The organism is Mycobacterium sp. 852002-51613_SCH5001154 (genome assembly GCF_001667425.1).
Lineage (GTDB): Bacteria > Actinomycetota > Actinomycetes > Mycobacteriales > Mycobacteriaceae > Mycobacterium.
This window is the reverse complement of the sequence record NZ_LZII01000040.1, coordinates 1-80,803: the sequence shown is the minus strand read 5'-3', so window position 1 is coordinate 80,803 and position 80,803 is coordinate 1. Positions and strand designations below refer to the sequence as shown.

Genomic DNA, 80,803 nt, shown 5'->3' with positions numbered 1-80,803 from the left:
GGGCGGCGGCCAGCCCGCGCCGAGCGGTGGCAGCGGCCACGGGCCGATCCAGTGTTTCGCCTGCCACCCGCCGCAGCCGGTACACCCGCAGCCGATTCACCCGCAGCCGATTCAGCCGCAACCGATCCGCCTGCAGCCGCTGCAGCATCCCTGAGACAGCGGGTGCGCAGGGCGAGGCCGGACAACCAGGTCCGGTCTCGGCCTATTGCGCACGCGAGCGCAGCGCGCGGTGGGCGTGCGGCCAGAACGGCATGCCCGCCACCACGGTCGCGCCGGTGGCGATGAGTCCGACCGCGACGTCGACGCTTTGGCGGCCATCGCGCGCCCAATACACGTCCTTGAGGTCCAAGAGCAGGGCAAGTTCGTCGACGATCATCGCGTTCGCGGCGCCGTAGGCGACGGCCGCCGCCGGATGCCGGCGTTGCCTGTCGGTTCCGCGCAGGCCCACGCCACCCACCGTCGCCAGCATCCCGATACCGATGTTGTAGTGGTGAAAGTGTCTGCCGCCCATCGACATACCACCACCCGACGGCCCATGGCCGGCGCGGATCCAATGCGTGAGCGCCCGCAGTCCGGCGAACGTGAGGGTGAACGACGTCCAGGCCAGCACCGTGGCCTGCTCGCCGGGCTGCAGCCGCTGGTCCCATTGATGGCGCAGGCGCTCCCACCGAGACCGCGGTGCGTCGGTGCCGTCAGCCTCCATACCCAACGACGCTAGACCAATAGCATTTCGAAGTGTGGAGTCCCGTTGGGTGCTGCACCTGGACATGGATGCGTTCTTCGCCTCGGTCGAACAACTCACCCGGCCGACCCTGCGCGGACGGCCGGTGCTGGTGGGCGGCCTGGGCGGACGGGGCGTGGTGGCCGGGGCCAGCTACGAAGCCCGCGTGTATGGCGCCCGCTCTGCCATGCCGATGCATCAGGCCCGCCGCCTGATCGGCGTGACCGCGGTGGTGCTGCCGCCGCGCGGCGTGGTGTACGGGGTGGCCAGCCGGCGGGTCTTCGACACTGTGCGCAGCGTGGTGCCGGTCGTCGAGCAGCTGTCGTTCGACGAGGGCTTCGGGGAACCGCCGCACCTCGCGGGCGCGTCCGCCGAGGACGTCGAGGCGTTCTGCGAGGACCTGCGCCGACGGGTCCGCGACGAGACCGGCCTGATCGCTTCGGTCGGCGCGGGCTCGGGCAAGCAGATCGCCAAGATCGCGTCGGGCCTGGCGAAGCCCGACGGCATTCGGGTGGTCCGCCGCGCCGAGGAGCGGTCGCTGCTCGGCGGGTTGCCGGTGCGGCGGTTGTGGGGCATCGGTCCGGTCGCCGAGGAGAAGCTGAATCGACTCGGCATCGACACCATCGGCCAGCTGGCCGCGCTGACCGACGCCGAGGCCGCCAACATCCTGGGCGCGACGATCGGGCCGGCACTGCACCGCCTGGCGCTCGGCATCGACGACCGCCCCGTCGCCGAGCGCGCCGAAGCCAAGCAGATCAGCTCCGAGTCCACCTTCGCCGTCGACCTGACCAGCCTCGAGCAGCTGCGTGAGGCGATCGACCCGATCGCCGAGCACGCGCACCAGCGGCTGCTGCGCGACGGGCGCGGCGCCCGCACCGTCACGGTGAAGTTGAAGAAATCCGACATGAGCACGCTGACCCGCTCGGCGACGTTGCCCTACGCGACGACCGAGCCCGGCGCGCTGGTCGCGGTGGCCCGGCGGCTGCTGCTCGACCCCCGTGAAATCGGGCCGATTCGCCTACTGGGCGTGGGCTTTTCGGGATTGAGCGACGTGCGCCAGGAGTCGCTGTTCCCCGACCTGGACCTGGCGGGGGAGACCTCGGAGGGGCAACCCGTAGAGACCGCGGCCGAGGCCATGTTCGCCCCGGTGGCCGAAGCGGGCTCGCAGTGGCGGGTCGGCGACGACGTGTCGCACCGCGAACTCGGGCACGGCTGGGTGCAGGGGGCGGGCCACGGCGTGGTCACCGCGCGGTTCGAAACCCGCGCCTCGGGGCCGGGCCCGGCGCGGACGTTCCCCGCCGACACCGCCGAGCTGAGCAAGGCCAACCCGGTCGATTCCCTGGACTGGCCGGACTACCTGGGGGCGCTGCAGGCCCTGGAAGCGAATGCGGCGTCAGCCCCAGCGGGCGATGACGTCGCCGACCGGTAGCTTCGCGGCCAGCGCGGCCATCACCAGCACCCGGGCCTGCGGCGGTCGCAGCCGGGGCACCATCACCGCGCCGGCGGCCACCATCGCGTGCCCGGGCCCGTAGCTGGCGCCGACTCGGCCGCCCGGGACGCGGGTGGACACCGCCACGGCGACCCCGGCCCGGCAATGGCGGGCCACCGCCTCGACCACCGCGTCGCCGGCGTTGCCCGAACCCAGCGCCTCGAGCACCAGGCCCCGCGCCCCGGCGGCCACGCACGCGTCCAGGGCCACCCCGTCGCTGCCCAGGTAGGCGGCGACGATGTCGACCCGAGGTGCGTCCGCCGCGCTGAGCCCGCCGAGCTGGGGCCGCGTCTTGGTGCCGGTCAGGGTGACGCCGCCGCCGTTCACCGTGCCGATCAGCTCACCGGCGAAGCCGCTCAGGTCGTTCGTCGCGACCTTGGTCAGACCCAACGGCTGCAGCACCCGGCCGGCGAAACACAGCAGGACGCCCAGGCCGCGGGCGGCGGGGTGGCCCGCCACGGCCAGAGCGGCGCGCAGGTTGGCCGGGCCGTCGGCGTCGGGCGCGTCGGCGCTGCGCATCGCCCCGGTGAGGACCACCGGGACGTCACCCGCGTGGGTGAGCTCGAGCCACAGCGCGCTCTCCTCCATGGTGTCGGTGCCGTGCGTGACCACCACACCGTCGGCGCCGCCGTCGATCGCCGCCCGCACGGCGCCTCGGATCCCGTCCCAATCGGCCGGCACCAGCTGGGAGCTGTCCAACGCCAGCACGTCCACGACGTCGACGTCGAGGCCGGCCGCCAGGTCGGCCGCGCCGTACGAGGGCCGGTGCACGCCGTCCGCACCGGTGCCGGTCGATATCGTGCCCCCGGTGGCGATGACGGTGAGCCGGCCCATGATGAGATCATCGCGCACGCCGACCGCGAACATCGGTCAGACCGCGTCCGCATTTGGGGGATGATGTGAGAGTGCCCGAGGAACCCACCGGATCCACTGAGCCCGTGACCTCGACCGACGAGGCCGAGGACGCCGCCGCGACCGACCCGAGGCGGCCGCCGAGGCGGCTGCGCCTGCTGCTGTCGGTCGCGGCGATCGTCCTGGCCCTGGACATCGTGACCAAGGTGCTCGCCGTCAAACTGCTGCCCCCCGGCCAGCCGGTGCCGATCATCGGCGACACGGTGACCTGGACGTTGGTGCGCAATTCCGGGGCCGCGTTCTCGATGGCGACGGGTTACACCTGGGTGTTGACGCTGATCGCCACCGGAGTGGTGGTCGGGATCTTCTGGATGGGACGCCGGCTGGTGTCGCCGTGGTGGGCGGTCGGGCTGGGGATGATCCTGGGCGGCGCCATGGGCAACCTGGTGGATCGCTTCTTCCGGGCGCCCGGGCCGTTGCGCGGCCATGTCGTGGACTTCCTGTCGGTCGGCTGGTGGCCGGTGTTCAATGTCGCCGACCCCTCGGTGGTGGGCGGCGCCATCCTGCTGGTGGTGCTGTCGATCTTCGGCTACGACTTCGACACCGTGGGCAGGCGCAGGCCGACCAGCGCCGATGAGTGACCGCTCCATGCCCGTGCCCGAGGGGCTGGCGGGCATGCGGGTGGATGCGGGCCTGGCGCGCCTGCTGGGGCTGTCCCGCAGCGCCGCGGCCGCCCTGGCCGAAGACGGCGGGGTGGAACTGGACGGTGTGCAGGCCGGCAAATCCGACCGGCTGACCGGCGGCGCGTGGCTGCAGGTGCGCCTGCCCGAGGCCCCCGCGCCGGTGGAGAACACGCCCGTCGACATCGAGGGCATGACGATCCTGTATTCCGACGACGACATCGTCGCGGTCGACAAACCGGCGTCGGTGGCCGCGCATGCGTCGGTGGGGTGGACGGGGCCCACGGTGCTCGGCGGGCTGGCCGCCGCCGGCTACCGGATCACCACCTCGGGCGTGCCGGAGCGGCAGGGCATCGTGCATCGCCTCGACGTCGGAACCTCCGGGGTGATGGTGGTGGCGCTATCGGAGCGCGCCTACACCGTGCTCAAGCGGGCGTTCAAGCAGCGCACGGTCGACAAGCGTTATCACGCGCTGGTGCAGGGGCATCCGGACCCGTCGAGCGGGACGATCGACGCACCGATCGGGCGGCACCGCGGCGGCGAGTGGAAGTTCGCCGTCACCAAGGATGGCCGGCACAGCCTCACCCATTACGACACCATCGAAGCCTTCCACGCCGCCAGCCTGCTCGACGTGCACCTGGAAACCGGCCGCACGCACCAGATCCGGGTGCACTTCTCCGCGCTGCACCACCCCTGCTGCGGTGATCTCGTCTACGGGGCTGATCCCAAACTCGCGAAAAGGCTTGGGCTGCAAAGGCAATGGCTGCACGCCCGGTCGCTGTCGTTCGCCCATCCGGCCGACGGCAGGCGGATGGAGATCGTCAGCCCCTACCCGGCCGATCTGCAGCATGCGCTGGACGTGCTGCGCGCCGAGGACTGATCACCGGGGCTTGCGCGCCTCGACCAGCAGCCGCGTGGAGTGCGCGACGAAGGGGCCGTCGGCCTCGATGCGCTCGTGCAGTTCCCGCAGCCGCTCCCGGTACGCGCCGACCGTGAAGTCCGGCACCGTCCAGATCACCTTGCGCAGGAAGTAGATAACGGCGCCGATGTCGAAGAACTCGGCCCGCATCCGTTCCATCCGCATATCGACGACGTCCATCCCGGCGGCCCGGGCCTCGGCGCTCTGGACGTCGGGGTGTAGCTCGGCCCATTTCTCCGGCTGCGGCCCGATGAAGTATTCGACGAGTTCGGCCATGGTCGCCGGCCCGATCTGCTGGGCGAAGTAGGTGCCGCCAGGCCGCAGCACCCGGGCGATCTCCGGCCATCGCACCGCGATGGGGTGGCGGCTGGTCACCAGGTCGAAGGCCGCGTCGGCGAACGGCAACCGCGGCTGGTCGCCGGTCACCACGACCACCACGCCGCGCGGATGCAGGCGTTGGGTGGCCAGGTCCGCGTTGGGCGGCCACGATTCCGTCGCGGCCATCGCGGGCGGAAACCGCTCGGCGCCGGCGAGCACTTCGCCGCCGCCGGTGTCGATGTCGCACGCCGCCGACACGCTCCCCAGCCGTTGGCTCATTTGGCGCTGGTAGCCCCACGACGGGCGTTCTTCGGTGGCGCGCCCGTCCAGCCAGGAGAAGTCCCAGCCGTCGACGGGGGCCGCGTCCGCGTCCGCCACGAGGTCGTCGAAAGTGCGTCCCATGTCGAGCATGCTAGGCAGCGATCACGGCGCGCGGCAGACGAATTTTGTGCCGTTGAGGTCGAGCTTGACCTCGCCCTGGTGCTCCCAGTATTCGGAGCCCTGGCGGCCGTATCGGGCCCCGCTGCCGGACGGTTCTTGAAACAGGATCTGCTGGTTGCCCTTCCAGCTGAGCACCGCCGCGGGCGGGTCGAAATCGTTGTAGAACTGCGCGGTCAACGGCCCCGCGTCGGCCGGGCACTGGTAGGTGACGACGGGCGGGCTCAGGGTGCCGGGGTCGGCGATGGCCAACTGGACCAGCCGCGTCTGATACGCCTCGACCAGGCAGGTGCGCGCTTCGGGGTTCTGTGCGCAACCGTCGCGTGTGGTCGCCCAGCCGTTCTGCGCGGACGTCAGCGCGCCCTGGTCCGCGCCGGCCCGGGCAAGCGCCTGTTGGTAGGCGGCCTGCAGATGGTGGTCGAGGTCGGTCAGCTGCGGATCGGCGCACACCTGCTGCTGGGCCGCGTTGGCCGGTTTGGCACAGTCGAGCGCCGCCGCGGTCGGTGGGGCGGTGGTGGTGGTCGTTCCCGTGGTGGTGCCGTCCGGCGGCGGGGTCGATTTCGCACCGCAGGCGCCCAGCATCAGGGCCGCAACGATGACGGCGAGCAGTCGCATACGTGCTGACTACCGCCTGCCGGCCGCGCCCCGGGCACGACACGCCGGGACGACCTTGGCGGAACCGTCAGACCGTGGCCTTGTTGGCGTCGCCCGTCGCGATCTCGGGAGCCAGGGGCGCGATGGCGCCGATGATCTCGGTGACCGTCTGGGCTGACACCCCGGCCGCGGCCAACGCGTCGGACAGGTGCCCGGCCACCAGGTTGAAGTGGTGCATCGTGATGCCGCGACCCTGGTGCACCTGCTTCATCGGGGCCCCGGTATAGGGCTCGGGCCCGCCGAGGGCCGCGGCGAAGAACTCGACCTGCTTGCCCTTGAGGCGGTTCATGTTGGTTCCGGTGAAGAAGCCGGAAAGCTGGTCATCGGCAAGCACACGGACGTAGAAGTCCTCGACCACGACCTCGATCGCCTCGTGCCCGCCGATCCGGTCGTAGACCGCGACCGGCTGTGGTTTGCGGAAGCGTGCCAGAATTTTCATAAGTCCGATTGGAACATTTCGGCGTTGCCCGCCAGTTAGTTCGCGATCACGCACGGATATCTTTGCGTAACAAGCGGATTGCCCACTCTTGACGGTCGTGTCGGCCGCGGCGTGAGACGCTCGGCAAGCGTTACATGCCAGCAATGTGCATCGAGCCACCGGCCTGATGTCCTAGGTTGGCTTAATGACTCACGTCACATCGTTCACACCGCCCCGCAAGGAGCACATGGTCATCGGGCAGGCCAGCTGCGGTCGGGGGGCCGACATCATCAGGAGCCAAAGCCGATGAATCTGGGTGACTTAACGAATCTCGTCGAAAAGCCGCTCGCGAACTTGGTGGAGAAGCCGATCGCGGCGGTGTCCCACATCGTCAACACCCCGAACTCCGCGGGCCGTTACCGCCCCTTCTATCTGAGGAATCTGCTCGACGCGGTACAGGGCCGCACGCTCGACGAAGCCGTCAAGGGCAAGACCGTCCTGATCACCGGGGGATCGTCGGGCATCGGCGAGGCCGCCGCGAAGCGGATCGCGGAAGCCGGTGGCGTGGTGGTGCTGGTCGCGCGCACCCGCGAGAACCTGGAGAAGGTCGCCTCCGAAATCGAAGGCGACGGTGGCACCGCCCACGTCTACCCGTGCGATCTGACCGACATGGACGCGATCGCCGAGATGGCCGATCAGGTGCTCTCCGACCTCGGGGGCGTCGACATCCTGATCAACAACGCGGGGCGGTCGATCCGGCGATCGCTGGAGCTGTCCTACGACCGCATCCACGACTATCAGCGCACCATGCAACTGAACTACCTGGGCGCGGTCCAGCTGATCCTCAAATTCATCCCCGGGATGCGGGAGCGGGGGTTCGGGCACATCATCAACGTCTCCTCGGTCGGCGTGCAGACCCGCGCGCCGCGCTTCGGCGCCTACATCGCCAGCAAGTCCGCGCTGGACAGCCTGTGCGACTCCCTGCAGGCCGAGACCGTGAATGACGGCGTGAAGTTCACCACCGTCCACATGGCCCTGGTGCGCACCCCGATGATCAGTCCGACCACGCTCTACGACAAGTTCCCGGCGCTGACGCCGGATCAGGCGGCCGGGGTGATCGCGGACGCCATCGTGCACCGGCCCCGCCGGGCCAGCTCGCCGTTCGGACAATTCGCGGCCGTCGCCGACGCGGTGAACCCGGCGGTGATGGACCGGGTGCGCAACCGCGCGTTCGCCATGTTCGGCGACTCCCACGCCGCCAAGGGCGACGAATCGCCAAGCGATTCACCGCAATTCGACAAACGCAGCGAGACGTTTGTGCGGGCGACTCGCGGGATACATTGGTGACATCATGAGCCTTCCGAAACCTGACATCGAGACCACCGTCGTGATCACCGGCGCCTCCTCCGGCATCGGCGCCGAACTGGCCCGCGGGCTGGCCCGTCGCGGCTTCCCGCTGCTCCTGGTCGCGCGGCGCCGGGAACGCCTCGACGAGCTCGCCAACGAGGTGGGCCAGGAATACTCGGTGGCCGTCGAGGTGCTGCCGTTGGATCTCGGCGATTCCAAGGGCCGCGCGAAGCTGGCGGACCGGCTGCGCGCCGAGCCGATCGCCGGCCTGTGCAACAGCGCCGGGTTCGGCACCAGCGGGGTCTTTCACGAGCTGCCGCTCGATCGCGAAAGCGAGGAGGTCACCCTCAACGCGCTGGCGTTGATGGAACTCACCCACGCCGCGCTGCCCGGCATGGTCGAGCGCGGCGCCGGCGCGGTGATGAACATCGCGTCGATCGCCGGTTTTCAGCCGGTGCCCTACATGGCGGTCTACTCGGCCACCAAGGCCTTCGTGCAGACCTTCTCCGAAGCCGTGCACGAGGAGCTGCACGGGACCGGGGTGTCGGTCACCTGCCTGTGCCCTGGACCGGTCCCGACCGAGTGGGCCGAGATCGCCAACGCCGAGCGGTTCAGCATCCCCATCGCGCAGGTCTCGCCCCGCGACGTCGCCGAGGCGGCGATCGGCGGGATGCTGTCCGGCCGGCGCACGGTGGTGCCGGGCGTCGTGCCCAAGGTCGTCAGCACCGGCGGCCGGTTCGTGCCGCGCAGCCTGCTGCTGCCCGGGATCCGCATCGGCAACCGCTTCCGCGGGGGACCCAACCGCTAGTTTCGCCGATTGTCACGCCAGCGTGGCATTGAGCGCCGAGCGTCACGCCAGCGTGGCGTTCGGCGGGGGAGCAAGGAGGATCGTGTGGCCGCTGTCGACCTGACCGCCGACGTGCCGATGACCCCGCAGGAGATGTGGGACCGCGTCTCCGACCTGTCGGACCTGGGCGACTGGCTGGTGATGCATGAGGGGTGGCGCAGTGATCTGCCCGAGGAGCTCGGCGAGGGCGTCCAAGTCGTGGGCGTGGCCCGGGCGAAGGGCTTCCGCAACCGGGTGACGTGGACGGTGACCACCTGGGATCCGCCGCACGAGGTGGCGCTATCGGGGTCCGGCAAGGGCGGCGCCAAGTACGCCGTCACGCTCACCGTGCAGGCCGCCGAAGATGGATCGACGCTCGGCGTGCGCCTTGAGCTGGGCGGGCGTGCGTTGTTCGGCCCAGTGGGTTCGGCGGCGGCCCGCGCCGTCAAAGGCGACGTGCAGAAGTCGTTGAAGAACTTCGTCGAGTTGTACGGATAATCGGGTCCAAGAAACGCGAGACACACTTACGCGACACGCCCGAAACCCGTCGGTGCGCAGTCATAGACTGGCGTCTCTATGAACCACTCCTCCTTCGTGCACCTGCATAACCACACCGAGTACTCGATGCTGGATGGGGCCGCGAAGATCTCGCCGATGCTGGCCGAGGTGGAGCGGTTGCAGATGCCCGCGGTGGGGATGACCGACCACGGAAACATGTTCGGCGCCAGTGAGTTCTATAACGCGGCGACCAAGGCGGGGATCAAGCCGATCATCGGGGTCGAGGCCTATATCGCACCGGGCTCGCGCTTCGATACCCGGCGCATCCTGTGGGGTGACCCCGGCCAGAAGTCCGACGACGTGTCGGGCAGTGGTTCCTACACGCACCTGACGATGGTGGCCGAGAACGCCACCGGGCTGCGCAACCTGTTCAAGCTGTCCTCACTGGCGTCGTTCGAGGGCCAGCTCGGCAAGTGGTCGCGCATGGACGCCGAGATCATCGCCGAACACGCCGAGGGCATCATCGCCACCACCGGCTGCCCGTCGGGGGAGGTGCAGACCCGCCTGCGGCTGGGGCAGGACCGCGAGGCGCTGGAGTCGGCCGCCAAGTGGCGCGAGATCTTCGGCGCCGACAACTACTTCCTCGAGCTGATGGACCACGGGCTGTCCATCGAGCAGCGGGTCCGCGAGGGCTTGCTCGAGATCGGCCGCAAGCTCGGCATCCCGCCGCTGGCCACCAACGACTGTCACTACGTCACCCGCGACGCCGCCCACAACCACGAGGCCTTGTTGTGCGTGCAGACCGGCAAGACCCTTTCGGATCCGAACCGGTTCAAATTCGACGGCGACGGCTACTACCTGAAGTCGGCCGCCGAGATGCGCCAGCTCTGGGACGACCAGATTCCGGGCGCGTGCGACTCGACGCTGTTGATCGCCGAGCGGGTGCAGCCCTACGACGACGTGTGGGCGCCGCGCGACCGGATGCCGATCTTCCCGGTGCCCGAGGGGCACGACCAGGCGACCTGGCTGCACCACGAGGTGATGGCGGGACTGCGGAGACGTTTCGGATCCAATGTCGGCCAGGACTACATCGACCGGGCCGAGTACGAGATCAAGGTCATCTGCGACAAGGGCTTCCCGTCGTACTTTCTGATCGTCGCCGACCTGATCAACTACGCGCGGTCGGTCGACATCCGGGTGGGGCCCGGGCGCGGTTCGGCGGCGGGCTCGCTGGTGGCCTACGCGCTGGGCATCACCAACATCGACCCGATCCCACACGGCCTGCTGTTCGAGCGGTTCCTCAACCCAGAGCGTCCGTCGGCACCCGACATCGACATCGACTTCGACGACCGTCGTCGCGGCGAGATGGTGCGCTACGCCGCCGACAAGTGGGGCCAGGACCGCGTCGCTCAGGTCATCACCTTCGGCACCATTAAGACCAAAGCGGCGCTGAAGGATTCGGCGCGGATCCACTACGGCCAGCCCGGCTTCGCCATCGCCGACCGGATCACCAAGGCGTTGCCGCCGCCGATCATGGCGAAGGACATCTCGCTGTCGGGCATCACGGATCCGGCGCACGAGCGGTACAAGGAGGCCGCCGAGGTGCGCGGCCTGATCGAGACCGACCCCGACGTCCGCACCATTTACCAGACCGCGCGCGGGCTGGAAGGGCTGATCCGCAACGCCGGCGTGCACGCCTGCGCCGTGATCATGAGCAGCGAGCCGCTCACCGAGGCCATCCCGCTGTGGAAGCGGCCGCAGGACGGCGCCATCATCACCGGCTGGGACTACCCGTCGTGTGAGGCCATCGGCCTGCTGAAGATGGACTTCCTGGGCCTGCGGAACCTGACGATCATCGGCGACGCGCTGGAAAACATCAAGGCCAACAGGGGAATCGACCTCGACCTGGAATCGGTGCCGCTCGACGACAAGCCCACCTATGAACTGCTGGGCCGCGGCGACACCCTGGGGGTGTTCCAGCTCGACGGCGGCCCGATGCGCGATCTGCTGCGCCGCATGCAACCAACCGAGTTCAACGACATCGTCGCCGTGCTGGCCCTGTACCGCCCCGGCCCGATGGGCATGAACGCCCACAACGACTACGCCGACCGCAAGAACAACCGGCAGGCGATCAGGCCGATTCACCCGGAGCTCGAGGAGCCGCTGCGCGAAATCCTCTCGGAGACTTACGGTCTGATCGTCTACCAAGAGCAGATCATGTTCATCGCCCAGAAGGTCGCCTCCTACACGATGGGCAAGGCCGACGCGCTGCGCAAGGCGATGGGCAAGAAAAAGCTCGAGGTGCTCGAGGCCGAGTACAAGGGCTTCTACGAGGGCATGACCGCCAACGGCTTCTCCGAAAAAGCGGTGAAGGCGTTGTGGGACACCATCCTTCCGTTCGCGGGCTATGCGTTCAACAAGTCGCACGCCGCCGGTTACGGCCTGGTGTCGTACTGGACCGCCTACTTGAAGGCCAACTATCCGGCCGAATACATGGCCGGCCTGCTGACCTCGGTGGGCGACGACAAGGACAAGGCCGCGGTCTACCTGGCCGATTGCCGCAAGCTCGGCATCACCGTCCTGCCGCCGGACGTCAACGAGTCCCTGGTGAACTTCGCGTCGGTCGGCCAGGACATCCGCTTCGGGCTGGGCGCGGTGCGCAACGTCGGCGCGAACGTGGTCGGTTCGCTGATCAAGACCCGCAACGAGAAGGGCAAGTTCACCGACTTCTCCGACTACCTGAACAAGATCGACGTCTCGGCCTGCAACAAGAAGGTCACCGAGTCGCTGATCAAGGCGGGCGCGTTCGACTCGCTCAGCCATGCCCGCAAGGGGCTCTTCCTGGTGCACACCGACGCGGTCGATTCGGTGCTGGGCACCAAAAAGGCCGAGGCGATGGGCCAATTCGACCTGTTCGGCGGCGGCGGTGACGGCAGCGTCACCGATTCTGTTTTCACCATCAAGGTGCCCGAAGACGAGTGGGAGGACAAACACAAGCTGGCCCTGGAGCGGGAGATGCTCGGCCTGTACGTGTCGGGCCACCCGCTCAACGGCGTGGCACACCTGCTCGCCGCCCAGGTGGACACCCAGATCCCGGCCATCCTCGACGGCGACGTCCCCAACGAGAGCCAGGTGCGGGTGGGCGGGATCCTGGCGTCGGTCAACCGGCGGGTCAACAAAAACGGAATGCCTTGGGCCTCAGCCCAACTCGAGGACCTTACCGGCGGCATCGAGGTGATGTTCTTCCCGCACGCGTACTCCGCCTATGGCGCCGACATCGCCGACGACGCGGTGGTGCTGATCAACGCCAAGGTGGCCATCCGCGACGACCGGATCAGCCTGATCGCCAACGAGCTTGTGGTGCCGGACTTTTCCAACGCCCAGCCGAACCGGCCGATCGCTGTCAGCCTGCCCACCCGGCAGTGCACCATCGACAAGGTCAGCGCGCTCAAGCAGGTGCTGGCGCGCCACCCCGGCACCTCCCAGGTGCATCTGCGGCTCATCAGTGGTGACCGGATCACCACCCTCGAGCTGGACGCCTCGCTGCGGGTCACGCCGTCGCCCGCACTGATGGGGGACCTCAAGGAGTTGCTCGGCCCGGGGTGCCTGGGCAGCTAGGCCGGCGGCCGCCGAGGCCAGTTCCGCCCCCTTCGCCGTAGTCGAGCGTGAAGTTAGTTTCACACCCGCGGCCGAGCGTGAAACTGGCTTCACACTCGCGGGCTAGCTGTCCCGGCGGGCCGCACCCTCGCGGCCGAATGTGCGGCCAGCCGCACTCTCGCGTGCCACTGTGCGGCCAGCCGCACACTCGGCGGCAGCTACGCGGTCAACCCCAGCGCCGCCTGATGGTCGTGGGTGGGAATGATCGTCACCGCGTGGCGCGCCAGGTGCAGCCGCTGCAGCGTCCGGAAGGCTTCGTCGCGATCCTCGTCGACCAAAACGCCGGGATAGCTTGACTTTTGGCGAACCTTCTCGATCTGCAGCCAGTGCCAGGCCGCGTCGCTGGCGATCAGGATCCAGCCGCGCCCGGTGTGGGCGAGCACCCCGACGCTGCCCGGGGTGTGGCCGGGCAGGTCGACCAGGAGGACGGACCGGTCCCCGAACAGGTCGCGGCTTCGGGCGAAGGTCAGCACCGGTGGGCCGTCCAGCTCGTAGTCGACCACGGGCCGTCCGCGCAGCGAATCGCGGACACCGCCGACCGGCGCGACGGGGCCGGACCCGATCCAGTCCCGCTCGGTGCGGTGTAGGTGAACGGGGAGATCCGGCATATCCAGCAGGCCCGAAACGTGATCCCAGTGCGCGTGGGTCGGCAAGGCGAAATCCAACGCCGGCGGCTCCGGCAGCCGGTGCAGGGCCGTGACCGTGGGAACGGTGTCGGCGGGCGGGCGGACCGCGACCCGCAGCACCGCGGGTAGCTGGGCGATCGCCCGCCGCTCGACGTCGCGGCACACGGCCGGGTCGACGATGAAGGTGGCGTCCGGATGGCTGACGATGAACGAGGTCATCGAGTTCCCGACGCGCCGCGGGGTGAACGTGCCCTCGACGATCGCCGCGGTCGGCACCGAGCGCGGCACCTGGGGCAGCGCAGTCACCGTGACGGTGCGCCGGGGCCCGGGCAGTCCGGCGTCGGCGATGCTGCGCAGGAACGTGTGGTCGGGCCGTCTGGGACGCACCGCGCCCCAAACCAATCCGGTTGCAGCGGAGCAACATTGGCGCAGGCTGGGGGAGCGGACGGGGTCATGCGTCATGGTACGTCCACCCGGACGATGACACTGTCGGGCCACACGCCGCGGTCGCGCGCGCGGCTCAGCTTCTCGCGCACGCACAGGTCTTGGTGAACGTTGGTGACGCCCGGGACCTTGATCAGCGGCACGATGTTCCACTGCCAGCCATACCGTTTGTTCAGGACGCGGTTGGCCCGCTCGGCGTCGTCGCCGGACAGGATGGTGGCGCGGCCCGCCACCGGCTTCGCGCCCGGACGGACCCGGCCGCGATGGTCGCAGGCGGTGAGTTCGACGTCGCGGCGCGTGGTCAGCCGCCTGGTCTTGGGCCCCACCTTGGTGCGGAACACCAGCGCGTCGCCGTCCAGCCCGAACCAGATCGGTGTGTCGACCGGCGATCCGTCGCGGCGGAACGATCGGAGCAGCGCGTAGCGAGCCGCGCGCAGTCCGTCGAGTGAATGTGTGTGCATGACACCAGTCAACGACTTAGAGTTGGCTCTAAGTCAAGCGTCGAAGGAGGGCCGATGAGTCCACGGCTGACGATCGGCGAGGTGGCGCGTCAGGCCGGGGTCGCGGCGACGACGCTGCGGTATTACGAACAGATCGGCTTGGTGCCGCCGCCCGGGCGGCTGGGCGGGCAGCGCCGCTACGACGATTCGGTGCTGGCCCGGCTCGAGGTGATCCGGCTCTGCAAATCGGCCGGCTTCGCGCTGGAGGAGATCCAGCTGTTGTTCGCCGACGACGCACCGGGGCGGCCGGCCAGCCGCGCCCTGGCCGAGGCCAAGCTCGCCGAAATCGATGCCCAAATGGAGTCGTTGGCCCAGGCCCGGGCGGTCATCGAATGGGGCATGCGCTGCACGTGTCCCTCAATTGACGCATGTACCTGTGGAATTCATACCGCGTTGCCCGCCTGAGCAAAGGAGCTCCATGAACCAGCCCATCGCCGTGCGCAATTTCTCCCACGTCTGCATCGGCGTCTCCGACATCGAGGTGTCGCTCGCGTTCTACACCGCCGTGCTGGGCATGGACGTCGTATTCGACGTCGAACTCGACGGCGCGGGGCTGGACTCGGTGACCGGCGGGGCCGCGCAACGCGGGCGCATGGTCGGCGGGCTGATCGGTGCCGCCATGGTCGAGCTGCTGTCGCTGGGCGCCGTCCCCGACTGCCCGAGCGGACCGCACCTGGGCTACACCAACATCTCGTTCCGGGTCGACGACCTCGACGCCGCCTTCGACGCCGTTCGGCGCGAACATCCCGACGTGCGCGCCGAGCCGCCCGTCGACATCGGCGGGGTGCGGATGTTCTTCATCTACGACCCCGACGGCACCCCCATCGAACTGCTGGAGTTGCCCGCCGGCATATCAAGCACGCTGCAGCTCTGGCGCCCGGATCCAGCGTGATCCATTCCGCGTCCCCGATCACGGACGTACGCTCACGAAGGCAGAGCTGAGAGGACACACATGACGACAGCCGAGCGCCCGGGCACCCTATGCGAGGCATTCCAGCGCAACGCGTCGATCGATCCGGACGCCGTCGCGCTCCGCACGCCCGGCGACACCCAGACCATGACGTGGCGCGAGCTCGCCGCGCAGGTGCGCAAAGTCACCGCCGGCCTGGCCGGCCTGGGGGTCGCGCGGGGCGACACGGTGTCACTGATGATGGCCAACCGCGTCGAGTTCTACCCCTTCGAGATCGGCGCCCAACACCTCGGCGCCACTTCGTTTTCGGTGTACAACACGCTGCCCGCCGAGCAGCTGACCTACCTGTTCGACAACGCCGGCACAAAGGTGGCGATCTGCGAGGAGCAATACGTGGACCGCATCCGCGCCAGCGGCGCGCCGATCGAGCACATCGTCTGCATCGACGGTTCGCCGCCCGGCACCATTTCGGTGGACGACCTATACGCCGCCGCGCAACAGGATTTCGACTTCGAGGCGGCCTGGCGGGCGGTGCGACCCGACGACGTCGTCACGCTCATCTACACGTCCGGGACCACCGGAAATCCCAAGGGTGTGGAGATGACCCATGCCCATCTGCTGTTCGAGGCGTACGCCCTCAACGCCGTGCTGCCGTTCCAGTTCGGCGAGCGGGTCACGTCGTATCTGCCGACTGCCCACATCGCCGACCGGGTGATGGGTCTGTACGCCCTGGAGGTTTTCGGCGCCCAGGTCACGGCTGTCTCCGATGTCCGGGCCATCGCCGCCGCGCTACCCGACGTGCGCCCCACGGTGTGGGGCGGGGTGCCGCGGGTGTGGGAAAAGCTCAAGGCCGGAATCGAATTCGCCGTCAGCAGCGAGACCGACGAGGTCAAGCGTCAGGCCTTGCAGTGGGCGATGTCGGTGGCCGACAAGCGCGCCGCCGTCCTGGTGGCCGGCGAGCCGATGCCGGACGAGCTGGCCGCCGAATGGGCCCAGGCCGACGAGTTGGTGCTGTCGAAGCTGCGCGAGCGGCTTGGCTTCGGGGACCTCCGCTGGGCGGTGTCGGGTGCGGCGCCCATCCCGAAGGAGACGCTGGCGTTCTTCCTCGGTATCGGCATCCCCATCGCGGAGGGCTGGGGGATGTCGGAGCTGAGTTGCGTCGCCACTATCAGCCACCCTAGCGATGCGCGCCTGGGCACGGTCGGCAAGCTGCTTCCGGGTCTGGAGGGAAAGATCGCCGACGACGGTGAGTTCCTGGTGCGCGGTCCGCTGGTGATGAGGGGCTACCGCAAGGAGCCCGCCAAGACGGCGGAGGCCATCGACGCCGACGGCTGGCTGCACACCGGTGACATCATCGACGTCGACGACGACGGCTACCTGAGGATCATCGACCGCAAGAAGGAGTTGATCATCAATGCGGCCGGAAAGAACATGTCGCCGGCCAACATTGAGAACACCATGCTGGCCGCGTGTCCGATGGTCGGCGTGATGATCACGATCGGTGATGGGCGGCCGTACAACGCCGCGCTGATGGTCTTCGACGCCGAATCGGTCGGGCCGTACGCGGCCCAGCACGGCCTGGCCGACGCGTCGCCCGCGGCCCTGGCGAACCATCCTGAAGTCATCTCCCGGATCGCCGCGGGGGTGGCCGAGGGCAACGCCAAACTGTCCCGGGTGGAGCAGATCAAACGTTTCCGGATACTGCCCGAGCTCTGGGAGCCTGGGGGAGACGAGATCACGCTGACCATGAAACTCAAGCGCAAGCCGATCATGACGAAGTACGCGAGCGAGATCGAGGAACTCTACGCGCCCGAACTGCACCCGGGCGTGCACGAGCCGTCGTCCGCCGCGACGGTGCAGCCGGCATGAGCGGGGGACCGGGCGCGACCGCTCGCGAATTCGGCCGGGTCGGTGTGCGGAAGCTGCTGCAGCGCACCGGCATTGTCGAGGAGTCGACGACACCGTTGACGACCGACCCGGTGGAGGTCGTCCAACTGCTCGCCGCCCCGTGGTATGACGAGCGGCTGAGTGGGCTGGCCGAGGAGCTCGGGCGCGACCACGACGGCGTGCGCGCCGAGGCCGCGGGCTACCTGCGCGAGATGGCGCCCTCGCTGGACGAGCGCGCGGTGAAGGCGTGGCGCAGCTTCAGCAACTGGCTGATGCGGGCCTACGACGTCCTGGTCGACGAGGACCAGATCGCGCAGCTGCGCAAGTTGGATCGCAAAGCCACTCTGGCGTTTGCCTTTTCGCATCGCTCCTATCTGGACGGCCTGCTGCTGCCGGAGGTGATTCAGGCCAACCGGCTCTCTCCAGCGCTCACTTTTGGCGGGGCGAACCTGAACTTCTTCCCGATGGGCGCCTGGGCCAAGCGCACCGGCACGATCTTCATCCGGCGCCAGACCAAAGACATTCCCGTGTACCGGTTCGTGTTACGCGCCTACGCGGCCCAGCTGGTGCAGAACCACGCCAACCTCACCTGGTCGATAGAAGGCGGCCGCACCCGCACCGGCAAGCTGCGTCCCCCGGTGTACGGGATCCTGCGCTACATCAGCGACGCCGTCGACGAAATCGACGGCCCCGAGGTGTATTTGGTACCTACCTCGATCGTGTACGACCAGCTGCACGAGGTCGAGGCGATGACCACCGAGGCGTACGGAGCCGCGAAGCGGCCCGAGGACTTCCGATTCCTGATCCGGCTCGCGCGGCAGCAGGGTGAGCGGCTCGGCCGCGCGTACCTGGACTTCGGCGAACCGCTGCCGCTGCGCAAGCGTCTCGAGGAGCTGCGCGCCGAGGAGTCCGGAACGGGCACCGAGATCGAACGCATCGCGCTGGATGTCGAGCACCGGATCAACCGCGCCACCCCGGTCACCCCCACCGCGGTGGTGAGCCTCGCGCTGCTGGGCGCCGACCGCTCGTTGTCCATCAGCGAGGTGCTGGCCACCGTGCGGCCGCTGGCGAGCTACATCGCGGCCCGGAATTGGTGCGTGGCGGGCGCCGCCGATCTGACGAATCGCTCGACCATCCGCTGGACGCTGCACCAGCTCGTCGCCTCGGGGGTGGTCAGCGTGTATGACGCCGGCACCGAACCGGTTTGGGGCATCGGCGCGGAGCAGCACCTGGTCGCCGCGTTCTACCGCAACGCGGCCATCCACATCGTGGTCGATCGCGCGATCGCCGAGACGGCGTTGCTGGCGGCCATCGAAGACGCCGAGGGTTCGGTCGACGGGCTGGTGCAGCCGACGCGCGTACGAGACGAGGCGCTGGCCCTGCGCGAGTTGCTGAAATTCGAGTTCCTCTTCTCCGCGCGCGCGCAATTCGAAAAGGAGCTCGCCGACGAAGTGCGACTGCTCGGGCGGGTGGAAGACACGAGCAAGGCCGCCAGCGCGGCCGATGTGCGCGGGCTACTGGAAAAGGCCGACCTGCTCTTGGCGCACCTGGTGTTGCGCCCGTTCCTGGACCCCTACCACATCGTCGCCGACCGGTTGGCCGCCTACGAGGACGAATCCTTCGACGAGAACGCCTTTCTCGCCGAGTGCCTCGAGGTCGGCAAGCAGTGGGAGCTGCAGCGCAGAATGGCCAGCGCCGAGTCGAGGTCGATGGAGCTGTTCAAGACCGCGTTGCGGTTGGCCCGACACCGCGAGCTGGTGGACGGCTTCGAGGACTTGGATATCGCGCGGCGGCGGCGGGAGTTCGCCGACGAGATCGCCACGACCGTCCGGCGGGTCAACACCATCGCGGGCCTGGCCGGGGCGCGGTAAACGGCGTGCGTTCCGCGCGGACGGCGAATCAGCGGGGCCCTCAGCGCACCGGCGGTACGGGAACGTCGGCATGCCGAACCCGGTTCCCGCCAGCACGTTTCGCGTCGTACATCGCGAGGTCTGCCGCGTGTACCAGGCGTTCGATAATCGGCCGATCGACAGTTTCGCCGTTGGCCGGCAGCCGGAAGCCGCTAACGCCCACGCTGGCTGTCACGCCCCAGGGGGTGGCGGCGATGGCCTGGCGGATGGCCTCCGCCACCCGAAGCGCTTGTTCGGTTTCGATCGTCTGGGCGACCAAAAATTCTTCTCCGCCTACCCGGGCGATCAGCGTTTCTTCATCGGCGATGCGCCGCAAATTGTCGGCCACGGCTACCAAGATGCGGTCCCCGGTAGCGTGACCGTAGGTGTCATTCACCCGCTTGAAGTTGTCGAGATCGACCATCAAGACACTCAGGCACGGCGAGCGGCGGTCGGCGGCTGACACTCTCGACGCCGCTCGATAAAAGCCCCTGCGGTTGCGCAAGCCGGTGAGCGGATCGGTCGAGGACTTCAGGGCGTCCACCGACAACCAATGCACGAGCACCTGTCCGCAGAAGGGCACCGCCAGGATTCCCGCGCTGAGCAACAGAAAGTTGGCCGCCGCCATTGATGCGTCACCGGACCAGGCGATCCGCGCGGCGCACACCGCCGCCGTACCCAAAGCGGTGCCGAGTGTGAAAACCAGGAGGCGGGCCGAGTGACAAAAAGCGACGTAGCCCGCGAGGCCACCGAATGCCGCGCAGCCCAGCAGCCCGCTGCGGGGGTCGCCCTCGAGCACGCACGCCGCGCCGATACCGAGTGTGCCCACTATCGAAAACACCTGTGATTGAACGCGCCCGGGCCAGCGCCGTGCCCACACCAGCGCCATTGCCACCAAACAGGCGACGAACGCCGCGGCGATGACGCGTCGCGTGGGCGTCCGCATACCCGAAGGGCTGTTCAGCATCAGCAACGTCGCCGCGGCCAGGATGGACAGAATGGCGACCATCAGGTAGCGGACGAACGGCTTCAATCCGCGTGCGCCTAGGTAATCAGAGAACCACTCGTAGTGGTCGGGCTGACGCCACCACACGCCGATCCAGTGCATTCCGCGACGCCCCTCACACGTACCTTCGCCGTATGGTACTTACCACCGACCGAATCGGGAGGCATTCAGAATTTCGGGCCGTCCCCGCCCTGACCGCACTGGCGCTTCCGCGCAATCGTGGGCACTGGCGACCCGATCAACCAACCGAACGCTGAACGGAATCTCAACATGACCACCGTCGACAATCCCATTCCGCCGCAGGACTTATCGGGGATCGTTGGATGCCGGTTCATCTACACCTACGCCAACGGCTGGCGTTACGAGATGTATGTCAAGAACGACCGGACCATCGACTATCGAATCCATTCCGGCCATGTCGGTGGGCGGTGGGTCAAGGGCCAAGAGGTCGACCTGGTGGCGCTTGACGACGACAGTTACAAGATCTCGTGGACCGAGCCCACGGGCACGTCGGTGGCGGTCAACGTCATGCCCGGCAAGCGGCGAATCCACGGGGTGATCTTCTTTCCCCAGTGGATCCGCCAGCACGGCGACCGCACGGTGTGCTTCCAGAACGATCACCTCGAGGAGATGCGCGCCTACCGCGACGAGGGGCCGACCTACCCGATCTATACCGTGCCCGAATTCGCCTACATCACACTGTTCGAGCGTGTCGGGGCCGACGACGAATCGGTGATCGACATCGCTCCCGGCCAGCTTCCGCCGGGCTGGGCCGACCGCACCAATTGACGAGCCGATTACCGGACTGATTCGATTCGATGGGCAATCATCGCGGTCCAGTCGGCGAAATATTGCTCGTCAGGTGTGCCAATCCCTGGGCTCGAAAACACGATCCGCGTTACCTGCCTTCCGAGTAGGGCATTGATCCCCACGACGGCGATCCGTTTGGCGTCGTCGTGGCCGAGCTTTGGCGCGCAGCCCTTTATCCAGTCGGTCAGCTCGCCGCAGAGACCGTCGATCAATGCGGCGTAGGCCTCGTTCAGGCGGGTCGACTGGTCGGCAGGAGTGCGCGCCGCGACTTGAAGGAATTCACTTTCCCGATCGAGCACACTCGTCAGATATCGACACAGCATGGACAGCTCGGTACGCAGGTCGCCTTGTCCGGCGAACAGGGCGCTGATGTCGTGCATCGCGCGGCGGCGGTCGAGTTGGCGGTCGATGCCTGCGGCGAGTAGCGCTTCTTTGGACTTGAAGTGGTTGTAGAGCGCACCGCAGCCGGGAACCAAGCCGGCCGCCTTCTCGATTTGGTTGATGCTCGTCGCGCGGTAGCCCTGCTGGCTGAAAAGCCGCATGGCCTCCGTCACGAGCCTTTCCTTCGTCGAGGTTTCCACCTTGACCGCCCTATATGTATACGCTTATATTCTGTAGTAAGTCACTATATCAGCGCAGCTGGACGGAGGGGGCCAATGGCACCTACCGATCGTCCGGTGCCCCGCGGCCGTGTGCGCCGCACGATGCCAATGGCCGGCTTCACAGCGCGCGCGGCCGGCGGTCGCATGCTTGCCGGCCTGCGGCAGAAGGCCGGTGACGCGGGCGCGGTGGAGCGATTTCACGAACGCACCGCCGAGCGCTACGCGGAATTGCTTGGGCACTCCAAAGGTGTACTGATGAAGGCCGGACAACTGGTCTCGATGGTCGACGCGGCGTCCGTCGGTGCCGGGGAGTTGTCGCCGTATCAGAACGCCCTCACGCGGTTACAGGCCGACGCTCCGCCCATGGATTCCGCACTTGCGCTGGAAGTGTTGGAGGCTCAGCTCGGGAGACCCGCCGACGTGGTCTTCGCCGAGTTTTGCGGGGAGCCTATGGCGGCTGCCTCTATTGGACAAGTGCATCGCGCCGTGATGCACGATGGCCGCCAAGTCGCTGTGAAGATCCAGTATCCCGGTGTGGCGCAGGCGATCCGGGACGACCTGTCCAATACCGAGCTATTGGCGACGGTCTTCCGATTCGCCGCGAGTGCGGCCGGCGCACTAGGGGCAACGATGCCCGACATCGAGCATGCCGCCAATGAGATTTCTGCCCGTATCACCGAAGAGGTCGACTATCGGCTCGAGGCCGCCAACATCATGGCGTTCAGTGACTTGTACCGCGGGCATCCATTCATCCGTGTGCCCGATGTCGTCCCGGAGGCGTCGGCCGATCAGGTGCTGACCATGACGTACGTGGACGGGTTGGATTGGCCCGGGACCCGCGACGCCGACCAGGACCTCAAGGACCGCTGGGCCGAAGTGATCGCACGGTTCGTCACCGGATCCTATCGTCACGCCAACCTGTTTCACGCCGATCCACATCCGGGAAACTATCGATTCGGCGAGGACGGCACGGTCGGATTCGTCGACTTCGGCTGCGTGAAAGTCCTGTCTGAGCAGCAGCGTCGACGGATCGTGAGCATGGTGCATGCGGCGGTGAACCGGCACAAGGGCGCAGTGCGTGACCTGATGAGTGAGAGCGGTTTCTTCGCCCTCGAGTCCACGCTCACCGCCGATGAAACCTACCAGTGGTGGCAGGGAATCATCTACGAGCTGCTGGCGCCGCAGCCGGTGACCTATACCGACCAGGCCTCCCAACGCGCCGTTCAGACCTTGCTTGATCTGCGCTCGTCTGATCACCCGTTGCGCAGAATGTCTGTACCGCCCGACTTCGTGTTCTTTTCCCGGCTCAACTTGTCAATGAACGCGATCTTCACCGCCCTGGGGGCCACAATGCACGCCCGGGCAATGCTCGACGACATGGACGGCGTTGCCGCGCCAGTAACCGAACTGGGCCGCCAGCACGTTGCGTGGGTCCGCGACCGCGGCCTGCCCTTCGGAATGGACCCCCGTGGCGACGCCTGACCTCGCCAGTGCCCGGCTGCCGTGGGACGCGGCGAACCCCTACCCCTTCTATGAGGCGAGGCGACGGGAGGGAGCCGTGGTGTGGGACGACATTGCCGAGGCATGGCTCGTCCTGAGTTACGACGCTGCCCGGCAGGTGCTCGGCGGTACCGGCTGGACCAGCGACCCGCTGGCCAACCCGCTCGCGCGGGCAGCCATGGCTGCCGCTATCCCCGACGTGACAAGTAACTCAATGCTTTTCGCCGACGGGCCAGCACACCAACGCCTGCGCGGGTCGGTTCGCGACGTATTCACCAGATCATTCGTCACCAACCTCGCCGGGGGCATCGAGGCGATCGCCTCGACGGTGATCAACCAGCAACCTGCCGGCGCGGAATTCGACTTCATGGCCGAAGTTGCTCTTCCGCTACCGGTCGCCGTAATCGCCGCATGGCTCGACCTGAATCCCGCTAGCACCGAACTTCTGCGTGAGGTGTCCCCGGTGATCATTCGCATGCTGGGGACGCTCGCCGACCCCGATGAGATAGCCGCCGGCGCGGTCGCCATGGCCACACTTATGGCCGACTTCTTACCGATGGCGGCCGACCGGCGCGCCCATCCCGGAGACGACCTTCTCAGCTTCATCGCCGCCGACCCCGAGCTATCGCTCGAAGATGTCGTCATGACGGCCATCCTCATCGCCGTTGCCGGTCACGAAACGACCGCCAATGTCTTGGGCGCCGGACTTGTGCGGCTGCTTTCTCGCGACCCTGGCCGAACCTGTATCGCCGACAATGTCGAACCCACCGATCAGGCGATTGTGACTGAACTCCTGCGCCTGGACGCACCGGTACAGTCCACCGCGCGCACCGCCACCGCTAACCACATCGTCGGTGGTGCAGAGATCTCTTCAGGGCAAAGCGCTCTCATCGCGATTGCCGCCGCCAACCGCGATCCCGCCGTATTCGACGAGCCTAGCCGCTTCAGGCTTGACCGCCATGCGCCAGCGCCCTTGTCGTTCGGTTATGGGGCGCATTACTGCCTTGGAGCCGCCTTGGCCCAGCTTGAACTCGCCGTCGTCCTGCCCAAAATCCTTAGCCGGCAACCCTGCCTGTCCGGGCCGGTGGGGTGGCGCGACACCCCGGCCATCCGAGGGCCGCTGACGGTTCCCCTGATTTTCCGCAGCTCATAGCGCGATTCGACGAGGGAAGGGGCGCATGCGGGTATTCGTTGCCGGTGGCACCGGAGCAATAGGCAGGTATGCGGTTTCGGCCCTCGTCGCTGGGGGACATACCGTCTCGGCCTTGGCGCGCAACGAAGCTAAGGCCCGCCTTTTGCGCGACCTTGGCGCCACACCTGTGCTGGTGTCGCTGTTCGACCGCTGCGGCCTGGCGGCGGCGTTCACCGGACACGAGGCCGTGGCGAACCTGGCATCTGCCCTGCCGTCACCGCAGCGCTTCATCCTGAAGTCGGCTTGGGCCGAATGCCAGCGCATCCGCACCGAGGGATCGGCAGCCGTGGTCGATGCAGCCATCGAGGCCGGCGTGTCCAGGTTGGTACAGGAATCGGTCGTGATGATCTATCGCGACGGCGGTAGCCGACCGCTCGATGAGGACTGTCCGACTGACCACTATCCCAACGCGGTGGGTAACCACGCAGCCGAGTCCAACGCCGGTCGACTGCGCGGAAGCGGCTGCGCCGCCGTGGTTCTGCGGTTCGGCATCTTCTATGGTCGGGGCGCCGCGCACAGCGAACAGATCATGGCAATGGCGCGCCGGCACGTTGGATTCCAACCGGGCCGCCCGAACGGATTCGTGTCGTCAATTCACCTCCGCGACGCCGCCGGTGCGGTTGTTGCGGCCCTGGACTGTGTGCCCGGCACCTACAACGTCGTCGACGATGAGCCCGTGACCGCCCGTGACAACACCCTGGCGATGGCCGATGCCGTCGACGCCCGACCATGGGTCATCGGGCCCGGACGTCTCGCGCTGCTGCTCGGGGACCGCACCACCTCCATGACCCGGTCACTGCGCATCAGCAACGCCCGCTTCCGATCAGTCACCAAGTGGAAGCCCGTGTACCCGAGCGTGCGCGAAGGCTACCGGGCGATGGCCAACGCCCAGGACTGAACCTGGCGGGCAAACGTGGAGCCAGGTCGGCGCCATTCGAAACGCATTGGCGCACCGGCCGCACGGTTTTTCGGCCCAGACCGAACCGGTACTGAAGACCGAGGGTGGGTAGCGTTTGGTGGCGGATCATGCTGTCGCGCTTGGCGAATGATGACGGTCGCACTCCGCGGAGTTGGTAGCCGAGATTTGTCGTACCCCCCTGCGATGATGAAGTCATGTCCTCGATCGCGTCGCCTCCCGCGGCGGTGAGCCCTAACCAGCGTCTCGAGGTGTTGTTCGATGAGTTGGCCGAGTTGGCCGGTCAGCGGAACGCGATTGATGGGCGCATCGTCGAGATCATCGCCGAAATGGATCGCGACGAGCTCTGCGGCGCCACGGGCGCTCGGTCGGTCGCGGCGTTGGTCGCCTGGAAGCTCGGCTGCTCGTCGGCGAACGCCCACACGCTCACGACCATCGCGCGCCGGCTCGAGGCGTTCCCGCGCTGCGCGCAGGGCATGCGAGAGGGTCGACTGTCACTGGATCAAGTCGGCGTCATCGCGGCGCAGGCGGGTGATGGATCTGATAAGCACTACGCGGAGTTGGCGCGCTGCGCCACGGTCAACCAGCTGCGCACCGCGGTCAAACTGGAACCGCGACCCGAACCCGATTCTCGGCCGCAACCGCAACCCTCGGTCACCAAGACCTCCAGCAACGAGTTCACTTCTTGGCGGATAAGACTTCCGCACTGGGATGCGGCGAAGTTCGACGCGGCATTGGCGTCTCATCGTGACGCGCTGATCGCCGAGTGGAAGCACGATCGCGGCAATCGAGGCTGCGCATCCGATGCCATGCCGCCGTTGCCAGGCACCCTCGAGGCGTTCATGCGCCTGGTCGAGGCGGGATGGGACGCCGAGGCGTTCCGCCGCCCGCACGGGCATCACACCACCGTCGTGGTGCATGTCGATGTCGAGCAGCGCGCCGCCGTGCTGCATCTGGGTCCGCTACTCACGGACGCCGAACGCCGATACCTGACCTGTGATGCCACGTGTGAGGTTTGGTTCGAACGGCACGGTGAGGTCATCGGCGCCGGCCGGGCGACCCGCCAGATCAACCGGCGGCTTCGCCGCGCACTCGAGCATCGCCACCCCACCTGCGTGGTTCCCGGCTGTGGCGCTACCCGCGGTTTGCATGCACACCACATCCGGCATTGGGAAGACGGCGGCCCAACAGAGTTGGCCAACCTGGTGCTGGTATGCCCATATCACCACCGGTCGCACCACCACGGGGTAATCACGATCACCGGATCCGCCGACGCCCTCGTCGTCACCGACAGCTCGGGCCGACCGCTAAGTGCGGGATCGCTTGCGCGTGCGCCCAACCTTGCCCGGCCCGCCGTCCCGCCATGCCCCGGGCCGACAGGCGAGCGCGCCGACTGGTGGTGGTACGAACCCTTTCAGCCGCAGCCACCGCCGAACACCAACTAGGTGGGTTAGCGGACCAACGGCTGATTGGTGCTCGCCGCGACGCAGATAACCACCCACCGTCGGTTCGCCGAGAACGCGTTGGGCACGCTCTTCACATGATTCGAATGGCCACTCCGGAGGATGCGGGCACGATCGCCGACATTTATGCGCCGTATGTGCGCGACACCGCGATCTCGTTCGAGATGGTGCCGCCCAGTGCGCAGGGGATGCGATCGAGGCTGGTTACCACGCTGCCCCGCCTCCCTTGGCTGGTCATAACCAATGGCGATGCCATCGTCGGGTACGCCTATGCCGGCCCACACGGCGACCGGGCCGCCTACCGCTGGTCTGTTGACGTGTCCGTATACCTGGATAGGTCATGTCACCGGCTGGGGTATGGTCGCCGCATCTACACCGCCTTGCTCAACCTGCTTGCCGCACAGGGATATATGAACGCCTACTCGGCCGTTGCGCTGCCCAATCCGGCAAGCGTCGGCCTGCACGAGGCGACGGGCTTCACCCGCGTCGGCGTCTTCGATGGTGTGGGCTTCAAGGATGGGGCGTGGCGGGACGTCGGCTGGTGGTTCCGCCCGTTTGCCGACCGTCCCGCGCAGCCCAGCGACCCGCGGCCGTGGTCGGCCCTACCGGCCCGCACACTTGAGTCTGCGCTCGACCGGCACACTGGATAGTGGTCCGGAGACAATCTGGGGCAAGCAGCGAATCGAGGAGTCGATGAGTGACAAGCCCGGCGGGCAGGCCCGCCCGCTGATCGCGTTCACCACGCAGGACAACGCGCCGCCGATCACACCGGCCCCCATCAGCCGGCCGTGGATGTCGCAGATGCGCAACGGTTGGCCGAACCGGTGCCTGCCGATGCTGATCGCCAACCAAAGTGGCTGGGAACTGCGCAATCCGAGCGCCTTCACCGCCACGTGGATGGGCGGGGACGACAGCCTGGGGGTGATCATCGCGCCTGACCGGCGCGACCCCGGTCAGCTGCTGCCGTTCAGCCATTTCGGTCACGGCATCCTGACCTGGCACCTGCCGATGCTGTTCCGCACCCCGCCGGGCTACAACCTGTTGGTCCGCGGGCCGGCGAACTACCCGAAGGACGCCGTGTCCCCGCTGGAAGGGATAGTCGAAACGGACTGGGCCACATCGAGTTTCAGCATGAGCTGGCAGATCACCCGCAAGATGATGCCGGTGCGCTTCGATGTCGACGAACCGATCTGCATGATTGTCCCGCAGCGCCGGGCCGAGCTGGAAGAGTTCGCCCCGGAAATCAGGCCGATCGACTCCGACGAGGAAGTGCGCCGTAAGCACGAGTTCTTCCTGCGTTCACGCAACGAGTTGGGGCAGGCACAAGCCGCGACCAACATCGCTTTGGGTGAAAAGGTACCGTGGCAAGGCGACTACACGCGCGGCAGGCATTCCGATGGGGAGGCCGGGGCCCCCGATCACCAGACGCGGATCCACCTGCGCCCGTTCGTCGAGCCACACGGGGAGAAGCAGCAATAGACTCACCCCGCGTGCGTCGCGGTCAGCTCCGGGATTCGCGTCGGCGCCTGGGCCGATGATCCGGCCCAGCCGATGTACCCGTCGGGGCGCACCAGTACCGCGGGCCCGCGGTCGGTCCGCTCCGCCTGCAGCATCCCGAGCGCATCAACCGGTGGGGCGCCGTGTTCGCGCACGAGGACGAAACCTCCGGTGCGCTGCAGTTCGGTCAGCCGTCCCTCGGTCAGCGGGATCGCGGTGGCGCGGGTGCCGACCAGGCCGCGGCGGCCGTAGCGCAGCGTCGTGCCCGCGAAACTGCCCGCCACCCGGTCCCGTACGGCCGGAACCCGAAGCAGCCTGGGCGCCAACAGGTTCCGCAGCCACCGCGCGGGCCGCGGATGCAGCGTCGCGGCGCGGGCGATCAGCCCGGACTGGATCAGGACGCGCTTGCCGATCGGGTGGCGTTCGTCGTGGTAGCTGTCCAGCAGCCGGTCGTCGGCGCCGCCGAGCACCACGTCGATCTTCCACGCCAGGTTGGCTGCGTCCTGAACGCCGGTGTTCATGCCCTGGCCGCCCATGGGGGAGTGCACGTGCGCGGCGTCGCCGGCCAAGAACACCCGCCCGTGGCGGTACCGCTCGACTTGCCTTTCGTCGCAATGGAATCGGGACTTCCAGCTGACCTCGACCACGCCGTAGTCGGTGCCCATGCCGCGGGCCAGGATGTCGACGATCTCCGCGTCCTCGACCGGTTCGCCGTCGGGCACCTGATGATCGCGGTCCCACACCATGGCGCGATACCACGAGCCATCCGGGTCCTGGCGGTTGTAGGGGGCCAGAAATGCCAGGACGTCTCCGGGCGCCGCGACCGTCAGGCCCCCGCCGGCCGGTCCGTGGGCCAGCTTGACGTCGGCCAGCACGATCGACGTCAGCACCGTCTTGCCGGGGAATCCGGCGCCCACCAACCGTCGAACGGTGCTGTGCGCGCCGTCGGCGCCGATCACGTACCGCGCCCGCCACGTCTGCCGGTGCGCCGGATCCTCGTCGTCCTTGGGGCGGGCGGTGACCGTCACGCCCTCGGCGTCCTGCTCGAGCGCGATCACCTCGATGCCGCGCCGGATCTCGGCGCCCTGGGCCTGCGCGTAGCGGCGCAGCGCGGCATCGACATTGGTCTGCGGGGTGACCAACACGAACGAGTAGGGCGAGTCGAGATGGGTGAGGTCGATCTGCGCTCCGGCGAACAGCCGCACGCGCGGCGCGCGGTGCCCGAGGGCCAGCAGGTCGTCGGCCAGCCCGCGCGCGTCGAGCAGTTCCAGCGTGCGCGCCATGGTGGCGAACGCGCGGCTCGACGGGTTCTCGGTCGGCCAGCGTTCCAGCACGGTGACCGAGCGCCCGGCGCGAGCCAGGTCACCCGCGGCGGTCAGGCCGGTGGGGCCCGCCCCCACCACTAGGACGTCGACGTCGTGGGCCGTCATCGCGACGCTCCTTCCGGTTGCGGGTACCAGCGGCGGATGTCGCCGGGGGTGGACTGCGCCGCGCGGTTGAAGACGAAGCGGCAGCCCGGCTGGGTCACGTGCGCGGCGTTGACGATCGACTCGAACAGCAGGGTGTTGCCGGCGACCAGGCGTATCCCGGCCCCGATCAACACGGCGTCGTAGCGCTTGGCTTCCAGCCAGCGCCGCGCCTTGCCGGCGCCCGCGGCCCCGAAGCCGATCAGGCAGTTATCGACCTCGTAGCCGGCGGCGCGCAACCCCGCGACGTTGTCGTCGTTGGCCAACCGCAGCGCATCCCTGGACAGCCCGGCGAACTGCGCGAAGTCCGGTGACGAGTAGTCGATCACGTCGGGATCGAGCCCGATTTGGATGACGGTGACGGTCATTGGAGAACCTCCTCGGCGTTGAGTTCAACAATTGTTGAACTAAACGCTAGGCCCGGCCTCTGGCCGTGTCAACAGTTGTTGAATACAATCTGGCTATGCCCGCGAAAGCCCGTGACGGGAAGGTCACCCGCGCCACGATCCTGCGCGTCGCGCGCGCTCAGTTCTCCACCCAGGGCTTCGAACGAACCACCATCCGCTCGATCGCGTCGGAGGCCGGCGTCGATCCCGCGTTGGTCATGCACTACTTCGGCAGCAAGGCGGATCTGTTCGCCGCCGTGTCGCGGCTCGAGGTCAGCTTTCCCGATCTCTCCGGCGTCGCCCCCGAGCGCCTCGCGGACGTGCTGGTGCCGCTGTTCGTCCAGGTGTGGGATCCGCACGGTTCCTTTCTGCCGCTGCTGCGCGCGGCCGCGACCAATCGCACGGCCGCCGACACTCTGCTGGCGGTTTTCGTCGAGCAGGTGGCCCCGGCCCTGGCGACCGTCACCCCCGACCGCGCCGTGGAGCGGGCCGCGTTGGTGGGCTCACAGGTGCTGGGAATCGCGATGGCCCGCTACGTCGTCGGGGTGCCGGCGCTGGCCGAGATGGACGACGCGACGCTGACCGAATGGGTGCGCCCGGTGCTCGCGCGCTATCTGACGGGCCCGGCGCCAGAGCTTCCTGCCGCCGGCCCGAGATGAAAACGTGAGCTCCTTCGTCAACGAACAACCTGGCACCGGCCAGCGCCAAACCGCTTGAGCCGCCCGTGATCACCGCACCTTGCCGTCAAGCTTTCCCACGATCACTCCATCGGGCGATTACCCGGCCGGCGAAGTCAAGCATCTGGTCAAGGCTGGGGAACATGGCGAAAGCATCCACGATCGCCTCATCGGCACCGGACCCGGCGAGGCGCTCGAGCCGGCCGACGACCGAGTCAACGGACGTGCCCGGTTCGAGGTTGATCCGCAGGGCCGTCTTCAACGCGTCAGGATCGCGGCCGGCGTCCTGCGCCGCACGGCGCGCAATCGACCACAAGTGGTCGGTGACCTCGTCCTGCAGCCCCTCGACCCCGAGCCAGCCGATGCCGCTGCGGCCGACCCGGCGCATCGCGGCCTCGCTGGCACCGCCGATCCAGATGGGCGGACCACCGGCCTGGACCGGGCGCAGGTCGGCATGGACAGGCGGCAGGGAGAAGAACTCGCTGTCCCAGGACACCGGGGTCCTCGTCCACCACTCGTGCAGAAACGCCAGCAGGTCATCGAGCATCCGCCCGCGCCGGCGCCAGTCCGCGCCGCGGGCGATGTCGTGCTCGTCCTTCATCCACCCGATTCCGACGCCAACGTCAAGGCGGCCTTCGCTGAGAACGTCGAGCGTGGTCAGCAGCCGGGCCAGGTGCACCGGCTCGTAGTAGAACGTGCTGAGCGTGCTGGCGTTCAGCCGCACCCGGCTCGTCGCCGTCGCGGCGACAGTCCACAGCAGCACCGGATCGAGGTAACGGGTCATCTGCGGCGGGTACGGCTGTTCCTTGCCCGGATAGGTGCTGTGCATGTCCACCGGCGTGACCAGACGATCGCCCACCCACAGCGTGTCGTAGCCAAGATCCTCGAGTCCACGGCAGAACGCGCTCAGGCCAGTGGCGCTGCTGATTGCGGGCCCGACGATGGGGAGTGCGAAACCGAGCTTCATCGCAAGAGTCCTCTTCTATCGTTTCAATGATCCATCAACTATTACTTTGGGGCGCACGTGCGCTCGTTTCTGGACCGCGCGGTGCGGCTCAGCCGGGAACGGTGGCGCCGAGGGCGAAGTCGAAGTTCCCCACCCCATGGCGGGCGAGGCCCATCATGACCAGGCCCGTTCCTTCCAGCCAGTGCGCCATGTTCAAGCCGCCGACGTCGAGCGGGCGCAGCCCGAGGCTCTCGATGAACGCCGCCACGCCCGCCTTGGCGCGCGAGTCGTCGCCGGCGATGAACACGTCGAGCGGCCGGCCCTGGGCCAGGACGACACCGAAGATGGTGTTGAATGCCTTCACCACGCTGGCGCTGGCCGGAGCCGCCTTGGCAACTTCCTGCGCGATCGAGGTGTCATCGGGGATGGCCAGCCCGTCGGCCGCGGAATTGAAGGGGTTGCTGATCTCGACAATGACCTTGCCCGCGAGGGCATCTCCGTACTGGGCGACGACCGGAACGACGTTGGCGTACAACAGGGCCACGACGACCAAGTCCCCGGCAGGAACGGCGCCGAACTCTCCAGTCGTGGCGCCGCTGCCGAGAGCCTTGGCCAGGGCGGCGGCCTTGGATTGATCGCGGCCGATGACCTCGACGGTGTTGCCGCCTGCTATCGCCAGCTCGCCGATGGCGCGGGCCATGTTCCCGGTGCCGATGATGCTGATGCTGCTCATGAGGTGTCCCGTCTTTGAATAACGAACGAAAAAGGTTGACTCGTCCACCTTAGGTCCGGTTTGATGATGCGTCAACCAATTCGCGATAGCATGGAGGCTAATGGAACCGAACTGGCTGAACCCTCGCGAAGACCGCGCCTGGCGGGCATTCCAGCATGCGCATCATCAGCTCGACGTGCACCTGAACCGGGGCCTGCAGGAATCGGGCCTATCGGGGGCCGACTACGAGGTCCTGGCGGTGCTGTCGGCTCACGACGGGGATCGCATGCCCGCCCGCGACCTGTGCAACACACTGGGCTGGGAGAAGAGTCGCGTCTCCCATCAGGTGAAACGGATGCAGAAGGACGGGCTGATCTGTCGGGAGCCCAACCCCGACGACGCCCGCAGCACCATGGTCTGCCTGCTGCCGGCCGGCCGCGCCGCCATTGAGAAGGCGGCGCCGGGGCACGTGGAGGACGTCCGCCGGAACTTCATCGACCTGCTCACCCCGGCTGAGCTCGACATGCTCGCCGCCCTCAACGAAAGGGTCCTCCGCCACCTGGCCAAAGACGACGACCCGCCTGCCGACGGCGAGCCCTCATAGCCCGGCCTCGCAGGTTTGCACCCGGCATAGAGTTGGGGCATGCCACTTTCTGGGGAATACGAGCCGAGCCCATGGGATTGGGCCCGCGAACAGGCCGAGAAGTACGAGCAGTCGGGCGGGACCGAAGCCACCGATATGAAGGGGAAACCCATCATCGTGCTGACCACCGTCGGGGCCAAGACGGGCAAGCTGCGCAAGACCCCACTGATGCGGGTCGAGCACGACGGCGAGTACGCGATCGTCGCCTCACTCGGCGGGGCCCCGAAGCACCCCGTCTGGTACCACAACGTCGTCAAGAACCCCCGGGTCGAGCTGCAGGACGGCGGCACCACCCGCGAATACGACGCCCGCGAGGTGTTCGGCGACGAGAAGGCGCTCTGGTGGGAGCGCGCCGTCGAGGCCTGGCCGGACTACGCCGAATACCAGAAGAAAACGGACCGCCAGATCCCGGTGTTCGTGCTGACCCCGGTCGGCTGAATTCCGGAGTTGATCGGCTGCCATGGCACCATTGATCAGTGTCCGCCGAACTGAGCCATCACCCGAGCGTCGCGCCGCTGTGCGCGGCTGACATCGACGGCGCGGCCAAGCGGATCGCCGCGGTGGTCACGCCGACCCCGCTGCAGTACAGCGACCGGTTGTCGGCGATCACCGGCGCGCACGTCTACCTCAAGCGCGAAGACCTGCAGGTGGTGCGTTCCTACAAGCTGCGCGGGGCCTACAACCTGCTGGTGCAGTTGTCCGACGAGGAGCTGGCCGCGGGCGTGGTGTGCTCGTCGGCGGGCAATCACGCACAGGGCTTCGCCTACGCGTGCCGGACGCTGGGGGTGCACGGCCGCGTCTACGTGCCCGCCAAGACCCCCCAGCAAAAGCGGGACCGCATCCGCTACCACGGCGGTGATTTCATCGAGCTGATCGTGGGCGGAACCACCTACGACCTGGCCGCCGACGCCGCGCTGGCCGACGTCGAACGCACCGGTGCCACGCTGGTGCCGCCTTATGATGACCCGCGCACCATGGCCGGTCAGGGCACCATCGCCGTCGAGGTGCTGGACCAATTGGACGACGAGCCGGACCTGGTGGTGGTCCCCGTGGGCGGTGGCGGCTGCATCGCCGGCATCACCACCTACCTGGCCGAGCGGACGACGAACACGTCGGTGCTGGGTGTCGAACCGGCCGGGGCCGCCGCGATGATGGCCGCACTGGCCGCCGGCGCGCCCGTGACACTGGACCACGTCGACCAGTTCGTCGACGGCGCGGCGGTGCGCCGCGCGGGCACGCTGACCTACGCCGCGCTGGCCGCCGCGGGCGACATGGTGTCGATCACCACGATCGACGAGGGGGCGGTGTGCACCGCGATGCTGGACCTCTATCAGAACGAGGGCATCATCGCCGAGCCGGCGGGCGCGCTGTCGGTCGCGGGGCTGCTGGAGGCCGACGTCGAGCCCGGCTCCACGGTGGTGTGCCTCATCTCGGGCGGCAACAACGACGTGTCGCGCTACGGCGAGGTGCTGGAACGCTCGCTCGTCCACCTCGGCCTCAAGCACTACTTCCTGGTGGACTTCCCGCAGGAACCGGGTGCGTTGCGCCGGTTCCTCGACGAGGTGCTGGGGCCCGACGACGACATCACGCTGTTCGAGTACATCAAGCGCAACAACCGCGAGACCGGCGAGGCGCTCGTGGGCATCCAGTTGGCTTCGTCGGCCGATCTGGACGGTTTGCTGGCGCGGATGCGGGCGACAGAGCTGCACGTCGAACGCCTCGAGCCCGGCTCACCGGCCTACCGCTACCTGCTGTTCTAGACCCCGCGCCGCGATGCATGACTCGCAGTATGGACCCGGCACTGGCGGGTTCGGCCTGGTCAGCGCGGGCGTCATTGCGTCGCTCATATTGCTTGCATGGGCGGCGATTTGGGTCGCTCGGCACGGACCCCGGTTACGGACGCTCGCAGGGCGGGTGTCCAACTCGGCCGTAATCGACAAAACGCTGACCTGGGTCCGTGACCGGATCAGCGACCGGGGGTGGATGCCGGCGCGTCGGTGGCCGACGGGCGAGGTCGCCGGTGTCGCGTTGCTGCTCGGACTGGTCGTGGTGGTGGCGTTGGCGGTCGGCTTCACCGAAGTGCTCGAGGACGTGCTCGAGGGCGACGGCATCGCCGGGATCGACCGACCGGTGACTCGGTGGCTTGCGGCCCACCGTGACCTGTGGCTGACCGCCGCTCTGCGGGCGATCACGGTCGCGGGCGGACCGCTTTTTCTGACTGCGCTCGCCTTTCCGATTTCCGTTGCCGCGGGTTGGCGGTGCAGGTCATGGCGGCCCGTGGTGCTTGCTCTGGTTGGCGGCGGCGCGGTTCCGCTGGTGCTCTTCACCGCCAAAGCCTTGGTCGGTCGACAACGCCCGCCCCTGCCTTTCGCTCTCATCGACGCGGACGGGTATTCGTTTCCCTCCGGACACGCGACCGGCACCGCGGCGATCATGGTCATCTCCGCGTGGATGCTGACCCGCTGGCTGATCCTGTGGTGGACCGGGCGCGTGATCGTATGGGCCGTGGCGATCGGCTCGGTCTTCCTGATCGGGTTCTCGCGCGTCTATCTGGGAGTTCATTACGTCAGCGATGTGCTCTCCGGGTGGATGCTGGGCACGGCCTGGGCCGGCACCGTCGTGCTCGTCGGAGCCTGGTGGGACAACTCGCGGCGCGCACGCGGCCGGGTGGGCGCCAGACAACCGGAGCTCTGAGCAGCCGCGACTCAGGCTAGGCACTTGCTGAGATACGGCGGCACAGGAGTGCCGGGATCCAGATCCCCGGCCGGCACCGGCTCCCCGGCCGCCACGCTCAGCGGCACCACCCCCGCCCAGTGCGGCAGCGCGTGATCCTCCGGATCGTCGACCGGGGCACCGGTACGCACCTTGGCCGATACCTCCACGAGGTCGAGCGCGAGTACCCCGGTGGCGGCCAGCTCGCGCGCGTTCGGGGCTCGGCAATCGGCGGCGCGGCCGGGCGCGATGTGCTCGAGCAGGCCGGCGAGCGCCTGCAGTTGCTCCGCCTCGTCGTCGACGACGCGCGCGGCGCCCAGCACCACCACCGAGCGGAAGTTCACCGAATGGTGCATGGCGGCACGGGCCAGCACCAGCCCGTCGACCAGGGTGACGGTGACGCACACCGGCAGGCCCGACGGCGCCGCCCGGGCCGCCAGCAGCGGGCCGCTCCCGGTGGACCCGTGCAGGTAGAGCGTCTCGCCCAGGCGGGCATGCGTGGTGGGCAGAACCACCGGCCGGCCGGCACTGAGGTAGCCCAGGTGGCAGACCAGCGCCTCGTCCAGGATCTGGTGCACGCTTTCCCGGTCGTAGCGCGCGCGCTCCCGGTAGCGGGTGGGCGTGGTGCGCGGCGTCGGCTCGTATCCGGTTTGCATAGCGTAGACCTTTGTTCTAGTACATAATAAATAGTGTGCCAGTACAAAGCAGCATAACCGGAACGGGTGCGGAGTCCATAGCCGCCAGCATCGAAGCCGCCATCTCGGCGGGCTCACTGGCGCCCGGCGATGCGCTGCCGCCCGTGCGCGACCTGGCCGGTCAGCTCGGCGTGAACGCCAACACCGCCGCCGCGGCCTACCGCCTGCTGCGGCATCGCGGGGCCGTGGAAACCGCCGGCCGGCGCGGTACCCGGGTGCGGCACCGCCCCGCGACCACCCCCCGCTCCCTGCTCGCGCTCGACGTCCCCGCTGGCGTGCGTGACCTGTCGACCGGTAACCCGGACCCGGCCCTGCTGCCCCTTGCGGGCGCCACGCTGCCCGGTCCGGTTGCCGGCCGCCCGGTGCTGTACGGCGAGCCGGCCATGTCGGCCGCCCTGTCGGAGTTCGCGCGGGCCGCGCTGTCCGCCGACGGCGTACCGTCCGATCACCTCGCGGTCACGAGCGGAGCGCTCGATGGAATCGAGCGCGTCCTGACCGCGCATCTGCGTCCCGGGGACCGGGTCGCGGTGGAGGACCCGGGCTGGGCCAACCTGCTCGATCTCCTTGCAGCCCTGGGCCTTTCGGCCGAGCCGGTCCGGGTCGACGACGACGGGCCACTGGCCGACGACCTGGCGCGGACCCTGGACCGCGGGGTGCGCGGCCTGATCATCACCAATCGCGCCCAGAACCCGACGGGTGCGGCGCTGTCCGCCGATCGCGCCGCCGCGCTACGGCCACTGTTGGCGCAGCGGGCCGACGATCTGCTGCTCGTCGAAGACGATCACTGCGCGGGCATCTCCGGCGCGCCGCTGCGCACGCTGGCCGGCGTGACCGAGCATTGGGCATTCGTGCGATCCGCGTCCAAGGCCTATGGACCCGACCTGCGGGTGGCCGTCCTCGCGGGTGACCATCGCACCGTCGAGCGCGTGCACGGCCGACTGCGGCTCGGTCCGGGCTGGGTGAGCCACCTGCTGCAGGATCTGGCCGTCAGCCTGTGGTCGGACCGGGCGGCCGCGCGCCTCGTCGGCACGGCCGAGCGGCAATACGCCGACTCCCGCCGCCGGCTCTGCGCCGCCCTGGCCCAGCGTGACGTCGCCGCCCACGCGCGCTCCGGCCTCAACGTATGGATTCCCGTGCCCGACGAGACGGTCGCGATCACCCGGCTGCTGCGCGCGGGCTGGGCCGCGGCGCCGGGCACGCGGTTCCGGATCCGCACGCCGGCGGGCATCCGCGTCACCATCGCCGACCTACGAGCCGACGAGATCGACCCCCTGGCGGACGCGATCGCCGAGGCGGTGCACGGCTCGGGCCGCCCCAGCGTCTAGCGGGGCGTCAACGCCCCTCGCCGCCAGCGCTGCCCAGGCCCGGGCCCGTCCACAACAGCGCCACGCTGCGCGCCGGCGGCGTTTCATCGATCACGACGAGCGGAGCCGGCACCGGCTTCTTCTTCTTGAGCAAGCCGATCCACCGGCTCAGCGATTCATTCATGGGCGAATCATCGGCGGCCGCGCGGCCGGCCGCGCACCGTCATCCACAGGCTTACGCCCGCTCGCGCACCGCCAGGATGGCGAACGAATGGCCGTCCAGCACGGTGCTGTCGGCATCGACCGCGGGATCACCCCAGGCCAGCACCACGTCGCCGGCGACGGGCACCTTCGTCGCCTCGGCGCCGAGGTTGCACACGATGCGCAGCCGGCCGCGCGACACGCTGATCCAGCGTTGTTCCTCGTCGTAGTCCACCGCGAGGTGCTCCAGCCACGCGTCGGCCAGGTCGGGGTCGCTGTGCCGCAACGCGATCAGGTCGCGGTAGAGCCGGTGCAACCGGCCGTGTTCGCCGGAGTCGACCTCGTCCCAGTCGAGTTTCGAGCGCTGGAACGTCTCCGGGTCTTGCGGGTCGGGGATGTCGTCGGCGTTCCAGCCGTGTTCGGCGAACTCCGCCTTGCGCCCTTCCGCGGTGGCCTTGGCCAGCTCCGGCTCGGGATGCGAGCTGAAGAACTGGAACGGGGTGGACGCCGCGTACTCCTCACCCATGAAAAGCATTGCGGTGAAGGGTGTCCCGAGCACGAGCGCCGCCTTGATCGCCAGCTGGCCGCCGGTCAGGTTCTGCGACGGGCGGTCCCCGAGGGCCCGGTTGCCTACCTGGTCATGGGTGCAGGTGTAAGCGACCAGCCGGGTGGCGGGAATGGAACCCGTGTCCAGCGGGCGTCCGTGCCGGCGGTGCCGAAACGACGAATAGGTGGCGGCGTGAAAGTAGCCGTGCCGCAGCGTCTGGGCGAGGGTCGCCAGCGACCCGAAGTCCGCGTAATAACCCTGGCGTTCACCGGACACCGCCGTGTGGATGGCGTGGTGGATGTCGTCGGCCCACTGCGCCGTCAGCCCGTAACCGCCGCGGTCGCGCGGGGTGATCAATCGTGGGTCGTTGAGGTCGCTCTCGGCGATCAGCGACAGCGGACGGCCCAATTGGTCTGCCAGCCAGTCCGTTTCGGTTGCCAGCTCCTCGAGGATATGGAAGGCGGTGGTGTCCACCAGCGCGTGCACGGCGTCCAGGCGCAGGCCGTCGGCGTGGAAGTCACGCATCCAGCGCAGCGCGCAGCCGATGATATAGCGGCGCACCTCGTCGGAGTCCGCGTCGGCGATGTTGATGCCTTCGCCCCACGGGTTGCTCGCCGACGACAGGTAGGGGCCGAATTTGGGCAGGTAATTGCCCGACGGACCGAGGTGGTTGAACACCGCGTCGATGAGTACCCCCAGGCCGCGCGCGTGGCAGGCGTCGACGAACCGGACCAAACCGTCGGGACCGCCGTAGGGCTCGTGCACGCTGTACCAGAGCACGCCGTCGTATCCCCAGCCATGCGTCCCGGCAAAGGAATTCACGGGCATCAGCTCGACGAAGTCGACCCCGAGGTCCACCAGGTAGTCGAGCTTGTCGATGGCGGAGTCAAAGGTGCCGGCGCCGGTAAAGGTACCCAGGTGCATCTCGTAGATCACCGCGCCCTCGACCGGCCTGCCTTGCCAGTCGCCGTCGGTCCAACGAGCGCCGGCCGGGTCCCACAGCTGCGAGCGGGCGTGCACGCCGTCGGGCTGCCGGGCCGAGCGCGGGTCGGGCAGCACAGTGGGATCGTCGTCGAGCAGGAAGCCGTAGCGGGCGTCCGGTGCCGCGTCGACGTTCGCGTGCCACCAGCCGTCATCCGCGCGCGTCATCGCGTGCACCTGGCCCTCGACATCGAGCCGGACCAGCTCCGGTTTGGGTGCCCAGACCCGGAATTCAGTCATGGTGGCGCTCCAGCAAGACGACGGGCAGGTCGGCGAACAATTGCGCCGCCGAGGTCGGCCCGTCCGCGATGGCCCCCGTGAGCGTGTCCTTCCACGTTCCCTCGGGCAGCGGCAGCACCGTATTGCCCCAGCCGGACTCGGTCAGCCGCACGGTCCAGCGGGTGACCGCGACCAGGACGTCGTCGCCCCGGCGGAACGCCAGCACGTGCTCGGCCGCGTCGCCGCTGGCCAGCACGGGGACGTAGTCGCCGTGCAGGAAGCTGTCCGGGTGGGAGCGTCGCACCCGAAGCGCCGTCGTGACGACCCGAATCTTGGGGTGCTCCAACGCCTTCAGGGCGGCCCGCCGGGCGGTGTAGTCGACGGCCCTGCGGTTGTCCGGGTCGACGAGGCTGTCGTCCCAGAGTTCGGTGCCCTGGTAGACGTCCGGTATCCCGGGCACGGTCAGGGCCAGGAGCTTCTGGCCCAGCGCGTCGCTGGCGGCGTGCGGGTTGAGCTGGCTGACCAGTTTGGTCAGCTGACCGGCCACCGGTCCGTCGAACACGGTGTCCAGCCATCGGTGCACCGCGTCCTCGAACTCGGCGTCCGGATCGTTCCACGAGGTGTGCCAGGCCGCTTCCCGGATGGCCTTCTCGGCGTAGCCATGCAACCGCTCGCGCAGCTCCGGGCTGACCTCGCCACTGACCGGCCAGACGCCGAAGATGTTCTGCCACAGGAACTGTCCGGTCGCCGGATCCGGGGAGGGCACGTCGGCCTCCCAGCGGTCGACGAACTCAGCCCACAGCGACGGGACCTGCGAGAGCACCCCGATCCGGGCGCGCACGTCCTCGCCCCGTTTGGTGTCGTGGGTGGTCAGGGTCGTCATCGTCTGCGGCCACAAGCGGGCACGGTCGGCCGCGCTCTGGTGGAACTCCGCCGCGCCGACGCCAAAACGATGCGGTTCGCCACCCACCTCGTTGAGCGACACCAGCCGGGCGTCGCGGTAGAAATAGCAGTCCTCGACGGATTTGGCGGTGACGGCTCCGCAGAGCTGCTGCAGGCGGGTGGCCGGTTCGCCGCCGCGGGCCAGCGCCGCCGCGAGCACCTGCAGCGCGGGCCCCAATTCCGGTGACTCCGACTGGGTTTCGGCCAGCGCGTTAGGCATGATCGCCGACAGGCTTGGGTAATCGCAGCGGTAGACGCCGATATGGGTGAGCAGCGCGGCGACCGCCGCGGGCAGCTGCGGATGATCGGCGCCGGCCGCCGCCACGATGCTGCGGCGCAGCCGCCCCAGCTCGCTTGCCAACGTGTCGGTGGCCGCGCGGATCTTGAGTTCCGCCAACATCTCCGGCGCCGCCCCGTAGTCCAGCCCCGCCGACTCGACCAGCTCGGTCAGGGCCGGGGCGCCATTCGGGTCGACGAAGACGCCGCCGATCTCCCGCAGCACGTCGTAACCGGTGGTGCCGCCGATGGGCAGGGTGGGTTCCAGCGCCTCGTCGACCGCGACGATCTTCTCGATCACGATCCACGTCTGCGGTCCAACCGATTCGCGCAGCCACGCCAAATAGCCGCAGGGGTCTGACAATCCGTCGGGGTGGTCGATGCGCACGCCGTCGACGAGTCCTTCGGCGGCCCACCGGGCCACCTCGGCGTGGGTGGCGTCGAACACGCCGCGATCTTCCTGGCGCAGTCCGGCCAGCGAGGTGATCGAGAAGAAACGCCGGTAGCCGCAGACGCCGTTGCGCCAGCCCACCAGCCGGTAATGCTGGCGGTCGTGCACCTCGGGCCCGGTGCCCTCGCCGGAACCGGGCGCGATCGGCAGCGCCAGGTCGCCCAACCGGAGCAGGTCCCCGTCGACGTGCAAGTCGGCGGCGTCGTCGTCGGAACCCAGGATGGGCAGCACGATCCGGCCGTCCTCGTCGAGGTCCCAGTCGATGTCGAAATATGTTGCGTAGTCGGACGAACGGCCGTGCCGCAGGACGTCCCACCACCACGCGTTCTGTTGGGGCTGGTCGATCCCCACGTGATTGGGCACGATGTCGACGATCAGGCCGATGCCGCGCTCTCGCGCCGCCTCGGACAGCCGCGCCAGCCCGTCTCGGCCGCCGAGTTCGGGCGAGACCGTCGTCGGGTCGGTGACGTCGTAGCCGTGGTTCGACCCGGTGGCGGCGGTCATGATCGGGGACAGGTATAGGTGCGAGACCCCGAGTTCGTCCAGGTAGTCCAGTAGGTTTTCCGCGTCGGCGAAGGTGAACGCGAACCCGCTGGCCTCACCACGCAGCTGCAGCCGGTAGGTCGACAGTATGGGAAAGGCCATGCGTCAGAAGGTCTTACGTAATACCAGAAGCGAGCGTCCGGGCAGCGAGACTTTCTCTTCGGCCTTCACCAGCTGGTCGGCGTCACCGCCCGGATGGTTGGTGTCCAGTTCCACGGTCCACTCCTGCGCATAGTCGTCGTTCGGCATCACGAACTCCACGGGTTCTTCGCCGGCGTTGAAGCACAACAGGAATGAGTCATCGACGACCCGTTCACCGCGTGCGTTGGGTGCCGTGATGGCCTCACCATTGAGGAACACCGCCACACACTTGTGAATGCTCTCGCCCCAATCCTCGTGCGTCATTTCGCGGCTGCTCGGATTCAGCCAGGCGATGTCACGCACTTCCTCGCCGGTTCGGATCGGCTCACCTTCGAAGAACCGGCGGCGGCGGAACACCGGATGGTGCTTGCGCAGCGTGGTCACCTTGCGCGCGAACGCCAGCAGGTCCGAATTCTTGTCCGCCAACGACCAATCCATCCAAGACAATTCAGAGTCCTGGCAGTACACGTTGTTGTTGCCGTCCTGCGTGCGGCCCAGCTCGTCGCCGTGGGCGATCATCGGCGTGCCCTGGCTGAGCATCAGGGTCGCCCAGAAGTTGCGCATCTGGCGGCAGCGCAGCTCCATGATCTCCGGGTCGTCGGTGGGTCCCTCGACGCCGCAGTTCCACGAGCGGTTGTGGCTCTCCCCGTCCCGGTTGTCTTCGCCGTTGGCCAGGTTGTGCTTTTCGTTGTAGGACACCAGGTCGTTGAGCGTGAACCCGTCGTGGGCGGTGACGAAGTTGATGCTGGCGCTGGGGCGCCGGCCGGTCGCCTCATACAGGTCCGACGACCCGGTCAGCCGGGACGCGAACTCGCCAAGGGTTGCGGGCTCGCCCCGCCAGTAGTCACGCACAGTATCGCGATACTTCCCGTTCCACTCGGTCCACAAACCCGGGAAATTTCCCACCTGATAGCCGCCCTCGCCGACGTCCCACGGTTCGGCGATCAATTTGACCTGGCTGACGATCGGATCCTGCTGCACCAAATCGAAGAACGCGCTCAATCGGTCGACGTCGTGCAGCTCGCGTGCGAGTGTGGCGGCCAGATCGAAGCGGAAGCCGTCGACGTGCATCTCGGTCACCCAGTAGCGCAGCGAATCCATGATGAGTTGCAGCACGTGCGGGTGGCGCGGGTTGAGGCTGTTGCCGGTGCCGGTGTAGTCCTTGTACAACCGCAGGTCCGTGTCCACGAGCCGGTAGTACGCCGCGTTGTCGATGCCGCGGAAGTTGATGGTCGGCCCCAGGTGGTTGCCCTCGGCGGTGTGGTTGTACACCACGTCGAGGATGACCTCGATGTTGGCTTCGTGGAAGCTGCGCACCATGGATTTGAACTCCGCGACGCTGGAGTTGCGGTTGGACGCGTACTGGTTGTGCGGCGCGAAATACCCGAAAGTGTTGTAGCCCCAGTAGTTTCGCAAGCCCAGGTCCAGCAGCCGCGAGTCGTGCATGAACTGGTGCACCGGCATGAGCTCCAGCGCGGTGACGTTGAGCGACTTGAGGTGATCGATGACCAGGGGGTGGGCCAGGCCGGCGTAGGTGCCGCGAAGTTCCTCGGGGATGCCGGGGTGGGTCTGCGTCATGCCCTTCACGTGGGCCTCGTAGATCACCGTTTCGTGGTAGGGGGTGAGCGGCGACCGGTCGGAGCCCCAGTCGAAGAAGGGATTGCTCACCACGCTGGTCATGGTGTGGCCCAGCGAGTCGACCATCGGGGGAGTCCCGGGGTCGGCGTCATCGGCGTTGGGATCGTCGAGGTGGACCGCATTCAGGTCGTAGGAGAACAGCGCCTGGCCGAAGGTGAAGTCGCCGTGGAAGGCCTTGCCGTACGGGTCGAGCAGCAGCTTGCTCGGGTCGCACCGATGGCCGGCCGACGGATCGAAGGGCCCGTACACCCGGAAGCCGTAGCGCTGGCCCGGGGTGATGTTCGGCAGATAGGCATGCCAGACAAAGCCGTCAACCTCGTCGAGGGCGATCCGCGACTCCGCTCCGGCATGGTCGATCAGGCACAACTCGACCTTCTCGGCTATCTCGGAGAACAACGAGAAGTTGGTCCCCGCGCCGTCATAGGAAGCTCCGAGCGGATAGGGGGTCCCCGGCCACACGGTGGCCAGTTTCGGCTGATGGTTACCAGTAACGCCTGTTTCTGAAGCGTATTTGTCGGTCGGCACCTTCTGACCTTATCCGCGCTCGGCGGTGTCGGGGCGCGTCACCACCAACCGGTGCCGGCAGCTATCTGGCGGCCCAATTCCCCTGCCATGGTCCGCACGTAAGTGGGGGTGAGGTGGTGGGCGCCGTGGTAGATCAGCACGTTTCCCTCGACCGGGCGGCACACGTCGGCACGACAGATCGCGTCGGACATGTCGAGCACCTTCAGCAGCGGGAACTGGGTGACGAAGTCGAGGGTTTGATTGCGGTCGGACAACACGTCGGAACGCTTGATCGCGCACGACTGGGGGTTGCCGTTCTTTTTGGCGAGGCAATCCGCCGGGTCGAACGGCTGGCCGTTCTTCACCAGCCACGGGGTGTCCCGCATGCCGAGGATCGGAATGTTGTTGTCGGAGAACCTCTGCCAGATTCCGATGTAGGTCGCGGGCATCACGTCGCCGGGCTTGATGTTCCACGGCCGGGTGGTCGTGGTGAACACGTAGTCGGGATGGTCGGCAATGACCTTGGTCATCGTCTGTTCCACCCACTCCCGGCACTGCGGGTAGGCGGCGTTGTTGCCCATGATCAACGGGACTTCCTCGGTGGACAACGGACAGCCCATCTTGAGGTACGTCACCACCTTGAAGTGGTGCAGCTGGCCGAGCAGGCTCAGCGCGGGCAGCCAGTGTTCGGCGTGGGACCCACCCGCCAGTGCGATGGTGCGGTCGGCGGCCACGTCGCCGTAGGTGCAAACGACCACCGCCGGGTTGACGAAGTCGCTGATGCAACCGTCGCGGGTGGAGGACGGCAGGTCTTCCTTGACCTCCAGCACGCTGGGCCGCATCGGCAACGCCGGCACCCGCACGCGTTCGGTCAGGGCGCGCGCGCCCGGATAGTCCTGCGGGTTGAGCACGCTGAGCTCCTTGCCCGCGGCGCGCAGGACGGTGACGTGCTGGCGCCACGTGAACGACGTCGCGGTCAGCGTCGCGCCGAGCAGCACGATCGCGGTTCCCAGCGCCATCGTGGGCCTGGGCAGGCGCGCCAGCCACGCGGGTGCGGGCGCCGGTGATTTCCCGGAGGCGCGGTAGCGCAGTGGGTCCTCGACGAGCCGGGTGGTCAGGTAGGCGAGCAGGCCCGACACCAGCAGCACGGTCGTGCCTTCGACGAAGTTGGCGTGCTTGTGCCCGGTGAAGGACAGCCAGAAGATCAGCAGCGGCCAGTGCCACAGGTAGAGCGAATACGCCATCGCGCCCAACGCGACGAGCGGCCCGGCCGCCAGCAGGCGATTCGGCAGCGGCAGCCGGTCCCCGGGATGACGCTGCAGGTTCGCCCCGGCCAGGATCATCAGCATGGTGGCCCCGACGGGCACCAGGGCCCACGGTCCGGGAAACTCCTTCACGCCGTCGATCAGGGCGCCGCAGGACACGATCGCCGCCAGCGCGACGGTGGCCAACACCGTCCGCAACCACATCGGCCAGCGGATGGCCGGAACCACCGCGCCGACCAGCGCCCCGAGTAGCAATTCCCAGGCCCGCCCGAAGCTGTTGTAGTAGGCGGCGGCCTGGTCGTCCTGATGCGCCACGATCGCGTACACGAACGACGCCACCGTCAGCGCCGTCAACAGCACCAGGAACAGGGTGCGCAGGTGGGCGCCCAACGGACGCCGGAAGAAGAAGGCGCAGCCGGCGATCAACAGCAGGAAGCCGACGTAGAACTGACCCTGCACCGACATGGACCAGATGTGCTGCAAGGGGCTGACGGCTTCGCCCGCCCGCAGGTAGTCCGACGCGGTGTTGGCCAGCTCCCAGTTCTGGTAGTAGCCGAGGCTGGCGAGGCTTTGGTCGGCGAAGGTCTCCCAGCGGGTCTCCGGTTGCACCAGGATGGTCAGCACCGCGCACCCGGCCAGCACCACGACCAGAGCGGGGACCAGCCGGCGGACCAGCCGGATCACCTCGGCAACCGGCGACAGGGTGAGGGCGGGATTGAGCGCCGCGCGAATGATTTTGCCGCCGAAGAAGAATCCGGACAGCGCCAAGAACACGTCGACCCCGCCCGAGACGCGGCCGAACCAGACATGGAACACGGCGACCAGCGCGATCGCGATACCCCGCAACCCGTCGAGGTCGTAGCGGTAGAACCCCGCGTTACGCGTTCCCGTAGCGACCGTTTCCTCGGTCGCGATCGGCAGGGGAGGCGTGGACAGGGTCGACATGATCGACCGCTAATTTACCGAAAACCGCCACCCGCTCCCGTTTAGGAGCAGGTGGCGGCGGTCGATAGTCCCGCAAGCCCCGGGAAATTACCGGGGGGGGCCTGCGGCCGGGGGCAGGAACGGCGATTGCTGGGGCGGCAACAGCTGCACGGGGGCCTGTTGCGGCGGCACTTGCTGCGTCGGCAGCTGCGGGAGCGGGGCCAGCGGGGCCTGTTGCGCCGGGAGTTGCTGCCGCGGCGCTTGCTGCACCGGGGCCAGCGCGGACTGCTGCTGCAACGGCGCTTGCTGCACCGGCGCTTGCTGCACCGGCGCCGGCTGCACCGGTCCCGGCTGGGCCGGAGCCTGCGGCAGCGGGGCCTGCTGCTGGGCGGGCAGTTGCTGTAGCGGGGCCTGCTGCGATGGGGCTTGCGCCGGCGCTTGCTGCGCGGGCAGTTGCTGCACCGGGGGCTGCTGCAGCGGGGCTTGCTGCGCCGGCGCCTGCGTCGGCACCTGCTGAGGCAGTTGCTGGGCCGGCGCCGGCTGGACCCCGAGGACCCGGACCAGGTAGGGAGCCATGCCGTTGGCTCGCACCGGCGAAACCTGGACGACGTCGCCCACCTCGAGCATCTGGTTGTTCCCCAGGTACATCGCGACGCTCTGCGTGCCTTCGGGTCCGTAGAAGATCAGGTCACCCTTTTGCGCCTGCTGCGGCAGCACCTTCTGACCGACCTTGTACATCGCCCCGGACGAACGCGGCAGCTTGATGCCCGCGCCGGCGTAGGCGTATTGCATCAGGCCCGAGGCGTCGAACCCGACGGTGTTGATGCCCGAACCGGTGCCGCGGGTGGGACCGTTGATGCCCCCGCCGGCCCAGGAGAACGGCACGCCGCGCTGCGACAGCCCGCGCGCGATCACCACGTCGGTGGCCTGCTGGTAGTCCATCGGCCGGACGCCCGGGTCGGCGGATGCGACCGCGGGGGCGGCCAGCGGGGCCGCCAGCATCGCCAGACCGATCGCGATGGCGTAGATGCGTTTCATTGTTCTTGGCCTCTCCGGCGCTCAGTGGCTTCAGCGCGGTGACTTCACGCGTCCGCCGCCGATCCATGCCCTGGGCGAGGACCCCGACGTTGGGGCCGGCGCCGCCGCATGACACTTGCGGATGTGACAGCGGGCACGACACCCCCGTTTTCACATCAGTCACTGCAACCACTCTGACAACAGAAGGTGTTAGCCGCCAGGCCCCGGCGGGATTATTTGTCGTACCGTGACCGGACGGTGACTGCGCGGCACGAATCCCGTATGCGCAGTTGTGATTTCGGTCTCAGTCGGGCCCATGTGGACCAACCGCGGCGGCGGTGCGCCTAGAGCCAATAGCGTTCGCTGAAGGTGGTCAACAGGGAGCCGACGACCGAGCTGACCATGACCAGCGTGAGGGCCAGAACCGGCCAGAAGGACATGTACCAGCCCTTCAGCATGGAAACGAGGGGGCCGACGACCGCTGCGGCGATCGCCGCGCCGATACCGCCCCACACCACCGGACGGATGTAGTAGTCGATGCCGAAGGGCACCGGCCCGCAGGTCTCGTCGGCGCACACGTGCTCGAGGAAGCCGAACAGGCGGTCCGGCCAGGTCGTCGCGGTGGCCAGGACGACGAGGACCACCAGCAGCGCGACGGTGGAAACGACGTCCCACGGGGCCAGCCGCACGCGAATGACCCGCGGCGCTTCGTCGTCGTAGTCGACCAGCGGGGAATTGGCTTTCGCGGTCGGAGACGCGCCCGCGGCGGGGTTACCGGGCGATTGCGGCGTGGCCATCGGATCCCATGCTCCCCGATGGGCGGACTTTGTGCGACTCGGCTGCTTTACCCTCGATCACTATGCCTGCGGCGAGGGCCGGGTTGACGCCCGAGCAGATCAGCGCGATCGACGCCGCGCATCTGTGGCACCCGTACAGCACCATCGGCGGCGAGGCGGTCGCGCCGGTGGTGGCCGTGGCGGCGCGCGGCGCCTGGCTGACCCTGATCCGTGACGGCCGGCCCATCCAGGCGCTGGACGCGATGAGTTCCTGGTGGACCGCGATCCACGGGCACGGCCACCCCGTCCTGGACGCGGCGCTGACCACGCAGCTGGGCGTGATGAACCATGTCATGTTCGGCGGGCTCACCCACGAACCGGCCGCCCGGCTGGCGCAGCTGCTGGTGGACATCACCCCGGCGGGGCTCGACACCGTTTTCTTCAGCGACTCCGGCTCGGTGTCCGTCGAGGTAGCCGTCAAGATGGCGCTGCAGTACTGGCGCAGCCGCGGCCGGCCCGGCAAGCACCGGCTGATGACGTGGCGGGGCGGCTACCACGGGGACACCTTCACGCCGATGAGCGTCTGCGACCCCGACGGCGGCATGCACTCGCTGTGGACCGACATCCTGGCCCGCCAGGTGTTCGCCCCGCAGGTGCCGCGCGACTACGACGCCGGCTACAGCGCGGCGTTCGAGCAGCAACTCGCCCGGCACGCCGGGGAACTGGCGGCCGTCATCGTCGAGCCGGTGGTGCAGGGCGCGGGTGGGATGCGCTTCCACGACCCCCGCTACCTGCGCGACCTCCGCGAGCTGTGCCGGCGGCACGACGTGCTGTTGATCTTCGACGAGATCGCCACCGGCTTCGGCCGCACCGGCGAGCTGTTCGCCGCCGACCACGCCGGGGTGAGCCCCGACATCATGTGCGTCGGCAAGGCGTTGACCGGCGGGTACGTCACCCTGGCGGCCACCCTGTGCAGCACCGACATCGCGCACACCATCAGCACCGGCGAGGCCGGCGCGCTCATGCACGGGCCCACCTTCATGGCCAATCCGCTGGCCTGCGCGGTGTCGGTGGCCAGCGTCGAGGTGCTGCTCGGCCAGGACTGGCGCGCACGGGTCAAGGAAATAGCCGGCGGCCTGGCGGCCGGGCTCGAACCCGCCCGGGCGCTGCCGGGCGTGACCGACGTGCGGGTGTGCGGCGCGATCGGCGTCATCGAGTGCGCCGGTCCGGTCGACCTGGCCGTCGCCACCCCGGCGGCCATGGATCGGGGCGTCTGGCTGCGCCCGTTCCGGAACCTCGTCTACGCGATGCCGCCCTACATCTGCTCGGACGCCGAGATCGCCCAGATCACCTCGGCGATGGTCGAGGTCGCGCGCCTCGTTGGCTAGCAGCGGCGACCCCGAGCGCCCGGCTTCGCCGCGCTGACGATCGCCACTAGGCTGATCCCCGATGAGGGCACCGATCGATACTTCCCCGCTGGCCTGGCTCGACGCGGTGGAAAGTGAGCGTCGCGAGGCCGGGCTGCGCCGGTCGTTGCGGCCGCGGCCCGCCGTCGCCACCGAGCTGGACTTGGCGTCCAACGACTACCTCGGGCTGTCCCAGCACCCCGACGTGATCGAGGGCGGCGTCGCGGCGCTGCGCATGTGGGGCGCCGGCTCCACCGGTTCCCGCTTGGTCACCGGCGACACCGAACTGCACCAGCAATTCGAGTCCGAGCTCGCCGAATACGTCGGCGCCGCATCGGGATTGCTGTTCTCGTCGGGATACGCGGCCAACCTGGGCGCGGTCGTCGGCCTGTCGGGCCGGGGCGCGTTGCTGGTGTCCGACGCGCTTTCGCACGCCTCGCTGGTCGACGCCTGCCGGCTGTCGCGGTCCCGGGTGGTGGTCACGCCGCATCGCGACATCGATGCCGTGGAGACCGCCCTCGCCGCACGCGACGAGGGGCGCGCCGTCGTCATCACCGAGTCGGTGTTCAGCGCCGACGGCGCCTTGGCACCGCTGCGGGAGCTGCACGAGGTCTGTCGCCGGCACCGCGCGCTGCTGATCGTCGACGAGGCCCACGGCCTGGGCGTGCGCGGGGGAGGGCGCGGGCTGCTGCACGAGCTCGGGCTGGCGGGCGCCCCCGACGTGGTGCTCACCACGACGCTGTCCAAGGCGCTGGGCAGTCAGGGCGGAGTGGTGCTCGGGCCCGCGGCCGTGCGGGCCCACCTGATCGACGCGGCACGCACGTTCATCTTCGACACTGGCCTGGCGCCTGCGGCGGTCGGCGCCGCGCGGGCCGCGCTGAGCGTGCTGCGGGCCGAACCGTGGCGACCCGAGGCGGTGTTGCGGCACGCCCGGATCCTGGCCGAGGTGTGCGACGTGCCCGAGATCCCGCAGTCGGCGGTGGTGTCGGTGGTCCTGGGGAACCCGGAGGTGGCCCTGGCCGCCGCGACCGCCTGCCTGGACGCCGGCGTGAAGGTGGGCTGCTTCCGGCCCCCGACCGTGCCGGCCGGGACCTCCCGGCTGCGGCTGACCGCGCGCGCGTCACTGGATTCCGCCGAACTCGAGATCGCCCGGCGGGTGCTCACGGACGTGCTTGCTGTGACGCGCCGTTGACCGTCCTGGTCGTCACGGGGACGGGAACCGGGGTCGGCAAGACCATCGTCACCGCCGCGCTGGCCTGTCACGCGCGTCAGGCAGGCATCGACGTGGCGGTATGCAAACCGGTCCAGACCGGCACCGACACCGGCGACGACGACCTTGCCGAGGTCGCCCGGTTGTCCGGCGTGACCGAGTTGGCCGGGCTGGCCCGCTACCCGCAACCGCTGGCACCGGCCGCCGCCGCCGAGCTGGCCGGCGCCGCGCTGCCCACCGGCGACCACGTGCTGCGGCTCATCGCCGGCCTGGACCGCCCGGGCCGGCTTACGCTGGTCGAAGGGGCCGGCGGGCTGCTCGTCGAGCTCGCCGCCGCGGGCGTCACCCTGCGCGATCTGGCCGTCGAGACGGGTGCCGCGGCGCTGGTCGCGGTGACCGCGGAATTGGGCACCCTTAACCACACCGCGCTGACGCTGGAATCGCTTGCCGCCCATGATGTCCCGTGCGCAGGGCTGGTCATCGGCAGCTGGCCGGCGCGCCCCGGGCCGGTCGAGACTTCGAATCGCTCCGCCCTGGACCGGCTGGGTCCGGTGCGGGCCGCGCTGCCGGCGGGGGCCGGATCGATGGACGCCGCGCGGTTCGCGGCCATGAGCGCCGCGGCGTTCGACCGCGACTGGGTCACCGCGCTGGTCGGCTGATGGTGCATTCCATCGAGCTGCTCTTCGACGGCGACACCGAGGCGACGATCCGCGGGCTTTGGGACGCGCTGGCCGGCGCCGGGATTCCCAGTCAGGCGCCGGCCGGGCGGCCGCACGTCACGCTCGCGGTGGCCGACCGCATCGCCGAGGAGGCCGACGCCGCGCTCCGGCCGCTGACCGACCGGCTGCCGCTGGGCTGCGCCGTCGGCGCGTCGTTGCTGCTCGGGCGGTCCAACGCGATCCTGGCCCGGCTCATCGTCCCGACGGCGGAGCTGCTGGATTTCCACGCGGAGGTGCACCGGCGGTGCGGCGAGCACCTGGCCCCCGCGCCGGCCCCCACCAGCCTGCCCGGCCAGTGGACGCCGCACGTCACGCTGGCCCGGCGCGTCGGCGGACCGGCGCTGGGCCGGGCGCTGCGGATCGCGGGGCGGCCCACCCTCGTCGAGGGGAGCTTCGCCGGTTTGCGGCACTGGAACGGCGAGAAGAAGGTCGACTACCTGATCGGCTAGCCGCCGAACAGCAGGTACAGGCCGGTGAAGGTGTAGCCGACCATGACCAGCATCATGGTCAGCTGGCCGGTGAGCTGATGGCCGCTCGGCAGCAGCCGCAGGGCCTTGTCGTGGGCCGCGATCACCGCGACGATGTGGCCGGTGACCACGCAGGCCACCTTGATCCCGGCCAGCACCGGCGGGTGGGCGGACAACACGTAGGCCACCTGCTGGTGCGCCAAGCCCAGCAAATTCCAGCCGCGGCCGAACGGGTCGGCCAGCGCCAGCATGGCCTGCTGTCCGCGCTCGACGAGGTAGGTCAGGTAGTGGGCGAAGATGTAGCCCACCACGATCGGGATCAGGGAATGCGCCATCTGGCCGGGCAGGGCGCCCCGCTGCTCTCGGTCCACGCCGCCCGTTGCGCGCGCGGCGAGCGAAAAGGTAACCGCCACAACAGAAATGAACACCACCAGCCCGAGGGTGCGCAGCAGCGACGACGCCAGCGTCGGCGGCAGGCCGACGTCGTGAGACAGCCCGTCGGCGAAGCCGCGCCACGTCGGGGACGACGAGAAACTGTCGAACGCCGTGGACCCGAGCAACACCGCGAGCAGCACGACCACCCCGGGCCGCACCGGCAGCGACGGCAAATGGTCGAGCGGATTCCCGATGACAATGCTCCCGCTCTGCGGGTTGCGGCGAAACGGGGACAGGCGAGACACCGCCATGCTGTACACGCCGAACGGGTCGGCGCGGGCCAGCCAGCGCGGGCCACACAGCCAGGCGCCCGCCAACATGGCCACGGCATACCCACCCAGCCACGCGCGCACCCAGGGCAGCGACGCCGGGTTCGGGCTGGCCAGCTCCATCCAGACGAACGCGAACAGGCCCAGCGCGGCCGGCCGGTAGCCCCACCGTTCGGGATAGGGCCGCCGCGGTCGGTGCACGCGCTCGGGTGTGGCCCGTCGCAGCAACACGTAGACCGTCCGCATCGGGGAAATGACCCGCCAAACCGGCCCGATCGCCAGTGACACCGCCACCAACCCGACCCACAGGAGCACGTAAAACACGCCCAGCAGGGCATTGGTCTCCGACTGCGGGCCCCACACCCCGGCCGCCACCGCCCACGCGGCGAACACCAGCGCCAGCCCGGCGGCCGTCCACCGCGTCGCCGGGGCGTCAACCAGCGCGGTCACCGCCGCGGGCAGTGGGCGGCCGGGCTTGAGCGGATCGAACCGCGGCCGCCGCCAGGCGAAGGCGACCAGCGCGAAGGTGAACGTCAGGGCCCACGCCGCGCCGACCATCGCGTACATGTACGGCACCGGAAGGTCGCCGGATCCGCCGAGCCCGTGCGCGAGCACCACGGTCGCGCCGCCGCCGGTCACGGTTGGACTTGGACGGTCGCAATCGTGCGGTCCAGGTGGTGCAACTCCACCTCGACGTTGCCGGGCACGTCGGCGCTGAACTGGAACGTCTGGTTTGGCGCGGCCGCCACCTGGAACTTGTGGTCGGGCGTCGAGTGCACGTGCAGCTCGTCGGCGGCGTCACTGGTCACCTTCACCGTGATCGGCTGGTGCACCTTGGCCTGCAGGGCGGCATTGGTGGGAGTCACCTGCCCATTGGCGATGGTGACATCGATCGTCGGGCCCGCGCCGGCGGGCTGCGACTGGTTATGCGAACCGCCGCAAGCGATCAACGCCCACGCCAGCGCCGCCACCCACGCCGCGCTCAGGGTGCTACGGATCGTCATCGATCACGCCGCCTGGGGGGTGCCCGGCACGGTGTGCTTCTCTTCTTTCGGCCGCTTGGGCAGGGTGTCGTAGTTGTTGATCCGGCCGGCGCCCCAGGTCAAGGCGCTGATCACCATCAGCGTCAGGAACAGCACGACGATCCCCCCGGCGGTGAACAACCAGGCGGGCGCGCTCTGGTCGCGTTCGCGCTGCAGGATGGTGACCTCCAGGACGAACGGCCGCGTGCTGGTCGCGAGCGCGGGGACCTCGGGCGCCGGGATGGCGGCGTCGGCCGGCTCGTAGATCGGCACGGCCGTCATCGTGCGGCCGTCCTGCAGCCGCAACAGCGTCTTCCAGTCTCCCCACACCGGGACCGGCTGGGTGGACCGGTAGTGCCCCGGCCCGACCTTGGCGAGCTTGTCGATCATCAGGCCACGGTCGTTCTGCATCCGCCCCTGCCAGGACAGGATCGTCAGCCAGTCCGGGTGGTCGCTGACCATGGTCGTCGGGGAGATCATCACGTCGGCCGACACCATGCGTTGCCCCGCGGGGCTGGGGAGATCCGTCAACGTCACCGTGGCGGTGTTCTGGCCCGGCACGAGGATGTGCAGGCCGTTGGCCACCGCGATGCCGATCACCACCACCGCCGCCGCCACCACCGAGATGCCGACCCCGCGGCTTGGCAGGCGCCGGCCGGTGAGGACCAGGCCGAACAGCGCGCCGCAAACCCCGGTCAGCGCCGCGACGGGCACCGACATCGCCAGCGCCTCGCCCCACATGCTGGTCGGCCACGGGTAGTGGTACACGGCCCCGATCCACAGCGATTCCAGCCACAGCCCCACCGTGGCGACCGCGAGGCCGGAGACTGCGCCGAAGGCCACCGGACGCTTGATCAACGGGGTCAGCGCCACCAGCTCGACGACGAGGGCGGGACCCAGGTACAGCGGGAACCAGTTGATCGGGGCGCCCAGGATAGGGCCGACCAGCACCGCAACCGCACCGCGCAGCGCGATGGCGAACAGCGCCGCGATGATCGCGGCACCGCGTCCCATCGTCATGCGGGCGGCGACGGCCGCCAGCGCGGACGCCGCGGCAATCAGCATCGGCTGAAACACCAGCCGGAACTGCGGAACCCCGAAGTCGAACTCGATCTGGTAGACGGACAGGCCGATGAACAGCCCGCCGAAGGACAGGTAACGCAGGAAGGTGATGAAGGCGCCGTGGGTTACCTCGTCGGCGTCGTGCGCCTCGCCTTCCCGCTCCAGCATCAGCACCGAGAACAGCGAGAAACACGCACCGCCGATCATCATCAAATGCGTTGGGCCCCAGAGGGTTACGTCTTGCCCAAAGATGCGGTGCCAGATGTCGTCGAGCGGGAACCCGATCATCGCGTACATCCCGCAGCCCGCCATCAGCAGGCCGCCGACGGGCGCGTGCCAGTTGCGGGTGATGCGCACCGACGCGGGGCCCGGCTTGTCGAACGGCAGCACCACCGAGACCATGCCGGCGACGAAGATTCCGAACAGGCCGATGATGATGAAGTAGTGCGCAGGGTTGGCCAAGGGGCCGGGGTCGCGCCCATTGCCGATGTGCCAGCTGACGTCCCAGATGAATCCGAACAGCGCGCAGATGATGAACGTCGTGAAGATGAGGACCGGAAGCGCCACCCAATTGGGCCGGTGGAACTTCTCGCCCAGCTTGTCGGCGACCCGGGTCAACCACTCGATCCGATGGGTGCGGTGGGCATAACCGACCCACAGCATGACCGCGGCGATCACTACCGCCGCGACCGACAGTCCGATCACCTGGTTCAGGCCGGCGCCGCGCGCCGGTGCCTCGGCAACGAAAGTGAGTTCCGCCGATTTCATCGTCAAACCCTCCCAACAGCGCCCGACCGCCTGGCGGGCTGTGATCCAGCTCGCAGGAAGCGGAATGCCCAAATCGGCGGCCGGTCAATCACCGATTTCGTCGTTGCGCTGCCCGGCCTCCTCCTGGTCGCCGGTGGAGCGGCGGTCCTTGAGCGCGACGTAGAGGATCACCCCGACGACGATGATCGCCGGCAAGAAGGCCGGGATCGCCAGCAGGATCATGTGGTGAGCCACGTACGCGACGTGCGGATCGGTCATTCTGGTGAGATACCCCGGCGGACGGCATGTTCTGCGGCCGTTACCCTACTTTGAACACTTTTATTCAAGCTGCCACCACCGTGGGCAGAGGGGCCGCGTGCGCGGCCACCGATGATGCAGGGGAGTACGGGTGACTCAAGCGGCAACTCGACCGGCCACCGGCGCCAACGACGCAGACATCCTGGCGGTCGCCCGCGAACAGGTACTCGAGCGCGGCGAGGGACTGAGTCGCGAGCAGGTGCTGCGGGTGCTGCAACTGCCCGACGACCGGCTCGACGACCTGCTGGCGCTGGCCCACGAGGTCCGGATGCGCTGGTGCGGGCCCGAGGTCGAGGTCGAGGGCATCATCAGCCTGAAGACCGGCGGTTGCCCGGAGGATTGTCATTTCTGCTCGCAATCGGGGTTGTTCGCCTCGCCGGTGCGCAGCGCCCGGCTGGACATTCCCAGCCTGGTCGAGGCCGCCAAGCAAACCGCAAAGTCGGGTGCCACCGAGTTCTGCATCGTGGCCGCCGTCCGTGGGCCCGATGAGCGGTTGATGGCCCAGGTCGCGGCCGGCATCGAGGCGATCCGCAATGAGGTCGAGATCAACATCGCCTGCTCGCTGGGGATGCTGACCACCGAGCAGGTCGAGCAGTTGTCGGCGATGGGTGTGCACCGCTACAACCACAACCTGGAGACCGCCCGCTCGTTCTTCACCAACGTGGTGACCACCCACACCTGGGAAGAGCGCTGGCAGACCCTGTCGATGGTGCGCGACGCCGGCATGGAGGTGTGCTGCGGCGGCATCCTGGGCATGGGCGAGACGCTCGAGCAGCGCGCGGAGTTCGCCGCCGAACTGGCCGAGCTCGGGCCCGACGAGGTGCCGTTGAACTTCCTCAACCCGCGTCCCGGCACGCCGTTCGGTGACCTGGAGGTGCTGCCGGTGGCCGAGGCGCTGAAGTCGGTGGCCGCCTTCCGCCTGGCCTTGCCGCGCGCGATGCTGCGGTTCGCCGGGGGCCGCGAGATCACCCTGGGCGACCTGGGCGCCAAGCAGGGCATCCTGGGCGGCATCAACGCGGTGATCGTCGGGAACTATCTGACTACCCTCGGCCGCCCGGCCGAGGCCGACCTGGAACTGCTCGACGACCTACAGATGCCTATCAAGGCGCTCAACGCCACCCTGTAGGAAACTTGGCGACTGTGGTTCGGGATCTGGGCGCTCCGGTCAGCGCCGGCGTCTACAACGTCTACACCGGGGAATTGGGCGGCACCGTGGTGCCGACAGCGGCACAGTTGGGCCTCGAGCCGCCCCGGTTCTGTGCGGAATGCGGACGCCGGATGATCGTGCAGGTCCGACCCGACGGCTGGCGGGCGCAATGCTCGCGGCACGGTCAGGTCGACTCCGTCGAGCTGGAGGCCCAGCGATGACCGAGCCCGTGACGCCCATGGAAGGACGGGACACGCCGCCGGCCGCAATCGCCCCGCGTAAGCCGCCGGTGCGCGCCATCGCCATCGCCGGGCTGGGGTCCGCGGCGGCCGGTGTGCTGGTCGGTGGGCTGTGGGCGTGGATCGCCCCGCCGATCCATGCCGTGGTGGCGCTCACGCGGGCGGGTGAACGGGTCCACGACTATCTCGGCACCGAGTCCGAGCACTTCTTCGACGCGCCGTGCCTGATGCTGGGGCTGCTGACCGTGCTGGCCGTGGTGGCGCCCGTGCTCGGGTGGCAGTGGCGCGAGCACCGCGGGCCGGGGATGGTCGTCGCGCTGTCCACCGGCCTGTTGACCGCTGCCGCGGCCGCGACGGCCACCGGGGCCGCGCTGGTCCGGATCAGCTACGGCGCATTGAACTTCGACGCGGTGCCGCTGTCCAAAAGCCCGTCGGTGGCGTACGTCGTCCAGGCGCCCCCGGTGTTCTTCGCCCAAAACCCGCTGCAGGTCGCGCTGACCCTGCTGTGGCCCGCCGCTATCGCCGCGCTGGTGTATGCGGTGCTGGCGGCCGCCGACGCCCGCGACGACCTGGGCGCCCGTCCGCCGGGCGGCCGGCCTTCCGATGCGCTCCCCGTGGGAGCAGGGGGTGCCGCCGAAGCGGCCGTCTCATAGCGGACGGCGGTGAATGCTCCGGCCGAAGATGACCTTGGCGGCGATCTTGGCCAGCCGGGCCATCCCGACATAGGTCATCGGATGGAACATCGTCGGCCAGGTGGTCCGGATGAGGTGCTCGGTCAGCGGGCGGCGGTCGAACCGGTCGGTGAGCCAGCGCAGCGTCATCGGCGCCGACAGCGGGTGTAGCAGCATGTGTTCGTTGAACGCGTCCCGGTGGTAGGTCACCTGGGCGCCGCCGGCCGAATAGGCGTCGGCGAGCACGTCGATGTCTTTCACGTCGATGAGGTAGTCGTGGACGGCCTGCACGATCAACACCGGTGGCGTCGGCACGGCCACGCCCAGCTTGATGTTCTCGAAGACGTGCATCACCTCGGGCGTGGACAGGATGCTCTCCAGCGGCTCGTCGAGGTAGTCGCCCATGTTTTTGCCCGCCATCCGGACGACCGCCTCCACGGTGGTCATCTTCTCGAGCGACTCGAGCAGGGCGCGCCCCTCTTCGTTGCTGTGCTCCTTGATCACCCTGTCCAGCTCGGGATAGATGTGGGCCAGCGCGGCCACCACCAGCGCGGGCAGGCCCGAAAGGAAACTGCCGTTGAGCCTGCGGAAGGTGTTGCCGAGATCCCCGACCGGTGACCCCAGTACCGCCCCGACGATGTCCAGTTCGGGCGCGTAGTCGGCGCATACCTCGGCGGCCCAGGCGCTGGCCAGCCCGCCGCCGGAGTACCCCCACAGCCCGATCGGCGCCTCCGGGGAAAGCCTGAGGCGTTCCGAACCCAGAGCGGCCCGGATGCCGTCCAGGACGCGATAGCCGGGCTCGTACGGCGCACCCCACAGGCCCTGGAGCCCCTCGTGGTCCGGCACGGAGACGGCCCAGCCCTCGGCAACGGCGGCGGCGATCAGGAAGAGTTCGAACTGACCGATCGATCCGAGGGCCTTCGCCCGGCGCCGCAGCGCGTAGGACGGGAAGCAACGGGACGACACGGCGTCGATCGCGCACTGGTAAGACAGCAGCGGGCACGGACGTTCCGGCGCGAGCTCGGCCGGGACGATCACAGTGGTCGCCGCCGCCTCCGGCTCCCCGTTCATGTCCATCGTCCGGTAGAGCAGCTGAATGGCCTTGACCGGCTGCGGGATCAAACCCAAAAACGCCAGTTCGACGTCGCGCGAACGCAGCACCGTCCCGGGTTCGGCGTGTTGGAAGCCCAGTGGCGGCTGGTAGAACGGATCGTCCGAGGGCAGCAGCGGGCGTACCTTGCGCTGCAGTTCCTCGTGCGGCGGCCGGGCGATCCACTCCGCGCCATGCGTGCCTGCCAGATTGCCGAGCTCAGCCATTGAGGCTCCCTTCTAGGCCATCCGGCATTGTCGCGCACGAACGGCAGGTAACCAAAACGTAATCGCCGCACTGTGAGCGACTTGTTGCCGGGGCGTGCAGAGTCGGACGCGCCACTGGCATCGATTTGCGATCGCGTCACCCGAAGACGCTTTTCACAAGCCTAGCCGGGGGGCCGTAAGGCGGCGAATTCGTCGGTGATCCGCAGTCGGGAGTCGGTGAAGTGGTACAGGGCCGCCGGCCGCCCGCCGCTGCGGCCCGACTGCGCGATGGTGCCCGTCTGGCTGATCACGCCGCGGCGGACCAGCACGCGTTGCAGGTTCGTCGCATCGACTTGGTAGCCGAGCGCGGCGCCGTAGATGTCGCGGAGCGTAGAAAGCGCGAATTCCTTTGGGGCCAAGGCGAACCCGAGGTTGGTGTAGGACAGCTTGGCGATCAGCCGGGTGTGCGCGTGGGTCACCATCGGGCCGTGGTCGAAGGCCATCGGCGGCAGGCAGCTCACCGGATGCCAGCGGGTGTCCGGCGGCAGCTCGGGGGTGGCGGGGGAGGGCACCAACCCCAGGAACGTCGACGCGATCACCCGGGCACCCGGCACCCGGTCGGGGTCGGAGAACACCGCCAGCTGTTCCAGGTGCGCGAGCTCTTTGAGGTCCACCTTTTCGGCCAGCTGTCGCAGCACCGAGGTGGTCATGTCCTCGTCGTTGCGCAGCTGTCCTCCCGGCAGCGACCAGGCGCCCCGCTGCGGATCCTTGGCACGCTGCCATAACAGCACGTTAAGCTGCGGTTTTTCCGTCGGGCGGCCCTTCGTAACCTGCTCGGTGACATGGCGAACCTGGAATACGACCGCGAGCACTTCGTGGGCGGTGTTACCATGGGCCATGTTTTCGATTATAAGTCGAAAACCTCCTGGGCTGAAAGGAGCCGCCGTGACGGTTATAAATCGCATGGACACGCTCGCCGAAGACATGATGGCCGACGTCACGGATTCACCGGCCGGTTACGCCGGTGTGGAGGGCAACGAGCAGTGGGCCGCCGAGATTCGCCGACTGGCGAAGCTGCGCGGCGCCACCGTGCTCGCGCACAACTACCAGCTGCCCGCGATACAGGACGTCGCCGACCACGTCGGCGACTCACTGGCGCTGTCGCGGATCGCCGCCGAGGCGCCCGAGGACACCATCGTGTTCTGCGGGGTGCACTTCATGGCCGAGACCGCCAAGATCCTCAGTCCCGACAAGACGGTCCTCATCCCGGACCAGCGGGCCGGCTGCTCACTGGCCGACTCCATCACCCCCGACGAGCTGCGCGCCTGGCGCGACGAGCACCCCGGCGCCGTCGTCGTCTCCTACGTCAACACCACCGCCGCCGTGAAGGCGCTCACCGACATCTGCTGCACGTCGTCCAACGCGGTCGACGTGGTCGAGTCCATCGACCCCGACCGCGAGGTGCTGTTCTGCCCGGACCAGTTTCTCGGCGCCCACGTGCGCCGGGTGACCGGCCGCACGAACATGCACGTGTGGGCCGGTGAATGCCACGTGCACGCCGGGATCAACGGCGACGAGCTGTCCGAGCAGGCGCGGGCGAACCCCGACGCCGACCTCTATGTCCATCCCGAATGCGGTTGTGCCACTTCGGCGTTGTACCTCGCCGGCGAGGGCGCCTTCCCGGCGGATCGGGTGAAGATCCTGTCCACCGGCGGCATGCTCGACGCGGCGCACCAAACCCGGGCCCGCAAGGTGCTGGTCGCGACCGAGGTCGGCATGCTGCATCAGCTGCGTAGGGCCGCCCCGCAGGTCGACTTCCGCGCGGTCAACGACCGGGCGTCCTGCAAGTACATGAAGATGATCACGCCCGCGGCCCTGCTGCGCTGCCTGGTGGACGGGGCCGACGAAGTCGATGTCGACCCGGAGATCGCGGCGGCGGGCCGCCGCAGCGTGCAGCGAATGATCGAAATCGGTCAGCCGGGCGGCGGCGAATGACCGTCCGCCCCGCCTGGACCCACAGCGCCGACGTCGTCGTCATCGGTACCGGTGTCGCGGGATTGGCCGCGGCGCTGGCCGCCCATCGCGCCGGCCGCAGCGTCGTCGTGCTCAGCAAGGCCGACCAGGCGAAGGGGGGGACCGCGACCCACTACGCGCAGGGCGGCATCGCGGTGGTCTTGCCCGACAACGATGACTCGGTGGAGGCCCACGTCGCTGACACCTTGACGGCCGGCGCCGGCCTCTGCGACCCCGACGCGGTGTATTCCATCGTCGCCGACGGCTACCGGGCGGTGTCCGAATTGGTCGGTGCCGGAGCGCGATTCGACGAGGCATACCCGGGCCGCTGGGACGTGACGCGCGAGGGCGGGCACTCGCGGCGGCGGATCGTGCACGCCGGCGGTGACGCCACCGGAGCCGAGGTGCAGCGGGCGCTCGACCACGCCGCGGCCAGGCTGGACATCCGCGCCGGCCACGTGGCCCTGCGGGTGCTGCACAACGATGCCGCAGTCACCGGGGTCCTGCTGGGCAGCGTGGACGGCTACGGAATCATCAACGCGCCCGCGGTGATCCTGGCCTCCGGAGGTCTCGGGCACCTCTACGGTGCGACCACCAATCCGGAGGGCTCCACCGGTGACGGAATCGCGCTGGCACTGTGGGCCGGCGTCGCGGTCAGCGACCTGGAGTTCATCCAGTTCCACCCGACGATGCTGTTCGGCGGGAGCGGCGGGCGGCGCCCGCTGGTCACCGAGGCGATCCGCGGTGAGGGCGCGATACTCCTTGATCGGCAAGGTAATTCGGTGACGGCCGGTGTTCACCCGATGGGCGACCTGGCACCGCGTGACGTCGTCGCCGCGGCCATCGACACCCGGCTGAAGGCCACCGGCGACCCATGCGTTTTCCTCGACGCGCGCGGCATCGACGGTTTCGCGGCCCGGTTCCCTACCGTGACCGCCGCGTGCCGCGCAGCCGGCATCGACCCCGTCCGCGAACCCATCCCGGTCGTGCCGGGGGCGCACTACAGCTGCGGCGGCGTCGTCACCGATGTGCACGGCCAGACTGAATTGCCCGGCCTGTTCGCCGCCGGCGAGGTGGCGCGCACCGGACTGCACGGTGCCAACCGGCTGGCGTCCAACAGCCTGCTGGAGGGCCTGGTGGTCGGTGGCCGCGCCGGGAAAGCCGCGGCCGCGCACGCGATGGCGGCCGGGCGCGTCAGGGCTGTCGAGCCCGAGCCCATCGCCCACACCGCCCCGGAGCGCGGCGCATTGCAGGCCGCGATGAGCCGCGACGCCTCGGTGGTGCGCGACGCCGCCGGGCTGCATCGTTTGTCCGACACGCTGTCGGGGGCGCGGGTGCGCCCCATCTCCGGCCGCCGCGACTTCGAGGACGTCGCGCTGGCCGTCGCCGCCCGCGCGGTGACGGCCGCCGCCCTGGCCCGCAACGAGAGCCGGGGCTGCCACCATCGCGCCGAATACCCGGACCCCGCACCGGAACAGGCGCGCAGCAGCATGCTGCGGCTGGCCGAGGACCAGAACTCGGTGCTGGTGGAGGCGCTGGAGGCAGTGGGCTGATGATGCTGCCCGACGAACGAAGCGCCGCTCAGGACATCATCCGGCGCGGTCTGGAAGAGGACCTGCGCTACGGCCCCGACATCACCACCCTCGCGACGGTGCCCGCCGGTGCGATGGCGACGGCGTCGATGGTGCCCCGGGAGCCGGGCGTGATCGCCGGCGTCGAGGTCGCGCTGCTGGTCCTCGACGCGGTCCTCGCCGGGGGCTACGAAGTGGTGCACAGCGTCGAGGACGGCGCCCGGCTGCAACCGGGCGAGCCGGCCCTGACCGTGCGCGCGGACGCCCGCGGCCTGCTGACCGCAGAGCGGACCATGCTTAACCTGGTCTGTCACCTTTCGGGCATCGCCACCACAACGGCGGCCTGGGTCGAGGCCGTGGACGGCACCAAGGCCAAGGTCCGCGACACCCGCAAAACCCTGCCCGGGCTGCGCGCGCTGCAGAAGTACGCGGTGCGGGTCGGCGGCGGCGTCAACCACCGGATGGGGCTCGGCGATGCGGCGCTGATCAAGGACAACCACGTGGTGGCCGCGGGCTCGGTGGTCGACGCGCTGCGGGCGGTGCGCGACGCGGCGCCGGATCTACCGTGCGAGGTGGAGGTGGACTCCCTCGAGCAGCTCGACGAGGTGCTGGGCGAAAAGCCGGAACTGGTGCTGCTGGACAACTTCCCGGTGTGGCAGACGCAGATGGCCGTGCAGCGGCGCGAGGCGCGCGCGCCGGCGGTGCTGCTCGAGTCGTCCGGCGGGCTCAGCTTGGAGAACGCCGCCACCTACGCCGCCACCGGGGTCGATTACCTGGCCGTCGGCGCGCTGACGCATTCCGTGCGCGCGCTCGACATCGGCCTGGACATGTAGGGCCCTCAGCCGCGCAGCAGCGTGCGTGCGGCGGGCTTGGCGGCGTCCAGCGCGCCCGCGTTCCCGGAGATCCGGGACAGGATCAGCGCCCCCTCGATCAACGAGATCACCGCCAGCGCAACGTCTTTGGCCTCGGCTGCGGGCCAGCCGTCGGAGCGCAGCCGCTCCTCGAGGGCCGCACACCAGCCACCGAAGGCGCGGGCCGACGCCTCGCGCACCAGCGGGCTCGCGTGCACCGACTCGGTGGCGATCGGCTCGATCGGGCAGCCGTCGCGCCGGTCGCCGGCCAGCCCCGCCGCCAGCAGGTCGATCCAGCGGTCGACGATGTCGGCCGCCGGCCGGCCCGTCGCCAGGAAGCGGCGCAGCAGTTGCTCGATGCCGGCGCCTTCGGTCTCGACGACCGCCGCGGCCAGTTGTTGCTTGCCCTGCGGAAAGTGGTGATACAGCGAACCGGGCTTGACGCCGGCCTCGTCGAGGATCTGGTTCAGGCCGGTCGCCGCGTAGCCCTGGCGGCGAAACAGCGTGGCGGCCGTATCGATCAACGCGGGGCGACTGCGGTCGGGTCTCGGCACGCTCTTGACTTTACTTGAGTGATCACTCAAGAATGCAGAGATGAGGCAGCTGACCTACGAAGAAGCCGGGCGATACGCGTGGCGCGAGGTGCCCGAGCCGCAGCTCACCGAGCCCGGGCAGGCGCTCGTGCGGCCGCTGGCGGTGGCGTGTTGCGACCTGGACGTCGCTGTGTGCAACGGGCGGCTGCCGCTGCCGCCGGGGTACGCGGTGGGCCACGAAGGATTGGCCGAGGTCGTCGCCGTCGGCGACGACGTCAGGGGCGCCCGGGTCGGCGACCGGGTCGTGGTGCCGTTTCAGATCAACTGCGGGGACTGCCGCGAATGCCGCCGTGGCGTGACCGGCTCGTGCAGCGCGGTGCCGCTGATGGCGGCCTACGGGATGGCTCCGATCGCCGGCCTGGACGGCGGCGGCTTCATGTCGGACCTGGTGCTGGTCCCGTACGCCGACGCGATGCTCGTCCCTTTTCCCGACGCCGTCGACCCAGTCGCTATGGCCTCGCTGTCGGACAACATCCCCGACGGCTGGCGCACCGTCGGGCCGTTCGGTGCGGAACTGGATGCGCTCGATCCCGTCGATCGCCGCGTCCTGGTGCTCGGGCGGCTGTCGATCGGCCTCTACTCGGCCGCGATCGCCGCGGCGCTGGGCGCCCACGTCGACTACGTCGACACCGACCCGCAGCGGCTGGCCGCAGCCGAGAAGCTCGGCGCGGCGGTCCACGACGTGGCCAAACCCGACAAGTCTTGGGGCCCTTACCCGGTCACCGTGCACACCACCAGCGATCCCGCGTTGCTAGCGGCGACGCTGCGTGCCACCTGGCCGGACGGCGTGTGCACCGACACCGGGATCTACCCCGAATATCGGGTCGAGATGCCGTTGCTGCCGATGTACTCGCGCGGCGTGCGGTTCATCACCGGACGCGTCAGCGCGCGCACGGTCATCCCGCGGGTACTCGAGCTGCTCGCGGGCGGCCTGGACGTGTCGCCGGCCGTCGACCGCGTCGTCGCGTGGGAGGACGCCCCCTCGGCCTGGCCGACGATGACCGGTAAGACGGTCTTCACCAGGGCGTAGTCCGCCGGAGTATGCGTTCCGGGCGGCGAGTGCGCGCCCAAACGGCGCGTCGCCGCCGTGAGCGCACGCGCGAAAGGGCGCCCGACCTTTAGGCGATGTCGCCGACGAACACGCCGATTCGCCGCAGCTGCATGCGGGCCATCCGCGGCAGGCGTTCGGCGTCGGGACCCTCGGTGCCGGCCGGCAGGATGCGCGGGTTGGTGATGTGCACCACGCGGTTGCGGCTGAACTGCACGTCGGCCTCGCCGGCCGCCAGGACGTTCTTGGCCCAGTTCGTCTTGCCGTGGCCCAGCGCGATCGCCAGCACGTTTCCCTTGCGGTAGGGGGTGATGATCGTCTCGTACGGCGTGCCGGAGGTGCGGCCGCGGTGCTTGATGGTCGCCGTGCCGGGCAGAAAGCGGGCGATCGGCTTGACCGCCGGGTTGAAATACTTGATCTGGAAGCGCTCGAACCAGGGCGGGAACACCATCGGGACGCCCGGGGCGTTATTGGGGTGATCCTTCGCGGACATGACAACTCCCTGACTTTTGTGGGCCTAACCCGGCTTTTCAAGGGCACTGTACCGGGCGGATATCGACTTGAGTTGCTCTGGGACAATGGAGGCAATGACTACCGCTTCAGCACCCGTGATGGCCCGCATAGACCTGCGGGGCGTCGAGCTGACGGCTGCCCGATTGCGGACCGCGCTCCCGCGCGGCGGCGCCGACGTGGAGAGCGTGCTGCCCAAGGTGCGGCCGATCGTGCAGGCCGTGGCCGAGCGCGGCGCCGAGGCGGCGCTGGAGTTCGGGGCGTCGTTCGACGGCGTGCGGCCCTCGGCCGTCCGGGTGCCCGAGGAGGCTCTGGAGGCGGCGCTGGCCGGCCTGGAACCCGACGTTGTGGACGCCCTGCGGATGATGATCGAACGCACCCGCAAAGTGCACGCCGACCAGCGGCGCGCCGACGTCACCACCACGCTCGGCCCGGGCGCGACGGTCACCGAGCGGTGGGTGCCGGTCGAGCGGGTGGGCCTGTACGTGCCCGGCGGCAACGCGGTGTACCCGTCCAGCGTGGTGATGAACGTGGTGCCCGCGCAGGCCGCCGGCGTCGACTCGCTGGTGGTGGCCAGCCCGCCGCAGGCCCGCTTTGACGGCCTGCCCCATCCGACGATCCTGGCCGCCGCCCGGCTGCTCGGGGTCGACGAGGTGTGGGCGGTCGGCGGCGCCCAGGCGGTGGCGCTGCTGGCCCACGGCGGCACCGACACGGACGGCTCCGAGCTGGCGCCGGTCGACCTGATCACCGGGCCCGGCAACATCTACGTCACCGCCGCGAAGCGGCTGTGCCGCTCGCGCGTCGGCATCGACGCCGAGGCCGGGCCCACCGAGATCGCCATCCTCGCCGACCACACCGCCGACCCGGCGCATGTGGCCGCCGACCTGATCAGCCAGGCCGAACACGACGAGATGGCGGGCAGCGTTCTGGTCACCGCTAGCGAGGGCCTGGCCACCGCGACCGAAGCCGAGGTGGCCGCCCAGCTACGGACCACGGTGCATCGCGACCGGGTGACCGCGGCGCTCGGCGGCCGCCAGTCGGCGATCATCCTGGTCGACGATCTCGACGCCGGCATCCAGGTGGTCAACGCCTACGCCGCCGAGCACCTGGAGATCCAGACCGCCGACGCGCCGGAGGTCGCCGGCCGAATACGTTCGGCCGGAGCCATTTTCGTCGGCCCGTACTCGCCGGTGAGCCTCGGCGACTACTGCGCCGGATCCAATCACGTGCTGCCCACGGCGGGCTCGGCGCGCCATTCCAGCGGCCTGTCGGTGCAGACCTTCCTGCGCGGCATCCACGTCGTCGACTACACCGAGGCCGCCCTCAAGGACGTCTCGGGACACGTGGTCACGCTGGCCAAGGCCGAAGACCTGCCGGCGCACGGCGAGGCGATCCGGCGGAGGTTCGAGCGATGACCGAACACCCCACGCTGGACGACCTGCCCCTGCGCGAGGACCTGCGCGGCAAATCACCTTACGGCGCACCGCAACTGGCCGTCCCGGTGCGGCTGAACACCAACGAGAACCCGCACCCGCCCAGCCGGGCGCTGGTGGACGATGTGGTGCGGTCGGTGGCCGAGGCGGCCGCCGACCTGCACCGCTATCCCGATCGCGACGCGGTGGACCTGCGCCGCGATCTCGCCGGCTACCTCACGGCGCAGACCGGCGTGCAGCTCGGGCTGGAAAACATTTGGGCCGCAAACGGATCCAACGAGATCCTGCAACAGCTGCTGCAGGCATTCGGTGGGCCCGGGCGCACCGCGATCGGGTTCGCCCCGTCCTACTCGATGCACCCGATCATCGCCGGCGCCACGCGCACGGAATGGCTGGAGGGTGTCCGCGCCGACGACTTCAACCTCGACGTGGACAGGGCGGTCGCCGCCGTCGCCGAACATCAACCCGATGTGGTCTTTATCGCCAGCCCGAACAACCCGTCCGGGCAGAGCGTTTCGCTGCCGGCTCTGCGGCGGCTGCTCGACGCGGTGCCGGGAATCTTGATCGTGGACGAGGCCTACGGCGAGTTCTCCTCCGAGCCGAGTGCCGTCGGGCTGGTGCGGGAGTATCCGACCAAGCTCATCGTCACCCGCACAATGAGCAAGGCGTTCGCCTTCGCCGGCGGGCGGCTCGGCTACCTGATCGCCACGCCCGCGGTGATCGACGCGATGCTGCTGGTCCGGCTGCCGTATCACCTGTCGTCGATCACGCAGGCCGCGGCCCGGGCCGCGCTGCGACACGCCGACGACACCCTGAGTAGCGTTGCGGCGCTGATCGCCGAACGGGAACGGGTCACAACCGCCCTGACCGGCATGGGTTTTCGCGTGATCCCCAGCGATGCGAACTTCGTGCTGTTCGGACAGTTCGCCGACGCTCCGGCCGCGTGGCAGCGCTACTTGGACGCCGGCGTCTTGATCCGCGACGTCGGGATTGCCGGCTACCTGCGGGCCACGACCGGACTGGCCCAGGAGAACGACGCGTTCCTGCGGGCCAGCGCCCAAATCGCCGCCACCGAACTGACCCCAGCCACCCCAGTAGGAGCCCCGTGACCACTATTGCGACCCGGCGCGCGCATATCGAGCGTCGCACCAAGGAATCCGACATCGTCATCGAGCTAGACCTCGACGGCACCGGGCAGGTCCACGTCGACACCGGCGTGCCGTTCTACGACCACATGCTGACGGCGCTGGGCACCCACGCCAGCTTCGACCTGAATGTCCGCACCAAGGGCGACGTCGAGATCGAGGGCCACCACACCATCGAGGACACGGCCATCGTGCTGGGGCAGGCGCTCGGCCAGGCCCTGGGCGACAAGCGGGGAATCCGCCGGTTCGGCGACGCTTTCATCCCGATGGACGAAACGCTGGCCCACGCCGTCGTCGACGTGTCCGGCCGGCCCTACTGCGTGCACACCGGGGAGCCGGATCACCTGCGACACACCACCATTGCCGGCAGCTCGGTGCCCTACCACACCGTGATCAACCGGCACGTGTTCGAGTCGCTGGCCATGAACGCCCGCATCGCGCTGCACGTGCGCGTCCTGTACGGGCGCGACCCGCACCACGTCACCGAGGCGCAGTACAAGGCGGTGGCGCGAGCGTTGCGTCAGGCCGTCGAGCCCGATCCCCGGGTTTCGGACGTGCCGTCCACCAAAGGTGTTCTGTGACAAAACCATCCGTTGTGGTCCTGGATTACGGCTCGGGCAACCTACGGTCGGCCCAGCGCGCGCTCGAGCGGGCGGGTGCATCGGTCGAGGTGACCGCCGACGCCGATGCGGCGGCCGCCGCCGACGGGCTGGTGGTGCCCGGCGTCGGGGCCTTCGAGGCCTGCATGACGGGCCTGCGCAGAGTCAAGGGGGACCGCATCATCGCCGACCGGGTCGCCGCCGGGCACCCGGTGCTGGGCGTCTGCGTGGGCATGCAGATCCTGTTCGCCAGCGGCGTCGAATTCGGTGTGCAGACAACGGGTTGCGGCCAGTGGCCGGGAGAGGTCACCCGGCTGGATGCTCCGGTGATCCCGCACATGGGCTGGAACGTCGTCGACGCCGGGGGAGGCACCACCCTGTTCAAGGGGCTGGACTCCGATACCCGCTTCTATTTCGTGCACTCCTATGCCGCGCAGCGCTGGGAGGGTCCGCCCGAGGCCGTGCTCACCTGGGCCACCCACCGGGTGCCCTTTCTGGCCGCCGTCGAGCAGGGTGCGCTGTCGGCCACCCAGTTTCACCCCGAAAAGAGCGGGGATGCGGGCGCGGCCGTGCTGCGCAACTGGATTGAGGCACTGTGACGAGCGGCTTGGGAGGGAATGTGTTGATCTTGTTGCCCGCGGTCGACGTGGTCGACGGCCGTGCCGTGCGGCTGGTCCAGGGCAAGGCGGGTAGCGAAACCGAATACGGCTCGGCACTGGACGCGGCGCTGAACTGGCAGCGCGACGGGGCGGAATGGATCCACCTGGTCGACCTGGACGCGGCGTTCGGGCGCGGCTCGAACCGCGAACTGCTGGCCGAGGTGGTCGGCAAGCTCGACGTGCAGGTCGAGCTCTCCGGGGGGATCCGTGACGACGGCTCGCTGGCCGCGGCGCTGGCCACCGGCTGCGCCCGGGTCAACCTGGGTACGGCGGCCTTGGAGAACCCCCAGTGGTGTGCCCGCGCGATCAGCGAACACGGCGACAAGGTGGCCGTGGGACTGGACGTCCAGATCGACAAAACCAGGCCGGCGGGGCAGCACCGACTGCGCGGACGCGGCTGGGAAACCGACGGCGGCGACCTGTGGGAAGTGCTGGAACGCCTTGACGGAGAAGGGTGTTCGCGGTTCGTCGTCACCGACGTCACCAAGGACGGCACGCTGGGCGGCCCCAACCTCGACCTGCTGGCCGCCGTCGCCGAGCGCACCGACGCCCCGGTGATCGCCTCCGGTGGCGTGTCGAGCCTGGACGACCTGCGCGCGATCGCCACTCTCACCGACCGCGGGGTCGAGGGCGCCATCGTGGGCAAAGCCCTCTACGCCGGGCGGTTCACCCTGCCACAGGCGCTGGCCGCGGTTGCGGGGTAGGGCCGTGGCGGATCTGGACGCATTGGTGGAGAAGGCCTCGGCGATTCTGGACGACGCCACCGAGCCGTTCCTCGCCGGCCATCGCGCCGATTCGGCGGTCCAGAAGAAGGGCAACGACTTCGCCACCGACGTCGACCTCGCGATCGAGCGGCAGGTGGTCGGCGCGCTGGAAGAGGCGACCGGCATCGGTGTGCACGGTGAGGAGTTCGGCGGTGCCGAAGTCGACTCGGAGTGGGTGTGGGTGCTCGACCCCGTCGACGGCACGTTCAACTACGCGGCGGGCTCGCCGATGGCGGGGATCCTGCTGGGCCTGCTGCATCGCGGCGACCCGGTGGCCGGGCTGACCTGGCTGCCCTTCGTCGACCAGCGCTACACCGCTGTGGTGGACGGCCCACTGATGAAAAACGGTGTCGCGCAACCGCCCCTGGCCGACATCGACCTGGCCGACGCCCTGATCGGCGCCGGCTCGTTCAGCGCCGACGCGCGGGGCCGGTTCCCGGGGCGCTACCGGATCGCGGTGCTGGAGAATCTGAGTCGGGTCTCGTCGCGGTTGCGGATGCACGGGTCCACCGGGCTCGACCTGGCCTACGTCGCCGACGGGGTCCTCGGTGGCTCGATCAGTTTCGGCGGTCATGTGTGGGACCACGCCGCCGGCGTCGCGCTGGTGCAGGCGGCGGGCGGTGTCGTGACCGACACCCACGGGCAGCCGTGGAGCCCCGCGTCGGATTCCGCACTGGCCGCGGGCCCCCGCGCACACGCCGAGATACTCGAGATCCTGCGCAAAACGGGCCGACCGGAGGACTTCTGAGATGTCCTCCGCGAATGGCCTTGCGGTGCGGGTGATTCCGTGCCTGGACGTCGACGCCGGACGGGTCGTCAAGGGGGTCAACTTCGAAAACCTCCGCGACGCGGGCGATCCCGTCGAGCTCGCGGCCGCCTACGACGCCGAAGGCGCCGACGAGCTCACCTTTCTCGACGTCACCGCCTCGTCGTCGGGCCGGGCCACCATGCTGGACGTGGTGCGCCGCACGGCCGAGCAGGTTTTCATTCCGCTGACCGTCGGTGGCGGGGTTCGCACGGTGGCCGACGTCGACGTCTTGCTGCGCGCGGGCGCCGACAAGGTTTCGATCAACACGGCCGCGATCGCCCGCCCCGACCTGCTGGAAGAAATGGCGCGGCAGTTCGGCTCGCAATGCATCGTGCTGTCGGTCGACGCCCGCACGGTCCCCCCGGAGTCGGTGCCCACACCGTCCGGTTGGGAGGTCACCACCCACGGCGGACGGCGTGGGACGGGAATCGATGCCGTTGAATGGGCTTCCCGCGGCGCCGATCTGGGCGTGGGGGAGATCCTGCTGAACTCGATGGACGCCGACGGCACCAAGGCCGGGTTCGACCTGCCGATGCTGCAGGCGGTGCGGTCGGCGGTCACGGTGCCGGTGATCGCCAGCGGTGGTGCCGGCGCGGCCGAACACTTCGCGCCCGCGGTCGCCGCCGGCGCCGATGCGGTGTTGGCGGCCAGCGTGTTTCACTTCCGGGAGCTGACCATCGGCCAGGTGAAGGCCGCCATGGCCGCGGAGGGGATCACGGTCCGATGACGCTCGACCCGCAGATTGCCGCGCGGCTGAAGCGCAACGCCGACGGCCTGTTCACCGCCGTCGTGCAGGAGCGTGGCACCGGCGACGTGCTGATGGTCGCCTGGATGGACGACGCGGCGCTGGCCCGCACCCTGGCAACCCGTGAGGCGACCTATTATTCGCGGTCCCGCGGCGAGCAGTGGGTCAAGGGCGCGACGTCCGGCCACACCCAACACGTGCACTCGGTGCGCCTGGATTGCGACGGCGACACCGTGCTGCTGACGGTCGACCAGGTGGGCGCCGCCTGCCACACCGGCGACCACAGCTGCTTCGACGCCGACCTGCTGCTGGCACCGGAGTCGTAGGCTGCTCGGTCCGAGCGAGCGCCCCGGCGCTAAATCGCGGTGCGACGCTGCCGCCGGGCGGCGGCCAGGAAGTCGACCCATGACACCACGTCGGAGTGCTGCCTGAGCAGCGCGCGTCGCTGGCGTTCCGTCATGCCGCCCCAGACTCCCCACTCGACCCGGTTTTGCAGCGCGTCGGCGCCGCACTCCAGGACCACCGGACAGTGCCGGCAGATCGTCGCGGCCCTTCTCTGGGCGGCGCCGCGAACGAACAATTCATCCGGGTCGCCGGTGCGACAGAGCGCTTTGGAAACCCAGGCGTCGCGATCCCGGGTCTGCACACTGCGGAGATGGTTTCGAATCGGACCGTTGGTGCCGCTTTGTGCGGTGGTTCGGGTAGCTGACACTGCTTCCCCCTTTGCTCCGGCCGCGCTGAGAGTTCAGCGTCCGGACATATGCCTGTCCTGACTTCCCTCCGGCCGAGCCCGTGTAAAGCCGAGGCGAATGTTGGGACCGTACGAAACGCCGCCGGCCAAACGTAGGGACTTTGGTCGCGGACGTCCGAGGACTTTCGGCTCAAGGACGTCGCGGCATCGCCGTCGTGCGGGCCGAGAAAACCAGGACCGAGGCCGAAGTCGCCCGATCGCGAGCCGTGGATGAGAATGGCGGGCGATGTTGAGACGGGTGTCGTGGACCGCGGTCGTGCCGCTGCTCGCCGTCGCCGTGCTGGCCGTGATCTGGGGCGAGAAGCTGGGCCCGGCATTGGTCGCGTTGGCCGCGGCGTTGCTCATCGGAGCCGTGCTGGCCGCGGTGCACCACGCGGAGGTGGTCGCGGCCCGGGTCGGTGAGCCATTCGGCTCGCTGGTGCTCGCGGCCGCGGTGACGGTGATCGAGGTGGCGCTCATCGTCTCGCTTATGGCATCCGGCGGCAACGAGGCCGCGACCCTGGCCAGGGACACCGTGTTCGCGGCGGCGATGATCACCACCAACGGCATCGCAGGGCTGTCGCTGCTGCTCGGCTCGCGGCGCTACGGCGTGACGCTGTTCAATGCCGAGGGCAGCGGCGCCGCGCTGGCCACCGTCACCACGCTGGCGACGCTGAGCCTGGTGCTGCCCGCGTTCACCACCAGCCAAGTGGGCCGGGAGTTCTCCCGGGGCCAACTGACGTTCGCGGCGGTCGCGTCATTGCTGGTCTATCTGGTCTTCGTATTCACGCAGACGGTGCGCCACCGCGACTTCTTCCTGCCGGTCGCGCAGAAAGGCCAGAAGAAGCGGCTGTTCGAGGATGAAAGCCACGCCGAGCCGCCGAGCCGCGGCGCCGCGCTCGGCAGCCTCGGGCTGCTGCTGGTCGCCCTCGTCGCGGTCGTCGGACTGGCCGAGGAGGAATCGCCGGCCGTCGAGCGCGCGGTGACCGCGGTCGGGTTCCCGCAGTCATTCGTCGGCGTGGTGATCGCCACGCTGGTGCTGCTGCCGGAGACCCTGGCGGCCGCGCGCACCGCGCGGCAGGGCCGCATCCAGACCAGCCTCAACCTGGCGTACGGCTCGGCGATGGCCAGCATCGGACTCACCATCCCGGCGATCGCCCTGGCGTCCATCTGGCTCAGGGGACCGCTGGTGCTCGGCCTGGGCCCCATTCAGCTGGTGCTGCTGGCGCTGACCGTCGTGATCAGCATGCTGACGGTCGTCCCCGGGCGGGCCACCCGGCTGCAGGGCGAGTTGCACCTGGTGCTGCTCGCCGCCTACGTGTTCCTGGCGATCAGCCCGTAGGCGCTGACCGGCCGTGCAGGGTCTCCAGCGCCTTATCGGCGTGGGTGTCCATGCTGAACTCGCTGGAAATGACGTTGAGCACGGTGCGATCGGTGTCGATGACGAAGGTGGTGCGCTTGACCGGCAGCAGCTTGGCGAGCAGGCCACGCTTGACGCCGAACTGCGCGGCGACGGTGCCCTCGGTGTCCGACAGCAGCGGGTAATCGAGCTTCTGCAGCTCGGCGAACTTGGCCTGCTTCTGCACGGGATCGGCGCTGATGCCGACCCGGTTGGCGCCCACGGCGGCGAATTCCGCGGCCAGGTCGCGGAAATGACAGGCTTCCTTGGTGCAGCCGGGCGTCATCGCGGCGGGGTAGAAGAACAGCACCACCGGTCCGCCGGAGAGCAACTCGCTGAGCTTGCGCGGCGTCCCCGTCTGATCGGGAAGTTCGAAGTCCTCGACGGTGTCACCAGGTTTCATGGGCGCCACGCTACGCCCGCGAGCCCCGGCAACCCGTCTGGGAGGATGGTTCGGTGCACGCCCACCTCGCCGCGACGACCTCCCGAGAGGACTTCCGCCAGCTCGCAGCCGAGCACCGCGTGGTTCCGGTGACCCGCAAGGTGCTGGCCGACAGCGAGACGCCGCTGTCGGCCTACCGCAAGCTGGCCGCCAATCGCCCGGGCACGTTCCTGCTGGAATCCGCCGAGCACGGCCGATCCTGGTCGCGGTGGTCGTTCATCGGCGCCGGGGCGCCGTCGGCCCTGACCGTCCGCGACGGGGAAGCGGTTTGGCTGGGCGCCGTGCCGCAGGACGCGCCCACCGGCGGCGACCCGTTGCACGCGCTGCGGGCCACCCTGGAGCTGCTGGCCACCGGCACCCTGCCCGGACTGCCGCCGCTGTCCGGCGGCATGGTCGGTTTGTTCGCCTACGACATGGTGCGACGCCTGGAACGCCTGCCCGAGCTGGCCGTCGACGACCTGCAGTTGCCCGACATGTTGCTGCTGCTGGCCACCGACGTGGCGGCGGTCGATCACCACGAGGGCACCATCACGCTGATCGCCAACGCGGTGAACTGGAACGGCACCGACGAACGGGTCGACGAGGCCTACGACGACGCGCTCGCGCGCCTGGACGTGATGACCTCGGCGCTCGGCCAGCCGCTGCCGTCGACGGTCGCCACGTTCGACCGGCCCGAGCCGCGGTACCGCTCGCAGCGCACCGTCGAGGAGTACGGGAAGATCGTCGACTACCTCGTCGAGCAGATCGCCGCAGGCGAGGCGTTCCAGGTCGTCCCCTCCCAGCGCTTCGAGATGGATACCGCTGTCGACCCGATCGACGTGTACCGGATGTTGCGGGTCACCAACCCGAGCCCGTACATGTACCTGCTGCATGTGCCGAATGGCACTGGCGGGACCGACTTTTCGGTCGTCGGGTCCAGCCCGGAGGCACTGGTCACCGTCACCGAGGGCTGGGCGACGACGCACCCGATCGCCGGCACGCGGTGGCGCGGGCAGACCGAGGAAGAGGATCAGCTGCTGGAAAAGGAACTGCTGGCCGACGAGAAGGAGCGCGCCGAGCACCTGATGCTGGTGGACCTGGGCCGCAACGACCTCGGCCGGGTCTGCGCGCCGGGCACCGTACGCGTCGAGGATTACAGCCACATCGAGCGCTACAGCCACGTCATGCACCTGGTGTCGACCGTGACCGGGATGCTCGCCGAGGGTCGGACCGCCCTGGATGCGGTGACGGCCTGCTTCCCGGCGGGGACGCTGTCGGGCGCACCGAAGGTGCGGGCGATGGAGCTGATCGAGGAGGTGGAGAAGACGCGTCGTGGCCTCTACGGCGGCGTCGTCGGCTACCTCGACTTCGCCGGCAACGCCGACTTCGCGATCGCCATCCGCACCGCGCTGATGCGCGACGGCACCGCCTATGTGCAGGCCGGCGGCGGTGTGGTGGCCGACTCGAACGGGCCCTATGAGTACACCGAGGCCGCCAACAAGGCGCGCGCGGTGCTCAACGCGATCGCCGCCGCCGAGACACTGACCGCCCCGGAGACCGGTGGCCATGACTGAGGCCCGGCCGAGTCGGCGGGCCCGGCTGTTCGTCGGGGTGGCCCAGGTGTTGCTGGTGCTGGCCGCGGCGGCGCTGTGGGCGGCGTCCCGGCTGCCGTGGGTGGTGATCCGGTCGTTCGACGGGCTGGGTCCGCCGCGCGAGGTGACGCTGTCCGGCGCCTCATGGTCGACGGCGTTGTTGCCGTTGGCGGTGCTCATGCTGGCGACGGCCGTGGCGGCGATCGCGGTGCGCGGCTGGCCGTTGCGCGTGCTGGCGGGGCTGCTGGCGGTGGCCAGCCTGGCGGTCGGATATCTGGGGGTCAGCCTGTGGGTGCTGCCGGACGTCGCCGTGCGCGGGGCCGATCTGGGGCACGTCGCACTGATGTCGCTGGTGGGCAGCGAGCGACGCTATTGGGGAGCGGGCATCGCGGTGGCCGCGGCGGCGTGCACCCTGGTCGCGGCCGTCCTGTTGCTGCGGTCCGCGGCAGATTCCAAGTCGGCCCGGTTGAGCGCGGAAAAGTATGCGGCGCCGGCGACGCGCCGCTCAAATGCGCTACGCGAGGGCACCGATGGGGCGATGCTGGAGAAGCCGGAGACGCCGGAAATGTCGGAGCGGATGATCTGGGACGCGCTTGACGAGGGCCGGGACCCAACCGATCGGCCGCACGGCTCGGACACCGAGGGTCGGTGACGGGCCGTCAGCCGAGGGCCGCTACCCTTCATTCACGTCGTCGCGTTCGGCTGGAGTTTGTCAGGCAGGCCGTGGGGTCGCGATGGGTAACGGCACGAAGGGAAGCAACAGGCATGAGTCCGGCTACCGTGCTTGACTCCATCCTCGAGGGAGTCCGGGCCGACGTTGCCGCGCGCGAAGCCCTCATCAGCCTGTCCGAAATCAAGGCCGCCGCTGCCGCCGCCGCGCCGCCGCGTGACGTGATGGCCGCCCTGCGCGAGCCCGGCATCGGCGTCATCGCCGAAGTGAAGCGCGCCAGTCCGTCCGCGGGATCCCTGGCGACCATTGCCGATCCGGCAAAACTGGCCCGGGCGTACGAGGACGGCGGAGCGCGGATCATCAGCGTGCTCACCGAGGAGCGCCGTTTCCACGGCTCCCTCGACGACCTCGACGCCGTTCGGGCCGCGGTCTCGATACCGGTGTTGCGCAAAGACTTTGTCGTGCAGCCATATCAGATCCACGAGGCCCGTGCCCACGGCGCCGACATGCTGTTGCTCATCGTGGCCGCACTGGACCAGTCGGCTTTGGTGTCGATGCTCGACCGCACCGAATCACTGGGCATGACAGCCCTTGTCGAGGTGCACACCGAGGAGGAGGCCGACCGCGCGCTGAAGGCCGGGGCCAACGTAATCGGTGTCAACGCGCGCGATCTCGCCACGCTGGAGGTCGACCGGGATTGCTTCGCGCGGATCGCGCCCGGGCTGCCCAGCAACGTGATCAGGATCGCCGAGTCCGGCGTCCGTGGCACCGGGGATCTCTTGGCCTATGCCGGCGCCGGTGCGGACGCCGTCTTGGTCGGCGAGGGTCTGGTGAAAAGCGGTGACCCGCGCGCCGCGGTCGCCGACCTGGTCACCGCGGGTACCCACCCGTCCTGCCCGAAACCGTCTCGCTAATCGTTAAGTCAGTTGAAGAGCCCCGGCGCTGAAACGTTGAACCCCATGAGCCGTCCCCGCGTAGAGCCTTGGTGATGGTCAACCTGTCCCGCCCGGACCTTCCCCTTCCGAGTGCAGCCGTCGCCGAACCCACCCGTCACGAACCCGACGCCGGTGGTCATTTCGGTCTCTACGGCGGACGCTACGTCGCGGAGGCGTTGATGGCGGTGATCGAAGAGGTCACCGCCGCTTACGAGAAGGAACGCATCAACCCCGATTTCCTGGACACCCTGGACGACCTGCAAGTCAACTACGCCGGCCGGCCGTCGCCGCTGTACGAGGCCAGGCGGCTGTCCGAGCATGCCGGCTCGGCGCGCATCTTCCTCAAGCGAGAAGACCTGAACCACACCGGTTCTCACAAGATCAACAATGTCCTCGGTCAGGCATTGCTGGCCAAGAGAATGGGCAAGAACCGGGTCATCGCCGAGACCGGCGCCGGCCAGCACGGCGTCGCCACGGCCACCGCGTGCGCGCTGCTCGGCCTGGAATGCGTTATCTACATGGGCGCCGTGGACACCGCACGTCAGGCGCTCAACGTGGCGCGGATGCGGCTGCTGGGCGCCGAGGTCGTGTCGGTCCAGAGCGGCTCGAAAACGCTCAAAGATGCCATCAACGAGGCGTTTCGAGACTGGGTGACCAACGCCCACAACACCTACTACTGTTTCGGTACCGCGGCGGGGCCGCACCCCTTTCCGGCGATGGTGCGCGATTTTCAGCGCATCATCGGCTTAGAGGCGCGCGTGCAGATTCAGGCCCAGGCGGGCCGGTTGCCCGACGCGGTCGTGGCCTGTGTCGGGGGCGGATCCAACGCCATCGGTATCTTCCACCCGTTCATCGACGACCCGGGCGTGCGCCTGTTCGGCTTCGAGGCGGCCGGCGACGGCGTCGAAACGGGAAGGCACGCCGCGACATTCGCCGGCGGCTCGCCGGGGGCTTTCCAGGGGTCGTTCTCTTACCTGCTGCAGGACGAGGACGGCCAGACCATCGAATCCCATTCGATCTCAGCGGGTCTCGATTATCCGGGGGTGGGCCCCGAACACGCGTATCTCAAGGAGATCGGGCGTGCCGAATACCGGCCGATCACCGACTCCGAGGCGATGGATGCGTTCGCGCTGCTGTGCCGCACCGAGGGAATCATCCCGGCCATCGAATCTGCGCACGCGGTCGCCGGTGCGGTCAAGCTCGGCCTCGAATTGGGGCAGGGCACCATCATCGTGGTGAACCTGTCAGGCCGGGGGGACAAGGACGTCGAGACGGCCGCGAAATGGTTCGGCCTGATGGGGCCCGGCGAGCGATGACCGTGGAACAAAAGCAAGCCAGCCGGCTCGGGCCGGTTTTCGAGATGTGCCGCAAAGACAATCGCGCGGCCCTGATCGGTTATCTGCCCACCGGTTACCCCGACGTGCCGGGTTCGGTCGACGGAATGCTCGCCCTGGTCGAATCCGGCTGCGACATCATCGAAGTCGGGGTGCCGTATTCGGATCCCGGCATGGACGGGCCGACCATCGCCCGGGCGACCGAGGTCGCGCTGCACGGGGGAGTGCGGGTGCGGGACACGCTGGCCGCGGTCGAGGCGATCAGTGCGGCCGGCGGCCGCGCTGTGGTGATGACCTATTGGAATCCGGTGCTGCGGTATGGGGTCGACGCGTTCGCGCGGGATCTCGCGTCGGCCGGTGGGGAGGGCATGATCACCCCAGACCTCATCCCCGACGAAGCCGGCCAGTGGCTGGCCGCAGCTGAGGAGCATCGGTTGGATCGCATTTTCCTGGTGGCGCCCTCGTCGACGCCGCAACGGCTGGCGATGACGGTCGAGGCGTCGCGCGGGTTCGTCTACGCTGCTTCCACGATGGGGGTCACCGGGGCACGTGACGCGGTGTCGAACGCCGCGCCCGAACTGGTGCAACGGGTAAAGGCGGTGTCGGACATACCCGTCGGTGTCGGCCTGGGCGTGCGGTCGCGAGAGCAGGCGGCGCAGATCGGCAGCTACGCCGACGGCGTCATCGTCGGCTCCGCGCTGGTGTCGGCGCTCGGTGAGGGCGGGTTGCCCGCGTTGCGGGCGTTGACCGAGGAGCTGGCCGCAGGCGTTCGGCAGAAGGCATCCGCCTGATGACGATGCTGCCGACGTATTTTCCCAGCCCGCCCCAGGGTGTTTGGCACCTCGGGCCGCTGCCCATTCGCGCCTACGCGCTGTTCATCATCACCGGCATCGTGGCGGCGCTGCTGATCGGCGACCGCCGCTGGGAGGCCCGCGGTGGGCAGCGCGGGGTGATCTACGACATCGCGTTGTGGGTGGTGCCATTCGGGTTGGTGGGCGGCCGCCTTTATCACCTGGCCACCGACTGGCGGACCTATTGGGGGCCGGGCGGCGCCGGATTGGCCGGGGCCGTACGCATTTGGGACGGCGGCCTGGGCATCTGGGGCGCGGTGGCCCTGGGCGGCGTCGGCGCGTGGATCGCCTGCCGGCGTCACGGGATTCCGCTGCCGGCATTCGCCGACGCGATTGCGCCGGGAATCATCTTGGCGCAGGCCATCGGCCGGCTCGGCAACTATTTCAACCAGGAGCTCTATGGCCGGGAGACCACCCTGCCGTGGGGTCTGGAGATCTTCTACCGCCGTGACCCGTCGGGATACGTCGACCCCCATTCGCTGGACGGTGTGTCGACGGGCCAGGTGGCACTCGTCGTGCAACCGACGTTCCTGTACGAATTGATCTGGAACGTCCTGGTGTTCGCCGTATTGATCTACGCGGACCGACGATTCACGCTGGGCCACGGGCGACTCTTTGCGTTATACGTGGCCAGCTACTGCGTCGGGCGCTTCGGTGTCGAGTTGCTGCGCGACGACACCGCCACTCACATCGCGGGCATCCGGATCAATTCGTTCACTTCGACGTTCGTGTTCATCGGGGCCGTGGTGTACCTCATGGTGGCCCCGAAGGGACGCGAGGCCCCCGAAAGCCTGCGCGGCAAGGAGGCCGAGGAATCCGCGGAAGCGGAGCCCGCGGAAGAGCTCGCGACCGTCGCCGCCGCCGGGGCATCGATCGCGGCGGGCGCGGCCGGCACCGAATCCGCCGACGCAGCCGAAACGGATAACGCCGACGAAGCCGACGAGCCGGAAACCGCGGAGGCCGAGACGGTCAGTGCGGAGGCGGCGGAGCCCGACGAAGGCGGGGCCGAGGAGCCCGAGGCGGAAGAGCCCGAAGCCGAAGAGCCCGAAGCCGAAGAGCCCGAAGCCGAAGAGCCCGAAGCCGAAGAGCCCGAAGCCGA

Annotated in this window: 80 protein-coding genes and 2 pseudogenes; 50 read left to right on the top strand and 32 right to left on the bottom strand. The window is 69.0% G+C overall.

Annotation, left to right across the window (positions count from 1 at the left end):
* Nucleotides 1–202: 202 nt before the first annotated feature.
* The gene (locus A5750_RS10535; protein WP_066953312.1) at nt 203–703 is read right to left on the bottom strand and encodes a hypothetical protein; all 501 of its coding nucleotides are present in this window, start codon (nt 701–703) and stop codon (nt 203–205) included.
* A 49-nt stretch (nt 704–752) separates the two neighbouring features.
* Here A5750_RS10535 and A5750_RS10530 point away from each other — a divergent pair, with 49 nt between their 5' ends.
* Entirely contained in the window at nt 753–2,150 is a 1,398-nt protein-coding gene (locus tag A5750_RS10530) for a DNA polymerase IV (RefSeq protein WP_197505406.1), read from the top strand.
* On the opposite strand, the gene A5750_RS10525 is transcribed toward A5750_RS10530, so the two are convergent.
* On the bottom strand, nt 2,115–3,044 hold the full coding sequence (locus A5750_RS10525; RefSeq protein WP_066953350.1) for an asparaginase: 930 nt from the start codon (nt 3,042–3,044) through the stop codon (nt 2,115–2,117). The genes A5750_RS10530 and A5750_RS10525 overlap by 36 nt on opposite strands.
* 71 nt (nt 3,045–3,115) lie before the next feature.
* On the opposite strand from A5750_RS10525, the gene lspA reads away from it, so the two are divergent.
* Together lspA and A5750_RS10515 are read left to right on the top strand one after the other, a co-directional pair.
* A complete protein-coding gene (gene lspA, locus A5750_RS10520) occupies nt 3,116–3,703 on the top strand; it encodes a signal peptidase II (protein WP_082948108.1) in 588 nt (195 codons plus the stop codon).
* The gene (locus A5750_RS10515; RefSeq protein ID WP_066953308.1) at nt 3,696–4,622 is read left to right on the top strand and encodes an RluA family pseudouridine synthase; all 927 of its coding nucleotides are present in this window, start codon (nt 3,696–3,698) and stop codon (nt 4,620–4,622) included. Before lspA ends, A5750_RS10515 begins: the two co-directional genes overlap by 8 nt.
* On the opposite strand, the gene A5750_RS10510 is transcribed toward A5750_RS10515, so the two are convergent.
* From A5750_RS10510 to A5750_RS10500, 3 genes are all read right to left on the bottom strand, one after another.
* Nucleotides 4,623–5,381, bottom strand: coding sequence for a class I SAM-dependent methyltransferase (locus A5750_RS10510; protein WP_066953348.1), 759 nt, complete (start codon nt 5,379–5,381; stop codon nt 4,623–4,625). It lies immediately after the preceding gene.
* A 21-nt stretch (nt 5,382–5,402) separates the two neighbouring features.
* Nucleotides 5,403–6,032 (bottom strand): lysozyme inhibitor LprI family protein, encoded by a 630-nt coding sequence (locus A5750_RS10505; protein WP_066953306.1) that lies wholly within the window; start codon nt 6,030–6,032, stop codon nt 5,403–5,405.
* 67 nt (nt 6,033–6,099) lie between these two features.
* Nucleotides 6,100–6,510, bottom strand: a complete 411-nt coding sequence (locus A5750_RS10500) for a group 1 truncated hemoglobin (protein WP_066953304.1) — start codon at nt 6,508–6,510, stop codon at nt 6,100–6,102.
* 285 nt (nt 6,511–6,795) lie between these two features.
* Here A5750_RS10500 and A5750_RS10495 point away from each other — a divergent pair, with 285 nt between their 5' ends.
* The 4 genes from A5750_RS10495 (at nt 6,796) to dnaE (ending at nt 12,778) form a co-directional block, all read left to right on the top strand.
* The gene (locus tag A5750_RS10495; protein ID WP_066953302.1) at nt 6,796–7,836 is read left to right on the top strand and encodes an SDR family NAD(P)-dependent oxidoreductase; all 1,041 of its coding nucleotides are present in this window, start codon (nt 6,796–6,798) and stop codon (nt 7,834–7,836) included.
* A 4-nt stretch (nt 7,837–7,840) separates the two neighbouring features.
* Nucleotides 7,841–8,644: an SDR family oxidoreductase gene (locus tag A5750_RS10490; protein WP_066953300.1), complete on the top strand. Its 804-nt coding sequence runs from the start codon at nt 7,841–7,843 to the stop codon at nt 8,642–8,644.
* Between the two features lie 84 nt (nt 8,645–8,728).
* A complete protein-coding gene (locus tag A5750_RS10485) occupies nt 8,729–9,160 on the top strand; it encodes an SRPBCC family protein (RefSeq protein WP_066953298.1) in 432 nt (143 codons plus the stop codon).
* Nucleotides 9,161–9,238: 78 nt separating this feature from the next.
* The gene (gene dnaE / locus A5750_RS10480; protein ID WP_066953296.1) at nt 9,239–12,778 is read left to right on the top strand and encodes a DNA polymerase III subunit alpha; all 3,540 of its coding nucleotides are present in this window, start codon (nt 9,239–9,241) and stop codon (nt 12,776–12,778) included.
* A gap of 197 nt (nt 12,779–12,975) precedes the next feature.
* Here dnaE and A5750_RS10475 read toward each other — a convergent pair whose 3' ends face one another.
* Both A5750_RS10475 and A5750_RS10470 read right to left on the bottom strand, forming a co-directional pair.
* On the bottom strand, nt 12,976–13,830 hold the full coding sequence (locus A5750_RS10475) for an MBL fold metallo-hydrolase (RefSeq protein ID WP_231989166.1): 855 nt from the start codon (nt 13,828–13,830) through the stop codon (nt 12,976–12,978).
* A 71-nt stretch (nt 13,831–13,901) separates the two neighbouring features.
* Nucleotides 13,902–14,348 carry a PPOX class F420-dependent oxidoreductase gene (locus A5750_RS10470; RefSeq protein ID WP_067262610.1) on the bottom strand — a complete coding sequence of 149 codons (447 nt, stop codon included), beginning with the start codon at nt 14,346–14,348 and terminating at the stop codon, nt 13,902–13,904.
* 54 nt (nt 14,349–14,402) lie between these two features.
* Here A5750_RS10470 and A5750_RS10465 point away from each other — a divergent pair, with 54 nt between their 5' ends.
* The 4 genes from A5750_RS10465 to A5750_RS10450 are packed head-to-tail and all read left to right on the top strand — an operon-like array spanning nt 14,403 to nt 19,055.
* Nucleotides 14,403–14,792, top strand: coding sequence for a helix-turn-helix domain-containing protein (locus A5750_RS10465; RefSeq protein WP_066953289.1), 390 nt, complete (start codon nt 14,403–14,405; stop codon nt 14,790–14,792).
* 13 nt (nt 14,793–14,805) lie between these two features.
* A complete protein-coding gene (locus A5750_RS10460; protein WP_066953287.1) occupies nt 14,806–15,279 on the top strand; it encodes a VOC family protein in 474 nt (157 codons plus the stop codon).
* Between the two features lie 60 nt (nt 15,280–15,339).
* A complete protein-coding gene (gene fadD11 / locus A5750_RS10455; protein ID WP_066953285.1) occupies nt 15,340–17,166 on the top strand; it encodes a fatty acid--CoA ligase FadD11 in 1,827 nt (608 codons plus the stop codon).
* Nucleotides 17,163–19,055 carry a lysophospholipid acyltransferase gene (locus A5750_RS10450; RefSeq protein ID WP_067262608.1) on the top strand — a complete coding sequence of 631 codons (1,893 nt, stop codon included), beginning with the start codon at nt 17,163–17,165 and terminating at the stop codon, nt 19,053–19,055. Before fadD11 ends, A5750_RS10450 begins: the two co-directional genes overlap by 4 nt.
* A gap of 40 nt (nt 19,056–19,095) precedes the next feature.
* Here A5750_RS10450 and A5750_RS10445 read toward each other — a convergent pair whose 3' ends face one another.
* Nucleotides 19,096–20,181 (bottom strand): diguanylate cyclase, encoded by a 1,086-nt coding sequence (locus A5750_RS10445; RefSeq protein WP_067262605.1) that lies wholly within the window; start codon nt 20,179–20,181, stop codon nt 19,096–19,098.
* Between the two features lie 168 nt (nt 20,182–20,349).
* Between A5750_RS10445 and A5750_RS10440 the strand changes: the two genes are divergently transcribed.
* Nucleotides 20,350–20,868: a phenolic acid decarboxylase gene (locus tag A5750_RS10440; protein ID WP_067262630.1), complete on the top strand. Its 519-nt coding sequence runs from the start codon at nt 20,350–20,352 to the stop codon at nt 20,866–20,868.
* An 8-nt stretch (nt 20,869–20,876) separates the two neighbouring features.
* Here A5750_RS10440 and A5750_RS10435 read toward each other — a convergent pair whose 3' ends face one another.
* Nucleotides 20,877–21,431, bottom strand: coding sequence for a TetR/AcrR family transcriptional regulator (locus tag A5750_RS10435; RefSeq protein WP_067262625.1), 555 nt, complete (start codon nt 21,429–21,431; stop codon nt 20,877–20,879).
* Nucleotides 21,432–21,545: 114 nt separating this feature from the next.
* Between A5750_RS10435 and A5750_RS10430 the strand changes: the two genes are divergently transcribed.
* From A5750_RS10430 to A5750_RS10405, 6 genes are all read left to right on the top strand, one after another.
* The gene (locus A5750_RS10430) at nt 21,546–22,973 is read left to right on the top strand and encodes an AarF/ABC1/UbiB kinase family protein (protein WP_082959084.1); all 1,428 of its coding nucleotides are present in this window, start codon (nt 21,546–21,548) and stop codon (nt 22,971–22,973) included.
* Nucleotides 22,960–24,144 (top strand): cytochrome P450, encoded by a 1,185-nt coding sequence (locus A5750_RS10425; protein ID WP_067262601.1) that lies wholly within the window; start codon nt 22,960–22,962, stop codon nt 24,142–24,144. The genes A5750_RS10430 and A5750_RS10425 overlap by 14 nt, the downstream gene beginning before the upstream one ends.
* 25 nt (nt 24,145–24,169) lie before the next feature.
* On the top strand, nt 24,170–25,081 hold the full coding sequence (locus A5750_RS10420) for an NAD(P)-dependent oxidoreductase (RefSeq protein ID WP_067262599.1): 912 nt from the start codon (nt 24,170–24,172) through the stop codon (nt 25,079–25,081).
* Nucleotides 25,082–25,296: 215 nt separating this feature from the next.
* On the top strand, nt 25,297–26,544 hold the full coding sequence (locus A5750_RS10415; protein ID WP_067262595.1) for an HNH endonuclease signature motif containing protein: 1,248 nt from the start codon (nt 25,297–25,299) through the stop codon (nt 26,542–26,544).
* Nucleotides 26,545–26,648: 104 nt separating this feature from the next.
* Nucleotides 26,649–27,212 carry an arsinothricin resistance N-acetyltransferase ArsN1 family B gene (locus A5750_RS10410; protein WP_067262621.1) on the top strand — a complete coding sequence of 188 codons (564 nt, stop codon included), beginning with the start codon at nt 26,649–26,651 and terminating at the stop codon, nt 27,210–27,212.
* A 43-nt stretch (nt 27,213–27,255) separates the two neighbouring features.
* Nucleotides 27,256–28,041 (top strand): DUF6065 family protein, encoded by a 786-nt coding sequence (locus A5750_RS10405; RefSeq protein ID WP_066953277.1) that lies wholly within the window; start codon nt 27,256–27,258, stop codon nt 28,039–28,041.
* 2 nt (nt 28,042–28,043) lie between these two features.
* Here the strand turns inward: A5750_RS10405 and A5750_RS10400 are convergent, their stop codons facing one another.
* Together A5750_RS10400 and A5750_RS10395 are read right to left on the bottom strand one after the other, a co-directional pair.
* Entirely contained in the window at nt 28,044–29,489 is a 1,446-nt protein-coding gene (locus A5750_RS10400) for an FAD-dependent oxidoreductase (RefSeq protein ID WP_067262591.1), read from the bottom strand.
* Nucleotides 29,486–29,893, bottom strand: a complete 408-nt coding sequence (locus A5750_RS10395; protein ID WP_067262587.1) for a hypothetical protein — start codon at nt 29,891–29,893, stop codon at nt 29,486–29,488. The genes A5750_RS10400 and A5750_RS10395 overlap by 4 nt, the downstream gene beginning before the upstream one ends.
* 95 nt (nt 29,894–29,988) lie before the next feature.
* Between A5750_RS10395 and A5750_RS10390 the strand changes: the two genes are divergently transcribed.
* Complete coding sequence (locus tag A5750_RS10390; RefSeq protein WP_066953272.1) at nt 29,989–30,570, top strand: TetR/AcrR family transcriptional regulator; 582 nt, start codon at nt 29,989–29,991, stop codon at nt 30,568–30,570.
* Here A5750_RS10390 and A5750_RS26300 read toward each other — a convergent pair.
* The 3 genes and pseudogenes from A5750_RS26300 to A5750_RS10380 all read right to left on the bottom strand — a co-directional run.
* Nucleotides 30,542–30,669, bottom strand: a pseudogene (locus A5750_RS26300) (SDR family NAD(P)-dependent oxidoreductase); the annotation flags it as partial. The gene A5750_RS10390 and the pseudogene A5750_RS26300 sit on opposite strands and share 29 nt — an antisense overlap.
* A complete protein-coding gene (locus A5750_RS10385; RefSeq protein WP_066953270.1) occupies nt 30,656–31,555 on the bottom strand; it encodes a TIGR03619 family F420-dependent LLM class oxidoreductase in 900 nt (299 codons plus the stop codon). The pseudogene A5750_RS26300 and the gene A5750_RS10385, both read right to left, overlap by 14 nt.
* 88 nt (nt 31,556–31,643) lie before the next feature.
* A complete protein-coding gene (locus A5750_RS10380; protein ID WP_067262583.1) occupies nt 31,644–32,267 on the bottom strand; it encodes an NADPH-dependent F420 reductase in 624 nt (207 codons plus the stop codon).
* A 100-nt stretch (nt 32,268–32,367) separates the two neighbouring features.
* On the opposite strand from A5750_RS10380, the gene A5750_RS10375 reads away from it, so the two are divergent.
* The 4 genes from A5750_RS10375 to A5750_RS10360 are packed head-to-tail and all read left to right on the top strand — an operon-like array spanning nt 32,368 to nt 35,583.
* Entirely contained in the window at nt 32,368–32,850 is a 483-nt protein-coding gene (locus tag A5750_RS10375; RefSeq protein WP_066953266.1) for a MarR family winged helix-turn-helix transcriptional regulator, read from the top strand.
* Nucleotides 32,851–32,889: 39 nt separating this feature from the next.
* A complete protein-coding gene (locus A5750_RS10370; RefSeq protein ID WP_067262580.1) occupies nt 32,890–33,327 on the top strand; it encodes a nitroreductase family deazaflavin-dependent oxidoreductase in 438 nt (145 codons plus the stop codon).
* A 38-nt stretch (nt 33,328–33,365) separates the two neighbouring features.
* A complete protein-coding gene (ilvA, locus tag A5750_RS10365; protein ID WP_067262575.1) occupies nt 33,366–34,649 on the top strand; it encodes a threonine ammonia-lyase in 1,284 nt (427 codons plus the stop codon).
* A gap of 13 nt (nt 34,650–34,662) precedes the next feature.
* The gene (locus A5750_RS10360) at nt 34,663–35,583 is read left to right on the top strand and encodes a phosphatase PAP2 family protein (RefSeq protein WP_067262571.1); all 921 of its coding nucleotides are present in this window, start codon (nt 34,663–34,665) and stop codon (nt 35,581–35,583) included.
* 11 nt (nt 35,584–35,594) lie between these two features.
* Here the strand turns inward: A5750_RS10360 and A5750_RS10355 are convergent, their stop codons facing one another.
* Nucleotides 35,595–36,257, bottom strand: a complete 663-nt coding sequence (locus tag A5750_RS10355) for a pyridoxamine 5'-phosphate oxidase family protein (protein ID WP_067262568.1) — start codon at nt 36,255–36,257, stop codon at nt 35,595–35,597.
* 35 nt (nt 36,258–36,292) lie between these two features.
* On the opposite strand from A5750_RS10355, the gene A5750_RS10350 reads away from it, so the two are divergent.
* Nucleotides 36,293–37,621 carry an aminotransferase class I/II-fold pyridoxal phosphate-dependent enzyme gene (locus A5750_RS10350; RefSeq protein ID WP_067262566.1) on the top strand — a complete coding sequence of 443 codons (1,329 nt, stop codon included), beginning with the start codon at nt 36,293–36,295 and terminating at the stop codon, nt 37,619–37,621.
* A 7-nt stretch (nt 37,622–37,628) separates the two neighbouring features.
* On the opposite strand, the gene A5750_RS25800 is transcribed toward A5750_RS10350, so the two are convergent.
* From A5750_RS25800 to A5750_RS10320, 7 genes and pseudogenes are all read right to left on the bottom strand, one after another.
* A complete protein-coding gene (locus A5750_RS25800) occupies nt 37,629–37,784 on the bottom strand; it encodes a hypothetical protein (protein WP_156659514.1) in 156 nt (51 codons plus the stop codon).
* A gap of 51 nt (nt 37,785–37,835) precedes the next feature.
* Nucleotides 37,836–39,569 carry a malto-oligosyltrehalose trehalohydrolase gene (gene treZ / locus A5750_RS10345; protein ID WP_067262563.1) on the bottom strand — a complete coding sequence of 578 codons (1,734 nt, stop codon included), beginning with the start codon at nt 39,567–39,569 and terminating at the stop codon, nt 37,836–37,838.
* On the bottom strand, nt 39,562–41,862 hold the full coding sequence (treY, locus tag A5750_RS10340) for a malto-oligosyltrehalose synthase (protein ID WP_067262558.1): 2,301 nt from the start codon (nt 41,860–41,862) through the stop codon (nt 39,562–39,564). Before treY ends, treZ begins: the two co-directional genes overlap by 8 nt.
* A 3-nt stretch (nt 41,863–41,865) precedes the next feature.
* Nucleotides 41,866–44,064, bottom strand: coding sequence for a glycogen debranching protein GlgX (gene glgX / locus A5750_RS10335; RefSeq protein ID WP_066953253.1), 2,199 nt, complete (start codon nt 44,062–44,064; stop codon nt 41,866–41,868).
* Between the two features lie 38 nt (nt 44,065–44,102).
* The gene (locus A5750_RS10330; RefSeq protein WP_067262552.1) at nt 44,103–46,253 is read right to left on the bottom strand and encodes an acyltransferase family protein; all 2,151 of its coding nucleotides are present in this window, start codon (nt 46,251–46,253) and stop codon (nt 44,103–44,105) included.
* 363 nt (nt 46,254–46,616) lie between these two features.
* Nucleotides 46,617–47,270, bottom strand: a pseudogene (gene ripD / locus A5750_RS10325) (NlpC/P60 family peptidoglycan-binding protein RipD); the annotation flags it as partial.
* 323 nt (nt 47,271–47,593) lie between these two features.
* Nucleotides 47,594–48,046, bottom strand: a complete 453-nt coding sequence (locus A5750_RS10320) for a hypothetical protein (protein WP_066953247.1) — start codon at nt 48,044–48,046, stop codon at nt 47,594–47,596.
* A 62-nt stretch (nt 48,047–48,108) separates the two neighbouring features.
* On the opposite strand from A5750_RS10320, the gene A5750_RS10315 reads away from it, so the two are divergent.
* From A5750_RS10315 to A5750_RS10300, 4 genes are all read left to right on the top strand, one after another.
* Nucleotides 48,109–49,413, top strand: a complete 1,305-nt coding sequence (locus A5750_RS10315) for an adenosylmethionine--8-amino-7-oxononanoate transaminase (protein ID WP_067262545.1) — start codon at nt 48,109–48,111, stop codon at nt 49,411–49,413.
* 61 nt (nt 49,414–49,474) lie between these two features.
* Nucleotides 49,475–50,623, top strand: coding sequence for an 8-amino-7-oxononanoate synthase (locus A5750_RS10310; RefSeq protein ID WP_066953243.1), 1,149 nt, complete (start codon nt 49,475–49,477; stop codon nt 50,621–50,623).
* Nucleotides 50,620–51,300 carry a dethiobiotin synthase gene (bioD, locus tag A5750_RS10305; protein ID WP_067262542.1) on the top strand — a complete coding sequence of 227 codons (681 nt, stop codon included), beginning with the start codon at nt 50,620–50,622 and terminating at the stop codon, nt 51,298–51,300. The genes A5750_RS10310 and bioD overlap by 4 nt, the downstream gene beginning before the upstream one ends.
* The gene (locus A5750_RS10300; protein ID WP_066953239.1) at nt 51,300–51,809 is read left to right on the top strand and encodes a 2'-5' RNA ligase family protein; all 510 of its coding nucleotides are present in this window, start codon (nt 51,300–51,302) and stop codon (nt 51,807–51,809) included. The genes bioD and A5750_RS10300 overlap by 1 nt, the downstream gene beginning before the upstream one ends.
* On the opposite strand, the gene A5750_RS10295 is transcribed toward A5750_RS10300, so the two are convergent.
* The 4 genes from A5750_RS10295 to A5750_RS26075 form a co-directional block, all read right to left on the bottom strand.
* Nucleotides 51,806–53,170 carry a hypothetical protein gene (locus tag A5750_RS10295; protein ID WP_067262539.1) on the bottom strand — a complete coding sequence of 455 codons (1,365 nt, stop codon included), beginning with the start codon at nt 53,168–53,170 and terminating at the stop codon, nt 51,806–51,808. The two genes, A5750_RS10300 and A5750_RS10295, sit on opposite strands and share 4 nt — an antisense overlap.
* Nucleotides 53,167–53,535, bottom strand: coding sequence for a hypothetical protein (locus tag A5750_RS10290; protein ID WP_067262536.1), 369 nt, complete (start codon nt 53,533–53,535; stop codon nt 53,167–53,169). The genes A5750_RS10295 and A5750_RS10290 overlap by 4 nt, the downstream gene beginning before the upstream one ends.
* 3 nt (nt 53,536–53,538) lie before the next feature.
* Complete coding sequence (locus tag A5750_RS10285) at nt 53,539–55,383, bottom strand: hypothetical protein (RefSeq protein ID WP_067262532.1); 1,845 nt, start codon at nt 55,381–55,383, stop codon at nt 53,539–53,541.
* An 84-nt stretch (nt 55,384–55,467) separates the two neighbouring features.
* Nucleotides 55,468–55,641, bottom strand: a complete 174-nt coding sequence (locus A5750_RS26075; RefSeq protein ID WP_197505404.1) for a hypothetical protein — start codon at nt 55,639–55,641, stop codon at nt 55,468–55,470.
* Between the two features lie 130 nt (nt 55,642–55,771).
* On the opposite strand from A5750_RS26075, the gene bioB reads away from it, so the two are divergent.
* The 3 genes from bioB to A5750_RS10270 are packed head-to-tail and all read left to right on the top strand — an operon-like array spanning nt 55,772 to nt 57,719.
* Complete coding sequence (gene bioB, locus A5750_RS10280) at nt 55,772–56,806, top strand: biotin synthase BioB (RefSeq protein ID WP_066953231.1); 1,035 nt, start codon at nt 55,772–55,774, stop codon at nt 56,804–56,806.
* 14 nt (nt 56,807–56,820) lie between these two features.
* A complete protein-coding gene (locus A5750_RS10275; RefSeq protein ID WP_067262528.1) occupies nt 56,821–57,048 on the top strand; it encodes a hypothetical protein in 228 nt (75 codons plus the stop codon).
* Nucleotides 57,049–57,065: 17 nt separating this feature from the next.
* Nucleotides 57,066–57,719, top strand: coding sequence for a DUF2567 domain-containing protein (locus A5750_RS10270; RefSeq protein WP_197505405.1), 654 nt, complete (start codon nt 57,066–57,068; stop codon nt 57,717–57,719).
* Here the strand turns inward: A5750_RS10270 and A5750_RS10265 are convergent.
* Together A5750_RS10265 and A5750_RS10260 are read right to left on the bottom strand one after the other, a co-directional pair.
* Nucleotides 57,714–59,054, bottom strand: a complete 1,341-nt coding sequence (locus tag A5750_RS10265) for a lipase family protein (protein WP_067262525.1) — start codon at nt 59,052–59,054, stop codon at nt 57,714–57,716. The genes A5750_RS10270 and A5750_RS10265 overlap by 6 nt on opposite strands.
* Before the next feature lie 161 nt (nt 59,055–59,215).
* Nucleotides 59,216–59,932, bottom strand: a complete 717-nt coding sequence (locus tag A5750_RS10260) for an NUDIX domain-containing protein (protein ID WP_067262522.1) — start codon at nt 59,930–59,932, stop codon at nt 59,216–59,218.
* Between the two features lie 46 nt (nt 59,933–59,978).
* Here A5750_RS10260 and nadA point away from each other — a divergent pair, with 46 nt between their 5' ends.
* Genes nadA through nadC form a run of 3 tightly spaced genes read left to right on the top strand, consistent with a single transcriptional unit; the run spans nt 59,979 to nt 63,450 of the window.
* Nucleotides 59,979–61,028, top strand: a complete 1,050-nt coding sequence (gene nadA, locus A5750_RS10255) for a quinolinate synthase NadA (RefSeq protein ID WP_067262521.1) — start codon at nt 59,979–59,981, stop codon at nt 61,026–61,028.
* Nucleotides 61,025–62,599 (top strand): L-aspartate oxidase, encoded by a 1,575-nt coding sequence (locus tag A5750_RS10250; RefSeq protein WP_066953220.1) that lies wholly within the window; start codon nt 61,025–61,027, stop codon nt 62,597–62,599. The genes nadA and A5750_RS10250 overlap by 4 nt, the downstream gene beginning before the upstream one ends.
* A complete protein-coding gene (gene nadC, locus A5750_RS10245) occupies nt 62,599–63,450 on the top strand; it encodes a carboxylating nicotinate-nucleotide diphosphorylase (RefSeq protein WP_066953218.1) in 852 nt (283 codons plus the stop codon). Before A5750_RS10250 ends, nadC begins: the two co-directional genes overlap by 1 nt.
* A 5-nt stretch (nt 63,451–63,455) precedes the next feature.
* Here the strand turns inward: nadC and A5750_RS10240 are convergent, their stop codons facing one another.
* On the bottom strand, nt 63,456–64,022 hold the full coding sequence (locus A5750_RS10240; protein WP_066953216.1) for a TetR/AcrR family transcriptional regulator: 567 nt from the start codon (nt 64,020–64,022) through the stop codon (nt 63,456–63,458).
* Nucleotides 64,023–64,062: 40 nt separating this feature from the next.
* On the opposite strand from A5750_RS10240, the gene A5750_RS10235 reads away from it, so the two are divergent.
* On the top strand, nt 64,063–65,091 hold the full coding sequence (locus A5750_RS10235; protein WP_067262518.1) for a zinc-binding dehydrogenase: 1,029 nt from the start codon (nt 64,063–64,065) through the stop codon (nt 65,089–65,091).
* Between the two features lie 88 nt (nt 65,092–65,179).
* On the opposite strand, the gene A5750_RS10230 is transcribed toward A5750_RS10235, so the two are convergent.
* Entirely contained in the window at nt 65,180–65,602 is a 423-nt protein-coding gene (locus A5750_RS10230) for a nitroreductase family deazaflavin-dependent oxidoreductase (RefSeq protein ID WP_066953212.1), read from the bottom strand.
* 115 nt (nt 65,603–65,717) lie between these two features.
* On the opposite strand from A5750_RS10230, the gene hisD reads away from it, so the two are divergent.
* From hisD to hisI, 8 genes are read left to right on the top strand one after another with little or no spacing between them, the layout of a single operon-like run.
* On the top strand, nt 65,718–67,034 hold the full coding sequence (gene hisD / locus A5750_RS10225) for a histidinol dehydrogenase (RefSeq protein WP_156664308.1): 1,317 nt from the start codon (nt 65,718–65,720) through the stop codon (nt 67,032–67,034).
* Nucleotides 67,031–68,161 (top strand): histidinol-phosphate transaminase, encoded by a 1,131-nt coding sequence (locus A5750_RS10220; RefSeq protein ID WP_067262514.1) that lies wholly within the window; start codon nt 67,031–67,033, stop codon nt 68,159–68,161. The genes hisD and A5750_RS10220 overlap by 4 nt, the downstream gene beginning before the upstream one ends.
* Entirely contained in the window at nt 68,158–68,778 is a 621-nt protein-coding gene (hisB, locus tag A5750_RS10215; protein WP_067262512.1) for an imidazoleglycerol-phosphate dehydratase HisB, read from the top strand. The genes A5750_RS10220 and hisB overlap by 4 nt, the downstream gene beginning before the upstream one ends.
* The gene (gene hisH / locus A5750_RS10210) at nt 68,775–69,395 is read left to right on the top strand and encodes an imidazole glycerol phosphate synthase subunit HisH (protein ID WP_067262502.1); all 621 of its coding nucleotides are present in this window, start codon (nt 68,775–68,777) and stop codon (nt 69,393–69,395) included. Before hisB ends, hisH begins: the two co-directional genes overlap by 4 nt.
* A gap of 20 nt (nt 69,396–69,415) precedes the next feature.
* The gene (gene priA / locus A5750_RS10205) at nt 69,416–70,159 is read left to right on the top strand and encodes a bifunctional 1-(5-phosphoribosyl)-5-((5-phosphoribosylamino)methylideneamino)imidazole-4-carboxamide isomerase/phosphoribosylanthranilate isomerase PriA (protein ID WP_066953202.1); all 744 of its coding nucleotides are present in this window, start codon (nt 69,416–69,418) and stop codon (nt 70,157–70,159) included.
* 4 nt (nt 70,160–70,163) lie between these two features.
* Entirely contained in the window at nt 70,164–70,967 is an 804-nt protein-coding gene (locus A5750_RS10200; RefSeq protein ID WP_067262499.1) for an inositol monophosphatase, read from the top strand.
* Between the two features lies 1 nt (nt 70,968).
* Nucleotides 70,969–71,754, top strand: coding sequence for an imidazole glycerol phosphate synthase subunit HisF (gene hisF, locus A5750_RS10195; RefSeq protein WP_066953198.1), 786 nt, complete (start codon nt 70,969–70,971; stop codon nt 71,752–71,754).
* Nucleotides 71,751–72,098, top strand: a complete 348-nt coding sequence (hisI, locus tag A5750_RS10190) for a phosphoribosyl-AMP cyclohydrolase (protein ID WP_066953197.1) — start codon at nt 71,751–71,753, stop codon at nt 72,096–72,098. The genes hisF and hisI overlap by 4 nt, the downstream gene beginning before the upstream one ends.
* A 29-nt stretch (nt 72,099–72,127) precedes the next feature.
* Here the strand turns inward: hisI and A5750_RS10185 are convergent, their stop codons facing one another.
* Complete coding sequence (locus A5750_RS10185; RefSeq protein WP_067262497.1) at nt 72,128–72,484, bottom strand: WhiB family transcriptional regulator; 357 nt, start codon at nt 72,482–72,484, stop codon at nt 72,128–72,130.
* 265 nt (nt 72,485–72,749) lie between these two features.
* Here A5750_RS10185 and A5750_RS10180 point away from each other — a divergent pair, with 265 nt between their 5' ends.
* The gene (locus A5750_RS10180; RefSeq protein ID WP_066953195.1) at nt 72,750–73,844 is read left to right on the top strand and encodes a calcium:proton antiporter; all 1,095 of its coding nucleotides are present in this window, start codon (nt 72,750–72,752) and stop codon (nt 73,842–73,844) included.
* Here A5750_RS10180 and A5750_RS10175 read toward each other — a convergent pair.
* Entirely contained in the window at nt 73,834–74,304 is a 471-nt protein-coding gene (locus A5750_RS10175; protein WP_067262494.1) for a peroxiredoxin, read from the bottom strand. The two genes, A5750_RS10180 and A5750_RS10175, sit on opposite strands and share 11 nt — an antisense overlap.
* Nucleotides 74,305–74,357: 53 nt before the next feature.
* Between A5750_RS10175 and A5750_RS10170 the strand changes: the two genes are divergently transcribed.
* From A5750_RS10170 to A5750_RS10145, 6 genes are all read left to right on the top strand, one after another.
* Complete coding sequence (locus A5750_RS10170; protein ID WP_067262492.1) at nt 74,358–75,896, top strand: anthranilate synthase component I; 1,539 nt, start codon at nt 74,358–74,360, stop codon at nt 75,894–75,896.
* On the top strand, nt 75,889–76,566 hold the full coding sequence (locus A5750_RS10165; RefSeq protein WP_067262616.1) for a TIGR02234 family membrane protein: 678 nt from the start codon (nt 75,889–75,891) through the stop codon (nt 76,564–76,566). Before A5750_RS10170 ends, A5750_RS10165 begins: the two co-directional genes overlap by 8 nt.
* 113 nt (nt 76,567–76,679) lie before the next feature.
* Nucleotides 76,680–77,498: an indole-3-glycerol phosphate synthase TrpC gene (trpC, locus tag A5750_RS10160; protein ID WP_066953187.1), complete on the top strand. Its 819-nt coding sequence runs from the start codon at nt 76,680–76,682 to the stop codon at nt 77,496–77,498.
* Nucleotides 77,499–77,572: 74 nt separating this feature from the next.
* Complete coding sequence (trpB, locus tag A5750_RS10155) at nt 77,573–78,835, top strand: tryptophan synthase subunit beta (RefSeq protein ID WP_067262489.1); 1,263 nt, start codon at nt 77,573–77,575, stop codon at nt 78,833–78,835.
* Nucleotides 78,832–79,644, top strand: coding sequence for a tryptophan synthase subunit alpha (gene trpA, locus A5750_RS10150; protein ID WP_066953183.1), 813 nt, complete (start codon nt 78,832–78,834; stop codon nt 79,642–79,644). The genes trpB and trpA overlap by 4 nt, the downstream gene beginning before the upstream one ends.
* Nucleotides 79,644–80,803: prolipoprotein diacylglyceryl transferase (locus A5750_RS10145; RefSeq protein WP_067262486.1), on the top strand; the 1,160-nt coding region annotated here is incomplete at its 3' end. The genes trpA and A5750_RS10145, both read left to right, overlap by 1 nt.

Coding starts and splice junctions, on each gene's coding strand:
- A5750_RS10535 (WP_066953312.1), bottom strand. CDS start 703: ATGGAGGCTGACGGCACCGACGCACCGCGGTCTCGGTGGGAGCGCCTG.
- A5750_RS10525 (WP_066953350.1), bottom strand. CDS start 3,044: ATGGGCCGGCTCACCGTCATCGCCACCGGGGGCACGATATCGACCGGC.
- A5750_RS10515 (WP_066953308.1), top strand. CDS start 3,696: ATGAGTGACCGCTCCATGCCCGTGCCCGAGGGGCTGGCGGGCATGCGG.
- A5750_RS10510 (WP_066953348.1), bottom strand. CDS start 5,381: ATGGGACGCACTTTCGACGACCTCGTGGCGGACGCGGACGCGGCCCCC.
- A5750_RS10505 (WP_066953306.1), bottom strand. CDS start 6,032: ATGCGACTGCTCGCCGTCATCGTTGCGGCCCTGATGCTGGGCGCCTGC.
- A5750_RS10500 (WP_066953304.1), bottom strand. CDS start 6,510: ATGAAAATTCTGGCACGCTTCCGCAAACCACAGCCGGTCGCGGTCTAC.
- A5750_RS10495 (WP_066953302.1), top strand. CDS start 6,796: ATGAATCTGGGTGACTTAACGAATCTCGTCGAAAAGCCGCTCGCGAAC.
- A5750_RS10490 (WP_066953300.1), top strand. CDS start 7,841: ATGAGCCTTCCGAAACCTGACATCGAGACCACCGTCGTGATCACCGGC.
- dnaE (WP_066953296.1), top strand. CDS start 9,239: ATGAACCACTCCTCCTTCGTGCACCTGCATAACCACACCGAGTACTCG.
- A5750_RS10470 (WP_067262610.1), bottom strand. CDS start 14,348: ATGCACACACATTCACTCGACGGACTGCGCGCGGCTCGCTACGCGCTG.
- A5750_RS10465 (WP_066953289.1), top strand. CDS start 14,403: ATGAGTCCACGGCTGACGATCGGCGAGGTGGCGCGTCAGGCCGGGGTC.
- A5750_RS10460 (WP_066953287.1), top strand. CDS start 14,806: ATGAACCAGCCCATCGCCGTGCGCAATTTCTCCCACGTCTGCATCGGC.
- fadD11 (WP_066953285.1), top strand. CDS start 15,340: ATGACGACAGCCGAGCGCCCGGGCACCCTATGCGAGGCATTCCAGCGC.
- A5750_RS10450 (WP_067262608.1), top strand. CDS start 17,163: ATGAGCGGGGGACCGGGCGCGACCGCTCGCGAATTCGGCCGGGTCGGT.
- A5750_RS10445 (WP_067262605.1), bottom strand. CDS start 20,181: ATGCACTGGATCGGCGTGTGGTGGCGTCAGCCCGACCACTACGAGTGG.
- A5750_RS10440 (WP_067262630.1), top strand. CDS start 20,350: ATGACCACCGTCGACAATCCCATTCCGCCGCAGGACTTATCGGGGATC.
- A5750_RS10435 (WP_067262625.1), bottom strand. CDS start 21,431: ATGCGGCTTTTCAGCCAGCAGGGCTACCGCGCGACGAGCATCAACCAA.
- A5750_RS10430 (WP_082959084.1), top strand. CDS start 21,546: ATGGCACCTACCGATCGTCCGGTGCCCCGCGGCCGTGTGCGCCGCACG.
- A5750_RS10420 (WP_067262599.1), top strand. CDS start 24,170: ATGCGGGTATTCGTTGCCGGTGGCACCGGAGCAATAGGCAGGTATGCG.
- A5750_RS10415 (WP_067262595.1), top strand. CDS start 25,297: ATGTCCTCGATCGCGTCGCCTCCCGCGGCGGTGAGCCCTAACCAGCGT.
- A5750_RS10410 (WP_067262621.1), top strand. CDS start 26,649: ATGGCCACTCCGGAGGATGCGGGCACGATCGCCGACATTTATGCGCCG.
- A5750_RS10405 (WP_066953277.1), top strand. CDS start 27,256: ATGAGTGACAAGCCCGGCGGGCAGGCCCGCCCGCTGATCGCGTTCACC.
- A5750_RS10400 (WP_067262591.1), bottom strand. CDS start 29,489: ATGACGGCCCACGACGTCGACGTCCTAGTGGTGGGGGCGGGCCCCACC.
- A5750_RS10395 (WP_067262587.1), bottom strand. CDS start 29,893: ATGACCGTCACCGTCATCCAAATCGGGCTCGATCCCGACGTGATCGAC.
- A5750_RS10390 (WP_066953272.1), top strand. CDS start 29,989: ATGCCCGCGAAAGCCCGTGACGGGAAGGTCACCCGCGCCACGATCCTG.
- A5750_RS10385 (WP_066953270.1), bottom strand. CDS start 31,555: ATGAAGCTCGGTTTCGCACTCCCCATCGTCGGGCCCGCAATCAGCAGC.
- A5750_RS10380 (WP_067262583.1), bottom strand. CDS start 32,267: ATGAGCAGCATCAGCATCATCGGCACCGGGAACATGGCCCGCGCCATC.
- A5750_RS10375 (WP_066953266.1), top strand. CDS start 32,368: ATGGAACCGAACTGGCTGAACCCTCGCGAAGACCGCGCCTGGCGGGCA.
- A5750_RS10370 (WP_067262580.1), top strand. CDS start 32,890: ATGCCACTTTCTGGGGAATACGAGCCGAGCCCATGGGATTGGGCCCGC.
- A5750_RS10360 (WP_067262571.1), top strand. CDS start 34,663: ATGCATGACTCGCAGTATGGACCCGGCACTGGCGGGTTCGGCCTGGTC.
- A5750_RS10355 (WP_067262568.1), bottom strand. CDS start 36,257: ATGCAAACCGGATACGAGCCGACGCCGCGCACCACGCCCACCCGCTAC.
- A5750_RS25800 (WP_156659514.1), bottom strand. CDS start 37,784: ATGAATGAATCGCTGAGCCGGTGGATCGGCTTGCTCAAGAAGAAGAAG.
- treZ (WP_067262563.1), bottom strand. CDS start 39,569: ATGACTGAATTCCGGGTCTGGGCACCCAAACCGGAGCTGGTCCGGCTC.
- treY (WP_067262558.1), bottom strand. CDS start 41,862: ATGGCCTTTCCCATACTGTCGACCTACCGGCTGCAGCTGCGTGGTGAG.
- A5750_RS10330 (WP_067262552.1), bottom strand. CDS start 46,253: ATGTCGACCCTGTCCACGCCTCCCCTGCCGATCGCGACCGAGGAAACG.
- A5750_RS10320 (WP_066953247.1), bottom strand. CDS start 48,046: ATGGCCACGCCGCAATCGCCCGGTAACCCCGCCGCGGGCGCGTCTCCG.
- A5750_RS10315 (WP_067262545.1), top strand. CDS start 48,109: ATGCCTGCGGCGAGGGCCGGGTTGACGCCCGAGCAGATCAGCGCGATC.
- A5750_RS10310 (WP_066953243.1), top strand. CDS start 49,475: ATGAGGGCACCGATCGATACTTCCCCGCTGGCCTGGCTCGACGCGGTG.
- A5750_RS10300 (WP_066953239.1), top strand. CDS start 51,300: ATGGTGCATTCCATCGAGCTGCTCTTCGACGGCGACACCGAGGCGACG.
- A5750_RS10290 (WP_067262536.1), bottom strand. CDS start 53,535: ATGACGATCCGTAGCACCCTGAGCGCGGCGTGGGTGGCGGCGCTGGCG.
- A5750_RS10285 (WP_067262532.1), bottom strand. CDS start 55,383: ATGAAATCGGCGGAACTCACTTTCGTTGCCGAGGCACCGGCGCGCGGC.
- A5750_RS26075 (WP_197505404.1), bottom strand. CDS start 55,641: ATGACCGATCCGCACGTCGCGTACGTGGCTCACCACATGATCCTGCTG.
- A5750_RS10270 (WP_197505405.1), top strand. CDS start 57,066: ATGGAAGGACGGGACACGCCGCCGGCCGCAATCGCCCCGCGTAAGCCG.
- A5750_RS10265 (WP_067262525.1), bottom strand. CDS start 59,054: ATGGCTGAGCTCGGCAATCTGGCAGGCACGCATGGCGCGGAGTGGATC.
- A5750_RS10260 (WP_067262522.1), bottom strand. CDS start 59,932: ATGGCCCATGGTAACACCGCCCACGAAGTGCTCGCGGTCGTATTCCAG.
- A5750_RS10250 (WP_066953220.1), top strand. CDS start 61,025: ATGACCGTCCGCCCCGCCTGGACCCACAGCGCCGACGTCGTCGTCATC.
- nadC (WP_066953218.1), top strand. CDS start 62,599: ATGATGCTGCCCGACGAACGAAGCGCCGCTCAGGACATCATCCGGCGC.
- A5750_RS10235 (WP_067262518.1), top strand. CDS start 64,063: ATGAGGCAGCTGACCTACGAAGAAGCCGGGCGATACGCGTGGCGCGAG.
- A5750_RS10230 (WP_066953212.1), bottom strand. CDS start 65,602: ATGTCCGCGAAGGATCACCCCAATAACGCCCCGGGCGTCCCGATGGTG.
- A5750_RS10220 (WP_067262514.1), top strand. CDS start 67,031: ATGACCGAACACCCCACGCTGGACGACCTGCCCCTGCGCGAGGACCTG.
- hisF (WP_066953198.1), top strand. CDS start 70,969: ATGTCCTCCGCGAATGGCCTTGCGGTGCGGGTGATTCCGTGCCTGGAC.
- hisI (WP_066953197.1), top strand. CDS start 71,751: ATGACGCTCGACCCGCAGATTGCCGCGCGGCTGAAGCGCAACGCCGAC.
- A5750_RS10180 (WP_066953195.1), top strand. CDS start 72,750: ATGTTGAGACGGGTGTCGTGGACCGCGGTCGTGCCGCTGCTCGCCGTC.
- A5750_RS10175 (WP_067262494.1), bottom strand. CDS start 74,304: ATGAAACCTGGTGACACCGTCGAGGACTTCGAACTTCCCGATCAGACG.
- A5750_RS10165 (WP_067262616.1), top strand. CDS start 75,889: ATGACTGAGGCCCGGCCGAGTCGGCGGGCCCGGCTGTTCGTCGGGGTG.
- trpC (WP_066953187.1), top strand. CDS start 76,680: ATGAGTCCGGCTACCGTGCTTGACTCCATCCTCGAGGGAGTCCGGGCC.
- trpB (WP_067262489.1), top strand. CDS start 77,573: ATGGTCAACCTGTCCCGCCCGGACCTTCCCCTTCCGAGTGCAGCCGTC.
- trpA (WP_066953183.1), top strand. CDS start 78,832: ATGACCGTGGAACAAAAGCAAGCCAGCCGGCTCGGGCCGGTTTTCGAG.